The sequence below is a fragment of the Flavobacterium sp. 38 genome (genome assembly GCF_057799715.1).
The window spans coordinates 517158-616371 of the sequence record NZ_JBYNWZ010000003.1 but is presented as its reverse complement, the minus strand read 5'-3'; the positions used below and the strand labels follow the sequence as shown (position 1 = coordinate 616371).

Annotated in this window: 49 protein-coding genes (1 of these 49 running past the window's edge); 29 read left to right on the top strand and 20 right to left on the bottom strand. The window is 35.0% G+C overall.

The genetic code is table 11. The annotated features are described in order from the left end of the window. Positions 1 to 285: 285 nt before the first annotated feature. The gene (locus AC3E9W_RS11225) at positions 286 to 1302 is read right to left on the bottom strand and encodes a proline-specific peptidase family protein (protein ID WP_488768411.1); all 1017 of its coding nucleotides are present in this window, start codon (positions 1300 to 1302) and stop codon (positions 286 to 288) included. Between the two features lie 187 nt (positions 1303 to 1489). Between AC3E9W_RS11225 and AC3E9W_RS11220 the strand changes: the two genes are divergently transcribed. Further along, positions 1490 to 9322: an HYR domain-containing protein gene (locus AC3E9W_RS11220; RefSeq protein ID WP_488768410.1), complete on the top strand. Its 7833-nt coding sequence runs from the start codon at positions 1490 to 1492 to the stop codon at positions 9320 to 9322. A 3-nt stretch (positions 9323 to 9325) separates the two neighbouring features. Further along, positions 9326 to 10243 (top strand): PorP/SprF family type IX secretion system membrane protein, encoded by a 918-nt coding sequence (locus tag AC3E9W_RS11215; RefSeq protein ID WP_488768409.1) that lies wholly within the window; start codon positions 9326 to 9328, stop codon positions 10241 to 10243. On the opposite strand, the gene AC3E9W_RS11210 is transcribed toward AC3E9W_RS11215, so the two are convergent. Both AC3E9W_RS11210 and AC3E9W_RS11205 read right to left on the bottom strand, forming a co-directional pair. After that, positions 10244 to 10885: a response regulator gene (locus tag AC3E9W_RS11210; protein ID WP_488768408.1), complete on the bottom strand. Its 642-nt coding sequence runs from the start codon at positions 10883 to 10885 to the stop codon at positions 10244 to 10246. A 12-nt stretch (positions 10886 to 10897) separates the two neighbouring features. Next, positions 10898 to 13087: a tetratricopeptide repeat-containing sensor histidine kinase gene (locus AC3E9W_RS11205; RefSeq protein WP_488768407.1), complete on the bottom strand. Its 2190-nt coding sequence runs from the start codon at positions 13085 to 13087 to the stop codon at positions 10898 to 10900. 301 nt (positions 13088 to 13388) lie between these two features. On the opposite strand from AC3E9W_RS11205, the gene AC3E9W_RS11200 reads away from it, so the two are divergent. The 19 genes from AC3E9W_RS11200 (at position 13389) to AC3E9W_RS11110 (ending at position 45519) form a co-directional block, all read left to right on the top strand. Continuing rightward, positions 13389 to 13838 (top strand): PepSY-like domain-containing protein, encoded by a 450-nt coding sequence (locus AC3E9W_RS11200; RefSeq protein ID WP_488768406.1) that lies wholly within the window; start codon positions 13389 to 13391, stop codon positions 13836 to 13838. A gap of 320 nt (positions 13839 to 14158) precedes the next feature. Further along, positions 14159 to 15187 carry a LacI family DNA-binding transcriptional regulator gene (locus tag AC3E9W_RS11195; protein ID WP_306161072.1) on the top strand — a complete coding sequence of 343 codons (1029 nt, stop codon included), beginning with the start codon at positions 14159 to 14161 and terminating at the stop codon, positions 15185 to 15187. Between the two features lie 482 nt (positions 15188 to 15669). Continuing rightward, positions 15670 to 17823, top strand: a complete 2154-nt coding sequence (locus AC3E9W_RS11190; protein ID WP_488768419.1) for an alpha-glucuronidase family glycosyl hydrolase — start codon at positions 15670 to 15672, stop codon at positions 17821 to 17823. A gap of 160 nt (positions 17824 to 17983) precedes the next feature. Beyond that, positions 17984 to 18721 carry an SDR family NAD(P)-dependent oxidoreductase gene (locus tag AC3E9W_RS11185; RefSeq protein WP_488768405.1) on the top strand — a complete coding sequence of 246 codons (738 nt, stop codon included), beginning with the start codon at positions 17984 to 17986 and terminating at the stop codon, positions 18719 to 18721. Positions 18722 to 18902: 181 nt separating this feature from the next. After that, positions 18903 to 20066 (top strand): mannonate dehydratase, encoded by a 1164-nt coding sequence (gene uxuA / locus AC3E9W_RS11180; protein WP_488768418.1) that lies wholly within the window; start codon positions 18903 to 18905, stop codon positions 20064 to 20066. Between the two features lie 273 nt (positions 20067 to 20339). Next, positions 20340 to 22928 carry a glycosyl hydrolase 115 family protein gene (locus tag AC3E9W_RS11175; RefSeq protein ID WP_488768404.1) on the top strand — a complete coding sequence of 863 codons (2589 nt, stop codon included), beginning with the start codon at positions 20340 to 20342 and terminating at the stop codon, positions 22926 to 22928. A 168-nt stretch (positions 22929 to 23096) separates the two neighbouring features. Continuing rightward, entirely contained in the window at positions 23097 to 24206 is a 1110-nt protein-coding gene (locus AC3E9W_RS11170; RefSeq protein ID WP_488768403.1) for an endo-1,4-beta-xylanase, read from the top strand. Between the two features lie 267 nt (positions 24207 to 24473). Next, positions 24474 to 25907: an MFS transporter gene (locus AC3E9W_RS11165; protein ID WP_488768417.1), complete on the top strand. Its 1434-nt coding sequence runs from the start codon at positions 24474 to 24476 to the stop codon at positions 25905 to 25907. 21 nt (positions 25908 to 25928) lie between these two features. Then, on the top strand, positions 25929 to 26963 hold the full coding sequence (locus AC3E9W_RS11160; protein ID WP_306161060.1) for a glycoside hydrolase family 43 protein: 1035 nt from the start codon (positions 25929 to 25931) through the stop codon (positions 26961 to 26963). Positions 26964 to 27442: 479 nt separating this feature from the next. Next, positions 27443 to 28450 carry a GntR family transcriptional regulator gene (locus AC3E9W_RS11155; RefSeq protein ID WP_488768402.1) on the top strand — a complete coding sequence of 336 codons (1008 nt, stop codon included), beginning with the start codon at positions 27443 to 27445 and terminating at the stop codon, positions 28448 to 28450. 4 nt (positions 28451 to 28454) lie between these two features. Then, complete coding sequence (locus tag AC3E9W_RS11150) at positions 28455 to 29936, top strand: xylulokinase (protein WP_488768401.1); 1482 nt, start codon at positions 28455 to 28457, stop codon at positions 29934 to 29936. A 5-nt stretch (positions 29937 to 29941) separates the two neighbouring features. Beyond that, on the top strand, positions 29942 to 31267 hold the full coding sequence (gene xylA, locus AC3E9W_RS11145) for a xylose isomerase (RefSeq protein ID WP_488768400.1): 1326 nt from the start codon (positions 29942 to 29944) through the stop codon (positions 31265 to 31267). A gap of 679 nt (positions 31268 to 31946) precedes the next feature. Continuing rightward, positions 31947 to 32603, top strand: a complete 657-nt coding sequence (gene fsa / locus AC3E9W_RS11140) for a fructose-6-phosphate aldolase (RefSeq protein ID WP_488768399.1) — start codon at positions 31947 to 31949, stop codon at positions 32601 to 32603. 578 nt (positions 32604 to 33181) lie between these two features. Beyond that, positions 33182 to 36349, top strand: a complete 3168-nt coding sequence (locus tag AC3E9W_RS11135; RefSeq protein ID WP_456893759.1) for a SusC/RagA family TonB-linked outer membrane protein — start codon at positions 33182 to 33184, stop codon at positions 36347 to 36349. A 10-nt stretch (positions 36350 to 36359) separates the two neighbouring features. Beyond that, positions 36360 to 37991 (top strand): RagB/SusD family nutrient uptake outer membrane protein, encoded by a 1632-nt coding sequence (locus tag AC3E9W_RS11130; protein ID WP_488768398.1) that lies wholly within the window; start codon positions 36360 to 36362, stop codon positions 37989 to 37991. Between the two features lie 30 nt (positions 37992 to 38021). Then, the gene (locus AC3E9W_RS11125) at positions 38022 to 39386 is read left to right on the top strand and encodes a glycan-binding surface protein (protein WP_488768397.1); all 1365 of its coding nucleotides are present in this window, start codon (positions 38022 to 38024) and stop codon (positions 39384 to 39386) included. 15 nt (positions 39387 to 39401) lie between these two features. Further along, on the top strand, positions 39402 to 41612 hold the full coding sequence (locus tag AC3E9W_RS11120; RefSeq protein ID WP_488768396.1) for an endo-1,4-beta-xylanase: 2211 nt from the start codon (positions 39402 to 39404) through the stop codon (positions 41610 to 41612). A gap of 212 nt (positions 41613 to 41824) precedes the next feature. Further along, the gene (locus AC3E9W_RS11115) at positions 41825 to 43447 is read left to right on the top strand and encodes a GH35 family beta-galactosidase (RefSeq protein ID WP_488768395.1); all 1623 of its coding nucleotides are present in this window, start codon (positions 41825 to 41827) and stop codon (positions 43445 to 43447) included. A 158-nt stretch (positions 43448 to 43605) separates the two neighbouring features. Then, positions 43606 to 45519 (top strand): sialate O-acetylesterase, encoded by a 1914-nt coding sequence (locus tag AC3E9W_RS11110; RefSeq protein WP_488768394.1) that lies wholly within the window; start codon positions 43606 to 43608, stop codon positions 45517 to 45519. 152 nt (positions 45520 to 45671) lie between these two features. On the opposite strand, the gene AC3E9W_RS11105 is transcribed toward AC3E9W_RS11110, so the two are convergent. Then, positions 45672 to 46547 (bottom strand): LysR substrate-binding domain-containing protein, encoded by an 876-nt coding sequence (locus AC3E9W_RS11105; protein ID WP_488768393.1) that lies wholly within the window; start codon positions 46545 to 46547, stop codon positions 45672 to 45674. A 103-nt stretch (positions 46548 to 46650) separates the two neighbouring features. Here AC3E9W_RS11105 and AC3E9W_RS11100 point away from each other — a divergent pair, with 103 nt between their 5' ends. Next, positions 46651 to 47406, top strand: coding sequence for an MBL fold metallo-hydrolase (locus tag AC3E9W_RS11100; protein WP_488768392.1), 756 nt, complete (start codon positions 46651 to 46653; stop codon positions 47404 to 47406). Between the two features lie 95 nt (positions 47407 to 47501). Here the strand turns inward: AC3E9W_RS11100 and AC3E9W_RS11095 are convergent, their stop codons facing one another. After that, complete coding sequence (locus tag AC3E9W_RS11095; protein WP_456893751.1) at positions 47502 to 48113, bottom strand: RNA polymerase sigma factor; 612 nt, start codon at positions 48111 to 48113, stop codon at positions 47502 to 47504. A gap of 279 nt (positions 48114 to 48392) precedes the next feature. Between AC3E9W_RS11095 and AC3E9W_RS11090 the strand changes: the two genes are divergently transcribed. From AC3E9W_RS11090 to AC3E9W_RS11060, 7 genes are all read left to right on the top strand, one after another. Then, positions 48393 to 49544 carry a FecR family protein gene (locus AC3E9W_RS11090; protein ID WP_488768391.1) on the top strand — a complete coding sequence of 384 codons (1152 nt, stop codon included), beginning with the start codon at positions 48393 to 48395 and terminating at the stop codon, positions 49542 to 49544. A gap of 205 nt (positions 49545 to 49749) precedes the next feature. Then, on the top strand, positions 49750 to 53346 hold the full coding sequence (locus AC3E9W_RS11085) for a SusC/RagA family TonB-linked outer membrane protein (protein ID WP_488768390.1): 3597 nt from the start codon (positions 49750 to 49752) through the stop codon (positions 53344 to 53346). Between the two features lie 17 nt (positions 53347 to 53363). Further along, positions 53364 to 54767, top strand: a complete 1404-nt coding sequence (locus AC3E9W_RS11080; RefSeq protein WP_488768389.1) for a RagB/SusD family nutrient uptake outer membrane protein — start codon at positions 53364 to 53366, stop codon at positions 54765 to 54767. A gap of 66 nt (positions 54768 to 54833) precedes the next feature. Beyond that, positions 54834 to 56036: a redoxin domain-containing protein gene (locus AC3E9W_RS11075; RefSeq protein WP_488768388.1), complete on the top strand. Its 1203-nt coding sequence runs from the start codon at positions 54834 to 54836 to the stop codon at positions 56034 to 56036. A gap of 224 nt (positions 56037 to 56260) precedes the next feature. Next, positions 56261 to 57394 carry a redoxin domain-containing protein gene (locus AC3E9W_RS11070; RefSeq protein ID WP_488768387.1) on the top strand — a complete coding sequence of 378 codons (1134 nt, stop codon included), beginning with the start codon at positions 56261 to 56263 and terminating at the stop codon, positions 57392 to 57394. A 119-nt stretch (positions 57395 to 57513) separates the two neighbouring features. Further along, a complete protein-coding gene (locus tag AC3E9W_RS11065; RefSeq protein ID WP_488768386.1) occupies positions 57514 to 60285 on the top strand; it encodes a M16 family metallopeptidase in 2772 nt (923 codons plus the stop codon). A gap of 241 nt (positions 60286 to 60526) precedes the next feature. Next, complete coding sequence (locus AC3E9W_RS11060; protein ID WP_488768385.1) at positions 60527 to 62533, top strand: protein-disulfide reductase DsbD family protein; 2007 nt, start codon at positions 60527 to 60529, stop codon at positions 62531 to 62533. A gap of 80 nt (positions 62534 to 62613) precedes the next feature. Here the strand turns inward: AC3E9W_RS11060 and AC3E9W_RS11055 are convergent, their stop codons facing one another. The 15 genes from AC3E9W_RS11055 to AC3E9W_RS10985 all read right to left on the bottom strand — a co-directional run. After that, positions 62614 to 63450: a DUF6734 family protein gene (locus tag AC3E9W_RS11055; RefSeq protein ID WP_488768384.1), complete on the bottom strand. Its 837-nt coding sequence runs from the start codon at positions 63448 to 63450 to the stop codon at positions 62614 to 62616. Between the two features lie 4 nt (positions 63451 to 63454). Continuing rightward, positions 63455 to 64033, bottom strand: a complete 579-nt coding sequence (locus AC3E9W_RS11050) for a hypothetical protein (protein ID WP_488768383.1) — start codon at positions 64031 to 64033, stop codon at positions 63455 to 63457. Positions 64034 to 64035: 2 nt separating this feature from the next. Continuing rightward, complete coding sequence (locus AC3E9W_RS11045) at positions 64036 to 67308, bottom strand: tail fiber domain-containing protein (protein WP_488768382.1); 3273 nt, start codon at positions 67306 to 67308, stop codon at positions 64036 to 64038. A 145-nt stretch (positions 67309 to 67453) separates the two neighbouring features. Next, complete coding sequence (locus AC3E9W_RS11040; RefSeq protein WP_488768381.1) at positions 67454 to 70765, bottom strand: tail fiber domain-containing protein; 3312 nt, start codon at positions 70763 to 70765, stop codon at positions 67454 to 67456. A 202-nt stretch (positions 70766 to 70967) separates the two neighbouring features. Further along, positions 70968 to 71843 (bottom strand): DUF5977 domain-containing protein, encoded by an 876-nt coding sequence (locus AC3E9W_RS11035; protein ID WP_488768380.1) that lies wholly within the window; start codon positions 71841 to 71843, stop codon positions 70968 to 70970. A 12-nt stretch (positions 71844 to 71855) separates the two neighbouring features. Further along, a complete protein-coding gene (locus tag AC3E9W_RS11030; RefSeq protein ID WP_488768379.1) occupies positions 71856 to 72653 on the bottom strand; it encodes a DUF5977 domain-containing protein in 798 nt (265 codons plus the stop codon). Positions 72654 to 72998: 345 nt separating this feature from the next. Beyond that, the gene (locus AC3E9W_RS11025) at positions 72999 to 73271 is read right to left on the bottom strand and encodes a hypothetical protein (protein WP_253788399.1); all 273 of its coding nucleotides are present in this window, start codon (positions 73269 to 73271) and stop codon (positions 72999 to 73001) included. Positions 73272 to 73317: 46 nt separating this feature from the next. Then, positions 73318 to 75591: a BspA family leucine-rich repeat surface protein gene (locus AC3E9W_RS11020; RefSeq protein WP_488768378.1), complete on the bottom strand. Its 2274-nt coding sequence runs from the start codon at positions 75589 to 75591 to the stop codon at positions 73318 to 73320. A 2-nt stretch (positions 75592 to 75593) separates the two neighbouring features. Then, a complete protein-coding gene (locus tag AC3E9W_RS11015) occupies positions 75594 to 78263 on the bottom strand; it encodes an NHL repeat-containing protein (protein WP_488768377.1) in 2670 nt (889 codons plus the stop codon). 95 nt (positions 78264 to 78358) lie between these two features. After that, positions 78359 to 84133, bottom strand: a complete 5775-nt coding sequence (locus AC3E9W_RS11010) for a VWA domain-containing protein (protein ID WP_488768376.1) — start codon at positions 84131 to 84133, stop codon at positions 78359 to 78361. 12 nt (positions 84134 to 84145) lie between these two features. Beyond that, complete coding sequence (locus tag AC3E9W_RS11005) at positions 84146 to 91144, bottom strand: hypothetical protein (RefSeq protein ID WP_488768375.1); 6999 nt, start codon at positions 91142 to 91144, stop codon at positions 84146 to 84148. 600 nt (positions 91145 to 91744) lie between these two features. Continuing rightward, positions 91745 to 92878, bottom strand: coding sequence for a hypothetical protein (locus AC3E9W_RS11000; RefSeq protein ID WP_488768374.1), 1134 nt, complete (start codon positions 92876 to 92878; stop codon positions 91745 to 91747). A gap of 75 nt (positions 92879 to 92953) precedes the next feature. Beyond that, entirely contained in the window at positions 92954 to 96598 is a 3645-nt protein-coding gene (locus AC3E9W_RS10995; RefSeq protein WP_488768373.1) for a peptidoglycan-binding domain-containing protein, read from the bottom strand. 17 nt (positions 96599 to 96615) lie between these two features. Then, positions 96616 to 98682, bottom strand: a complete 2067-nt coding sequence (locus AC3E9W_RS10990) for a hypothetical protein (RefSeq protein WP_488768372.1) — start codon at positions 98680 to 98682, stop codon at positions 96616 to 96618. Between the two features lie 73 nt (positions 98683 to 98755). Further along, positions 98756 to 99214, bottom strand: the 3' portion of a protein-coding gene (locus tag AC3E9W_RS10985) for a hypothetical protein (protein ID WP_488768371.1). The gene runs 3 nt beyond the window's last position; the window shows 459 of its 462 coding nt (coding positions 4–462); its start codon lies beyond the right edge, outside the window — the gene reads right to left on this strand; the stop codon is at positions 98756 to 98758.

Below are 99214 nucleotides of genomic sequence, written 5' to 3'. Positions count from 1 at the left end.
TTCTTTTGAAAAACCCTATCCGAACTGGATGGGGTTTTCTGTTTTATATATTTTTCTGAAAACCTGCGGATCTTATGAAATCTGGAAATTAAAAAGCCTATTTAATGCCGCGCTGCGTTAGGGATGGAAGCGGCATCTCCCGATTAGCAAAAACTACGGCTAAAAAGCCTTGTTTTTCTAAATCAGGAATACAGCGGACAGCCCGACCCATAGGGGAATGCCATAATTATAAAAATAGAAATGTTTTTGTATTGTTGATCATGAGTGCTTTATGTTTTTTTTTGTTTAGAATTTTTTACTGTCAACGTCGTTAATAAACTGAATTACACCATTCATAAATACTTTTTGATCGTCCCACATGGCTAAATGACTACCGTTTGGACAGTATAAATAATGCCCGTTTTTTACTAATTTACTTTGTTCTTCCATTGCTTTTGGATCCATAGTGTCATATTTTGCACCTATCATTAGGGTTGGAATTGTAATTTCGTGTAATCTGTTTTTAATATCCCATTTTGCTAAGCGACCGCTGATACCAAATTCACTTGGTCCTTGCATAAGGGTGTAGATTTCTCCGTTTACATGTTTACTTGCTCGGTTCAATCCATCTGGCCATTCTTTTAATCTGCATAAATGCTCTTTATAAAAGTTTGGCAGTAGTAACTCCATATAGCGTGGATTAGCAAAATCTTTTTTGGCTTCTAAATCTCTTATTTCATTTAATACTTCAGGTTTCATTTGTTTAGCCAAAACCTCATCAGCATATTTTCCATATTCTGGCGCGCTTGCCATCATATTCGCGACAAGCAAACCTTTCATATTTTGCTGGTATTTTAGAGCATATTCCATAGCTAGAATTCCGCCCCAAGAGTTTCCTAAAACATAAAAATTATCTTTATCAGCATTAATTGCTTTTCTAACTTGCTCAACCTCATCGACAAATCGATCGATTGTCCATAGTGAACTGTCTTTTGGCTGATCGCTGTAATAGGAACCAAGCTGATCATATTCATAAAATTCAAATCCTTCTCGTTGAAAAAAGGTTTCGAAACATTCCATGTATTCGTGTGTCATTGCTGGGCCTCCATGCAGGAGCAGGACTTTTATTTTTGGATTATTTCCAAAACGTTTGATCCAAACTTTAAATTCTCCAACTGGCGTTTTTATGGGAATCATTTTTACTCCTGCGGATTCGACACTCTCATTATTATAAGTAAAGTAGTTTGAAAGTGTTGATTTTTGATTTTCGTTTTTGCACGAAACCATTAGTAAGAGTATTGCACAAACAGTAATAAATTTCATCTAGTTTATAATTAAGGGTTTAAACTAAATTACAAATTATTTTTAAATGGATTGTATGTCTGTTTTTTTAGAAAAAAAATAACTAGAAGTTTAATTTTTCAAATGCAAAAATCACTATTTATAGTGATGTGTAAATTTTTCTTGCAATATATTTTTGCCACTTGTTAAAAGCTTAAAATATAATTGGATGAATAGTTTTAAAAGCATACTAGAAGGCATAACAAAGATTTTTATTTTTTTCTTTCTGTTTACGGGAATATTTGTTTGTTATGGTCAGGATAAAGGAATTATTGCTGATGCTAGTTTAAAATATTCAATTGAGAAAGGAGTAGTTTATTCTAATACAAAGAAATCTGTTGTTTTAAAACATTTAAATTCGAGTAAAAAAAGCTCGAAGACATTAAAAATGGCGGCTGATATAACGCCTCCTTCGATAACTTGTCCGCCAAATAAGCAGCTCGCATGCGGAAGTTTAGTACCCAATTATTTAGACGAATTAATTGTTACTGATGATTCGGGTGGAGATATTTATTTGACACAATCGACTGGAGGCACGAAGTTTTATGATGGTATGACTATTGTCTTTACTGCTAAAGATGAAGCTGGGAATGAAAGCAGCTGTTCTATAATTATTACAGCCTTGACTCCAGATGTTACGCCGCCAACATTTAACTGCCCAACGAATCTGACCTTAAATTGTGGAGATGTATTACCAAACTATGCAACTAATCCAATGATGAATCTTCAGGATGATTGCAGTATTTCGGTTTCTTGGGAAATGACACCTGCTCCCGGAACTCCTTTTTATAATGGAATTCCTGTTCAGATTAAATATACAGACCCATCCGGAAATTCTTCGTTTTGTAATTTTAATGTAACACAGGTAACACCTGATAATATTCCGCCCACATTAACCTGTCCTAGCAATCAAATTCAAAACTGTGGATCTGTTTTAGCAGATTATAGAACTTTAGTAACTGGATACGATAATTGTTTGGGCAATTTAACTGTTTCCCAAAGTCCACTTCCAGGAACTATTTTTACCCCTGGTATGACAGTAACCTTGACTGTAAGAGACGTTTCTAATAATGCTTCAACTTGCAGTTTTATTGTAAATGCTTCGGCAGATACTTCAAATCCTATAATAACTAATTGCCCGGGTAGTCAGACATTAGCAATTGGGGATGCTATTCCTGATTATTCGGGCTTAATTAATGTCACAGATAATTGTGACTTAAATCCTAGTATAGTACAAACACCTGTAGCTGGAACAATTTTTTCAGCAGGATTAACGGTTGTTTTGACTGCTAGTGATATTTCTGGAAATACAGCATCTTGTACTTTTCCTCTAATTGCTTCTGGAGGAGACCTTCCGCCTGTATTATCTTGTCCGTCAAATATGCAATTGTACGCAAATTCAACATTACCCAATTATGTTTCTTATTTAACGGCTTTGAATGATAATACTACTGATAATTTTGATTTAGTTTTTACCCAAACTCCCCCCCAAGGAACACTTTTTACAGGAGATACTAATGTTACTATTACTGCCAAAGATGCTTCAGGAAATACAAATTCCTGCACGTTTTTAGTAAAACTAAAAACCATAAAACAAGATATTGATTGCAAATCAACCTCTATTAATGTTAATAATTTATATGGAGGCAATGGATTTTCTATTTATGGTGAAATTTTAACCAGAGAAGCAGGTTCTAGTGTCAAAAATGCTGGAGATGTAAATGGAGACGGAATTCCAGATTTAATAATTGGTGCTCCAGGAAATTATACTACTAATTATGGCCCTTCGATGATTTATAAAACCATACCCGGTGCTGCTTATGTGGTGTTTGGAAAGGCCTCTGGGGTTAGTCCTAACATAGATTTGGGTTTATTGGATGGTACAAATGGTTTTGTAATAAGAAACGATACTCCTTGGACAAATTTTCCTGTTACGGGATATGATGTAAGCAGTGCTGGAGATATAAATGGAGATGGAATAGGAGATTTTATGATTAGTGATCCTCATCGTTCGTCTTCTTATGGACCCGAAGTGGGGCATATTTATGTCATTTTTGGAACTAGTGCTGGTTTTCCGGCTGAATTTAAAATTTCGTCATTAAACGGATCCAATGGCTTTTCTTTCATAGGAAATGAAAATTATGCGGGTATGGGAGTCAGTATCGATATCGTGGGTGATGTTAATTCTGATGGTTTTCAGGATATAGGAGTTGTAACTAGTGGCTCTGGTGCAGTAAATGGCAAATGCTATGTAATTTATGGTAAGGCAGGTGGATTTCCCGCAATATTAAGAAATTACGAACTTAATGGTGCGAATGGTTTTAAAATTGAAGGTGATGCAACTGTTGGTAAAGTAGGCAGATCGGTTTCAGGTTTGGGAGACGTTAATGGAGATGGAATTCCTGACTTTGCTTTAGGCTCTTATAATGGATCAGATCAAAAGCGCAAGTTTGTTATTTTTGGACGTTCAACTAATTTTCCAGCTAGTTTTAATGTTACTGCTCTAAATGGATCAAACGGATTTATTATAGAAAATTCTTTGGAACCTTTAGATGGTTCCACTACAGTAAAAAAAGCAGGTGATTTGAATGATGATGGCATGAATGATCTCTCTATAACAGGAAGATATGTTTTATTTGGAAGAACTTCTTTCCCTGCTATAGTTGACTTAAAAGACCTTAACGGAAGCAATGGTTTTAAAAATGATACGGGAAGTGAAAATCTTCATGGATATGCCGGTGATTTTAATGGTGATGGTATTGATGATTATTTTGTGCATATTTTTTCGCAGACATGTATTTTTTTTGGGAAAAAGATTTGGCCAGCCAATGTGAGTCAAACTACAGATAAGAATTTGAAAATTGTATCTGATTTTCTTTCTGAATACAGTGCCAGTTATGCGGGAGACCTTAATAATGATGGGGTTAGTGATTTTGTCATCGGAAATGCTTACGATTCTTACGGCTCTAATTTAAAAGTAAATTACAATCCTGGAAAAGCTTATGTTATTTTTGGTAAAAATACCATAGATACTGAAGATCCCGTAATTACCAATTGTCCTGCCGATCAAAAATTAAGTATTGGGGATTTAATTCCTGATTATGCAAAATCTATAACCGTTACAGATAATTGTGATACTAAACCGGTAATTACGCAATCGCCGGCTGCTGGTTCTGTATTTGATGGCACAACCCAAGAAATAGTTTTAAAAGCAACTGATGCAAGCGGGAATGCTTCAGAATGTAAATTTAAAATAGAATTGTTGACTACTGGAAGTCCTGTAATTGTTTGTCCGACAAATCAGGAATTATATGCCAATTCATTTTTGCCCAATTATGTGCCCTTTTTAGAAGATGTTAGTGATGATGTCACGCCAAGTCATGAATTAACTTTTACGCAGACACCTCCTGTAGGAACCTTATTTAACGCAGATACAGATGTTACAATAACCGTTAAAGATAAATCTGGAAACGAAAGTTCCTGCACTTTTTTAGTAAAATTAAAAACTAAAACCTTTGATTTAGATTGTAATACAACCGAAATTGATGTAACAGAATTAAATGGAAGCAACGGCGTAATTATCTACGGAGATAAAGGTGGTAAAAAAGCGGGTTTTACGACTAGTAATGCTGGAGATATTAATGGAGATGGAATTCAGGATTTTCTTATTGGTGCAATAAATGAGGGATGTTACGTCATATTCGGAACTTCGTCGGGATTTCCTCCTAATATAAATTTAGGAAAACTGAATGGGATTGACGGATTCAAAATTTTTGATGATGCCGTTACTCCGCCTTCAGAATTTGCTTATGATGTCAGCTCTACAGGAGATATAAATGGAGACGGCATTGATGATTTGATGCTTAGTGACCGTCAGAAAAGAAACGCAGCGAAGAATTTTGCTGGGTCAATCTATGTTATTTACGGAAAAAAGACAGCATTTTCAGCACAATTCCCCATTTCAGCTTTGGACGGGAATAACGGATTTAAAATTCTCGGGGACACTAAAGATGAATTTCTGGGATCAGCTTTAGTTAATATTGGTGATTTTAATAATGATTCATATAGCGATATAGCCATTTTATCTGCCAATGAAGGATCGGGGGGAATTAAAAAATGCTATGTGATTTTTGGGCGCAGTTCTAATTTTCCTGCTTCCGCTACAATTGATCAGCTTATAACTTCTCCTTCCTTTGTAATTGAAGGTGATGTTGGACAAACTGTCGAAGCTTCAGGCGACATCAATGGTGACGGTATAGCCGATTTAATTTTTTCAGGAGATTATACAAAGTATCGTTATGTGGTTTTTGGGTCTTCTAGCTTACCTTCAAAAATAAATACTTCAAGTTTAAACGGATCAAATGGTTTTAGAATAGAAAATTCGGCAACTACACTCAACACAAGTCAGTATTATCAGGTTAAGGCATTAGGAGATTTAAATGGAGATTCTTTCAAAGATTTAGCCATCGATAATTATATTTTATTTGGAAAACCTTCTTTTTCATCGACTGTTGATTTAAAAGATCTAGATGGAACAAATGGTTTTAAAATTGATGCCTTCATGTTAGATTATCTTGATTTCTACACAGGATATGGCGATTTTAATGCAGATGGTTTGGATGATATGGCAGTCGTTTATATTAACAATATTTATATTGTGTATGGTAAAAAAATCTGGAGCCCTAGCATTAAAATTCAAGACTTAAACGCAGCAGAAGCATTAAAAATAAAAATTCGTTATGCAGCAAATTACAGTATAAGCTATTTAAAAGATATAAATAAAGATGGAATTGATGATCTTTTAATTGGAAGTACCAATCAAACCTATACATCTGATCCAAATGAAGAACCTGGCATTTCGTATTTGATTTTTGGAAGTAAATATACAGATCTAACACCTCCGGTAATTAGTAATTGTCCGACCAACCAAGTTTTAAATTCAGGAGATTTAATTCCAGATTATACCGCTTTGATTACGGTAACGGATAATTGCGATGCATCACCAACTTTAACTCAAAATCCAATTGCTGGAAGTACTTTCACAGACGGAATGACCATTACAATCACAGCAAAAGATATTTCAAATAACGAATCGTCTTGCAGTTTTAAAGTTAACGCTTCCGCGGATGTTACAGCGCCTGTCATAACCTGCATCGGAGATCAGAGCTTATCATGCGGAGCTGTAATTCCAGATTACACCGCTTTAATTACTGTAACAGATAATTGCGATTCATCGCCAACTTTAACTCAAAATCCAATTGCGGGAAGTACTTTCACAGACGGAATGACCATTACAATTACAGCAAAAGACATTTCGAATAACGAATCGTCTTGCAGTTTTAAAGTAAACGCTTCCGCAGATGTAAGCGCGCCAGTAATAACCTGTATCGGAGATCAGAGCTTATCATGCGGAGCTGTAATTCCAGATTATACCGCTTTAATTACGGTAACGGATAATTGCGATTCATCACCAATTCTGACACAAAATCCAATTGCTGGAAGTACTTTCACAGATGGAATGACCATTACAATCACAGCAAAAGACATTTCGAATAACGAATCGTCTTGCAGTTTTAAAGTTAACGCTTCCGCGGATGTTATAGCACCTTTAATAACCTGTATCGGAGATCAGAATTTATCATGCGGAGCTGTAATTCCAGATTATACCGCTTTGATTACGGTAACGGATAATTGCGATGCATCTCCAACTTTAACTCAAAATCCAATTGTGGGAAGTGCTTTTACAGAGGGAATGACCATTACAATTACAGCCAAAGACATTTCGAATAATGAATCGTCTTGCAGTTTTAAAGTTAACGCTTTCGCGGATGATATAGCGCCAATAATAACCTGCATTGGAGATCAGAATTTATCATGCGGAGCAGTAATTCCAGATTATACCGCTTTAATTACGGTGACAGATAATTGCGATGCATCTCCAACTTTAACTCAAAATCCAATTGCGGGAAGTACTTTCACAGACGGAATGACCATTACAATTACAGCAAAAGACATTTCGAATAATGAATCATCTTGCAGTTTTAAAGTCAACGCTTCCGCGGATGTGACTGCGCCAGTAATCGTCTGCATCGGAGATCAGAGCTTATCATGCGGAGCTGTAATTCCAGATTATACCACTTTGATTACGGTAACGGATAATTGCGATTCATCTCCAATTCTAACACAAAATCCAATTGCTGGAAGTGCTTTTACAGACGGAATGACCATTACAATCACAGCAAAAGACATTTCGAATAATGAATCATCTTGCAGTTTTAAAGTTAACGCTTCCGCGGATGTTACAGCGCCTGTCATAACCTGCATCGGAGATCAGAGCTTATCATGCGGAGCTGTAATTCCAGATTATACCGCTTTAATTACGTTAACGGATAATTGCGATTCTTCGCCAATTCTAACACAAAATCCAATTGCGGGAAGTCCTTTCACAGAAGGAATGACCATTACAATTACAGCAAAAGACATTTCGAATAATGAATCATCTTGCAGCTTTAAAGTCAACGCTTCCGCGGATGTTACGGCGCCTGTCATAACCTGTATCGGAGATCAGAATTTATCATGCGGAGCAGTAATTCCAGATTATACCGCTTTAATTATGGTGACAGATAATTGCGATTCTTCGCCAGTTCTAACACAAAATCCAATTGCTGGAAGTGCTTTTACAGACGGCATGACCGTAACTATAACAGCAAAAGATGTTTCCAATAATAGTTCAATTTGTAGTTTTAAAGTAAACACTTCCGCAGATGTAAGCGCGCCAGTAATTACTTGTATCGGAGATCAGACATTATCATGTGGCACTATAATTCCAGATTATACGCCTTTAGTTACAGCAAATGATAATTGCGATGCTTCGCCAATAATTATCCAGACACCAGCTGCGGGAAGTGCTTTTACAAACGGAATGACTATAACGATGACCGCCAAAGACGCATCAAACAACGAGTCGTATTGCACATTTAAAATCAATGTTTCTGCGGATCTTATAACGCCTCAAATAGTTTGTATTGAAGATCAAAATGTAAGTCTAGGAGCGGTTTTATCTGATTATCGTTCGCAGATTACTGCAACAGACAATTGTGATTCAAATGTAACGATCACACAAATACCAGTCTCAGGAACAAATGTTACAAACGGAATGAGTGTTACGATGAATGTTTCTGATAACAGTGGAAATTCTGCCTCTTGTTCTTTTAAAATCAACCTAATGCAAGACACAGAGGCACCAGTTTTTGCCTGCATTGAAGACCAAGTTTTTGATTGCAACGCCAGTATAGTTCCAGATTACACCAAAATGATTTTTGCAACAGACAATACCGATCCAAATCCAGTAATTACGCAGACACCAACTCCAGGAAGTGCATTTTCTGATGGAATGTCGATTACTATAAAAGTTTCAGATAAAAGCAATAACAGTTCTAGCTGTTCTTTTCTACTGTATACCAACCCAGTTTTAGTCGATCTTGGAGACGATTTACAAATTAAAGAAGGCGAATCGACTCTGCTTTATGCTTTGGCTTTACAAAACGGAACTTTCTCTTGGTCGCCTTCAACGGGATTGAACAATAGTAAAATTGGAAATCCAATTGCAAAACCTACAGAAACTACAACGTATAAAGTGATTTTTACCAATGAAGATGGCTGTCAGGCAGAAGATTTTATTACCATAATAGTTATTCCAACAGCAAAAGACGAAACAAAATATGGTTTTTCTCCAAACGGAGACGGTATCAATGATTTTTGGGAAATTGACGGCATAACCAATTATCCAGAAAACGAAGTGCTGATTTACAGCCGTTGGGGAGATTTGGTTTTCCAAACTAAAGGTTACGATAATGCAACAAATGTTTTTAGCGGAATCGCCAATAAGAGTAGAAATTTAGGCGCCAGTCAGCTACCAGAGGGAACTTATTTCTTCGAAATCCTCACAGAACAGCCCAATCATTTTAAGAAAACCAAGGGATATCTTGTTTTAAAACGTTAATTCATGAAAAGTAAAATCAATATAATCTTAGCTTTATTTATACTAATCATTTTTTTAGAAAGGGCTTACGGACAGCAAACTCCAGTTTTTTCCAGTTATAATTACAACGCCGTTCTCATCAATCCTGCACACGCTGGCTATTATAATGATATTGATATGGTTATGACTACAAATGGCTATTTTAATTCAGTTGACGGAAGTCCAAAAAACTTTGATCTTTCGGTAAATAAATTAACTTGGGGCGAGAAAATCGGTTTGGCAGCAGGAATTTCATACGACGAGATAGGGGTAACGAATACCACAACTTTCTTCACATCTTATTCCTATAAAATCTATTACGATTCTGAATATAAAAACGGAAAATGGTGGGCGTATGATCCATCTATAATTTCATTTGGAGTTACAGCAGGAGGAATGCTTTACAACGAAAACCTAACGCAATTAGGAATCGAAAACGATCCAGAATTTCAGGAAAATGTAAACAGTTTTACGCCCACTTTTGGAGTCGGATTTTTATACAACCGCGATCAAATCTATTTCGGATTATCATCGCCAAATCTATTGAGTTCTGCATTTAATTCAAATAACAATACCAATTTAAAAAACGTGTATTACAGTTATTTCGGTTATAAATTCTTCACCAACCGTTTTGAAGAAATCTTGGTCAACCCAAGCGTTTTGTTCAAATATGTAGAAGGAGCACCCTTTCAGGCCGATTTGAATCTTTTAATCAATTACAAAAATAAAGTAGAATTTGGCGGCGGTTACAGAACATCGCAAACGTTGAACTTTCTGGCCGGTTTTCATCTTTCAGATAATTTTAGGGTCATCTGCACGTACAATAAATCAATTGACAATGTAGTGATTCCAGACACTTTTGGATTAGTTTTAAATTACAGATTTGGAAAAGGTTTTGAGTAATTAATCGACCAAACCATTTTCAACTGCGTATTTTACAAGACCCGCCGTATTTTTAGCATTCAATTTGGATAATAAATTACGGCGGTGCGTATTTACGGTATTCAAACTAATAAAGGTTTTTTCGGCAATCTCAGCAGTATTATATTCTTGGGCAATTAAAACCAAAATCTCTTTTTCACGCGAACTCAATTCAGTCAAATTTGAAACCTGTTTTTCAATTTTTGAACTATTCAAAAGATATTTTTCTTCGAGTTCTTCAGCAAAATAATTCTCGCCCGATGCAATTGTATTGATCGCTTTTAGAAGTTCCTCTTTTTCAGCATTTTTTAACAAATAACCATTCACGCCAATTCGAATTAATCTCGAAACAATCATCACATTACTATGAGTGCTTACAATCAGGATTTTTACCTCAGGATGCTGTTTTTTTAGAATCTTACTCAGTTCAATACCATCCATTTCTGGCATACTGATATCCAAAATAATAAAATCGACAACGCCTTTTTTCACAATTTCAAGCGCCTCGATTCCGTTTACCGCTTTGTCAACAATTGTAATATTCGGTTCTTGTTCCAGCAGTGAAATAATTCCCTGCAAAAACATGGTGTGATCGTCGGCAATAAGTAGGTTAATGCTATTCATTCAACAAATATATTAGTTGCTTTTCAATTCGTCAAGCTGATTTTTTAAATCAATTCCTTTTACTTTGGCTTTAATTTTCGGTTCCAAAACCGGGATTTCGATATTCACAATCGTACCGCGTTTCAATTTAGAATCAATTACAAATGAGCCTTTTAATTTATGAATTCGGCTTTCGAGATTGATAAAACCAATTCCTTTCGAATGATTTTCGGTTTCAAAACCAATTCCGTTATCTTCAAACAAAAGATTTAAAATATTCTCAATATAATTCAGCTGAATTTCAACTTCAGAAGCTTTGGCGTGTTTAATCGTATTCGTCAAAAGTTCCTGAATCATTTTAAAAACTTCAATCTGAATATCCTCATTCAATTCATTAATTTCCTTTTTCGGATATGGAATAAATGCAATTTTGAGCTGACTCGCTTCGCTGATATTTTTCAAATACGAATCAACCACTTCCAAAAACTTATTTTGGCTGAATTTCTTCGGAAGAAGCGAATGCGAAATACTGCGAACCTGCTGATACGTCTCGTCAAGCTGTAAGCTAATTTTTTGAACATTAGAAAAATCAGAAGCACTTAAATGATTTACTTGCAGTTTTATAGCCGCCAAATTCCCGCCAATACTGTCATGAAGTTCCTGCGAAATGCGCTGTCTTTCATTATCCTGCCCGCTGATCGAAGCTTTTATCAATTCCAATTCCTGTTCTTTTAAAATGCCGTCGATTTTTTGCGAACTAATTTCAGCTTGTTTGATGTTCAGCAAACGCTGTGCTTTAAGACGTTTATAATATTGAAATAAAAGTCCCGTAATCGGAATCAGGAAAACTAGAAATCCAGCAATAGTAAAAAATCTGATTTTCTTCTGCTGGTCAATTTCCAAAGTTTTCAATTGCTGATCTTTTTTTAAAAGCGAAATCTCATTTCGTTTTTTATTCGATGAATTCTGAAAAGCCAAAATCGTATTTTCATTGTTTTTCTTCGAAATTTCTTCTTGAAGCAGCATATTTTCCAAAGCTTCTTCCTGATTCGCCAAAGCTAATTTTTTGGCTTCATTTTCAAATTTCAAAACCTCAATTTCTTTCTGTTTCTGTGCTGTTTTGTATTTGACTTCAAGTTCGTTGATTTCTTTTATTTTTTGAAGATTATAAATCGAATCTTTTACACGGGTTGATTTTTCGAAAAACGAATACGCACTTTTATAATCATCCTGTAGAATGGCAATTTTTCGCAATTCATCATAAATAGAACTCTGATTTTGGAGCAGTCCAAAATGAACCGACTTTTGAAGCGCTTCCGAAAATATCAATTTGGCATCTTGGTATTTTTTCTGCGAAATATAAACGTCTGCAATACTGCTTCGCGAAACAATCGATAACTGATTCAGTTCACTTTTATCAGCAATGGAAAGCGCATCTTGAAACATTTTTAACGCTTCCTGAGGTTTATTTTGCAACTGATAATTCTCACCAAGTCCCAATAAAACAATAACTCGGCCTTGATTATTATTTGTTTTTTCGCAAAGTATTTTTCCTTTTTTATAAAAAATATTCGCATTTTCATAATCCTTTAGCTTCGAATAAAGATCACCAATATTAATATAACTGCCCAAAATAATTTCACTATCCGCTTTGTATTCGAGACATTGTTTAAACAATTTCAACGCATTATTATAATCGCCCAATTCGCTGTACGTTTGTGCTAATCCGTGCGTATGCGTGTAAAAAAGATTTTGTTCGTTATACTTTTGCGAAACTTCAATGCCTTTAATATGCCATTTTTTACTTTCGTTAAGCAATCCTCTTTTTTTATAATTGATTGCCAGTAAATTATAGCCGAGCGAAAAAAGTCTATTCTTTAAAGAATCATTAACAGCCGTATTGTATTTTAAAGCCTGATTGGTATAAAAAATAGAAGAATCGATGACCGCTCTTTTATTAAAATAATAAGCCAAGAGCAAATTGGTTCGGGCAAGAGCTCGGTTGTCAACTTTCGATTTGAGAATTAAATGTGCTTTTTTATACGCTTTTTTCTCTTCGCCTTTATTGTACAAATCGTAAAGCGCAAGCGTGTTTTTATCTTCTCTAATGGGAACTGGCTTTTTGGAAACGAAAGCTTTCTTCTTACCTTCAATCTGAGCTTGCAGAGCGAATGATAAAAAGAGGAAGAGCAATAAAAAAAGTCTTCTGAACCAGATTTCCATAGCATTTGTTTTCTACTCAAACAGAAGAGATGAGTAATTTAAAGTCTTGTAAATTTGGGATTTATAAGATTAAATCAGTTTTTGAATAAGCGATAAAAGTACTACAAAAGAATTGAAAATACTTTTCTAAAAATAAAATTTTTGAATGAAGTTGTGATATTATGAATCGTTTTGAAATGATTTCAATTTATTGTAAATTAAGTAATTATCAATGTTTCGAAATTCTAAAAGTTTCTTAAATAGATTTGAATGTATTTTTTCTTGTCGTAAATTAGTGAGAGTATACTTAAAAATTTAAACGATGAAAAATAGAATATTTTTAGCCATTGCATTGTTATCGTTAACAATCTCGGCCAGCGCACAAAAGAAAATCGAAGTCACGGAACTGCCAAAACCGGCACAGGAATTTCTGCAAAAACACTTTAGCGATGTTGCTGTAGAAAGTGCTCAAAAAGACGCAGAACATGGTGAAAAAGGATACGAAGTAAAACTAAAAGACGGCACAGAAGTAGAATTCTGGAAAGACGGTTCGTACCGTGAAGTTGATGGAGACGACAAACCAATTCCGACTGCATTTATTCCAAAAGAAGTAAAAGATTATGTGGCGAAAAATTATCCAAACGAAAAAATCACCCATATTGATTACGGCCACAAAGATCTCGATGTAGATTTAACCAACGGCATCGATTTGGAATTTACCAAAGACGGTAAAATCCTAAAAGACAAGAAAAATAACATTGGTAAAAAATAGTATAAGATTAACTGTTACTATAAAATTTTTAACACATAGATACATAGTTTTTTTGAGCTTAAGAAAGGCGTTTCACTTTTATTAATTCACATAGCTATGTGTGAGAAACTAGTTTCTTTCAATCATCTTTTTAAATTGGTAAAAAAGATCTATGTTTCTATGTGTTGAAATTATACATTTTCAATAGTTACGCAACGCATTGAAAAAAAATAGAAATGTCCTCAATACTTCTTTGAGGGCATTTTGTTTTTATGTCAATTTTCGAAAAGATCATCTTGAGAGAAAATAGTTTATATTTACATCTTCTATTTATTTGATTTATGGAAGAAAATAAACATGTCACGATTTACGATATAGCCGAAAGACTTAATTTGGCTACGTCTACGATTTCAAGAGCTTTAAAAGACCATCACACCATAAGTGATAAAACCATAAAAAAAGTCAAGAAAACTGCTGAAGAAATGGGCTTTGTTCCGAACACTTTAGCGGCAGGATTGCGTGGCAACAAAACCAAAACAATTGGAGTTTTAATTCCGACTGTTACACAGCCTTTCTTGTCATCGCTGATCAGCGGAATCGAAATTACAGCCCAAAAATCAGATTATACGGTAATCATTATGCAGTCGCACGACTCGTATGAAGAAGAAGTGAATATGGCGAAATCCTTGTACAGCAATCGTGTAAGTGGTGTAATTTGTTCACTTGCAATGGAAACGCGTGATACATCGCATTTTCATCAATTCTCAAATAACAATATTCCATTAGTTTTTGTCGATCGTGTGCCTAAAGATTATAATACTTTTAGAGTCGTAATCGACAATTATACAGCAGGTTACAAAGCTACAAAACATCTTATTGAGCAAGGCTGTATTCGAATTGCACACATTACAGCAGGATCAGAATTAGGAAATTTATATAACGAAAGAAAAAGAGGTTACATTGAAGCCTTAAAAGACCATAACGTTGATATTGACGAAAAACTGATTATCAATTTAAATTCAGTTACCTACGAAGATGGTGTAAAAGCAAGCAATGCTTTGTTTGACTTAGATCCAATTCCCGACGGACTTTTTGCTCCTGGAGATATTCTGGCCGTAAGTGCCGTGCAGACCGCTAAAAAACGCGGAATAAAAGTGCCAGAAGAATTTAAAGTAATTGGTTTTAACAACGACCCAATTTCGCAGATCATCGATCCAAATTTATCGACAATCACACATCCCGCAGAAAAAATGGGAAAAGCCGCAGCTGAAATTATTATCAAAAACCTAAAATCGGCTAAAAATGATGACGCCAAAGAAATTACTTTTTTAAACACAGAAGTACTGGCGAGAGAATCTACGCAGAAATAAATTTAATAAAATATTTTTGTTTTTATTTTGAATTGAACTGGTGCAAATAATGCACAAGTTCATAACTAGCGTCAAGCGGATTTGCTACCATAGATAAAATGGATTTATATGTGAAATTTAAAAAAATCCGTGTTAATCTGCGTCTTAGTGATAACGAATCCGTCTTATCTGCGTCCGATCTTCAATTTAATAAGTTGTGTAGAAAAAAATCTAAAATCTAAACTCAAAAATCTAAAATTGAACCTTACTATAGGCAGGATAGTTTTTATAATTATCCTGCCTTTATTTGTTAAATGGAATTATTTTTTGAAAAAAACAGAGCTAAAATTTTTTTCTTCAATAACAATCCTATATTTTTACGCAACCGATTGCAATTGTTGTTTTATTTGTAATAATGTATTTTTTAAATTAAAAATTTGTCAAATATTTTTAAATGGAAATAAAACGCTGTAGATGTAAAAATGAGAATTAATAAAACCAACATGGCTTCATTACGATTTGTATTTCTATTTTTTCTGATTTCCTTTTCAGCTTCGGCACAAAAGGATTATAAATTGTGGTTGCAATACAATTCGGTTGCAAATGCTTCAATGGCTAAAGAATACAAAGACAATCTAAAAGGATTGGTAGTTTTAGGAAATTCGGAAACCATAAAAATCGCCGAGAAAGAACTTAAAACCGCAGTTGTTGAAATGCTCGGAAATACACCTGAAATTAAACGTGATTTAAAAGGAGAAAATAATCTAATTGTAGTTTCTCAATCTAGTTTAAATACAGAAATCAAAAGTCAGCTGAAATCTGATTTTGATACAATAAACGATGAAGGCTTTATCATCAAATCCATTTCTCTTCAAAATAAAAAGCAAATCATTATTACTGGAAAAAATGACATTGCGGTTTTATACGGCGTTTTCAATTTTCTGAGAATACTTCAAACCAATAAATCAATTAAAAATTTAAACGTAACCGATTCTCCAAAAACAAACATTAGAATCCTGAATCATTGGGATAATCTGGACAGAACAGTAGAAAGAGGTTACGCCGGATTTTCGCTTTGGAACTGGCAGAAACTTCCCGATTTTATTGATCAGCGCTATATTGATTACGCTAGAGCGAATGCCTCAATCGGAATCAACGGAACGGTTTTGACGAATGTAAATGCCAATGCCTTGATTTTGACTCCGCAATATTTAGAAAAAGTCGAAGCTTTAGCAAATGTTTTCAGACCTTACGGAATCAAAGTGTATTTAACCGCAAGATTTTCTGCGCCAATCGAAATTGGAAACTTAAAAACTGCAGATCCGAAAAATCCAGAAGTCATTAATTGGTGGAAAAATAAAGCAGCAGAAATCTACAAACGTATTCCAGATTTTGGTGGATTTTTGGTGAAAGCCAATTCTGAAGGTCAGCCAGGACCGCAAAATTATGGTCGTGATCATGTCGACGGAGCAAATATGCTAGCCGATGCTGTTGCGCCTTTTAATGGAATTGTAATGTGGAGGGCTTTTGTATATTCGGAGCACGATGCCAACGACCGCGCCAAACAAGCTTATGCCGAATTTCAGCCGTATGACGGAAAATTTAAAGACAATGTAATCGTACAGGTAAAAAATGGAGCAATCGATTTTCAGCCCCGCGAACCTTTTCATCCGCTATTTGGAGCGATGCCGAAAACACCTTTAATGATGGAATTTCAAATTACTCAGGAATATTTAGGATTCAGTACGCATTTAGTTTTTCTGCCTAAATTATTTCAGGAAGTTTTAGAAGCCGATACCTATCAAAAAGGAAAAGGCTCAACCGTTGCCAAAGTCGTTGACGGAACTTTATTTCAAAATAAAATTACCGGAATTGCGGGCGTTGCCAATATCGGAAACGACCTCAACTGGACAGGACATCCTTTTGCGCAGGCCAATTGGTATGGCTTCGGAAGACTGGCTTGGAATCCGTATTTGGATTCTGAAGTTATTGCTGATGAATGGTTGAGAAGCACTTTTTCTAACGATGAAAATTTCATTAAACCCGTAAAAAATATGATGATGGAATCTCGTGAAGCTGTTGTCAATTATATGACACCGCTTGGTTTGCATCATATTATGGATACAGGACATCATTACGGACCTGGGCCGTGGGTTTCAGATTTGTCAAGACCAGAATGGAATCCGACGTATTATCATAAAGCAGACAAAAACGGAATCGGTTTCGATCGTTCTAAATCTGGAACGAATGCTGTCTCGCAATATGCTCCTGAAGTTGCAAAACTTTTTGATAATTTGGAAACCTGTCCAGAAAAAGATCTTTTATGGTTTCATCACGTTCCGTGGAATTACAAACTAAAAAACGGTCAGACGCTTTGGAATGGTTTGGCATTAAAATATCAAGAAGGCGTTAATCAAGTTGAAAACATACAGAATGTCTGGAAGAAATCTGAAAAATATGTTGACGCTGAACGTTTTCATGAAGTCGAAATGTTATTACAAATTCAGTACAAAGAAGCAAAGTGGTGGCGCGATGCCTGCCTGCTGTATTTTCAGCAGTTTTCGGGAAAAGAACTTCCTGCGGGAGTAGAAAAACCAACGCAGACTTTAGAGTATTTTAAATCATTAAAATTCCCGTATGCACCGGGAAATGGATAAACTAGTGAGATTAATTAAGAACGCAGATGACGCTGATTCGCTATCGCGAAAACGCTGATTTATACGGATTTTTTATTTTTATTGTTTAGAAAAAAAATCCGTTTTTTTCCGTGTCTTCGCGATAGCGAATCCGCGTCATCCGCGTGCTAAAAAACAAATTATGAGCAAAAAAACGGCAATTGTAACCGGAGGAAATTCGGGTTTAGGCTTTGCAACCGCAAAAAAATTATGTGACAACGGTATAACAACCTACATCATCGGAAGATCAAAAGAAAAAACAGAAGATGCTTGCAAAGAAATTGGAGAAAATGCCATTCCGGTAATTTTTGATTTAAATAATCTGGGTGGAATCCCTGCCATGATTGAAAGCATTACGCAAAACGGTTCAATCGATATTTTGGTGAACAATGCGGGTATCAACATGAAAAAAGAAATTCCAGACGTGACCGATGAAGATTTTCTTTCGATCATTCATACCAATTTATTGAGCGTTTTTGCCGTAAGCCGTGAAGTAATCAAAAACATGAAAGCCAACGGAAGCGGAAGCATAATTAACATCAGCTCAATGGCATCGCAATACGGAATTCCTAAAGTAATTGCCTATTCGGCCAGTAAAGGCGCAATCGAATCAATGACGCGCGCCATGGCAACAGAACTGGCTCCAGCGGGAATTCGAGTAAACTGTATCGCTCCAGGATTTATAAAAACAAAAATGTCAGCAGCAGCTTTAGACAACGATCCAGAAAGAAAAAATAAAGTATTGGGAAGAACACCAATGGGCTTTTTAGGCGAACCATCAGACATTGCAGACGCAGTTTATTATTTCGCTTTAAGCGAATCAAAATATACTACTGGTACAGTTTTGCCAGTTGATGGCGGAAATAGTATTGGGTTCTAGGTTATAGCCACGAAGGCGCAAAGGCACAAAGTTTTGTTTCCCCTTTCGATTGCTATTTGCATTGCGGATTAAGTTGACTTAATCTTTATAATCTGTGGCTTTAAAATAGAAACTTAGTGTCTTAGTGCCTTCGTGGCAGAAAAAAAGCCTTCGTGGCAGAAAAAAAAGAATTATGGTAAAAATGCAGCAAACCATGCGTTGGTTCGGTCCAAATGACAACGTAAAGCTTATCGACATAAAACAAGCCGGAGCAACTGGAATTGTAACCGCTTTGCATCAGATTCCAGTGGGTGAAATCTGGTCAGTTGCAGCTATTCAGGAAAGACAGCAGATGATTCGAAATGCAGGTTTGGAGTGGACTGTGGTTGAAAGTCTTCCTGTTCATGAAGAAATCAAACGGGCTTCTGGAAACTATTTGCAATACATCGAAAATTATAAAATGAGTTTGCAAAATCTGGCCGATTGTGGGATCAAAGTCATAACCTACAATTTTATGCCGATTCTGGATTGGGTTCGCACCAATCATAATTTTATAAATGAAGACGGAAGCAAAGCTTTACTATACAATCAGGATGCGTTTACGTATTTTGATGTTTTTCTTTTAAAAAGACCGAATTCAGAAAACGATTATTCAGATACTGAAAAAGAAAAAGCATTACAGTTTGGAAATCAATTGCCTGAAGACGAGAGAGCATTGTTGTTTAAAAATGTTTTGCTCGGATTACCAGGAAGTAAAATCAATTTTACAGCAGAACAAATTTTATCGCTTTTAGAAAATTATGCTACAATCGACAATCAAAAACTAAGAGAAAATTTGATTTATTTCTTATCTGAAATAATACCAATTGCAGAAAAAAATGGACAAAAACTAGCGATTCATCCGGACGATCCGCCGTTTTCGGTTTTAGGATTGCCGAGAATTGTTTCAACAGAAGAAGATTTAAAATCGATTTTCAGCGCCGTTCCTTCAAATGCTAACGGATTGTGTTATTGCACGGGTTCTTTAAGCGCCGATCCTAAAAATAATCTGGAAAAAATAATCGACGATTACGAAGAGAGAATTCATTTTTTACATCTAAGAAATACCATCCGCGAAAGCGAAACTATTTTTAGAGAATCAGAGCATTTAAACGGTGATGTGAAAATGGAAAAGATTGTAGAAAAGATTTTGCTTTTAATGAATAAAACAAAAGTCAGTTTACCGATGCGCCCCGATCACGGTTTTCTGCATGAAGTTGATGAAAATACAGAAACCTATCCTGGTTATTCTTTGACCGGGAGATTGAAAGGTTTGGCTGAATTGCGAGGTCTGGAGATGGGTATTGGGTATAAATTGGGTTTTTAATATTTCTTTGGAATTAGACCTGACAGGTTTTAAAAACCTGTCAGGTCTCAGATGAGAAGAGTAAAACGTTCTGTTTGTCATTCCGAGGAACGAGGAATCTTCACAAGAAACTCCTCATAGAATGTCGCCAATCTTTGTAGAGCTACTCGCGAAGATTCCTCGTTCCTCGGAATGACAAAATTTGTGAAAAAACTATGTGCATTTGAATAAGTGAAACGCCTTTATAAGCAAAGAAAAATCTATGATTCTATGTGTTTAAAAAATAAGATATGCATGATTTTGTCGCTTTTCCTCATCGGATTAAGCACAAAATCGTATGCGATAAATCCAGAAAAATATGTAGTCAATCAGGCTTCTGCTGAAAATTTTCCTTTGGTTTCAAAAGGAAAAACAGCTTCAATTTTAGTTAGCGATAAAGATTTTTCGGGAGTTTTAAAAGTGACGGGACATTTAGAAAATGACATTTTTAAAGTTTCCGATTTGCATCCGAAAAGAATAAAAAAAATATCTGAAGCAGAAGATTTTGTGGTCATTATCGGAACATTAGGAAAAAGCGAAATCATCGATCAATTAGCCAAAAAAGGAAAAATTGACGGAAGTCAGCTTCAGGGGAAATGGGAAAAATTTACGACTCAAATTGTCGAAAACCCGTTTAAAGGAATCAAAAAAGCATTAGTAATTGCAGGTTCTGACAAAAGAGGAACGATTTACGGAATCTATGATTTATCCAATCAAATAGGAATTTCGCCTTGGTATTTCTGGGCAGATGTTCCAGTGAATAAACAATCAGAATTGCATGTTTTGCCTGGAGTTCATTCGCAGGGAGAACCAAAAGTAAAATATCGCGGGATTTTTATAAATGATGAGGCTCCAGCATTATCAGGCTGGGCATTTGAGAAATACGGCGGATTCAATTCGAAATTCTATGATACGGTTTTTGAATTGATTCTCAGAATGAAAGGCAATTATTTATGGCCAGCCATGTGGGGCAGAATGTTCTATGTCGAAGATCCGCAGAATGCTGTTTTGGCTGACGAATACGGAATTGTAATGGGAACTTCACATCATGAACCCTTAACACGAGCGCACGCCGAATGGGGGAAATCAAATGGGAAATGGGATTTTAATACTAATTCAGAAGCTTTGATTCAATTCTGGAAAGATGGAATTAAAAGAATGGGGAATAAAGAAACCATCGTAACGATTGGAATGCGAGGCGATGGCGACGAACCTATGACAGAAGGAACTGCGATTGATCTTTTAGAAAATATCGTTAAAACCCAACGAAATATCATTCAGGAAGTCACTAAAAAACCAATTGAAGAAACGCCTCAAATGTGGGCGCTTTACAAAGAAGTTCAGGATTATTACGATAAGGGAATGACTGTGCCAGATGATGTTACGCTTTTATTGTGTGATGACAATTGGGGCAATATCCGCAAACTTCCAGAACTGAATGACAAGCGAAGAAAAGGAGGTTACGGCATTTATTATCATTACGATTATGTCGGAGGTCCGCGAAATTACAAATGGATCAACACGAACCAAATCGAAAGAGTTTGGGAACAAATGGATTTGGCGTATCAATACGGAGTCGATAAAATCTGGATTGTTAATGTAGGCGACATCAAACCAATGGAATTTCCAATTGAGTTTTTCTTGGATATGGCGTGGAATCCCGAAAAGTTTAATGCAGAAAATTTACGGGATTATTATGTGAATTGGGCAGTAACTAATTTTGGCAATCAGTTTTCGGAAGAAATTGCTGAAATTTTGAAATTGTACACGAAATACAACGCGCGCCGAAAACCAGAATTGTTAGATGCTAAAACGTATAGTGTTACGAATTATAATGAAGCAGATAATGTTGTTGCTGATTATCAAAAACTAGTTGAAAAAGCCAATTCGATAAACGAGAAATTACAGCCAGAATATAAAGCTGCTTTTTATCAGCTGGTTTTGTTTCCTGTTTTAGCGAGTTCAAATTTAAATGAAATGTATGTTGCAACTGCGAAGAATTATATATATGCAGAGCAGGGAAGTGCTGTTGCAAATGATTATGCTAAAAAAGTAAAAAAGTTATTTGAAAAAGACAGTTTGCTCACCAATTACTACCATACCAAATTAGCAAACGGAAAGTGGAATCATATGATGTCGCAGACGCATATTGGTTATGACAATTGGCAACAGCCCGATAAAAATGTAATTCCGAAAACTAAAAGAATCGAGCCTTCAATTCAAGTTGTGAAGGAAACTGATATCGCGAATCCTCCAAAGAATGAAAGAGTAATTAGTAAAAATCAAGATTTAGCTTTAGCTCATGGTTTTATTGAAAATGATGGATATATTTCAATAGAAAGTAAAAACTTCTCAAAAGCAATTAATTCAGATTCCGTAAAATGGACTGTAATTCCGAATCTTGGAAAGACAGATTCTGGAATAACAATTAAACCTTCAAATATTGAATCAATTGAAATTTCAGAGCAATCGCCACGATTAGAATATAACGTTCATTTTTTTAGCAAAGGAAAAGTAAAAGTTCATGCCTATTTTTCGCCGACAATTAATTTTAAATTGGGCAACGGTTTAAAATACGGAATTGGTTTTGATTCAGAGAAGCCGCAAATGATGAATTTAAATGCAGATTCATCAGAAAAGAATTGGGCAGAATCGGTTGCGAACAATATTAAAATTATAACCTCAACGCATCAAATCGAAAAGTCAGGAAATCATGTTTTGAAGATTTATGCGGTTGATCCAGCTTTGGTGTTGCAGAAAATTGTAATTGAAACCGAGGAAGGGAAGTTATTGGAGTCGTATTTGGGACCACCGGAGAGTTTTAAAAAAGATAATAAGCAGTAACATCACATGTCCTGTTTGTCATTCCGAGGAACGAGGAATCTCCACAAGAAACTCCTCACAGAATGTCGCCAATCTTTGTAGAGCTACTCGCGGAGATTCCTCGTTCCTCGGAATGACAAAATGACGATTAGTCTATAAAAAATACACTAACTAAAAAACCACAATAATATGAAATTAGTAAAACCTTATTTATTAGCCGTCACAGCGATGCTAACGTTAAGCTGTTCATCACAGAAAGAATCTCTTTCGCTAAAAGACGCTTATAAAAACGATTTTTTAATCGGAACCGCATTAGATGTCAATCAAATTCAAGAAAAAAACAGCAAAGAAGATTCTTTGATAAAAAAAGAATTCAATGCTATTACGGCCGAAAATATCATGAAATCTATGTACACACATCCGCAGAAGGGCAAATATGATTTTGCTTTATCGGATAAATTTGTGGCATACGGAAAAAAGAATAAAATGTTTATTCACGGGCATACGTTGATCTGGCACAGTCAATTGGCACCGTGGATGGAAAAGATTGCAGACAGTACAGAAATGAAAACTTTTATGCAGGATCATATCAATACCATTGTTTCTAGATATAAAGGCAAAATCGATTCTTGGGATGTAGTGAATGAAGCTCTAAATGAAGACGGCACACTTAGAAAATCGGTTTTTCTAAATACATTGGGCGAAAAATATCTCGTTGACGCATTTAAATTAGCTGCAAAAGCAGATCCAAATGTGGAATTGTATTACAACGATTATAATATTGAAGAACCTGCAAAAAGAGCGGGAGCTATTGCTTTGATCAAGAAAATAAAAGCCGAAGGTGGAAAGGTAGATGGAGTGGGAATTCAGGGGCATTGGCGATTAGAAAGTCCGTCTTTAGAAGAAATCGAAAAGAGTATTTTGGAATATTCCGCTTTAGGAATTAAAGTGGCATTTACAGAATTAGACATTACCGTTTTGCCCAATCCGTGGGATTTAAAAGGTGCAGATGTAAATCAGAAATTTGAGGGAAATCCAAAAATGAATCCGTATTCAGAGAAATTGCCAGATTCAGTGCAAAACAAACTCGCAGAACGTTACGCTTCAATTTTTAAACTATTTTTAAAACACAAAGATAAAATTAGCCGTGTGACTTTTTGGGGAGTTCATGACAAACAATCTTGGTTAAACGACTGGCCGATTAAAGGAAGAACAAATTACCCTCTGCCATTTGATGCCGATTTGAAACATAAAAAAGCGTACGACAGTATTTTAAAACTTAAGGAATCTAAAGAATAACAAAGAAAAAGGCTTTGTTTTGATGAATTAATCAACAATCGGTTGTGAATTAAAAAATAACTTAAATAAAGCAAACTAAATTTGCATAATATGTTTTTTTGTCTAATTTTACACAACCGATTGTTTAAAATATTATTTGCATTCCTGCAAGGTTTCCAAAACCTTGTAGGTATGTTTAAGAAAGCATGTAAAAATAGAAAACCTGCAAGGTTTTGAAAATCTTGCAGGAGAAAACTAATTAACCGACAAATGACCACAAACCCACCAATGACTAATATTTCACAAAAACTATCCATCAAAGAAAAAATTGGATACAGCTTGGGCGACTTAGCTGCCAATCTCGTTTTTCAAACTTTGATGACGTATCTGGCTTATTTTTATACCGATATCTACGGATTATCGCCAACAGATTCTTCTATTATCATGCTGGTTGTGGGTTTAATTGCCGCCTTTGTTTTCAATCCGATTATTGGGGTTTTGGCAGACAGAACGAGTACCAAATGGGGAAAATTCAGACCGTGGATTTTATTGACTGCAATTCCGTTGGGAGTTGTCGCTTTAATGGCATTTTCAACACCAAATTTTTCGTATCAGGGAAAAGTTATTTATGCGGTTGTAACTTACACTTTATTGCTTCTTTTTTATGCAGCAAATAATCTTCCGTATTCTGCTTTGAGTGGTGTGATTACAGGAGATATGGGCGAAAGAAACAGTATGTCGTCGTATCGTTTTGTTGCCGTTATGTTCGCTCAGTTTTTTGTACAGGTTTTTATGCTAGGCATTATCAAAAGTGCTGGAAATGGCGATAAAGCTGTCGGAATCGAGAAAGTAATGACTGCTCTGGCTATCATCGGAACGATTATGCTTCTGATTACTTTTTTAACTACAAAAGAAAGAATCATTCCTAAACCAGAACAAAAGTCAAGTGTGAAAGAAGATTTAAGCGATTTGATTAAAAACAGGCCGTGGGTAATTATGCTTTCGCTGACGACTTTAGTTTTTGTAACGCTCGCAATGAAAGGCGGTTCATATGTGTATTATTTTGAGAATTATGTAAACAAAGAACAGTTAGCTGTTTTTATTCAGCCTATTTTAGATTTTCTAACCAATATCGGACTGAATCATTTTGGGAGCGATCCTATTTCTGCGGGATTCGGACTTTTTAATGCAGGCGGAATCATCTTTATGATTGTCGGAATTACATTGTCTAAAAACCTAGCAGACAAATACGGAAAGAGAAATGTATTCGGACTATTTCTATTCATTTCGACGCTATTTATTATTGCTTTTTACTTTTTCCCGTCAACCTCTATCGGATTGATATTTTTCTCTCAAATTTTACACGGTTTTTTCTACGGAATCACAATCCCAATTCTGTGGGCGATGATTGCCGATGTAGCCGATTATTCAGAATGGCTGAACAACCGTCGTGCCACTGCGATTATTTTTTCTGCCATGATGGTGGGATTAAAAGCAGGCTTGAGTATTGGAGGAGCGGTAACCACTTTGGTTTTAGGAGCATTCCATTATGTGGCCAATGCTGAGGTTCAGACAGAATCTGCTGTAAACGGAATCAAATTATTAGTGAGTATTTTCCCTGCAATTCCTTTTTTAATTGGAGCCGGATTGCTGTTTTTCTATAAAATCAATAAAGAAATGGAAGTGCAGATCGAAACAGACCTTAAACAAAGAAGAACTTAATTACTTAAACAAAATATTACTATGCCTGAAGACAGCATTGAACACATTAATTTTGAGGAAATTAATGACTTGGCGATTTCAAAGCCTTTAGTATCCCATATTTATACAGCCGATCCTTCGGCGCATGTATTTAATGGTAAAATCTATATTTATCCTTCGCACGACATCGATGCGGGAATTCCGTTTAACGACAATGGAGATCATTTCGGGATGGAGGATTACCATGTTTTTTCGATGGAAGATATTTCGTCAGAAGCCGTTGACAATGGCGTTGCCTTGCATGTAAATGATGTTGCCTGGGCAGAGAAGCAGATGTGGGCACCCGATGCAGCTTGTAAAGCGGGAAAATATTATTTGTATTTCCCAGCCAAACGCGCTAGCGGTATTTTTCAGCTTGGAGTTGCCATAAGCGATTCGCCAGTCGGACCTTTTGTTCCTGAAAAAGAAGCCATAAAGGGAAGTTACAGTATTGATCCTGCAGTTTTTGAAGATGAAGACGGCAGACATTATATTTATTTTGGCGGAATCTGGGGCGGTCAGCTTCAGAAATATCGAAATAATATTTATGATGAAAATAACGAAGAGCCAACAGCCAATGAAAAAGCCTTGGGGCCAATTGTAGCAAGACTTCGTGAAGATATGCTGGAGTTTGATGAAGACCCGAAAGAAATTAAAATTCTGGATGAAAACGGAGATGAAATTCTTGCAGGAGATAACGACCGTCGTTTTTTTGAAGCTTCATGGGTTCATAAATACAACGAAAAATATTATTTCTCTTATTCTACAGGCGATACGCATTTTATCTGTTATGCGATTGGCGATAATCCGTACGGGCCGTTTACGTATCAGGGAAGGATTCTGAATCCGGTTGTGGGATGGACATCGCATCATTCGATTTGTGAAGTAGAAGGCGAATGGTATTTATTTTATCATGATTCGAGTTTGTCAAAAGGTGTTACGCATTTGCGAAGCATGAAAGTAACTAAAATCGATTATTTAGAAGATGGTTCGATTATCACAATTGATCCGTACGGGATTAGGAGGCTGATTGATTAGGAGCTAATCCCGCTATCCGTTGCAATCTTTTTTATTTTTAAAGAAAAAATAAAAAAGGATTTCCACTTCTATCGGGGCTAGGGTATAGGTTTTCATAAGAATTTTTCGTTCAGTCTGTCATCCTTGAAGGAAGGATCTCCGCAAGTAGTTCGACAAGCTAAATCGCCAATCTTTGCCCCATTCTGAGTGTGATTGCTTCGTTCCTCGCAATGACGATTGTTGTGATGAAACCGTTCGCGTGAGGGATAGCAGTGGAAAGCCCACAGCCTGACGAAGGAAGAGCGAGGACTTGAAACGAATAGCCCGACCCGCTTTTTTCAAGCGGGGCACGCCCAAATTATTTTTAAATTAAAAATAACACTAAGGACTAAAAACTAAGGACTAGAGGACTTAAAGAAAAATAACAATTTTAATTTCAAAAAGACTTTTTTGTAAAAGATTTTTAGCTACTTTAGCATAACAGAACGGAACAGAACGGTATGCCAAAAGAAGACGAAAAATTTGAGTTTATAATTAATCACGAAAGTGATATTCCGAAGTACCAGCAATTGGTTGACGGAATTACAAATGCGATTGCGGAGAATATTTTGCAAAAGGGTGATTTATTGCCTTCAGTAAATGTGATTTGCAAAACGTATCAGCTTTCGAGAGATACGGTTTTTAAGGCGTATTCGATTTTGAAGGAGCAGAATGTGATAGATTCTGTGCCGAATAAAGGCTATTATGTGGCGGGAGAAACCAGAAAAGTGCTTTTGGTTTTGGATACTTTTAAAGCGTACAAAGAGGTTTTGTACCATTCGGTTGTGAATAATCTGGCTGATAATGTGATTATTGATGTGCAATTTCATCATTATAATATTGATGTTTTTAAAACGATCATTAATAACGGAATCGGGAAATATTATAAATACGTGGTGATGAATTTTGACCACAAAGAAATTCCTCCAGCATTGTCGGCAATTTCGAATGATAAACTGCTTTTGATTGACTGGAATATTCGGGCGGATAAAGCGAATAATTATGTTTTTCAGGATTTTGGAAAAGCGTTTTATGAGGCGCTGACAGAAGCTTCTGATTTGTTTAAAAAGTATAAAAAAACAGTTTTTATCTATCCCGATTTTACGAATCACCCTTGGGAAACGGTAGAATATTTTAAGAAGTTTTGTACTGATTTTGGTTTTGAAAATGAAATTATTACCGATTCGAAAAAGTTTCAGATTGAGAAAGGAATCGCTTATATCAGTGTAAGTGACCGAATTTTAGGCGAGTTTTTAGAACAGTGCAAAGAGAAGGATTTTGAACCTGGAAAAGATGTTGGTTTTCTTTCTTATAACGAAACGCCGATGAAGAAATTTATATACAAAGGAATTTCGGTTGTATCGACTGATTTTAAAGAAATGGGAACCAAAGCAGCAGCATTTATCACACACGACGAAGAAACGAAGTGTTATGTGCCGACGAAATTAATTTTAAGAGAATCATTATAAAGATATGTATTATATAGGATATGACATTGGAAGTTCTTCTGTAAAAGCGGCAATCGTTGAGGCAGAAACGGGCAAAAAAGTAATTGTTTTGAATGAGCCTCAAAACGAAATGGAAATTGTTTCCCTGCACGCAGACTGGGCGGAGCAAGATCCAGAAATGTGGTGGGAGTACATTTGTACCGCTACGAAAAGAGCGATTAAAGAATCGAATATTGATGCGTCTAAAATTCAGGGCGTTGGTATTTCGTATCAAATGCACGGATTGGTGATTGTGGATCAAGATAAAAATGCACTTCGAAACTCAATTATCTGGTGTGACAGTCGTGCGGTTGAAATTGGGAATAAAGCGTACACTGAAATCGGTCAGGAGAAATGCATGGAACATTTGCTGAATTCGCCTGGGAATTTCACTGCATCTAAACTAAAATGGGTAAAAGAAAACGAACCAGAAGTTTACAATAAAATCTATAAATACATGCTTCCGGGAGATTATATCGCTTTGAAATTAACGGGTGAAGTAACGACTACCAAAAATGGTTTGTCTGAAGGAATGCTTTGGGATTATAAAGAAAATAAAGTAGCCGACTGGCTTTTAGAATATTACGGAATTGATACTTCGCTGACTCCAAATATTGTAGAAAATTTCACCAATCAAGGCGTTATTAATGAAAAAGGAGCTCAGGAATCTGGACTTCCAGCAGGAATTCCGATTGTGTACAGAGCGGGAGATCAGCCAAATAATGCTTTGGCTTTGAATGTTTTGCATCCGGGTGAAGTGGCGGCAACGGGAGGAACTTCTGGAGTTTTTTATGCGGTAAGCGATGCAACTTCCGGAAAAAGCACAAGAGTCAATAATTTCGTTCACGTAAACTACGAATTAGAAACGCCGAGAGTTGGTAAACTGTTGAATATAAATGGAGCAGGAATTCAGTACAGATGGTTGCGTAATAATATGGGTAACGAAAGTTACGAAGTAATGAATGAGAAAGCTTCTGAAATCGAAATTGGTTCAGGAGGTGTTGTTGTGATTCCGTTTGGGAATGGTGCTGAGCGTATGTTCAATAACAAAAATATCGGAACTCATTTCTTGAATTTAAACCTCAACATTCATAATAGCGCGCATTTGTTTAGAGCTTCTTTAGAAGGAATTGCGTTTTCGTTTGTGTACGGAATGGAATGTTTAAAAGACGATAATGCGGTGATCAATGTCATTAGAGCTGGAAATGATAACCTTTTCCGTTCTGAGATTTTCTCAAATACCGTTGCGACTTTAATTGGTCACGAAATCGAGATTTACAACACAACCGGAGCGGTTGGCGCAGCCAGAGCAGTTGGCTTAAAAGACGGCGATTATGATAAGTTTAGTTCAGGAATTACGACTAACGATCACGTAATGACATTTTTACCACTGAAAAATAAAGAAGAATACGTGAAAGCATACCAGAAATGGAAACAAGGATTAGAATTAGTATTAACAAATAAATAAAAAAAATGATAGTTTTAGGAGATAAAGAATACTACAAAGGTATTGGTCAAATTAAATTTGAGGGAAAAGAATCTGACAATCCGTTAGCGTTTAAATATTACAATCCAGACCAAGTTGTAGCTGGAAAAACAATGCGTGAGCACTTTAAATTTGCAATCGCTTATTGGCATACTTTCTGCGGACAAGGAAGCGATCCATTCGGACCTGGAACTCAAAATTTTGCTTGGGATGCATCATCAGACCCGTATCAGGCTGCAAAAGATAAGGCAGATGCTGCTTTTGAATTCATCAGCAAAATGGGATTCGATTATTTCTGTTTCCACGATTACGATTTGATTGACGAAGGCCCAACTTTCGCAGAATCAGAGAAAAGATTAGCATTTATCACAGATTACTTAAAACAGAAAAAAGCAGATTCTGGAATTAAATTACTTTGGGGAACTTCAAACTGTTTCTCAAACCCAAGATTTATGAACGGAGCGGCTACAAATCCAGATTTTAATGTGGTAGCTCGTGCGGGCGGACAAGTAAAATTGGCTCTAGATGCTACTATCGCTTTAGGCGGAGAAAACTACGTATTCTGGGGAGGTAGAGAAGGTTATATGTCTCTTTTGAACACAGATATGGGAAGAGAATTAGACCACATGGCGCAATTCTTAGCAATGTCTAGAGACTACGCTAGAGCACAAGGTTTTAAAGGAACTTTCTTCATCGAACCAAAACCAATGGAGCCTTCTAAACACCAATACGATTTTGACTCTGCAACTGCAATTGGATTCTTGAAACAATACGGTTTAGACAAAGATTTCAAAATCAATATCGAGGTAAACCACGCTACTTTGGCACAACACACTTTCCAGCACGAACTTGAAGTGGCTGCAAAAGCTGGAATGTTAGGTAGTATCGATGCAAACAGAGGAGATTACCAAAACGGCTGGGATACAGACCAGTTTCCAAATAACATTCAAGAAACTACAGAAGCAATGTTAGTTTTCTTAAAAGCTGGCGGTTTACAAGGTGGTGGAGTTAATTTTGATGCTAAAATCAGAAGAAATTCTACAGATTTAGAAGATGTTTTCTTAGCGCACATTGGCGGAGCTGATACGTTTGCAAGAGCATTATTGACTGCAGATAAAATCATCACTTCTTCTCCTTACGAAAAATTAAGAACAGAAAGATATAGCTCATTCGATTCTGGAAAAGGAAAAGATTTTGCTGATGGAAAATTAGGTTTGAAAGATCTTTACACTATCGCACACGAAAACGGAGAATTAAACCTTCAGAGCGGTAAACAAGAATTGTTTGAAAACATCATCAACCAATATATTTAATAGGTTTTAGATTTTTAGATACCAATTAAACCTGACAGGTTTTAAAAACCTGTCAGGTTTCTAAACTCATTACAGAGACAATTTAAAAATACATTCGAATTTTAATATGATAGTCGTAAATCGTTAAAATTCATTTTTAGAAAAAAAATGAAAAATGTGTATGGAGATTATGGCTTGTTTGAATTTTAGATTTGATGAAAATAGATTGAAGGTTTAGTTACTATTTTAGATAATCTCAAAGAAAAAAATAAGTCAGTTTGATAAAAATTAATAGTGAGTTTATTTTTATTGAAGGTTTTTTGAAGAGCAGAATCAAATCGAAATACACATTTTTTCCTCCTAAAATTTAAAACGCATTACAGTGCGTTCCTCCTTAATTTACACAAATACAAAATCTTATCATTTGCAAATCGAACTCAAAAATCGATAAAGCATTTCCTCATTTTTTGTCATCCTGAGCGGAGTCGAAGGAACGCAAAGCATATCTACAATCTTTGCCGACATACTAGAGTGATTTACTTCGCCTGTTCGCTATCGCTCGGGTCTCCTTCGTCGAAATTGACAAAACTATACGGACAAACTTTGCGTAGACGCACTGCGGTGCGCCTCTACAATACTAAATTTGGGCAAATGCATTAAATTCTATTCAATTACTAACCAAAATAAAAACCACACACTCATGAAATTTTTTATTGACACTGCCAATCTTCAAGACATTACAGAAGCTCAGTCTATGGGCGTATTAGACGGCGTAACCACCAATCCGTCCTTAATGGCAAAAGAAGGAATTACCGGAAAAGAAAACATCTTAAAACATTATCTTGATATCTGCAATATCGTTGATGGTGATGTTTCTGCTGAGGTTATTTCTACAGAATTTGAAGGAATGATTAGAGAAGGCGAGGAGCTGGCGGCTTTACATCCTCAGATTGTGGTAAAATTGCCTATGATTGGTGATGGCGTAAAAGCGTGTAAATATTTTTTTTCTAAAGGAATTCGTACCAATGTAACTTTAGTATTTTCTGTGGGTCAGGCATTGCTTGCTGCGAAAGCCGGAGCTACTTATGTTTCGCCATTTTTAGGACGTTTAGATGATGTTTCGACAGACGGAATGCATTTAATTGAAGAAATTAGACAGGTCTACGATAATTACAATTATCAGACTCAAATTCTTTCGGCTTCAGTTCGTCATACGATGCATATTGTAAACTGTGCCAAAGTGGGATCTGATGTAATGACAGGGCCGCTTTCTGCCATAAAAGGATTGCTGAAACATCCGCTAACCGATATTGGTTTGAAGCAATTTGTTGAAGATGCCAAAAAGATGAATCTATAGTATATTTTTATTTCCATTTTTATAGTTTTAAAACTCTCTTTCAGTTATTTGAAAGGGAGTTTTTTTATGAAATAAAAGCAACCGATTGTCTCTTTTTGGTATTTGTAAGAAATATATGCTTTCAGTTTTAGTGTGCTGGTTTTCAGTTCCTAATAGGTTGCATGTCCCATTTTATAAGGGATTAGAAAAGATTTGATTTCGAACGCTTTTTAGAAGTTCAACTACAACGTTTTAGTGTTTTTTAATAAAAACCGATATTTTAACATTTTATGGTTTTTTTAAGATTTTCAATTAAACGATTTATTATCTCTAACGTTTTCGTTGTAATGAATGGTCTTTTTGAGGATTGTCTAATGTTTTGTAAATATAAATATAGATTATTCTTTTTTTTAATGGTATTTTTTTGAAATTGAGAAAAAAAATTAACGCAACCGATTGTGTGTTGTTGTTTTTTGCATATATTTGTTTTGACTATAAGCTGTTATTTGTTGCAAAACGTTAAAATACAAACGCTGATAAAGTCATTAAAAATTAAAAACTAACTAAACCATACTATTAACTCATTAAACCAATTATTTATGACTAACTTTTTAATTACTAAAAGCAGATCTAAATACTTCAAGAATTGGGGACTCTTGATCCTGATGCTGGTATTTTCTGCTGCAGTAAATGCACAAATTACCGTTACAGGTACTGTATCTGATGGTGTTGGACCAATACCAGGTGTCAATATCATTGTAAAAGGAACCAAAACCAGTACTGTATCTAATTTTGACGGAACTTATACGCTTCAGGCTATTCCAACCAATAGTATTTTGGTCTTCAGTTTTATCGGATATAAACCGTATGAAGTTGCCGTAAACAATAAAACTAAAATTGATGCTTTACTAGAAGAAAACCTAAACGACTTAAAAGAAGTTGTTGTTATTGGGTATGGAACATCAAAAAGAGCAGATTTAACAGGAGCGATTTCTTCTATTTCTAGTTCGGCAGTAACCCAATCTGTTTCTACAACTATAGATCAGGTATTGCAAGGGCGAGCTGCGGGAGTGCAAATACAGCAAAACAGTGGTACGCCGGGAGGAAGTTCTTCGGTACGTATTCGTGGTATCAGTTCGATTACCGGTTCAAACGAGCCAATTTATGTAATTGATGGTGTTATTATAGATGGTAATTCTGGTTCTTTAAATTCAAATCCGCTTTCTGGAATTAACCCTAACGATATTGCTTCGATCGATATTTTGAAAGATGCTTCTGCAACTGCCATTTATGGTTCTAGAGCAGCAAACGGTGTCATTATGGTTACTACTAAAACGGGTAGAAAAGGAGATTTGGTTTTAAATTTTGACAGTTATGTTGGATGGCAGCAAATGCCAAAAGAATTGCAGGTGCTTAATTTAAGAGAATATGGAGAATTGAAAAATACTCGTGCAGATTTAGGGATTGTACAGAGAGACCCTTATTTTATTCGTCCCGATTTATTAGGCGAAGGAACAAATTGGCAAGACGAGTTATTTCAGACAGGTTTAATTCAAAGTTATAATTTATCTGCTTCTGGCGGATCTGACACTACTACGTATGCATTAGGAATGTCTTATTTTGATCAGGAGGGAACAATAATTGGATCTTCTTTCGACCGTATGACTATTCGTGGTGTAATCGATTCTCAAGTAAAGAAATGGATGAAGGTTGGCGTGAACTTAAATGCATACAAAACCAATCAGGTTACGACGGTTAATGATGATTCTGTGATTTTAACGGCTTTAAAACAAACTCCAAACGTAGCAGCTCGTAATGCAGACGGAACTTTTGACGGACCAGATACAACTGAATTTGTTCAGACTAACCCGCTTGGAATTGCTATGCTGAAAGATAATCATGGAAAAGACTACGGAATTAGAGGTAATGTGTATGCAGAAATTGGTTTTACAAAAGACTTAAAACTGAAAACACAATATTCTATCGATTATGGTTTTGGTAACCGATATACTTTTAATCCATCTTACACTTTTGGAGCATTATCTAATGAAGTGAGAGAAGGATCAAGAACTAAATCTACCAGCGAAAACTGGATTTGGACTAACACTTTGACGTATAATAAAGTTTTCGGAAAACATAATATTAATGCATTGGTAGCTCAAGAGTTTCAAGAGCAGAATTGGGAAAATCTTTATGGATACCGTTCTGGTTATTTAACAAATGGAGCAACCGATTTAAATGCAGGAGATCCAACAACTGCTAGAAATTCAAATGCAAGTTCTACAAAATCACTTAGTTCTTATTTTGCAAGAGCAGCTTATTCGTTTGATGACAGATACTTTTTAACTGGAACCATCAGAAGAGACGGATCTTCGCAGTTTGCTGAAGGCAACAAATGGGATTGGTTTCCATCTGCTTCTTTAGCTTGGAAAATTTCAAATGAATCATTTTTAAAAGACAATCAGGTAGTCAATAATTTAAAATTGCGTGCAGGATGGGGAGTAACAGGAAATTCAAGTGTTCCAAATAATGCTTATACGTCTGTTTATGGTACTTCTGCAACCAATTGGGGAAGCGGACAAATTGCAACCAATACCGCAAATCCAGATTTGAAATGGGAAAAATCAAATCAAGTGAATGTTGGTTTAGACCTTGGATTTTTGGACAACAGAATTGAAATTACAGCAGATTTTTATCACAAGAAAACAGACGATTTATTATTAAGATTATCACTTCCAGCTTATGTGGGAACAACAGGTCAGGGAGCTACATCACCGCCTTTTGCAAATGTGGGATCTCTTGAAAACAAAGGTTTTGAGTTTACCATAAACACAATCAACATGCAGAGAAAAGATTTTCTTTGGAAATCGAATTTCAATTTCTCTATGAATAGATCTAAAGTGTTGAAATTAAATTCAGAATCAGGTGTTTACGATCAGACATTACAGCAAGGTTCAGATGTTACAGTAGTTACTCGTACTGCTGTAGGTCAGCCATTGGGTCAGTTCTACGGTTATAAAGTAATCGGACGTTTTGAAAAAGCAACAGATTTCTATTATAAAGATGCTAACGGAACGGTAACGCCAACAGCATTGCCAGAAGGAATGGTGATTGGTGAAAATGGAGTTTGGATTGGAGATTATATGTTTGAAGATGCTAATAAAGACGGCGTAATCAACGAAAAAGATGCAGGTTACATTGGAAATCCAAATCCAGATTTTACATTTGGTTTCAACAATAGTTTCTCTTTCTTAGGATTTGATGTGAGCATTTTATTTACAGGTTCTTACGGAAATGAAGTTTTAAACTACCAAAGAAGATGGTTAGAAAATCCTCGTGAGAATACAAACTTACTGAAAACGGCTTTAGGATATGCACAATTAGAATTAATCGACCCTAACGGACCAAACGATTATCGTAACGTGCAGATTGTAGGCGGAGATCCTTACATGCCTAGAATTGGTGCTTCTTCAGCTTCTTCAGCATCAAACTATCGTTTGAGCAACAGATTTGTAGAAGATGGTTCTTATGTAAGACTTAAGAACATTTCAATCTCTTACAATCTTCCGAAAGATTTATACGCTAAGTACGGAATCACAAATGTAAAAGTGACTTCAAACATGCAGAACATTTTAACTTTTACAAAGTATAAAGGTTACGATCCTGAAGTTGGGGCAATAAACCAAAACCAGCTTTTAAATGGTATCGATAACGGACGTTATCCTTCGCCAACAATTACCACACTAGGATTAACTGTTAATTTCTAAAAAACGCACAATGAAAACAAAGAAAATATTTTACACGGCTTTAATTATTGCATTGCCATTTGTTTGGACGAGTTGCAGCGACCTTTTAGACGTTGAACCAAACGATGTAATTACAAAAGAGAATTTTTATAAAACAGAGTCTGATTTTCAGGCTGCAACGGGACCATTGTACAATAAAGTATGGTTCGATTTTAATGATAAATTTTACTACGGTTTAGGAGACGGACGCGCGGCAAACATGTATGCACCGTTCTCAGATTACGTATACCCATTCACCGATTTAACGGAAACAGGATTAACAGGGCCATTAGTTTCGGCTTGGGCATCTTTGTATAATGTTGTACAGCAATCTAATAACGTGATTATCGGTATTTCTGGAAGCCCATTAAATGAAACTATTAAAAACAGATACATTGCTGAAGCTCGTTTTATGAGAGGAACGGCGTATTGGTATCTAGCTTCTTTATGGGGAGATGTAATTATCTCTACAGATCCGAGTGAATTGGTTAAAAATCCGCTTGTAAATAAAAATCCAATGAAGGACGTTTACGAATTCTCTATTCGTGATTTAGAATTTGCTGCCAAATACCTTCCAGAAACTGCGGGTCAGGCTGGGCGTTTAACAAAATATAGTGCATTCGGAATGCTTTCTCGCGTTTACCTTTCATTTTCAGGAGTTAGCGATAACCCGAACAGCGGAACTCGTAACCAAGAATATTTGGATTTAGCTAAAAAAGCGGCAGAAAAAGTAATGAGTTCTGGGCCTTACAGCTTAATGGCAAATTATGAAGATTTATTCATGATTGATAATAACAACAATACCGAGTCGATGTTTGCGCTGCAATGGGTTCCAAATGGAGATTTTGGAGTGAACAATACACAGCAAGCCTATTTTGCATTAGGTTCTGACATTACAGGAGACGATGCTGCGTGGGGATATTGGACAAGAGCTTCTTATAATGTTTTACAAGAATATGAATCAAAAGATCTTCGCCGTAGAGCAACTTGGATGGGAGATGACGATCATTATGCTGAAATTAATAAGGCAAATGGCGGTTATACGGTTGATCACAGTAAAGATTTCTTGACCGTTAAAAAAGGAGTGGTAGGTTCTACAAAAGACAATTCTAAAATCACACGTATGAATTCGGCGCTGAACACTTATATGTTACGTTTGGCAGAAGTTTATTTAAATTACGCAGAAGCGGCTTTAGGAAATAATGCTTCAACAGCAGACGCTACGGCTATTTCAGTGGTAAACAGACTTCGTACACGTGCAGGATTAGATCCTAAAACAATGTTGACTTATGCAGATCTTGCTCACGAAAGAAGAGTAGAATTATGTATGGAAGGGCAATACTGGTATGATTTAGTTCGTAGAGCCTATTACAAACAGCAAGAAGTAATCAACTATGTAACAGCTCAAAACAGAGGAACAATTACTCCAATTTTGTACGATACAGCAACAAATACAGTTACAGTCGATGCTTCAAAAAGTACAAGCCCTAGAGCCATTGGCGTAATCGATGCGACCATTTTTACGCTTCCTTATCCAGAATCTGAATTAGTTCAGAATCCGTTATTGAGAGAAAATCCTGTTCCGTATCAGTTTACAGAAGAGAAAATAAAAGACTTATTCTAGTTTCAGAACTAAAAACTAAAAGATATAAATATGAAATATATTTTAAATAAAAAGTATTGGGCGCCCATCGCATTGCTTAGCATGATGGTTTTCAGTATGCTGTTTACTTCTTGCGACAACAACGATTCAGAAGGAGGCGCAATTACAATTACAAAAGTATTTTTAGAAGATGTAAATTCATCTGTACCAGATAGAGAAGTTACTTTTGCCCGTTTAGGACAGCTTTTGCGTATTGAAGGTTCAGGATTTGAAGGACTTAAAAAAGTATACATCAACGGATATTCAACTTATTTTAATGTTGTTTTTGTATCTAATAATTCAATGTTAGTAAGCGTTTCTGCTGATACCCCAATTTTAGATGCAGATCCATCAGTAAGAAACACAATTCGTTTTGTAAATGATTCTAACGAAGTGACATTTCCTTTTCAAATCCGTTCAGGGAAACCAGTAATTTCAAGTATTTCGAACACTATGCCAAATCCAGGAGAAACGATTATAATTGCTGGAGCTGGTTTAACAGAAGTAAGCAAAGTAGTTTTCCCAGGAAATGTTGAGGTTACAACTGGAATTGTTTCAGATGAAGAAGGAGAATCATTTACAGTAACAGTTCCAAATGGAATTTCAGACTTAGGAGGTTCAATTTATGCTGAAACATCAAACGGAGGTGTTTATTCTCCAAGATACTTCAATTTCAAAAAAGGTCTATTATTAAATTTTGACGGACAAGGTCAGCACGGATATTGGGGATCTTCAACAAGTATGATTCAGCCAGCAGATTTAGAGTCAGCCACAATTGGAACAGGAAACGTTTCACAAGGAAAATACGTACCTCATCGTCCAGTTCGTATTGCTTCTTTTGATGCTGCAAAAAACCGTTGTACAGAAGTTTGGACAGCAGGAAATGGAGTAGACAATTGGAGAGCGCAACTAACGCCTTACATTCCGGCAAGTACAGCATTAGATAAAGTAGCCTTTCAGTTTGATATTTATGTTCCAGAAGTTTGGCAGCAGTCAGGATTCTTAAAAATATGCATGATTAACAATTTTAATGGAGGAGAATGGGCAGGAGCTTGTTACAATTACGTTCCGTGGATTGTAGATGGAAAATCTGTCGGAGTAAAAACAGACAAATGGATTACCGTTACAATTCCATTAAACAAATTCTATGCATGGTCTAAGGAAGCTTTTACTTTCGAAACAGTTTTAGCGTATCGTGAAGCGGCAACGTATCAAAACTTTGGAATTTACTTCGAAAATTCGGATGTAAAACTATCTAATGTAACAGGAAACGCAAGCGAAGTAGAATTCCCTTCAAAAGCAACTTCTGTAAAAGTGTACACAGATAATTGGAGAATTGTACCGTTGGATGCTCCAGTATACAATGATTTTAACTAACTCAACAGCCACAAAATGAAATCTAAATATATCATACCAATAATTGCTTCATCACTAATGATTTTGTCATCTTGCGATGATAACTTGATGGAGTGGGGAAAAGACCCAGAACACGGAGAAGTAACAGGAGCTGAACTTCCGCTGGCTTTAGTTGAAAAAATAGGCCGTTACGAACCGTTAAAAAACTATTCTGATTTTCCTCTAGGAAACGGAATCGGAATTAGTTTATATATGAGCGATGCTAATTATAGAAAAATCGTAAACGAGAATTTTGATGAGGTAACGCCAGGCTACGAAATGAAGCACGCCGCTATGGTAAACTCAAAAGGAGAAATTAATTTTACCAATGTAGATGCTTTTATCGCAGCCACAAAAAGCGCTGGATTAAAAGTTTTCGGACACACGTTGATCTGGCATTCCAATCAAAATGCAACTTATTTAAATGGTATTATTGCCCCAACTATAATTCCAGGTTCTAGCGGAACAAATGTTTTGGATCTAACACCAATTAAAAGTGGCACTTTTACAGGATGGGCTAGAAACAATCCCGGAAAAGGAATTACTACTGTTGCTAATTCTGGATTAACAAGCACTTCTGCAGCAATTCAATTAGCATCAAGTGCGAGTTCTTCTCAAGCTCACAATTTGCAATTAACATCACCAAACGTACCAATTGTTGCGGGACATAATTATGAAATTTCTTTTTACATAAAATCTGATGTCGCAGGTAAGGGACGTATTTCTTTTAATGCTTCATTAAAAAATAAATATCCTTACAAAGACTGGTTTAACACAGGAGGATCATGGGTAGAAGCTTTTACAACAACATCTACTTGGCAGCAGGTAAAAATTAAATTGGCTCCAGCAGATTTTGAAACAGGAAGCACAGCTTTTCAGTTTAATTTAGATTTAGGATACTTGCCCAATGTAACCTATCTGATTGATGCAAACACTTTGTCAGTTGTTGATTTGGATGCTGCTACTGGACCAGTGAATTTGATTGCAAATGGTGATTTTGAAAGCGGTGCTCTTACAGGATGGAATGGCTGGGGAAATAGTTCGACAAGATCTATTTCTGCAAGTGGAGAGGGTTACAATGGAGGATATGCTATGAAACTTACTAATCCAACCGCTGCAAATAACTATAGTGCACAGCAGGTTTATACTTTGAGTGCACCCTTAACAGTAGGGCAAAATTATACTTTTACCTGTATGATTAAGGCCGAAGCACCAGGAACTACAGTACAGATTCAGACTCAAAATACCGCAGGGAACGCAGCAGATTATTATGGAGGAAATAGTGTAACTACATCTTGGACTCCAATTTCGCTAACGATCAAACCAACAAAACAAGATCTTACTAAAGTTATTTTTGATTTTGGACAATATGCTACAACTTATTTGATTGACAAAGTAGTGTTGTCTGCAGAAGGTTCTGGAGGTGGACCAACAGCACCAATTACAATTGAAAAAACAGAAGCAGAGAAAACCAAAATTATTACTGATGCTATGACAGATTGGATTTCTAAAATGATGACCCATTACAAAACAAGCGTTTTCTCTTGGGATGTTGTAAACGAACCAATGAAAGAAGACGGAACGTTGAGAAACGGAACAGAAGGCGACACTGCTTCAGACTATTTCTCATGGGTAAAATATCTTGGAAAAGATTATGCGGTAACCGCTTTCAAATTAGCACGCCAATACGGAAATGCCACAGATAAACTGTTCATCAACGATTATAACTTAGAATCTAGATTAGACAAATGCGACGGATTAATCGAATACGTAAAATATATCGAAGGAAAAGGCGCTACCGTAGACGGAATAGGAACGCAGATGCACATTGGTTTAACAACAGACAAAGACAAAATTGTTCAGATGTTCCAAAAATTGGCAGCTACAGGAAAATTGATTAAAATTTCTGAATTAGATATCAGATTAGGAACTGCTACACCAACAGTTGCCCAGCAAGCATCTCAGGCAGAAATGTACCAGTATGTTATTGATATGTACAAAAAATACATTCCTGCGGCTCAGCAATACGGAATCACGATTTGGGGAGTTTCAGATAATTCTAAAGAACATGAATACTGGCTCCCAAATGAATCTCCAAATCTTTGGGATGCAAATTATGTTCGTAAGCATGCATATAAAGGCGCGGCTGATGGTCTAGCAGGAAAAGATGTAAGTTTAGAATTTTCTGGAGAATTGCAAAAACCGTAAATATTCTTGAGTTGTTACGATTTTGTCAGGCTGAGCGGAGTCGAAGCCCACGCAAGTAACTCTACAATATTGCAGAACATAGCCCAAGGTTTCAACCGTGGGTACGCAATGCATTATCACAATCCATCTGCACAATAAAAGCAAAAGCTTTGTCAAAATTTAAAACTTTGACAAAGCTGCTTTTTTTATTTTTAATGTTAAAAACAAAAAACATGTTTCCATTTTCAAAAAACAGTTTTCTCCTCGCGGCTTTATTTACAATCCATTTCGGATTTTCTCAAAACATACCTCATCTCCAGAAAACGGGAAATAAAACACAGTTAATTGTAAACCAGAAACCATTCTTAATACGAGGCGGTGAATTAGGAAATTCTTCTGCGACAAGTATGGAAAGTATGGAGCCAATTTGGTCAAAACTGACTGATATGAACCTCAACACAGTTTTAACGCCTATTTATTGGGAATTGATAGAACCGCAAGAAGGTAAATTTGATTTTCAATTGGTTGATGATTTAATTCTTCGCGCGCGAAAAGAAAACCTAAGACTCGTTTTTCTTTGGTTTGGATCCTGGAAAAACAGCATGTCAAGTCACGCACCAGAATGGGTAAAACTCAATCAGAAAAAATATCCAAGAGTTAAAGATGATAAAAATAAAAGCCAAGAAATTTTAACGCCTTTCAGCGAAAACAATCTACAAGCCGATTTGAATGCGTTCAAAAAACTGATGGCACATATTAAAGATTTCGACCAGAAAGACCAAACCGTAATTATGGTTCAGGTTGAAAATGAAATTGGAATGTTGCCAACCGCAAGAGATTATCATCCTTTAGCGAATGCTAAATTTCAAAAACCAGTTCCAGATGAGCTGATGAAATATTTAGAAAAAAACAAACAAAAACTAGTTCCCGAATTTTTAGAAATCTGGAAGAAAAACGGATTCAAAACCAAAGGAAACTGGGAAGAAATATTTGGAAAAGGATTGCATACAGACGAAATTTTCATGGCTTGGTATTTTTCAAAATTCACCAACATCATTGCAAAAGCAGGAAAAGATGCTTATTCCATTCCGATGTTTGTCAACGCAGCTTTAAATGCACCAGAAAAAAAGCCCGGACAATATCCAAGTGCAGGACCATTGCCGCATATTATGGATGTGTGGAAAGCAGCGGGAAATTCGATCGATTTTTTAGCGCCAGATTTCTACAACCCGTCCTTCAAACATTGGAATGATTTGTTCACACGACAAGGCGATCCGTTGTTTATTCCAGAACATAAATTTGACGAAACAGCGCCGTTCAAAGGATTATACGCGATTGGACATTACGAAGCCATTGGTTTTTCTCCGTTTTCGATAGAATCTGTTGCTGACGCTAAAAAAGAACCTTTGGGAAAAATCTACGATTTAGTAAAACAGTTAACTCCCACAATTGAAAAATATAAAGGACAGGGAAAAATCGATGGTGTTTTGTTAGACAAAGAAAATAATACCCAAATTATTAAAATGGGCGATTACGAATTCACTTTTAAACACGATTATACCTTAAATTGGTCGGATGGAGCAAAAGCAGAAACTTGGCCAATGTCAAGTGCTATTATTATAGAAATCGCCAAAGATGAATTTTATATTTCAGGATCAGGAATTGTCGTTACTTTTAAACCTTTAAAAGAAAATGTAAACGCAGGAATTTTAAAAACAGATCAAGGAATATTTGAAAATGAAGTTTGGAAAACGATAAGACATTTCAACGGAGATCAAACCCATCAAGGCAGACATTTAAGAATCTCAGTCGGCGATTACGAAATCCAAAAAATAAGATTATATACGTATGAATAATACAGATTCAACGTTCAGTTTGTCATCCTGACGAAGGAAGGATCTTCGCAAGTAACTCCACTATCTAAGTCGACAATCTTTGGCGAGCTACTTGTGAAGATTCCTCGTTCCTCGGAATGACAAAAAAATCGGATAAGATTTTTCAAAAACAAAAAATAATGAAGAAAATACTATTACTAATTCTGTTAGCATTAAGCTTTGTAATAAATGCCCAAATAAAACTTCCGCGACTTATAAGCGACGGAATGATTTTACAGCGCGATACCAAAGTCAATATTTGGGGTTGGGCAACACCAAATGAAAAAATCGAACTTAATTTCAATCATAAAATATACAAAACAACAACAGCTCAAGATGGCAAATGGTCTATTCAGATTCCATCTCAAAAAGCAGGCGGACCGTACGAAATGACCTTGAAAGCATCTAACACCATCGTCTTAAAAAATATTCTTTTTGGTGACGTATGGATATGTTCAGGACAATCGAACATGGAACTTCCAATGGATCGCTTGAAAGACAAATACAAAGAAGAAATCGCTAAAGCTACAAATCCGAATATTAGACAATTTTTGGTACCAGACGAATATTATTTTGCGAAAGAAAGAAACGATTTTTCATCTGGTTCTTGGGTAGAGGCAAATCCTATAAATGTTTTGCAATTTACAGGTGTTGGATATTTCTTCGCTAAAGAAATATACGAAAAGTATAAAATTCCAATTGGTTTAATCAATGTAGCTTTGGGCGGTTCTCCAGCAGAATCGTGGATCAGCGAAGAAAGCATTAAAAAATTCCCAGAATATGAACAGGAATATTTGAAATTTAAAGACGGAAAACTCGAAAAACAGATCGACGAAAACGATCGTAAAGTAAGCTCAGAATGGTATAAATTAGTAAATATTACTGATATTGGATTAAAAGATAAATGGAAAAATGAGATCAATAATTCCGATTGGAAATCGATGAATATTCCCGGTTATTGGGCCGATGGCGAATTAGGAAAAACAAACGGAGCGGTTTGGTTTAAAAAAGATTTTGTTCTGGAAAAAGTAAAAGAAAATCAGGCAAAATTGATTTTGGGAAGAATTGTCGATGCCGATTCGGTTTTTGTAAACGGACATTTCGTTGGAACAACTTCGTACCAATATCCGCCAAGAATTTACTCTTTCAATGCCAATGTTTTGAAGGAAGGAAAAAACGAAATTACCATTCGAATCATCAACAATTCTGGAAAAGGAGGTTTCGTAACCGATAAACCTTACGAGCTGCTTATTGGAGATAAAACGATAGACTTAAAAGGAACTTGGAAATACAAATTAGGTTCAAAAATGGAACCGTTACCAGGACAGACTTTCGTGCGCTGGAAACCTGTCGGACTTTACAATGCCATGATTGCGCCGCTAAAAGATTATCCAATAAAAGGTGTTTTATGGTATCAAGGCGAAGCCAATACTAGAAAACCGTTGGAATATGGTGCTTTAATGGAAGCCTTAATTTCGAATTGGCGTTTGCAATGGAAACAGGAAAAACTACCATTTTTATTGGTACAGCTTCCAAACTTTATGGATCCTAAGACAGAACCTGCTGAAAGCAATTGGGCTGCTTTGAGACAACAGCAATTAAACACGCTGAAAGTTCAAAATACAGGATTGGCGATAACAATAGATTTAGGAGAATGGAACGATATTCATCCTTTAAACAAATATGACGTTGGAAAAAGATTAGCGCTTCAAGCCAGAAAATTGGTTTACGGCGAGAAAAATTTAACAGCTTCTGGTCCGCTTTTTCAATCGATGAAAGAAAACAGAAATAAACTAATTTTAAGTTTTTCTGATATTGGAACGGGACTACAAATCAAAAACGGAAACGAATTGAAAGAATTCGCCATTGCAGGAGCTGACGGTAAGTTTGTATGGGCAAAAGCAATTATCGAAGGCGACAAAATTGTAGTTTGGAATGATGCCGTTGCAAATCCTGTAAAAGTGCGTTACGCTTGGGCAGATAATCCTGTTGAAGCTAATTTATATAATAAAGACAACTTGCCAGCTTCACCTTTTGAGGCTAGTTTGAAATAAGTTTTTTTTTAGCCACGAATTTCACGAATTACACCAATTCTTTGCAATTCAAAAATCAATTTCTCTAATTTTCAATTCGTAAAATTCGAATAAATTAAAACACAAAGTGAATAAATTAGTGCAATTCGTGAAATTCGTGGCTAAAAAAAAAATCATTTCAAATTCTCTGTCAAAACCTTTAAAAACGCAGTAACCGCTTTTTTCTCATAAACTTCCTTCAAAGAAATCAGCATTGCAGTTCGGGTCATGTTTTTGCCACTTATTGGAATTGCGTACAAATCATTTTCGTTTTCGATAGTCGTTTTCGTTAAGATTGTATGCCATTTTCCTGTTTTAATTAACTCGAGTAAAGTTGGAATATCGTTTATTTCGATTGTCACTTTTGGATGTAAATTACTTTTTTCAAAAGCCTTGCTGATAAATTGAGTCGTGCTGAAACCGCCCGCAGGCATGGCAAGAGGTAATGTGCTGATTTCTTCTAGAGAAATTGTTTTTTTATTTTTTAAAGAAGTTTCAGAAGAAGTAACCAAAGCCATTGGCGAAGTAAACAATTCCAGATATTTAAAATGTGCTTCAGAAGCAATTTCTTCAAAAGTCAGAATAACATCAAGCTGAAAATGATTGAGTTTTTGAATAAGTTCCTGCGAAGTTCCGAAGATAATTTCGAACTGAATTTTTGGATATTCAGAACTAAATAAAATCAAAGCTTTTGTAACTACATGACGTAATGCATAGGTTACGCCAATTGCCACTTTTCCTGTTTCCAGATTATTTAAATCTTTTAATACTTCCAATCCGTCAGAAGCTTTGTTGACCGATTGCTGTGCATAAACGGCAAATAAATCTCCAGCTTCAGTAAGCGTAATTCTTTTTCCGATTCTATTAAAAAGCGGAACCTGAAGTTCGTCTTCCAACTGTTTTATTTGCTGTGACAATGTACTTTGACTGATGAAAAGTGCAGAAGCAGCTTCTGTAAAATTCAGTAATTCTTTTGCTTTTAGAAAATATTTAAGCTGACGAAGTTCCATTTCTAAATCGGTTTTATCGATTGATTTTATCGAAAAATAAGGTTTTACAAATATAGAAAATCTTAAGAACTTTGTTTCGTTGTAAAATTACAAGCAGAACAAAATGGAAATTATAGCTTTACAAGAAGGAAATTATATCGTGAATTCTCAAAAAGAATTTCAGCTTTTAGAAGAGAATACGACGGAAACGGGTTTAAAAATGGCAATTCAGCCCTTTCTTGTTATTACAGATCATGATGTTATTTTAATAGATTTCGGTTTAGGATTTGTAAATAACGGCGTTCCGTTTATTTATGAAATGCTAAGAAAAAATAATATCGAACCTCAACAGATTACTAAAATTCTGGTTTCGCATCTGCATAAGGATCATATTGAAGGAATCGGTTATTTCGAAAATAATCAATTCATCCAAAATTTTCCAAATGCTAGAATTTATATTCAAGAACGAGAAATAGATTTCGCTTTAGAACAATTGCAAAATCCGTCTTACGTTCCAGAAATATTAAATGAGCTGAAAAATTTGCCAAACGTTGAATTGTTAAATGAGGACAGTGGCAATATAACGGACGAAATTTATTTTGAAGTTACGGCAGGACATACCAAGTTTCAACAAGTATTCTGGATTAAAGCTGATGGCGAAATTGTTTTTTACGGAGCAGATGATTTGCCACAAAAAAGATATTTAAAAATTCCTGTGGCCTACAAAACTGATTTTGACGGAAAACGCGCCATGGAATCTCGAAAAAAATGGGAACAGCAAGCCAAAGAAGAAAACTGGAAAGTGCTTTTGTACCACGATATGAAGACGCCTGTTTTGGATTTTACAGAAGAAGGAAGCGAGATGAGAGACGCTGTATAGAAACAAGAAGCAAGAGACAAGATTTTATTTTGAGCCAAAATAGAGAAGGAAGAAATAAGATATTCATTTATGCTTTGAAACAATAAAAGGAAAATTCAGATTAAATTATTTAGTCTGAATTTTTTTTTAGCAGAAAACAAAAGAAACAAAACACTTCTAACTTTCTCTTCCAAAGAAGAGCGAAGGATAGAAAAAGCTTTTGTAATCTGAGCTTCAACCGTTTTTATAGAAACATCCAAATGTTCTGCAATTTCGATATTAGTCAAACCTTCTTTTTTACTTAAAATAAAAACCTCTTTGCATTTTGGCGGTAAGTTTTGAATCTCTTTGTTTACCGCATTCAAAACCCTTTGAAAAGATTCAGAATCTTCTTCCTGCACAATTCCGTTTAGGGCATCGTAATATGATTTTTCTAGAGAAAAGAGAGATTGGTTTTTTCGATATAAATCGATAAACTCATTATAAGCCAGTTTGTAAAGAAAACTTTTTAGCGAATGATCTGTTTTTAATCTCGTGCGCTGTTCCCAGACTTTAATAAAAACATTCTGTACGATATCTTCGGCGCTGTAAACATTCTTAACCAGACTGTTGGCATATACGCAAAGTTTATGATGATACGTGTCGATTAGGTACGTGTAAGCGCTTTCATCTCCATTTCTGAGAGACTCAATTAGAATAGTATTATCGCTGTAATCATCAATCTTCATAAAAACAAATATATAAATTAATAGTTTTTTAGGTCAAAAAGTGAACTGAATTTGCTTAAAACGACCTCATTTTTATCTTTCTATTTGAAAATTAGTACAAATAGAAAAGGAAAAAAATGCAAATATAAATCATTTACTTTATAATTTCTACCAAATTAGTCGAGTTTTGTTGAAAGAAAACACTTGTGAAAAATAAAAAATTCATCAAAATGAAAAAAACTTTATCAAATTGTTAGGGTTTTGTTTTTTGGCTTCGTAATAATATTAAAAACGACTAAAATGACAGTAAAAAAGTCAGAGCGACTAATTGTTAAATTTATAACAAATCAGGCTTCTCAAGAAGAAATTGAGCAGCTTACGGAGTGGTTAAAAGAAGAAGAGAATCAGCTTGTATTTAAGGATTTTGTAAAAACCAATTATGCAATTGATACTGCTTTGAACACTTTTGATTCTACTGAAGTTAGAAAACAGCTTTTAGCAAGAATTTCGAAAGAAAATAATGTTTTTTATAAAAGAAGATTTTCATCATACTATAAATATGCTGCGATTTTGGTTGTGGCTTTGGGCGGATTTTATTTCTATAAAAATTCTGGTTCCGAGCAAGTTAAACAAAACGTTATTATTCCGAGAGTTGATGAGATTGTTTTACAATTAGGAAACGGATCGTCGGAAACTATTGATATTTCTGGTGCAAAAAATGTAACGGATAAAGATGGAAATGTTATTGGAAAACAGGACAAAAACAAATTGGTTTACAACAAAGCTTTTACAGAAGGAGAATTGGTTTACAGCACATTGAAAATTCCGTATGGAAAAAAATTTGATGTGCAATTATCAGACGGAACTTTGGTGCATTTAAATTCTGGAACTTCATTTAAATATCCTGTGCAGTTTGTTAAAAATAAAAACAGACAAGTGTATTTGACAGGTGAAGCTTACTTTGAAGTAAGTAAAGACAAAAATCATCCTTTTACGGTAAATGCGCAGGAAGTCAATGTTGAGGTTTTAGGAACCAAATTTAATGTAGACTCGTATAGTAACAATAGCAGTACTGATGTTGTGCTGGTTGAAGGAAAAGTTTCGCTTTATAAAGATCAGAAAACAAACCAAAATCAGGTTTATTTAACGCCAGGTTTTAAAGGTTCGAGCGAGAAAGGACAATCTGATATAAAAATTGAACAGGTTAATACAGATTATTATACCGATTGGGTAAAGGGAAGTCTGGTTTTTAAAAATGCTTCTTTTGATGCTATTATTAAAAAATTGGAACGCCATTACAATGTGACTTTCATTAACCGAAATAAAGCACTCGGAAAAGAAATTTTTAACGCCCGTTTTGACAATGAACCAATTGAAGTGGTTTTGAAATATTTCAGTGACAGTTACGCCATTGATTATACTATTGACCGAGATAAAATAACGATTAAATAGAATTAAGAATTAAGAATTTCAATAATCCACAAAGAATTAAATCTAAAATCTACAATCAGAAATCTAAAATAAAAAAAGCCTATGTAACAAAAATCCAAAATGAAAGGATCGTTATAAAAAAACCGGAAAATGCGCCAACATTTCCCGGTAGAGTATATGCGGTCAGTTAATTAACCAACCAACATTAAAAAAAACATTTAAAAGTATGAAAAAACTCTTGAACAGAATCAGGTTTGATAAGCCTTTTTTGAAATTTGATTTGAAAATGAAATTGACCACATTATTTCTGCTAACTGCCTTAACAGTAATGCACGCCGGAACCACTTATTCTCAAAAAAACAAGATTTCTTTTAATGCCAGCAACATGACCGTTGCCAAAGTAATTGAAAGATTGGAATATACTACAGATTATAGATTTGTCTATAATGTAAGATCTGTAGATTTAAACAGAGTAATCGACGTAAATGCATACGAAACCTCAATCGAAGTTATTTTAAATAGAATTTTTAATAATACCAGCACCGATTTTAAAGTATCTGGAAACCATATTATTTTGACTCCCAAAAAACTCTCTGCCGATAAACCAGTGGAAGAGAAAAAACCTGTTGCCGATTTTATCGTAAAAGGTAGAGTTACCGACGAAAAAGGGATGCCTTTGGTTGGTGCAGCAATTTCTGATAATGGTTCAGGAAGAGGTGTTCAGACCGATTTTAATGGAGATTATCAGATTATTACGGTAGGCAGTGAAACGACTTTGGCTTTTGCTTATTTAGGATTTGTAAGACAAGAAATTAAAGTTGAGGGCAGAAGTGTTATCAATGTTGTTTTGAAAGAAGATGTTTTGGAGCTTGAAGGGCTAGTTTTAAAAACGGGTTATCAGGATATCTCTGCAGAAAAAGCAACAGGGTCTTTTTCTAGTTTAAAAGCTAAAGATTTTCAAGAGCAGCGTTTAAATAGTTTAGACAAAATTTTAGAAGGACGTATTGTTGGATATCAAGACGGAAAAATTCGTGGAACGACCTCTATGAATGCTAATGCTACAGCTCCGTTATATGTTATTGACGGTTTTCCTGTTGAAAATACTAGATTAACACCTTATTCAAATATCGAAGAAAATCTTCCGAACCTAAACTTAGAAGACATCGAAACGATCACGGTTTTAAAAGATGCAGCAGCTTCTTCTATTTATGGTGCTCGTGCGGCAAATGGAGTTATAGTAATTACAACGAAAAAAGCAAAAGAAGGAAAAACAAACATTTCGTTTTCAAGCAATTTGACTGTTACGCCTTACCGAAATTATACTGGCAATCTTACTAGTTCTGCTGATATTATTGGTTTAGAAAGAGGATGGGCAGAAGGAAATCCTAATTTAAAAACAGCTAATGCCAATACATACGCACAATCTTTATTGAGTAATGCAGCATTTACCAGTTTGGGAATGCAGACTATTTTAAACGGTTACGCAGGAAATATTTCTCAAACGGAAATGAATAATCGTTTAAACCAATTGGGTTCTCAAGGATATAAATATTACGATGATGTGGCAAAATACGCAAAACGCGATCAGTATTTTATGCAGCACAACCTTAGTTTAGGTAAAGCAAGTCAAAACAATACTTTTAATGCTTCGATCACTTACAAAGACAATCAGTTGGAAGATATGTATTCTGAAAATCAATCGGTTGGTATTAATTTGAAAAATTCGACTCAGATTAATGACTGGCTGTCTTTAGATTTGGGAACTTATTTAAACTACGGAATCGGAGATACACAGTATTATAAACCAATTAATCCAGCAGCTGTTTCAGATAATCCTGGATTTAAATGGCAACCATACAATCAATTGGTAAATAACGACGGAACTAATTTTGTTTCTACTGCTGCTTCTCGCTACAATAATTTTACGCTTAATTCTATGCAGACTTATGGTCTTTACAACATGGATATTACGCCGATGGACGAGTTAGGAAGAAACTTAACTGAAAGCAAAAATTTCTTAAACAGAACATTTGCCAAGTTTAATGTAAAATTCAGCCACGCTTTTACTTACAACGCTATGTTCCAATACGAGTTTGCTTCAGATCGTGCAAGTCAATTGTTTGCAAAAGAATCCTATTATGTTAGAAGTAAAGTCAATGGTTTGGTAACACTTGCTAATAACAAAGCAGTTTACAATTTGCCTTATGGAGATATCATTAAAGAAACCAACCAATTCTCTAATGCTTATAATTTCCGTCAGCAGTTAAATTTCAATCAGACTTTTGCAGAAAAGCATGATTTTTCTGCTATTGCAGGTATGGAAATCCGTCATTCTAAACAAGAATATAACGATAACACACGCTATGGTTACGATTCGCAAGCCTTATCTTTTACAGCAATAAATCAAGCCGATTTATTAAAAGTATACGGAGCTGTTTTTGGTGGATATATGTCACAAAATGATTTTGGATTACAAAAAGAATTACAGAACCGTTATGTTTCTGTTTATTCTACAGGAGGTTATACGTATGACAAAAGATATTCTCTTACAGGAAGTATCCGTTGGGATCGTTCAAACCTTTGGGGAACAGATAGCAAATACCAAAACAAACCAATCTGGTCTGTAGGTGCGGGTTGGAATATTAACAATGAATCATTTTTTGATGTTGATTGGGTTGATGCTCTTAAAATACGTGGTTCTTACGGTATTGCAGGAAACATTGCTAAAGATTCTGCTCCTTATTTAACTGCTTTTTATTATGCCAATGCCAATGTTGGAGGAACTTATGGAAGTGTTGGTAAAAGACCAAATCCGGAGTTGTCTTGGGAAAAAACAACAACAACAAATATTGGTTTAGACTTTTCATTCTTTAAAAGCAGACTAAGCGGAACTCTAGATTTGTACAACAAAAAAGGTCAAGATTTGTTAGCAACCAGTCAAGGAATTCCAACAGAAGGATTTGGATATTCTTCTTACACGCTTAATAATGGAGAAATGACCAACAAAGGTATCGAAGCTACTTTAAGAGGAACAATTGTAAAAACGCCTTCTTTCTCTTGGGATGCCGCTGTTTTGTATGCCTATAATAAAAATACAGTAGATTTTGTAAATGTAAAAGCTCCTGTGTACTATTTACAATTAGATTACCCAACGGCTTATCCTAGAATCGGAACCAGTTTTAACGCCATTTATGGTTACCAATGGGCAGGCTTGAGCGATACAGGAGTACCTCAGGTTTATGATGCTTCAGGAACTGCAGTAAAATATAATCCAGGCCAGTTAGACGCAATTAAAGATTACGGTTCAACAGTTCCTACGCACAGTGGTTCTTTTCATACTTCTGTCGATTATAAAAACTTCTCTCTTTCGGCACTTTTCATTTATGAGTTAGGACATAAAGTGAGAAACACATTTCTACCCATGTTGAGTAACACTTACAATGGTGCACTTGGAGGTTATGTAACGGATATAACGGTGGTAAACAATAATATCGCAAATCGTTGGATGCAGCCAGGAGACGAAGCTTTTACTAATGTTCCAAGAGCGGTTTACGAATATGAAGCCGATTTTAATTCAGAATCTCGTACTATTTATTCTTATGCAGATATCAATATTTTGGATGCTTCAAATGTAAGATTGAGTAACATTTCGTTAGCGTATCAAATGCCAAAAGACATTATTAAAAGAGTAAAACTAGACGGAGTACGATTCAATTTGAATGCAGAAAACGTATACACTTTTGCCAAAAGCAGAGATGCCAAATACATGTTAGGCGGTTTTATATCTCCAAGTTTTGTTCTGGGAGTAAATGTTAATTTCTAATTTATAAAGACTAGACGATGAAAAATATATATAAAAAAGTAGCGTGCGTATTGGCTTTAGGATTGACTTTAGCATCTTGCGAAGACTATTTGAACGATGTGCCAAAAGGAGCAAAATCGCCAGAAACATTAGCAGATTATGAAGCTTTTTTGCGTGACGAATACAACACAAGATTAGATATTCTAGGAGCTAATCACGTATTAAATGATCAATTTGTAACTGCCGCTTCACTAACAAGCAATAGATTGTATAATGCCAATTATATGTGGGACGAAAATGCAGATCGTATTGCAATAAAGGTATCAGACGAATCGTACTATTATACAGCTTATAGCGGAATTTCAGCTTTTAATTTAATTATTGAAAATGCGCTTTCGACAACCCAAGCGACTGAGCAAGAACAGAGAGTGGTTTGGGCACAAGCAAAAATAATGCGTGCCATGAACTTCTTTTATGTAACTAATTTTTATGCAGATACTTATGTAGCTTCTACGGCTTCTACAAAATTGTCAGTTCCGTTAATTACAAGTGCCAATATTAATGCACCGAGCAAACAGGTAACTATTCAGGAAATGTATGATTTCATTCTAAATGATATTAAAGAAGCGTTGCCTTATTTGCCTAAAGTTTCTCAAACCGCTTTGCACCCAAATTTAGGAGCCGGTTATGCTTTTTATTCAAGAGTTTATCTGCAAATGAGTAACTACACAGAAGCTTTAAGATATGCAGATTTGGCATTAGCAGAAAATAATAAATTGTTTGACTGGGTCGCTTTTTACGAAGCAAATAAAACAACTATAGATGTGCCAAATTCATACACAACTGCTGTATCGCCAATGGGTTATAATAATGTCGAAAATTATATGTTTAGACACGGATCAAATCGCTCATTAGGAAGAGAACCAAGTATTCCAGTAGAAAGAGCGGCGCGTTTTGAAACGGGTGATTTACGTTTAAAATCTCGTTGGAAAATAAGAACCGTGGGCGCTGACACTTATTACTATTCAATATTGTCAGGAATGTACAATTTCGGCGGACTTACAACTGTTGAGGTTTATTTAATTAAAGCCGAATGTTTGGCACGTGATAATAAAATCAGCGAAGCATTAGCAATTTTAAATGCAATTCGTAAAACACGTATTCTTCCAGCATCGTATCAGGATATTGCAACTACAGATAAAACAACTGCTTTGAATGCTATTTTCAAAACAAAAAATAATGAATCTGTACAGACTCTTATTCCTTATGCAGACGCAAGACGTTTAAATGCAGAAGGTGTTTATAAAGTTAGTTTTAGCAAAGTGGTAAACGGAACTACTTATACATTAAAATCGGATTCTCATTTATGGACATCGCCTTTCCCGCAAGGAGCAACGCAAAATCCAGGAAACGGAACAATTACACAAAACGTAGACAAATAATAATCTAAAAGCTTCCCGATTAGATTTCCCCGAAAGGGAAGCTTTTTCTAAAAATATCAATCAAAAATGAAAGCAATTCAAAACAAAATACTAGGATTATGCATCTGCTTGTTTATGGTTTCAATAAACATTCAGGCACAAAAGAAAAAAACGGCACCAGCTCAAGCTTCTTCTTATACAATTGAAGGAAACATCACAGGTTTAACCGACGGAACAGCCGTAAAATTGATTCCGGGCGCAACACATTCATCTGAACTGCCAGTTGCTGAAACAGCATTAAAAGACGGGAAATTTACTTTTGGAGGAAAATTAAAAGAACCTCGTTTTTTCTATGTTGTCTTTGGTAAAAACAAAGGAAATATTTCTGTAATGGTCGAAAATTCAAAAATAAAAATTACAGCGGCTGGAACAGTTTCAGATAACGAAGGAGAATGGATTTCGTTTAAAAATGTAGTAGTTACAGGATCAAAATCTAATGATTATTATTTGAAAGAAACAGCTTTTAAAGAAGAATTGAATAATGATTATGCTGAATACCATAAAGGCACAGAAGAATTAGGCAAATTGTATTCAAAAGCTAGAGTTGCGGGAAATAAAAAAACAATGGATTCCATTGCAAATACTCCAGAATGGAAAGCTTTTGAAGCAAAAGAAAAAGCCTTTTTTGCGAAAGTAGAAAAAACAACATTAGACCTTATAGCAAGACATAAAACTAACTGGTGGGGGCCATTTTTTATGATGACGCAATACAGCTATTTTACTCCAGAACAAAAACCGATTTACGAACAATTTTCTCCAGCAGCAAAGCAAAGTTATTATGGTCAGGTTGTAGATAAAGATTTGAATCCGAAATCATTAATCGGAACAAGCATTGCCAATTTTGGATTAAAAGATAAAGACGGAAAAACATTAAACGCAAAAGACATTGTTGCAGGAAAAAAATACATTTTGGTAGATTTTTGGGCTTCTTGGTGCGCTCCATGCCGAAAAGAAATTCCGAATTTGAAAACAGCTTATACAGAATATTCCAATAAAGGATTTGAGATTTTAAGTATTTCGATTGATAAAGACGAAAAAGCTTGGCAGAAAGCGCTAGGTCAAGAAAACATGCAATGGCCGAATTTATATGACGATGATAAAGTAAGCAAAGCATTCAATGTAAAAACCATTCCAGCAACTTATTTAGTGGATAGTAAAGGTGTAATTATCGGAGACAATTTAAGAGGTGCAGAATTGGAAGCGAAATTGAAAGAACTTATGAAATCTTAAGAATTTTAGTGGTCAATTTATAGTGGTCAGTGATCAGTTTTTTAGTGTTCAGTTTACCAAATGAACTGATCTATAATATTGAAACATATAAAGAAAATTATTTCTTGCACATAGAAAGCTATGTTTATTCTAATAAGTAAAACGCCTTTAATTGGCTTACAAAATCTATGTCTCTATGTGTTTAAATAAAAAACATCGCAATCGAACAAACAAAAAAATATAACATGAAAAGTACCATTTTAAAATCAAGCCTATTCGCATTAGCAATAGCGACGGCGCTTACTTCTTGCGCTAAGAAAGAAGGATATACAATCAGCGGGAAAATTGCTGGATTGGACAAAGGAATCGTCTACTTGGAATATGCAGACGAAAAAGGAGACAAAAAAATTATCGATTCTGCTGAGGTAAAAGAAGGTGCATTTACTTTTACTGGAAAAACGGTAGAACCTTTATTTCATACAATAAAAATTAAAGGGCAAGAATACGGAGCGTATTTTCTTCTAGATAATGAAGACATTACGGTTGAAGCAAAAAAAGATTCTGTTTTTAAAGCTAAAGTAACGGGAGCGACTCAAAATGGATTCTATAAATCGTACTACGATAACGAATTCAAAAAAATACAAGCCATTGCAGGTCCGATTTACAAATTATCAGACTCGCTTACACAAGGCGGAAAAGTAAAACTGACTGCAGAACAGCAAACCATGATGGATAAAAAATGGAAAGATTTGGGCGCTTTCGCGGATGATCTGACAGATAAATTCATCAGAAAAAATAAAGATAATTTAGGGGGAGCATTAGTAATCGAAGACCGAATTGTGTCTTACGGAACTCCTGAAAAAGTTAAGGAATATTACACGATTTTATCTCCAGAAATTCAGAAATCATTCTACGGAAAAAAATTAAAAGCTTCAATCGATCTTAACGAAAAAACGGCGATTGGTGTTGCTGCACCTGAATTTTCTCAAACGGATATTAACGGAAAAGTCGTGAAATTATCTGATTACAAAGGAAAATATGTGTTGGTAGATTTCTGGGCTTCTTGGTGTGGTCCATGCAGAAAAGAAAATCCAAACGTAGTTTTGGCTTATAAAACGTACCATGATAAAGGTTTTGATGTTTTGGGAGTTTCATTAGACGATAAAAAGAAACTTTGGGAAAAAGCAATCGAAAAAGACGGCTTAACTTGGACACACGTTTCTGATTTGAAAGGATGGCAGAATGAAGCTGCTGTTTTATACGGCGTAAAAATGGTTCCGACTAACTACTTAATTGGACCTGATGGAAAAATCGTAGCTAAAAACCTTAGAGAAGCTGAATTGCAATCTAAATTGAAAGAAATCTTCAGCAAATCGTAAATATTTAAGTATTCAGTGATCAGTTTTTTAGTATTCAGTCCGATACCGAATTGTAACTGAACACTAAAAAACTGAACACTGAACACTAGATACAGAACACTCCAATAAACTCTAAAAAAATGAAAAAATACATCTTTCTGGGCTATTGCTCATTAGCTTTCTGCGCCCTTATGTCAGCGCAAAGCAAATCGGTTAACTTTAAGAAAATTAAAGAATTAGGCGGAATAGAAGAATACTTATACCAGCCAAACGGAATGAATGTTTTGCTTTTGCAAGACAATGCATCGCCAGTTGCAACTGTACAAATTGTATATCGCGTAGGTTCTAAACATGAAGTTTTAGGAAACACTGGATCAACGCACCTTTTAGAACATTTAATGTTTAAAGGAACGCCAACTTTCAACAAGAAAAACGGAAATACCATTACTGATGTTCTGCAAAATACGGGAGCGCAGTTAAATGCGACAACTTGGTACGATCGTACGAATTATTTTGAAACATTGCCAAGCGATAAAATCGAATTGGCGCTTCAAATTGAAGCTGACAGAATGCGTAATTCTTTATTATTAAAAGAAGATAAAGAAGCAGAAATGACGGTAGTTCGCAACGAATTTGAGCGCGGAGAAAACAATCCGAATAGTTTATTAGATAAAGAAATTTGGGCAGCTGCGTATATTGCACATCCTTATCACCATTCGACAATTGGATGGAAATCGGATATAGAAAAAGCGCCGATTGAAGTATTGAAAAATTTCTATAATACGTATTACTGGCCAGATAATGCCACATTAACCATTATTGGAGATTTCAAAAAAGAAAATGTTTTTGAATTGATCGAAAAGTATTTCGGGAAAATTACAAAAGCACCAAATGTAATGCCTCAGCCTTATACAGAAGAGCCTGAACAATATGGCGCGCGTAAAATTGTAGTGAAAAAGCCTGGAGAATTGGGCGTTGTAAGCAAAGCCTATAAAATTCCGGGAGCATTACATGAAGATCTTCCTGCGTTGAATATTCTAGCTCAGATTATTGGCGTTGGACCGTCAGCAATTTTAAGCAAAACTTTCGTAGACACGCGTTTAGGAATATATTCTTATGCTGAAGCAACAAACTTTAAAGAAGTTGGACTTTTTACGATTGGAGTTGGTTTTCCAACCACTTCAAAACACGAAGATATTGATGCTAAAATAAGCGAAGTTGTGGCTAAAATTCAAAAAGAAGGTGTAACTCAAGATGAAGTAAATCGAGTTGTAGCAAAAATAAGCGCGCAGACTATTTTAGCGCGTGACGGTTCTGGAGTTATTGCATCGGCACTAAACGAAGCCATCGCTTCTGGCGACTGGACAGATTACATTACTGGAGTTGACCGATTGAAAAAAGTAACTCCGGCTGATGTTTTGCGTGTTGCTAATAAATATTTGGTTGAAGACCAGAGCACAACTGGATATTTTATTCCGAAACAAGCTGGTGCTCAAAATAATGATTCGGCAAAAGCGAGTAATTATATGCCAGAAAATGGCCCGTTTTATTACAGACATTCAGAAGAAGGACATATTCACGAAGAAAAAACTTCAGCGCCAACTACAATTAAAAATACATCAGAAGAAATAATCGGCGATGAAACTTTAATAGAAAAATCAGCTTCTGCTTTCAAAAGAGAAAAAGTATCTGGAATTGATGTCGTTTCAGTTAAAACTTCAGCAAAAGATTTTGTTACCGTTGCCGCGAGCATTTCGTTAGGAAATTATGCGAGCGAAACCAAAAATGATGTTATTCCAGCCTTAACCGCTTCGATGTTATCAAAAGGAACAACCTTAAATGACAAGTTTAAATTCTCAGAAAAATTGCAAAAATTAGGCGTTTCCTTAAATGTGAATGCTTCAACTTTCAAGATAAATATCGGATTCAAATGTTTGAAAAAAGATCTGGATCAGGTAATTGTTTTATTGGCTGAAGAATTGAGAAATCCGTTGTTTGATGCTAAAGAATTCGAAAACTTAAAACAGCAATTTATCGGAAATACACAGCAGGATTTGAATGATCCAGGCGAAAGAGGAAGCATTGCTTTATCGCAGGCCATTTATCCGAAAGGAAATCCAAATTACAGTTTAAGTGTTGAAGACAATATTTCAAACATCAAAAACGCAACTTTGGATGAAGTAAAAGCTTTCCACAAAAAATATTTCGGAACAGCTTCTATGCGTCTGGTAATTGTAGGGGATACAGAAGGCGCAAACTTAAACGCTTCTTTAAAAAAATCATTCAAAAACTGGAATGGAGGAGTTACGGAAAAACTGAAATTTGAAGAAGCGACAAAAGCTGCTGCAAAAACAGAAGTTGTAACCATTCCAGAAAAACCAAGTGCAGAATTATTCATCGGTCAGTTTACAGGTTTAAAAAGAGCCGATGCTGATTATATTCCGTTTTACATAGGAAATTATACTTTAGGTGCAGGTTTCGCTGGACGTTTAATGCAGACAGTTCGTGATAATGATGGTTTAACGTACAACATTACTTCAGGTTTGGGCGGAAACATCGAAACAGGAGGCTACTGGTTTGTAAATGCTTCTTTCAATCCAAATTTATTTCAAAAAGGTCTTGATGCTACAATGGTTCAGGTAGATAAATGGGTAAAAGAAGGCATCACAGCATCTGAATTGGAAAACAAGAAAACCAACTTAATTGGAAGTTTTAAAGTTGGAATGTCAACCACAAACGGAATGGCAAGAACGATTTTAAGTTTTATCGAAAGAGGTTTAGAACCAAGTTATATTGATCAGTATCCGAAAGATATCGAAAAAGCAACTTTACAGCAGGTAAACGACGCGATTAAGAAGTACATTCAATTGGATAAAATGATTATCGTTAAATCGGGATCGCTTGATAAATAGTTTTCAGTGGTCAGTTTTTTTTAGTGTTCAGATTAGACTTGGCAGTTCAACTTTGTCAAAGTTTCAAACTTTGACAAAGTTTTACTAAATCTAAAATCTAAAATCAACAATCTAAAATTTTTAATAGTCGTCTTTCATTATTTCATTTTAGAAACTGAATTAGTAAGCCATTTTCTATGAAAGACCAAAAGAGCTGTTTTGCCGACAGCTCTTTTTTTCAACAAATCAAACCAAAAAACAAATGAGAAATACCATAATTGCATTCCTGTTATTGTTCTCGGTTTCCATGTTCGGACAAATGTATAATCCGGTAAAATGGTCGACCGCTGTAGAAAAAATTTCAGATAAAGAATATGTTTTAAAAGCCCAGGCCGTCATACAATCTGGCTGGCATTTGTACGGACAATACATTGAAGAAGGCGGACCGTCGCCAACAGCTTTTACTTTTAAAAATCAGTCCAAAAAATTCGAATTAATCGGAAAAACGACTGAAGACAAAGGGCACGAAACGGTCGATAAAATCTTCGATATGAAAATTAAATATTTTGAAGATAAAGCTGTTTTTACCCAAAAAATCAAATTCGCTTCTGCCGATATTTCGAATATTACTGCCGACGTCGATTTTATGGTTTGCGATGACAGTAATTGTTTGCCGCCATCAACAGAAGAATTAACTTTTAAAATTCCGAGCGAAAAGAAATTGGCTTCCGCCGAAGAAACTCCGATCGTAAAAGAAGATTCTGTGATTACAGAAGAAAAAACTGTTGCTGAAAAACAAGAAAAAATTTCAAAAGAAATTACAGATTCGCCAAAGAAAACAGAATCGAGAGGATTGCTGACTATTTTTATTTTAGCGTTTTTATCTGGTTTTGCGGCTTTGCTGACACCTTGCGTTTTCCCTATGATTCCGATGACGGTGAGTTTTTTCACCAAACAAAGTAAAAGCAAAGCGGCTGGAATTAGAAACGCAATGATTTACGGATTTTCAATCGTGATTATTTACGTTTTATTGGGTTCAATCGTAACCGCAATTTTTGGTGCCGATTCGCTAAACGCACTTTCAACCAACGTTTGGTTCAATCTTATTTTCTTTATTTTATTGGTCGTTTTTGCCTGTTCGTTTTTGGGCGCTTTCGAAATTGTTTTGCCAAGTTCATTAGCCAACAAAGTCGATTCGCAAGCTGATAGAGGAGGACTAATTGGGATTTTCTTTATGGCATTGGCTTTAGCAATTGTATCATTTTCTTGCACAGGACCAATTGTAGGAACACTTTTGGTTGAAGCAGCTTCAAAAGGCGGAATTGCGCCAATTGTTGGAATGTTAGGATTCTCGATTGCGATTGCGTTGCCATTTTCATTATTTGCAGCTTTTCCAGGCTGGTTAAATGCGTTGCCAAAATCAGGCGGATGGCTGAATACGGTAAAAGTGGTTTTAGGATTTCTGGAATTGGCTCTAGCTTTCAAATTTTTATCCAATGCCGATTTAGTTCTGCAATTGCATTGGTTAGAAAGAGAAGTTTTCCTTGCCATTTGGATTGCCGTTTTCGGAATGTTGGCTTTTTATTTATTTGGAAAAATTACGCTGTCGCATGATTCTCCTTTAAATCATATTTCAGTTGGAAGATTAGGTTTCGGATTAATCGTTTTGAGTTTTACGATTTATCTGATTCCTGGACTTTGGGGCGCGCCGTTAAAATTAATCAGCGGATTTCCTCCTCCAATGCAATACAGTGAATCTCCAAACGGACTTGGAGTTTCAGGCAATTCCGAATTGAAAATAACAGGTTCATTGCCAGAAGGAGCAGAGCACGGTCCGCAAAATATTATTACTTTCCATGATTACAACAAAGGAATGGAATACGCTAAAAAAGTTGGTAAACCAGTTTTATTAGATTTCACCGGATATGCCTGCGTAAACTGCCGAAAAATGGAGGAACTGGTTTGGTCAGATCCAAAAGTTTTAGGCGTTTTGAATAATGACCTGGTTTTGATTTCGCTCTATGTAGACGATAAAAAAGAGCTTCCAGAAAGCGAACAATATGTTTCTGAAACCACCGGAAAAAAAATCAAAACCATCGGAAATAAATGGAGCGATTTACAGATTAAAACTTATAAAGCCAATGCTCAACCATTTTATGTAATTGTAGATCATAATAGTGCAAGCTTAACTGAGCCGTCTGCTTATAATCCGAATATTGAGGAGTATTATAAGTGGTTGCAGAGTGGGGTTGAGAAGTTTGGGAAATGATTGTTTATTATGATATAAAAAGAAACCTCCAGAGTCTAAATTTGACTTTGGAGGTTGTTTTTATCTACTACATTAAAATTTTACGATTCTTTTTTATCAAATTTTAATAGTTCTTCTATTGATTGATAATAATTAGGATAAATGTTTTTTACATGTTCATTAAAACTAGTTGCAATTTCTTCTTTGTATTTATCAATTAACAAATGAAAATACCCTGTTTCAGATGCTAGTTTGTATTGTGGATCTATAATTGTACCGATAGACATTTTTAATTTATCAGCAATGAGAGCCCAAAAATACTGTTCCCAGACAACACATAATTTGTGAAGCGGAACAAGAGATTTGAACTTTTGCTCATTATTATCAATGAAGTTAAATACGGAATTGCAGAATAATTTATTGAATTCAAGATTGTTACATCCGTAAATTCCAAGATTTACGGCGTGTTTTTTATCAGAGAATCCAATCGGCAAATTTGTTCCATGATTTTCTAATAGGTCAATATATGGAACATATGTTTTATTATAATTATCCATACTGAAAGGTTCAAAGTTTTGAACATATAAATCATGGTTGAGTAATTTTTGTGAAAAAGGTTCAAACAAAATTACATCCAAATCAACATGCAAAAATGGCTCTTTCTGAATACTGTACGCTTTAATTTTTCCCAAAGCCCATAAACCTTTGTCATATTTTTCTAATTCATCAAGATCAGTTTTGATGGATTCGAAGGGCAATCCTAATTTTTCAATCCATATTTTACTTGCACTATCAGTAACCATTTCTACTCTTCCGTAATGTTTGTAGCTATTAAGAACTGATATTACCATTGATGACAACATTAGCCTTGAGCTAAACCAATTGCTAGGCTTTTTCAAGCCATCACCAGTATCCCAGTAACTGTATACAACTTTCATTGAATTATTTTATATGAATTATGATAGTGTATTGGGGGCCAGATGATGTGACTGTCGCTCTTAAACTACTGCCAGTATTGGAAAAATATCCATTTGTACTGTTATATCCTGCGTTCATATAAAAATAATTTGATGACGTTAAACCTACAGTAGGGGTATATAAATCTAGAACAAATGTTCCATTAGAGAATATAAGGTTAGTATATGAAGTGCTAAAATTGAAGCTTGCTCCACTAGCAAGAGTAGGAAGAGTAATATTGGCAACTGTAGTTCCGTTTGCTTTAACTGTCATATAAGTCGCGCTAATGGTGCGTCCTGTCTCATTCCAGATTACACCAGTATTTACTGTTCCACCTCCACTAGAACCACCTCCAGAAGAAATTGCTTTATGATTATATCCTCTCCATTCGCTCATAGAGGAAGGCGAGAGGCCATTTGGTCTAATAGTGCTATTCTGGTTAATAGCGATGCCATAGCCATTTTTCTCGGCATCATTTAATGATATTTGCAATGATGGTGAGTTTCGTTGTAATTCTGTATTGATCTGACTCATCGATATTGGTCCTGTTGATAAAATTGCCATTTTTAATTAATGTTTAAATGTTTAAGAATTAGTTTCAATTTTTCACTCTGCTCTTGAATTTGCGTCTGTTGTTTTTTAACTGCTTCAAATAATACAGCAACCGCATTTTGATATTTAACAGCTTTTGTTCCGTCTTCTCTGGTAAGAACCAATTCAGGAAAGTTTTCTTCAAGTTCTTGAGCAATAAATCCGATATTGTCTTTTTGGTCGTTATCAGTTCGATCATAAACAACTCCTCGTGAAGCTTGAATTCTTTCAATTACATTTTCGATAGGCCTGATGTTCTCTTTAACTCTGGCATCAGAAAATGCAGTGACATCACCGGAAACTGTTAAAGAAGCTCCAGTAATTGCTCCTGAGAATGCTGAATAAGAAGCGTAATTGCCAGAATGTAAGATGTCGTACCAGCCTCCCCAAGTAGTATCAATTCCTTTGCGAAGTCTCAATCCAGGTAATCCAGAGCCATTTATACCGCTTTCATTTCTAAATGCTAATTGATAAGAAGAATCACCTGTAGATGCTGAAAGACCATCCCATGGAGCAAAGGTCATCACACCTCCGTAATTTCCTGATCCTCCAATTGCAGCAGCATTCGCAAAATCAAAATTAACGGTTCGTGCAAATGTATTTGGTAATCGGTCAGCTAAAGTTCTTGGTCCATCGGTAAAAGTTATTCTTCTTGCTGAAGTAGATGTTTCAGCATTCCCTCCGATGCTTAGTGAACCAGCTGTCCCAGTTAGACCAGTTCCGTTTCCACTAAAGTTATTTGCGATTACAGTTCCAGTACTTGATTGAATTTTTACAGCATCACATGAAAATGCATAAGTCGAGGCATTACCAGTCATTGGATTTGTTCCTTGATTAACTCCCCAAAGGATTGGATATGCGGCAACATCAGTTCTATTTGCTAACAAATCGACATATCTTGAAGAACCGCCAGCACTTCCTGTAATATTAATACCCCAGTTTCCATTGGCACCAGTTCCTGTTAAAGTTGGTGAATATGAATTATAATTGCCCTCATGCAATACTCGTCTCCATGGCGTAAAAGTTGTTCCATTCGAGCTCCATCCTCTAAACCATAATGAATCATTATTATGGCCTCCTGCTATTTGCAATCCTGTATCAATACCTTTAGCAACAATTAGGTTATTGTAAGATGAACCAGGACCATTTGTTCCTGTTGAATTAACATTATAAAAACCTGATGCCGTAACAGCGCTATTGTAATTAAGATCTGATCTTGTTCCATCTTGATGAGGAACTTTATCGGTATTGTTTGTTGGAATTGTAATATTTGCAGAGCCATCAAAAGAAATACCATTAATTGTTCTCGTTGTTTGTAATCTAGTTGCTGTTGAAGCGTTCCCTGTTAAAGCTCCTGAAAAAGCTGGTGCCGTAACTGTACCTGTAAAGATAGGAGAGGCTAGAGGAGCTTTTAAAGCATCATTTCCATTTAATTTATTAATAGCTGTTAAAATAGAATCGGTTGCGGCAATAGTCCCCGCTGTTGAAGTATAGCCAGTCAGTACCGAAGCAATTGATCTTGCATTTGAAAAATATAAGTTGCCAGATTCAGGAACATTGGCCGTAGTTAAAACCTGCCAAGTTTTATCTCCTCTCCAATATTGAGAAGTTGTACCCGCAGCAATACTATTTTCTTTTGTTGAATCAGCAATCGTAATGTTTGCAGAACCATCAAAAGAAACTCCATTGATTGTTCTAGGACTTGTTAATTTCGTAGCAGACAAAACATTTTTAGCAGTATCGGCAGTATTATCCACACTTCCAAGACCGACATCAGATTTAGCCAATGTTACAACGCCAGTTTTCCCCGCAACGCTATCTACCGCACCACTTGTAATGTAAACATATACTGATCCTCCCCAACGATAGGTTTTGTTGGTGTCTTTTGCAATATAAATTTTACCAGTTTCGCCAGTTGTTGGAAAACTAGCCAAATTTGTAAATTCCAAAACATCATCTACATAACTTGGCAGTTGTGATGTTAGAATAATACCGCTGGCATCAAGTGTAGCCACTCCATTAGCGGCACCTTTTTCGCTAGAAGCAATTCTTGGAGTTGAATCTGTAGCACTGATTGTGATATTTGCAGAGCCGTCAAAAGCAACTCCATTGATAGTTCTGGAGGTTGTCAGTTTGGTTGCAGATAAAACATTTTTAGTGGCATCAGAAGTATTATCTGCGTTAGGCAAACCAACAGCAGTTTTGTCTAGCGTCTGCCAGCTTTTATCACCTCTAAAATATTGACTTGTAGTGCCTGAGGCAATGTTTGCTTGTTTTGAGTTTAGCTGTGTCTGAATACTAGATGTGGCATCATTAAAAGTATTTTGATTGGCCGTTTGAAATTTTCTCGATGCAGTTTCACTAATTTGATCGGCTGTATAATCTCCTGTTTGAGAGGCAACAGCTCCGTTACGGCCAAAAACAGTCGTAACAGCATTTGGCGGAGTCAGCAATTCTTGCCAATCGCTTATTAATGTTGGATTTGTTCCTTTTAAGACATAAGATTTATTTACATCACTTCTAATTGCCATATCTCCTGTTTCTGCAATTAATGCTAACATGGCAGTTTGGGAAGCGGCTACGAAAGTATTTTTAATTGCAATTGAAGGCAATTGAGCAGCGATAAGTTTTCCGTCTGCTCCTAGTCCTGCATAACCATTAACTGCATTTTTGTTTGCATTATTTTCAGGAGTAAATCCGAGAGCAGATTGTTTTGCATTCCAAGTGGCTTTTTCAGCATCAGAAACAAAACGATTATTAGCATCTTGTGCGATTATGCTCGGAGCATGAGTTGTTGGATGTGTGTAGTTTACAAGTGTCCCCAGACGCGTAATTTCTGAATCAGAAAGAAGGCTTTTTCCTGCTGCCTTATCAACTTTATTGTTTTGCAGCACTTTCCCCATTTCTGCAGATAATGCTTTTGTAGCTCCACCAGTTGTAAGGTCATTTACCAAAATATTATTTAGCGACGCTTGGATTGCTTCGATAGCATCTACTAATTCCTGAACGGTATTTAAGTTTGCATTATCAGAAGCAAGTAAAGCATTAATATTGTCAATAAGACCTTTTAAGATTTTACCTTGTCTGGCATCCAGAGATTTGCCTTCTAGGGTATAATCCAATGCATTGTAACTGATATTTTTAATATTGCTAAACTCTAATTCGCCATTGGAGTTTGTAATTAAAATTTGATCAGAACTGTTCGTTTCTAGGTCGGATACTTTTATCCTATTATGATTTGTATTCATATGAATTGATTAAATTATTTAGTTTTTACTGGTTTTAGAAAAAATAGAAATAAGTAGAAGCTTTTGTATTGAAAGCAAAATAGACAGTTCTAGATAGGTTTCTCTATGAATTATAGACAGTAAAGCATAAGGAGAATTTAAAGTTCTATTCGCCAATTTTAGCTAATAAATAATCTATCTGAGCTTGCTGTTCTTTTATAGCTTCCACTAAAAGAGGAACTAGTTTAGCATAGTTAACAGTTAAATAGTTTTCACCAGATTTAGAAATTTCCTGTCCTTCTTCTGTAACTTTTCTATCAAATGGAGCAGTAGTAACAACTTCAGGCAAAATGGCTTGTACTTCTTGTGCAGAAAGTCCGATTTGCAAATCAGTAGATTTATAACCAAAGCTTTTCGCCAAACGATTGTTCTTATAATAAAAACCATTTAAAGTTTTAACTTTATCAATAGCATTGGTAATATTGCCTTTTCTCGTTTTTAATCGTTCATCAGAATAGTAAGCAGTTATATCTCCAGTTGCAACAATACTATTATTAACCAAAAGTTGTTTATTGCCATAAATTTCTACGTTAGTTGAGTTTTGCATCCAAATTCCTCCGCCATAAGTAGAACTGTACCAGCCTGATGGACCTCCAGATCTGAACCACCCATCGCATGAAAATGAGTTTGCAACTCCTGCATCATACCCAGCAGCAAATCTTGATCCGGTAACAGCTCCAGAAGTCCAAATACCAGTACCAATAGCTGTTTTAGTAGTTCCAGCTTCCATAACTAATAGTTGATGGCTAAGTCCAGCGATTGACTGCCCTCCAACATTAGAATGCGTCCAAGCTAATCCGTAGCAGTTGTTAGTGGCAGTTCCATCTGCAGATAATTTATAGGCATCACCCATCGCATAAACTCCCTGATAACGTGTTGAAGAATAAACACCAACAACACCATTACCATAGTTGTCATCAATATAAAGGTTACCATTTGCTCGATCTGTTCTATCAGAAATTCTTGCAGAGTCGACTCTAAGACCGTAAGTATTAGCGCCATTCCATCCCATTAGAGATGGGTAAGTAGAAGACCAAGGAATTTGAGCATTGGCATTATTTACAGAAGTGCCTGAAGGAGATACAGATGCCGAAGCGTCAAAAATAGTATGGCCAGCGCCATAATTATTCCAGTTCATCTGGTTGGCTATTGTTGCAGTGCTGGCATTTCCAGATAATGGCCCAACAAAATTTGATCCTGTAAATACTCCGCTTGCACTAATACTAGCAATATTTGAACTTTCAGAACGGAATATCCATCCTCGATTATTAGCGCCAGCCATTGTAAAATAAGTAGCCCAATCTCCGCCAACTGATCCATGCCCGCCATAGTTTGATGTAGTAGCAAACATTAATCCGTAAGATGGCATACCATTCGCAGCACCAGCATACAAAGAAATTCCTTGCCCGCTTCCGTTTGTTTGTGCTACACCTAATGCAGTGCTTGTAGTTGTTCCCGATGTAATCAGGTTTCCATTACTGGCAAAAATAAAACTTGATCCTCCATTTGACGCAGACCCAAAATGCATTCCAATTGAATCTGTACCATATTGACCAGCAGCTCCTTGAAAATAGCTTAAACCACATCCATCAGCATCTGCAAAAGACCAAATTCTGTTTCTTGTATTAACAGCATAATTGGCAGTTTGGAAACCTAAACCAGAAGAAACCAGACCAGAAAATGCCGAATATGTGGCATAATTAGCATCGGATAGGAATCTTCCCCAAGCCCCCCAAACATTGGCATCTCCATTATGTGTTCTAAATCTAACATCTGCTACTCCTGATCCATAATTAGAGTTCAATTGTAAACTATATCCCCCAGAACCAAAATGTATTAGTTGACCGTTTAAAGGACAATTGTTCGCATATGAAAAGCCTGATTTATTTTCCCCGATAGTGTTAGCATCATAGCCGGGAGCGTTAACCCAACCATCATACCATCTATTTGTTGCAGTAGTAGCTAATCCTAAAGTATTTATAAAATTTTCAGGAGTATAATATCTCAAATATTGATCATTAGATGCAAAAATTCTGTTTATTGGAGTAGCTCCGCTATCACCAGAAATGGTATTGATCCATCCCGCTTGGATATAGCCATTTTCATCTGTTCTGACAATCTTATTTGCCTCATTATTTCTTGACGAATGAACTGCTAATCCACCCGCGGTATTTGCATTTCCAGTTACATTGATACTCCATGTGCCCGAAGCTCCTGAACCTGTAGTAGATGCTTTCGAATTTAATTGTGTCTGAATCGAACTTGTAGCATCATTAAAAGCTTGTTGAGTTGCAGTTTGAAATTTTCGAGAAGCTGTTTCAGTAATTTGATCAGCATTGTAGTCGCCAGCTTGAGCAGTAACGGCACCATTTCTTCCAAAAACTTTTGTTACCTCGCTCGTTGGCGTTAGTAATTCCTGCCAATCAGTTAAAAGAGCTGAATTGGAGCCTTTTAAAATAAAAGATTTACTCAAATCGGTTCTTACTGCGATATCTCCCGTTTCTGCAGTTAATGCTAACATAGCTGCCTCTGAGGCAATAACGAAAGTGTCATTTACGGTAATTGCAGGGAGTTGAGAAGAAATTAGTTTTCCATCTGCTCCTAAACCAGCATAACCATTGGCAATATTTTTATTCGAAGTATTTTCAGGAGTAAATCCCAAAGCACCTTGTTTCGCGTTCCAATTTGCTTTTTCAGTATCCGAAACAAATCGGTTTTCTGAATCTTGTGCAATAATATTTGGAGCGTGAGTAGAAGGATGCACATAATTTGATAGTGTTGCCAAACGAGTAATCTCAATATCAGAAATTAAGCTTTTTCCAGTAACTTTATCGACTTTATTGGTTTGCAAAGTTTTTCCCATTTCAGCCGATAAAGCTTTTGTAGTGCCTCCAGTACTTAAATCATTTACGACTATTGTGCTTAGAGAACTGCGGACCACTTCAATCGCATCTCCTAATTTTTGGAGTGTATTTAAATCGACATTGTCTGAAGCAAGCAGTTCGTTTGCATCATCAATTAAATCTTTTAAGATTTTTCCCTGTCTAGCGTCTAAAATTTTGCCAGGAGCAATATAATCAAGAGAATTATAAATGCTTGTTTGAATGCTATGTATATCTGTATATACAGTACTTAAAGAACTGCGGACCACTTCAATCGCATCTCCTAATTTTTGAAGTGTATTTAAATCAATATTGTCTGATGCAAGCAATTCGTTTGCATCATCAATTAAATCTTTTAAGATTTTTCCTTGTCTTGCATCCAAAGCTTTGCCTGGAACAATATAATCAAGAGAGTTGTAACTGATATTGTTTATGTCACTAAATTCTAATTCACCATTGGTATTGGTCATTAAAATTTTGTTTGGGTCATTTTTTTCTAAGTCGGCGACTTTTATTCTGTTGTGATTAGTGTCCATTTTTGTTTATTTATAATTGCTACGTATTTGAAGCATTTCTTTGGAAATGACATACACGTAAATCCAAATTCTACATTCTTTTTTTGACTAAAGATTATTTGATGGCCAATTTTAAAAAGAATTTTTCTGTAGAATTTGGATTAAATACTTGTAGCGTTTTTAAAAGAAGAAGCTATTTTATTACTTTAATTGGCGCTCGATTTTAATTATCATTATGATTTGCCTCTTTATAGTTATGAGTTAAAATTCCATTTGCAAAATATGTGTGAAATGGATTTAAGGTCATTGGATAGATGTTTCGTTTTTCTAAATTGACTACTACTGAGGTCACCGGAATAATTTCTTCATCTATTGTATATAAATTATCGCCAACCAAAATTTCTCCTAGAGGAATAAACCTCCAATATCCGTTTCGCTGAATTAATTGTAGGTGGGTAGGAGTAGCCTCTAACAACCCTTCATTAACAATAATTGTTTTATCGGCAACTTGTTTTGCAATTTTTGTAATAGGTGATATAATTCTGTTTTCAGATAAATATTCGCATGACCATTTGTATAATTCGTCAGGAATATTGGTATCCTTAAGCGTTTCAATTTCGGCAGAAAGCAATAATTGGTCAAGCGTAAGTTCTTCAATCGCTTTTTTTGTTCCGTCAGGTAATGTGATGAGAGTACCTTCAATAAAACATCCACTTCCACCTCCGCCTCCGCCAGAGGTTGGAGTGACTTCACAGGTTCCTGCAATATTTGCGTGAGACTGTACGGTGGCCGCTAACCACGCATCTGCTTGTGCATTAGCATCTGCAAGACTTACGGTAGAAACAAATTGGTTTGGAAGAGCAGTTAGTGTAACGGTGCTTCCGCTGTATCCCGATCCACAATCGTTCTTTTTCGCGCTTAATCTTTTTTCTATACTATAATATCTTATACTAGGAGCACATGTTATAGTGTCTAAAACGGGTGCGATATAATCAGGATCTGTAACTACATTTGGTTTAGTTGGCTGTCCTGTTGGGCTTCCGTCATCAACATAATATAATTCGAGTGCTCCAAAAGATTTGTATCCTGTATTTCCCATACTTTTTGTTTTTTAATATTTAATTACGATTTTTCCTGTAGACGAGTCTTTGATGTAGGTAACGTATCCAAGATTAGTAACGGCTTCAATGTTTTTAGCCAAATTGGTTCCTTGGATTGGTACTTTTTTAGAAAAGTTCTTTCGATCAACTAGAGTTCCGCCAACATTAATGATGTCATAACCTGATTTTTGCATTGTGCCGCCGAGATACGTAACTATTTCTACATCTATATTTCCTGTTTCGACAGTTCTATACCATGAGCCAGCCATTCTTATCTGAACAGTACTTAAAGTAGGGTAATCTGTTATTATTTTACTGAAATTAACTAGACAGGCTTCAACACCATTTGCTTGCGTATTATCACCCGCCCACATGATGTAAGAATCTGCAGCTAGGGCATTTTGTGGAATTTCGTTGTTAAATCCGTGACCCCATCCCATCCATTTGTTATCTAGGGGAGTTCCTGAATTAATAATTCCGGTATAAGTGTCGAAATCTTGTCCTGCTCCTAATGCCCATTTATATCTAATAACCATGTAGTTAAAAGGAGATAAGTTTACATCAGGTTCAACAACACAAGACGGATTCACTCCTCTCCAGGCTGTAATTCTGCACGAACCTACGTTATTGGCATAGGCCTGAACATTTGCAGCTAACCATGCATCAGCTTTTGCATTGGCATCTTCAACACTTATTGTTGATACAAATTGGTTTGCATTTGCAGTAAGTGTAACGGAAGTTCCCATGACTCCAGCAGCGCAATCATTTTTTGCCGCAGTCAATGACTTGGCTATATTGTAATATTCCATACTTTGTTTATAATTAATTATGATTTGTCTCAACTTAGCTAAAGACTGCTTTAAGCAAAAACTAAGTTTGATGAGGTGAAAAGCTATTTTATGCGCTTTTTGATTTCACCTTTTTGAAGTGCTATTTATTTTATCGCTGAAAAATTGAATTTTATAAAAAAGCAATAATTTAAATGAAGCAGATTGTCTGGAAGTAAATAGGCGAAGACTGCCAATAGGAAGTATGAACTTGATTTGTACAAATTCAAAAGCTGTAAAGCCCAAATAAAAGTTAATAGGAACCACATCAGGTAGGCTGATAAATTTGTGGTTCCTAAATAACTATCTAAAAATGATGATCAAGAATTATTCTTGTTCTTGCTTTACAATTTCGCCAGTTTCAATGTTCACGCGAATGTCTCCGTACTCTTCTTTAATGGCTTTTTCCAATTCATTGAAGTTTTGCTGTTGAACAGCGATCTGACTTAAAATATCTGCTTTTTGAAACTCGTATTGAATAGACAATTCTCCCAATGATAATCTCGCTTTATCCATAAAGACATTAAAATCTTGCAATTTCTTTAATTGCTCTGCGTTGATTGTTTTTGCTTCTTCTTTATTGATTTTTGTATTTTCCATTTTATTGTTTTGATGTGTTTTTGAAATTTGATTTTTTGAAAAATGATTATGTTGTTATTCCACCGTCTCCAATTGACCAATTGTTTGGAGCTCCTGTAAGGATTGCTCTGGCAGCTGAACTTGCAGAGGTATATTTTGCATAGCCAAAAGAAATACTTAATGATGGTTTTACTGATCTTGTACTCCAACCGTTATAAATGGCATCGAGATTAGATGTTGAAAAAGTTGAAGATGCTTTTGGATACATAAAATTTGAAAAACTATTTACATTACTAATATTCCAATTACCAATATTTTGATCGAAAGCTACTGCACTATTAAACATATTGCTCATATTTGTTACATTTGAGGTAACCCAAGAGCCAATATTTTGATTAAAAGCTGTGGCGTGATTAAAAGTATAACTCATATTTGTAACGTTTGAAGTGTTCCAATTTCCTATGTTTTGATTGAATAACACGGCATTACTAAACATACCACTCATATTTGTTACAGCCGCCGTATTCCAAGAACCAATGTTTTGGTTAAATGCTGATGCTCTATAAAACATATAAGACATGCTTGTAACTGCTGATGTGTTCCAAGAGCCAATGTTTTGGTTGAATGCAATGGCTAAGTAAAAAGTATTACTCATATTTGTTACAGAAGAAGTAATCCAGTTGTTTATTTCAGGACTTCCACCATTATTGAATGATGATGCTTCTTGAAACATACCTCCAATGATTGCTACAGCAGATACATCCCATGCCCCAATGTTTTGATTGAATACTGATGCGCGAAGAAACATATTACCCATATTAGTTACAGTGGAAGTTACCCAATTGCTTATTTCAGGACTTCCATCATTGTTGAACGCTACTGCATCTTGAAACATATTGCCCATATCTGTTACGGCCGAAGTATCCCAATTACCAATGTTTTGGTTAAATGTCTTGGTAAAACTAAACATGCCATTCATGTTTCTAACAGAAGATACGTCCCAAGAACCAATAGGTTGATTAAATGATGATGCACCGGAAAATGCTTGTCTCATGTTTGTCACAGCTGAAGTATCCCAAGAGCTAATATCTTGATTGAATATTGAAGCACCACTAAAAATGCTGGTCATATCTGTGACAGTTGATGTATCCCAAGAGAGAATAGGTTGGTTGAATGCAATAGCTAATTGAAATGTACTGATCATAGTTGTTGCAGATGAAGTAATCCAATTGTTTATTTCAGGACTTCCGCCATTGTTGAATGATGATGCTAGTACAAACATATTATTCATGTTTCTAACAGCAGATACATTCCAAGATCCTATATTTTGATTGAATGATGATGCACCACGAAACATACTATCCATGTTCGTTACAGCAGAAGTTATCCAATTGCCTATATCAGGACTTCCGCCATTATTGAATGCTAATGCTTCTTGATACATATTACTCATATCTATCACAGCAGAAGTATTCCAATCACCAATGTTTTGGTTAAATGTCTTGGTAAAACTAAACATGCCATTCATGTTTCTAACAGAAGATACGTCCCAAGAACCAATAGGTTGATCGAATGATGATGCACGGGAAAATGCATATCTCATGTTTGTCACAGCCAAAGTATCCCAAGAGCTAATGTTTTGATTGAATGCTGAAGCACCAGAAAACATAAAACTCATATCTGTGACAGATGAAGTATCCCAAGAACCTATGTCTTGATTGAATGTTGAAGCACCAGAAAACATGCTGCTCATACTTATTACAGATGAAGTATTCCAAGAGCTAATGTCTTGGTTGAATGAAATAGCTGAAGAAAATAGACCATTCATCCAGTTGACAGCTGACGTATTCCATTCATTCATTTTATTTACAGTTGTCAATGATGTACATCCGAAAAAAAGGCTATTGAGATTTGTGGTTATACTTAAATCTAATATATCTGTTACACCAGATAAATCTAAATTAGAGCACCCCATAAAGTACCATCCTTCAGTAGTTCCAAGTTTTAAATTTCCCCATGAATTGATAGATAATATTTTTAATCGATCTCCACTATTTGCAAATCTCCACCCTTTGCAGATTCCTGTAATTTTAATAGTATACGTCCCAGAAGAAACATAAGTATGTGTAATTTCCGCTTGATTCCAGATTGTTATGGTATTTGCCATTCCATCACCCCAGTCTACATTAAAAGCATAAGTACCAGAGCTAATCAAAGGCAATTTCACTTGTGATGCCGTACTAGAACCTGTAGAGACATTATCAGTTTTCCAAGTAGAAACAAATGGAAGAGCAGGAGCAGCTTTGCTTAGTCCATATTCATAAAATAATAATGGATTCATAATTATACGTTTGAAATTCTTAAATAATCTGTAGTCCCAATGCTTGAAATTGTGGCAGTACTTCCAGCTGCTCCGTTTAGTGTAGCAGTTGCATTAACCTGTACTAATGTTCTACCAGAAGCCTGGACAAAAGTAATTGCGCCTGTACCATGTTTTAAGTAGGATGCATTAAAGTCTGTGCCACCATTTACAGTAATGTTTATGGCACTTGTTCCATTATTAATGATTACGTTTTTACCAAGTTGTTTTTTACTATTTGCATCTATCGTGTCAGTTGTAATGCTGTTATTTGTAGTAATGGTAATTTGCGACGGTTCTGATGTTACGACAATGTCTCCAGATCCAATAACGGATGTGCCATTTATAGTTTTAACGCCATTTTTAGTTACTAGATTTGATAAATCTAAATCGGTAGCTTTTAAATATTGAACATCTTCTAGGTAAGTTGAACTTACAACTAATCCTGTAGGATCTGTTTTTAATGCTTTTTGAGGTTGGATTAATTTTGATATTGTAGTTCCATCAGAAATATATAATTCTCCATTTTGGCTACATATTCCATTGGTTGCTCTATTAGGAGATGCCAAACCAGATACCCAATTTTCTGTTAAGTTGGTTCCATCTAATAATACTCTAGAAACAGAGTCTCGAGTGTTCATGTAAATATAGCCGTCAGAATGTAGAAATAGAGACTCAATTCTTTTCGTTATTGTAACTAAGTTGGTTACCGCGCCGTTAGTGATATCTACTTTTTTTATTGAATTATTATGTGCTGCATAAATAAATCCATTATTTCCACTAATCAAATCGCTATTTAGGTCTACCCCTACATTTGCAAAGTTTTCTGTTTTTACTCCTCCTAATGTACTTCTATGAATGTTTCCTGTCGAATATTCAAGCACATATAGATTATTGTCACTCGCTATAGTTATTCCATAAAAGTTTTGATTGCCTACTGAGAATTGAGCAACAATTTGATTATTACTACCATCTAGATCCATAGAGCGAATTCTGCTTGAATTTCCTCCTACATATATTTTATTATTGGCACTGTTAAAATATATAGAATATCCCATTCCCATGCTAATACCAATTGTACTAGCTACTTGATTTTCAACTTTTAATAAATAGGTGCCGGCTTTATAAAAAGTATTTCCAATACTAATGAGACCATAAGTATAAGTAGGAGTGGTGGCATAACTATTTCGAGTTTGAGTTAGTCTATTTAATTTTAAACCACTAACATTTGTAGTCCCACTATCAATAACTAACTCTCCAGTTTTGGTTTCGGTAGCATATCCTGTTTTATGTAAAACATTATCTAAGTCACCACCACTTGCACCAATCTTCTTCTCAACCCCATCACTACCCATTACATACATATCAGTATTAGTACCGTCTTTTTTGGCATATAATTTAGCATGATCTGCCATTGCAGTTGGAGTAGTAGAACCCGCTAAAGTCAAGAATCCATCCGTAATATCAGCTTTTTCGTTTAAGGTTGTAAATGAAGTTCCAGATACGTTTCCGTCGTGTGTGATAAATGCTTTTTCGACTTGTATTTTTTGAACGCTGATGGCTTTTCTGTTGACATTTTCAGTACTAGTGTCAAAAGTAGAAGTAGTTGCGCTTGAACTAGAGTTTTGAATTAATTTTAAGCAGTTCGCACTATTATTTTTCTCAATTGTTAGAACATCATCTGCCGAAGTATTGTGTGTTAACTTTAAGGCACCATCTTTAGTTTCATTGCCAGTGGTATGAATTACATTTGCGTCTTCAGCGTAAACTTTATCATCAAAAGAACCGTCTCCTTTTACAAATTTTTCAGCTGTTCCGCCTTCGGTAACAAATTTTTTAGCTGTTACAATTCCCTCAGCATCAATTTTGGCTTTTACAACATTATCTTTCGATACTTGCAAAGGATCTCCTGTTGCGGTTGAAGAAGAATTTACTTGTAAACCTGCTCCAGCTCCAGTGTTTGATACTTTAACACCAGTTCCTGTTGCTGTATTTTGAACCGCAATACCGCTTCCGGCACCGCTAACTGTTACATCCAATACTTTTGCGGCAGCATCGGCACCGCTGTTTGTTAATACAATTCCGCTTGTTGAGGTAGGAGTTGTGTTGTTAAAAGTCAGTATTCCGTTTTTAGTCTCATTTCCTGAAGTATGTAAAAAACTTGTAAAGTCAATTTGTTCGCCAGTACCGCCTCCTGGATTTGGAGTTAAATTTTTATACCAATAATCGACTTCAATATTTCTATTATCAATGTTTCCCGAAAAAGTAATTTTGGCCATTTCGTAATTGATGATGTAATCTCCGTCATTTCCTTCGCCTTCTTTCTCAAGCAATAATTGTCCATTTTTAAATACCTTAACACTATAATTGACTGGTGCATATTGTAAAGTAATGGTATTGCCAACAAAATTGTCAAAATGCTCTTTAAGAGGCATGTAGCTATTTCCTGTAATGATACCGATATTTTGTAAACCTGCGCGTAAAAGAGCAGGAGTTACATAATGCTGGTCATCGGTTCCTGTTTCGACCATTTGAAAATCGGCTTTATCTTCGTCAATATGAACGAAACTTTTAAATACCTCTTGGAAATCTTCGTGTGACGGAATATCTCCTTTTTCGAATTTGTAGCCAATGTTAGTTCTGTCTGTTGCCATGTTGTTTGAAATTTATTTTCTTTCTGTAAATATTATTTTTGATTAGCTTGATTTTGAATCCCAACAAATAATTTCGTTGGGATTCATTTTAGAATTTATAGGGTTAGAATTTTTTCTTCACTACTAAACATGCCTGAAGAGTTTTCAGCAAGCACTTTGAAATGATGGTAGATTCTTTCATCATCAGCATTTTTAATAGTTAATTCATCGGTTTCCAATTTGGTCTCCAGTAAAGCCAATGTCACTGTGTTTTCATTAGAAATTTTCTCTTGAATCTTATCCCAGTTTCCTTGATTATTCATTTTATACAAATGATATTTACCATTATGGACCGTTTTCTCCCAATTGAATACAATTGGTTTCAATACAGATTCATTTTCTCCAGTTGGAACGCCAGTAGCTGTTAATTCTGGAGATTCTGGAGCTCTATTATCAGCAATTATTGTAGCAGTAATTTTTGATGGTTGAGACGGCGTATAATCTATATTGATAATTGGGTTAAGATCGGTTGAGCTAGGATCAGCGTATTCAATTTCTCTTGAAACCGTAATTCTATAGAAAAGACCATCACCAAAAGGAACGCTTTCTAAATCTTCAAATTCATCATAAACCGTCCAAACACTATTAAAATCAGTAGATAAGGTGTCTTCATTAATCAGAATTTCTTTGACAGGAGTCATTGTTCTAATCGATTGTGCATCAAGCATATTTTTTGCACGATAGATATTTATTTTTCTGATGTTGTATTCTGGTTTGTAAGCATTTAATTCAATTTGAATAGAAGGCTTGATTCCTAAAACCTTATTTTCTAAAATAGGCATAATTCGCTTAATCTCTGGTGTTTGAGGCGGACTTGAAGGTACTAGTTTCACAGGCCCCAAGAAAGTGCTGAACTCGCTGAAATTCATTTTAATATCCATTTCACGAACACCATAGAAATAAATGTTTTGTGAATTTCCATCTAGATTAAAATCTGTAAACTGCGTTCTAAACTCAGCTGCATCTGTGATTTTCATCATTGGTGCAATGTCTAAATCAGGATGCGGATATTTTAAAACATTTCCATTCTTGTCTTTAATGGTTTGCTTTTTATTAACTGGCACATAATCGTTATCATTAATATATTCGTAAATAACAGGAACTTCAGTAAGCGGCACAAAAGTGGCATGAATGACTTGTTCTATAAAGTGTATTGCTAATAAATCTTCTTCAATTCCCGCTGTCTTCGGAATAATAACTTGATTAAGAGCTGTTAAAGTGGTTACGTCTGGAACACTTTGATTTTGTGATGTATTATGCCATTTAATAAATTCATTAATTTCATCTCTCAGTAATTTGCTGTCAGGAACTGGAAAATGATAATTTTCTCCAGAAACAGATTCAGGAGGATAAGCTTCATAATTAGCTTTATTCTGTAATCCGTTAAAGTCTAAGAAATTTTGCCATCTATTAGTAAAATACGCTTCATTATTTCCACCAAGTTTACTAAGCTCTTCACGAATTGCGGCAATTGTTGCGGTCTCGTATAAAGCACTTAATAAAGCTTGATCATTTGCCCTGTAATGCAGCATTCCGTAAGGTTTGTGCGTGTATCTAGTTGTGAACGTGTATGTTGATCTGTTGAAAAAGTCAGGTCTAGTGGCATACAAAGCTCCTTTTACATCCTCAGGTTTTACAGGGTTTTCAATTCTAACCGCATACATTGGAGTTGGCGCACTAATTTTAGAATCATAATCGTAACCATTCGAATGGCTGCTAATTCCGAAAATTGAATAATGGGTATTTTCTCCTTCTCTTGGCTGAATGTTTGCAGCTGTAATTCCGTTTGAAGGATCAGAAAAAAGATATACTTTATAACTTGGATAATAGTTTACTTTTTGCTCTTTTGGGTTGTGGTTTGCATCCTCTTCAAGAATAATATGATCATAAGTCGGATCCATTTCTTGGGTTCCGTCTTTTTTAATTTTAAAATTAGGATCATTGACAATTAACACTAAATCCTGGTCAGTTCCGATATTGTCTGCACGAACAACTTTAAATTCTTTTCTAGATTTTACCGGAATAGGATTAGAGCCTTCAAAACAGCTTGTAGTAAACAAACGAACAGTTCCGTTCGTCCATTCAACTGAATGTTGGTTGCCATTATTGAATTGTGGATGCTGAGCTAATTTTAACCCTTTGAAAGTAAGCTGATACAAACCAAAATGTTTTTTCTCTGTCGTTGGAAGCGGAATTGGGTTTCCGTCTTTATCTAATACATATTCTCCATTGGCATCTACTTGATAAGCTTGCTCTAGAACTTTTTCAACAACTACTTTATCACTCCAAATTCCTCTGGTTTTTTCTACTTGTAAAGTGTCATTTCCTTGACTGTCTTTTTGTGAAACAATTTCTCTATTTACAGTTTTTAAGGCTTGCGGTATTTGAACCTGAAAACCAATCGGACTTGGCTGGCGCCAGTTTGCAGGCGTTAGCATATTTTCAACTAAAGAACATAATTCGTTAACTGGTTTTTTGATTTGCTTAATCTGTTCAGAATCAATTGTAGCATTCCCATCAGAAAGGCTTTGACCTACTTCTTTTTTAAGTACTTCAACATCTGCATATCCAAACTTTCCTGCTGTAGTAACAACATTAATATTCTGAATGATATAGTTTTCCTCACCAACTGTTAAAATACCTCCGATAAATCTATCTTTATTAGCATTGGTTAAATTGATTTTAATGTCTTCGCCGCTACTTAGAATTTTGTATTCGTTAATTCTAATAATTGATGTAAGTTCATTTGAAGGACTATCAGTAATGTTTGCAATTTTTGCATGTTCAATCTGAGGAAGACTATCTCTAAAATAAACTTTAAAATAATCAGCAAACAGCTCTTCGTTATCTGGATAAATCTTATCAGAAAGTAAGGCGTCCTCTTTAGTCATTCCATCCGGAATATTGTAACTTAATAACTCCTGAGCAGAATAATATTCAAAAAGAAGTCGAATGTAAGTTTTATCAGTTATTGCATTATTGTCTAAAAGCGTTTTCAGTTTAACCTGCTCACTCATCGAAGTAAACATCAACGGATTTTCTTCTGTAATTAATAAAGAATTAATTCCAGTTGGAGGCATTAGCGTATTATTCGGTTTAATATGAGAAGTAATCTCTAACTGTCTCCCAGAAGTCGCTCTGGAGAAAATATTAATACCATAACCTTGATATATATAGGTTTGTAAACCTGTTTTCTCTTGACGAACATTCAAAAATGATTTTCCGGACTCAGGAATAATAATTGGTGAAGGTTCAAAAGAAGCATCGGCTAAATCTTTAGTAACGTTGGAATAAGCTGTGTCACAGGCTAATTCTGGTTTTTGCCAATTCAACTCACCTTTAAATTTATAATCAACTCCAGCATAGATAGGGAATGTAAAAGAACTTCCGTCAAATTCGTCTGTAGAATCAAAGAAAGAAGTATTTACATTGTAATCTGCGACGTCATCCATAAACAAACTCACGTATCTTTTCTTTCCATCAAAACTATAGCCGTTAGGATCTGTAATTTTTGCTGATTGATCGCCTTCATCTGAACCTGCGTTAAGGCCAGGTAAATATTTACTCAATTGTACAGGAAGAGGCAAACGTTCTGTGTTTACAGAAGTTGGAATACTCATCGAAACGTGCTGTACTTCTTTTGGAGTTGTGCCTCCTTCTAAATTTTTAAAAGTAACGTACTCTGTCAGATAGATATATTCACCAGAAAGAACGGTTTGATCAATATCAATGCATCCTAAACCTAACATTCTGGCAATATGATAATCATTTGCAGCAATGTTCAATAAATCAAGATTCGATATTTCAGTTGTATTTTCTTCAAATTTTGCTTCATCTCCAGGTGCAGGTTCGTTGGCAGGAATATTGTCTTGAAATTTGATAGTTTCTACTGCAGTCGGATTTGTACCGTCAAGACTCAATTGGATGTAACTTTCAACAACTTGTTTGATATTTTTATCATCCTCACCTTTAGGGAGGCTCCATTTATTTTTATAGTTGTTTACGTTGACGTATTCTCCATCATTAAATTTTAACCATTTTCCGTGAACAGCATTTAGTTTTGGTTCTAATTGTTCAAATGCTTTACTGTCAGTAGTCGTTAGAGCATATTTTCCTTTTAAATCCCAATTGCCACTTGTATTTGCATTTTGGATAAAATCACCATAAAATTCAAAATTGATTTCGCTTAACAGACATTTATTTGCTTTAAAACGAATGCTTCTTCCGTTTTCAGCTACAACACGAATTGGATTGACTTGTGCCGAAGAATAGGATTTACGGTTTGTAAGTCTTTTTGATGCAGCAATGCTGTTTTCAGCTACAGATAATGTTTCTAATTTAACAGTGCCTGAGATATCTGCGGGATTAAATTTAAGTTCGGCAGCAAAAAACAATTCGGTTTTGTTTTCAACCTCAATGATTTCGTTTCCATAAGCTTGAATAAAACCAGATGGATCTGTCATCGGATTAATGCTAGCTCTTGTTAAAAGATATTTTGCTTTGTTTTTGAAATAAACATAGATTGATCTTTGCAGAGCAGGAGTTTTATAAACCCATAATGCTTTATTGTTATCTACAGACTGAGGTTTTTTCGTTAAATCTAATTTATAGGCGACTTTAGCATAAGGCGCTCTGTACAGTTTTACGAAATCGTCTGGTTTGTTAAAATTAAGATTACCGCCTTTATATAAATCTCCTTTTGGAAGGTGGTTTGCTCCCAATTCTCCAGCCAAAAGCCAACGAAGATGAATACCTTTTGTACTATCAATACCTTTAGAACCTGCCGCTGCGATCTGCAAACTTGTAGATTGCAAAGCAGTTTTGCTAGAATTAATATCAACAATATAAACCTCTTTGGTTACAGTAAAACTGATTTTAAAATTGTTAGGATTTAAAACACCTGGTAAAACAATTAAAGCATTGTGGCTTTCCATTGCAGAAGGCGTTCCGTCAATTCGGATTTTTGCTTCTACGCTCGCCAAACCAGAAATAACAACGGTTTCTTCAAGTCTGAAAATCAATCCGCCAAGATTACTTGCATTGTGAATTCGTATTCCCGTTGGCAAAGTAATAGGAACGCGGCTTTTGTTTCTTAGAACCAAAGTTCCTGCACTTTCGTGTACGGCAAGACCTTTCTTTAAAACAGGATAAACCAATTTATTTTGAATAATACTCACATTAGGCAAACATCCAATTTGCGCCCCTGATAAATCGCTGCTTAACTTATTTAATTCTGCTCCTAAAGTGCTAAAATCAGGAACTCTGATATAGTCTGTATTTAGCATAGAAAGACCGCTGTTTTTTAGCACAGGCGTTTTTCCTAAAAAGTTAGTAATTGGTGTTACCAACTCGGTAGCATTGTTTACGGTGCTTGTGACACCGTAAACAAAAATATGTGATTTATCATCCAGATTTTGATATAAATTTTTCAGCAAATCGGTATCATTGACCTGCAAACCATCTGTAACAACTACGACAACGTCTGGAATTACGGTCAAATTATTCACCACTTCTAAACCAGAAGCCCAGTGATCAGATTGAGGATCGGCAGATCTTGAACCAAAACCGTTAATCCAACTTAAAAAACTCGAAGTATTTCCCGAAATTCTTTTTTGAATAACATGCTCTGATCTTGAATTGCTGTCGCTGCTAGACATTCCGATTAACGAAAGTGTAATTTTGCTTTGAGCTTGAGAATTGATAAATGAAGTCAGCCCATCTCGTATTTGCTGCGCTTCATTGCCATTTATCGAACCCGACTCATCGACAACGATAGCGATGTACGTTTCGCAACCTGAGGATTGGCTTTCTTGAAGATTTATAGAACTCATTTTTATTGTTTTTTAAAGATTTATATTTTCAATAGTTAAGGTTACCGGCTCAGCAGCACGAACTGTTAATGGCGTTGAATTGGCCTCAACAGTTCCGTTGTTATTCCACATTCTGTATTCGAACTTGATATTTAAACTTGAATCAGTAATTTTTTTACTGTCATTCATAATTAATACCTGAGCATAGTCTTTAGAATGAAGCGCTTTATAGTTTGCTTTTGCTACGCCAGCATCGTCAACTACTGAAATGGTATTTCGAATTTCTTCTAATGGAATTTTAGGAATATTGAAAGGCTCCGGATTACGAACTAAAAGCGCTACGACTTCACCAGTATTGGTATTGATAATTCGGTTAATTTCTGTAGACTGAGCTGGATCCAAAGGAGACATTTTTAGAATTCCTTCAAAAGCGCGATCAAATAAATGCTGATATTTTAATGCCAATGAATTGCTTAAAGTGTCATCAAGTCCTAAGACAACATTGTTTAAAGATGAAATCTGATCTTCGCTTAAACTCAACGGAATATCAAATAAAGCTTTTCTTGCTTCAGCTTGGTCAAGAACATAGCTGTTGACTTGCTCTGCAAAATCTCTATATCGAGAGGTTTGGAAACCAAATTGGTGCACCAATACATTTTCTGAGTCTTCTATTTGATTATTTTGATTTTTATCGAAATAGTTTTTCGCTAAAACAGTATATAATTTCGAAGGTTTTAAATCAGTTAATTTAACTTCATACCCATACGATTTTGGTTTTAAAGCATCTCCAATTGTAATGTCACATTTTATTTTGCCAGTACTTCCTTTAATCATGTTTTGCAACATTTGAATATTCAAAGGAATTCTAGGATCGTTATCATCAACCCATTTTGTGTTTTCTTTTTCTGCACGCGGATACATAGTAGGATTTTCTACTGTTTGTACTGGTAACGGATATGGAATTAAGACATCGTTTAAAGGATCTTTAATAATAAGATTTAAAGCACCACCAATTTTTGCTCTGCTGTCGTAAACATCCCATTCTTTAAGCATGTGATACACATAAGGGTTTTTAAAGAACAGCGATACTTTACATTGCTCATTTCCATAGAATGAAGGTTTAGATAATAATAAACTTCCATCGGCATTTGGGTAAGAACGGTTGTAATCTAAATACTGTCTCAATGAAGTCAATGGCGATTTTGATAAATCGGTTAATTCATTTTTAACAACTGTTTGTCCTGGAGGAACCACAGGATCTGGAACAGGGTAGTGCCCTACAGGTCCTAATGTTTTGAAACCATAATAATAATCGAATCTAGTTGTGTCTTTATCATCGACTCTATCTGCCAAAGTGAATTTTAAGCAATAAGTTGAATTTGGTCTCCAAATCGGTTGAACTGTATTTTGAATTGCAGCTTCCATTGCTTGATTATCTTCAGCAACAGCATCAGAACCAGGAATAGTTAAATTGTGCATTGCGCTTTCCTTAGTCAACCATCCAATTTCTTGAATAGAAGTAGAGTAGTTTACTTCGTTATCATCATCAGAATCTCCTCCAGCAGAACAAATAAGAGCGTTAATCGTCAATAAATTTGAAGATTTTGTTCCTCTTGTATAAATCACTTTATCGGTGCTTCCTAAGTCTGTTTGAGTTACAGTCGAATCTGTTAGAGCAGATGCAGACGAAACAACTGAAACAGTTTCTTTTGGATTTAAAGAACAGTTATCAAATTGATCATTAAATAAAGAGAAATAAATTCCTCTCTCATTTTGTTTCGAAGAAAGCATCAGAATTTCATTCTCCGAAGGTTCATTTTGAATGTTAATAATAGAGGCCTGATCATTTGCACTTCCTATTTCAATTAATCTTGAAAGGTTCAATGAGGTATTAAATACAAATAAATATTTTTCATTATAAGCAATAACAGAATTGTCAGCCAAAGTCTTATTCGATAAATAAATTGCAGAATCAAAAATTGTATCGTTTTTGACAACCGTAATAGCAGTTCCGTTAATTTGAGCCAATCCGAATTTTCCGTTTGTCAATTTAACCGTAAGCAATACTTTGTCATTAGCGATTACTGCATCTATAATTTCAGAAATGGACGCTTCTGAAACTAGTTTTGTATCTGTTACTGTAATTGCTTTAGTGCTAAGATTGATGCTGAAACGAATAACTTTTTTGTTTTTAGTAATCAAACTGAAATCAGTGATATTATGCTGAAGAACTTTGATAGCGACTTCGTCAACCTTTACGCGACGTAAAAGAGAACGATCTGTACCGTTAATCCAGTTAATTTGAGTTCCATCTGACAAAGTATTAATCCAAAGCAATTCATTATTTGACAATGAAATAAGCTTATTGAAACCTTCAGAATACGTATTCATATATTGCATTCCAGAGTTTCTATTTAATTCAGAATCTAGTTCAATAATGGCAGTTGCAGCAGCAGGAGCTACGCAGCCTACAATAAAAGTGTCATCAACAACAGCTTCTCCAATTCCTTTGCATTGCGTTGCATCCAAAGCTTGAGTAATCAATAAATTGTTATTTACAATTTGCATTGATGTTACCAAACCATTCAATAAACGTTCTCTTAACAGATTTCCTTTTGCGTCAATTTGTGCGACAACAGTAGTTTTCGGAGTTGGATGAAATGTGATTAAATACGTGTCATTGTATTTGAAAACTTTATCAAAAGCAAAAAGAGACCTTCCGTTGTATCCGTAAAAACGAGTAAATGTTAATGGCTCAGAAGTTCCAATTGGATTATCGTTACCAGCTTCAGCTTTTAATTGCTCCAATAGCGCCATTAAACGATCGTATTCTGCGATATCGCTTGGTTCTGATACAATAAATTCTCCATCAGTTGAAGCGTAAGTAGCATTGAATAACGCAGCAATTTTATTTCGAACATCTAAAATTGCGTCAGCATTTGCAGCCACAGGACTAATGACAATTCTGTCTATTTTCTTTTTCGATAAAATATCTCCGTTTTCATCAAATAAAGTTATTGGCGATCTCAATTCTGCTTTAGTGTAAGCGATCTCATCTAAAGCTGGCGAATTTATAGCCTTACGTATTTTAACTTCTTCATATTTAGGCAGTTTATCCCCTTCTTCAAAAACCGAAGTATAGGCAGTAATGTTTACTGTTTTGGCTTGAGTTGTAATTTTTAAAGTCGGTTCAATAGCAGATTCAGGGAAAATAATCTCTAATTTGTCATAATTTTTGAATGAAAGCGATCTTCTAAAACCAAAAGGATTGCTTTCTCCAGAAATGCTCATAAAATCTCCGCCAGAAAGCTTGCCATCCACGATTTCAGGAGTTTCACCAACGAGTTTAAAGAACAGACCATTGATTCTATCTGCTTCATATTGAGTAGGTACATAATAACGTTTTCCTATTTTTTTATTTTTAAAGTTGACATATTCTGCTTCAATGCTATCAGAGACACAGAATAGCTTAGAAGGTGTGATTCCGAATTGTTCTGGAACATGCCACCCAGGTTCTCCTGCGCTTAGGTATGAAAATGGATTAGTTGCCAATACACGAATGCTATCGTACTGATCGATTACTTTTTGCCATTGCGCCCAAGGCAAATCTTTTACAAGTTCTCTAGAGTCTTTATCAACAACAGCTTTAAAAGGATGATATGTCTCCCAAGAATTTCCATTTGCAGAAAGTAATTCAATCGATTCAATTGAATATTGATGTTTTACTTGACGAAGTTTTCTACCTGCTTTTGATGTTCCTTCAGGCGGCATTAAATCAGTATAATTTTTTGCATCAGCTGTGTAGCCACCAATTATTTTAGAAAGATTATTGTTTGGTAAAACTCCTTTAGTCATTTTAATATCGATAAAAGTGTCTAGCGGAATCACTTTAGAAATGGAACTAGGACTAGGCATTTGATTAAAATAATCAAGCAAGAAAGCTTCGTTGGTAAGCATGTGGACTCCTTTTACAGAATCGGCAGTTCTGTTGTCATTAGCATCTCCATGTGTGCCTTTAGGAAGCGGACTGTAAGGCGTACGATCGACAATTCTGTTGATATCCCATTGAAGCTCAATCAAGAAGTTTTTACGTACTCTAATGAAACCAAGTTTAACACGTACACTTAATTCTAATTTTGCATAAATCAAGAACGGTTTAAATGATTCTACAGAGAAGATGGTGTCTAAGACAATTTCAACATTAATGATCCAAATTTTAATCTGAATTCCTCCACCAGCGGCAATGTAACCGCCCATTTGAGGACGTTTGAATGAAATTTTTCCGCCCATTTCCAAATATGCCCATAATTTGACTTTTGCAGGTCCGAAGCTTTTCTCCAGTTTAAAGTCTAATCTTGCTCCGGCTTCAATTCCTTGTGCTGAAAGCATAAGAAAGGCTTTAGCTGTAAATAAGGTTAAGATTCTAGCCGTAATCGGATCTTTTTTAGAACCAAGATTAATGTACCAAGGTTTCTGGTTTTTGAAGAAAAATCCAGCTTCTAATAAAGCATGCAATTGAATTATCTGTCCGCCATCTTTTGGCATTTGAAAATCTGCTCCAGCGGCAAGTTCCAGTGAATTATCTCCGAAAGCAACCATTGCAAAGAATGGTGGAGTGCTTTGATCTTTCTCAATAGGGCCTAATCGATCGCCAAGAACATTTAATCCTGCCTCGATATAAAATAATGTAGGCAGAGAAAGCAATAACATCGCTCGCATGTTTAAAATAGTTCCGCCTGTTGATTCAAATGTTGCACCCGCTCCAATAGAGAAAGGTGATTTATATTGCATAGAATCTGGCGGTCCACTGAATTTTCTAATATTGATTCCGGCTTTTGGATGTTTGTAGAATTCGTACCAAGAATTTTCGGTTGTTAATCCAGCCGCTTTTTTGGTAGCCACATATCTAAATCCTAATAAACCTCTGAAACCTGTGATTGAAAGAAATCCAAGCGGAATACCTGTAGGCAATTCAATACCTGCATCAACTAAGAACGCAGGATATTTAGGTGCAAAACGCATTCCTACGCTTCCTGTAATTTTAGCTTTAGGCAATTTTAAGGAAACCTCTCCCATGAATTCTTGTGATTCTCCCGGCTGAGGTAACGAAATCATACCATGAATAATAGCCATAGCAGATTCTTCTGAAGCTGTTCCTGGAATCATCAAATCAACTTCAATAGTTTGAATTCTGATGAAAGAATCTTTGAATCCTTCTTCTGTGCTGTAATAGTATTTAATACCCTCACCACGAGCATCTAATCCAAGCGGATTGACACTGATAGCACCATCAAATCCCCAGAAATTATATTTATGTCCATTAATTTGTGTTGAACCAAAGTTGATGTTGCTTACCGCCATCTGAACTGGTCCAAGATTCACAGATAAATTAATCGGAATCGGAATAGAACCTCCCTCAACTTCAATATTTCCATCGCTATAAATACGAAGTTTTTCAACATCAAAACCTTGACCTTTAGCCAATCTGTTCATTAATGTTCCTTCAGGGAAAGAAACGTAGCAAGAAGTTCCTACATAATAATCGTCATCTTGTTTTCCTAGCTCAAAACTGTGAAAATCGAAATCTACTAGACCAAATAAATTGGCTTGAGGCTCATTTTCTTTATCAAAAGAAGCAGTTAGATTAAAATCTCCATCGTCGTATAAGTGGCCTTCAATGTCAACAATAAATGGAGTATTACCTTTCTTAAATTTTGGAATTTCTAATACACCTTTTATGTTAGAAGATATAACTCTATTTTGTTTGAAGGAAATATCAAACTTGTTAAAACCAACTCTGAAGCTTTTAGCTAAATTAAACCACATGTAATCTGTCTCATCGACGGGATTTCCAACAATCAGAGATTCTAATCCAATTGTTCCTGAGATTCCTCCTTCTGTACCAATTAATAATTGTTTTCCCGTGATTTGTAATGTAGCATCGTTTTCTTTTTTAAACCATTTTTCGGGTAATTTAATAGCTGCTTTTTCAGCGTAAACTCCTCTAAATGCTGCGCCTCTTCCGTCTGCATCTGCTTCAGGAATATTTTTGTCTCTGCTTAAATCTACTTTTAGTCCTGAAAACTCTGCGATTAATCCAGTGTTTCCAATCATAGATCTGTTTAGACTAAAACTAGAGATATTATTAAAGATAAATCCGCGATTAGAAGAATATTCCAAGCTTCCAACATCAAATTTTAAGTAGCTAAAATAATTTTCAGGCAATGGATCATCCAAAGCTATTCCGGTAACATTTTCATAACCAGTGTAAACTGGTTGTAGCCATTTTTGAGGAAATTGAAGCCCGACGCTAATTTCATTAATAGCCATTCTAAACTGAAGCGTTAAAGCTTCTTTGATATTTTTTTCGATATTATCGAAATAGCGGGCAAATAATTTTTTCAAACGATCTAGTCCTTCATCACCTACATTTAAAAGTGCATCGTAAGCAAATTTTAACAAGTCGATGTCTAAACTTCCTATCTGTTGAGACAAATGTTCTACCTGATTATCAAAGGTTGCATTTGTATCGTTTAAAGTTGCTAATGCATCTGTATGTACGTTATTAAACTGAGTAACAAAATCTAATAGCGCATTTGCTCCAGGATAGAAAGTATTAATAAGTTCATTTAAAAATGTTTTTTCATTTATTTCTGCCAATTCAAAAAGGATGCGCAATACAGATTCCACAGCATTATCAAATGATTCAAAGTTGAAATCACTGATATACTTTAAAATAATCCAGGAGTAATCAAAACTGATTGGAATTTCGGTATTACCATCCACAGTTGGATTTAAAACCAGCTTTAAATCTTGAGCAAGCGGAATATCTAGCCCAAGTGAATTGTATGTGGTCAATGTCATGCTGTAAAAACCAGAAGAGTTATCGTAACTCTGGCTGGCAATAAGATTTTTGACATAAACAGAATCAAAAAGACTGGCAAGTGCATCTCTAATCGCCTCTAACTCATTTGGAATCTTGTCCAATGGTAATAACTGGCTTAATGACGGGTGCATTATTTGATTTGACATATTTTTAAATTTATTTCTTTGTTAGTGGTTTGTAGATCACTATTCAAAATTTGTCTTCTGTCTCAACAGGATAATTTCTTTTTCAAAAGACATAAGTATTCTGTATTCCTTACTTGAAAAAGAGGACAATAATAATTTCGAAAAGTATTTTTTGAATTTTTTTACTACTCCGTTTAGAAGTAGTTTTTTTTAATGCATGATGCTCTTTATTAGAGTCTTATTACTTTTTGACATTGCAAAGATTTACAAAAAAAAAGGCTTTAAAAAACAACTGCAAGGCTGTCGAACAATTGTATTTTGGTACTTAACAGAGTTGTACAGAAAGTGAACATTTTGCTTTTTGCAAAGTAAAAAGAGAGCCTTTGAAGAAGATCAAAAGCGATTTGTTACTCAATAATAAAAATATCGAGAGCAGGAAATGGTTTTAATTTTTTTTTGGAGAACTTCCAATATCAATTTAATCTCAATCGATGAGATTTTAGGGAATCTACTTGTGTAGAATGAATTGTCAGAGAATGTGTCTGTTTAATGAAGTATAAAACTATCTTTTACTGCGCCTAAAACTTAAGCGCAGTATTGAGATAGTATTTTTTGTACAAACTAATTATAGTATTCGATTTTTCTTTCGGCAACCAAAGTTGGTTTTCCATCTGGTGTTCCTTCAAGAAACATGTTGCATTTTATCCAGTTGTTATGGCTGTCGTATTCGTAGGTATAGTAATTTAGCTTTTCAATTATGGGTTGATTTGTAAAATTAGGGATATATTCTTTTTTGATAATATCACCCTGTTCGTTAAATGTTTTGACAAAATTTCTAGTTGGATTGGATATTTCTCCAGGTCCTGTTACATAGTATTTTACCGTTTCTACATAATCTTTAATTGAATTATAAATGTACTCTTCTTGTGCAACTACTTTTCCGCAACCAAACAGACTTATTTTTGTAATGCGTGATTTTTCATCATATTCGTATTGTAATTGTAAATCTTCACAATAAGGACATTCAGTTCCTAAAAAGTTATAAGACATTTTATTTTTAGCGAATGGACCAACAGTTATTTTTTGATTTATAACCTGTCCCTTTTCATTATATATATTTAACTTTTGATTTTCTAAATCATCATCATTACATTCTTTATTTAATGTGTTTTTACCAAATCTAGATATAACATAAGTTTTCTCACTAATTATTCTACCTAGTTCATCATTTTGATATTCAAATTTATATTCTCTATAATCAGACCAAATTTTGCCATTTTCTTCATAAATATTGTTTTTGTTTGGAGTAAGAGTTTTATTTAGTTTAACTAACAAATTATAATCATTTACCGGATAATATTTTTTTTGAGATGATTTAAATTTACTCTTGTATAACCAGTCTTTTTCATCATATTCGTAATTTTTTTCTTTTTCTAGATCATTTTCTAAATAATTTGGTTTAGGAAAAACAATTTTTGATTCTTTTTTGATTCTTTGAAGTTCATCAAAATGTAGGTAAGCTGAACCTCTAATATCATTAGTAAAAATTGCATTTGTTCTTCTTGCTTCTGAAAGATTATCTCTTGGTTCGCTTATTTTAAGATAAACAGATTTTAAAGAATCTTTTAAATTTTGCTGATTAATTATGTTCTTTTTATAGCAGAATAGATTATTGAATTTTCGATTATTTTGTGCATAGTGAAAATTAGGTGTAAGAAGAACAATAAATATTGAAAAATTAATGAATTCTTTCATAATAATAAGTTTGTTTTTAATGAGAGGAAAATTACATTATTTTAAAATAAGATTGATTGTTTTTTATATTTAAAATTACTTACCTAGAACTTGAAACAAAGTTTTAGCGGTACAACGTTTATCATCAGTTGTGCCTTCCAGCAAATTTTTAATTTCATTGAAAGCAGCTTTAAGCGGGTCATTAGATTCTAGAAAGGTTATTTTACCGTTTTCATACAAAGTAGGTTGATAATTTATTTCGACAAATCCTTCTACTGAAGCACCAACAACCCCACCAAATATTCCTCCTTTAAGTTCTGCTTCTAATCCAAATTTTAATTTACTGTCTAATTTTGCCTCAAATCCTAATAATGAAGTCACGAAACTAAATATATTTATGATTTCGCTAATTGCATAGTCAGAATCCTTAGTTTGATCGGGTTTGAAATTGTTCATGTAAGCATTAGCAGAAAAAATTCCTTTTACAAATTTAAGGATCGGAGTAAAATAACTTCCATTTGGATTTCCATTATCACTAATTTCTTTATCTATATATGCATTTAAACCTTTTAATGAGCTTTGTGGGATTAAACTTTTACTGTATAATAATTCATATTGCTTTTTCCCTCCTTCAATATTTTGTTTTTTTAATTCATTAAAAATCTTTTCTTTTTCAATACTAATATTTTTATCTACATCATCGCTCAAACTTTGGTAATTTTGATAAACAACATATTTTAGATATAATTTTTTTAATTGAAATTCAAGGAAGTTTTTTAATAAAGTATCTTTACTAAAATCAATATTAATTTTTAGATCTAAATTTAATTCAGTTTCTGTATTTTCAAGTATTTTTTCTATAAAAGCAACAACACTTTTTGCTTCCGTTTTTATAATATTTGCTTTTTTTATAGCATTGATTATTTTGTAACATATTGAATTGTCATTAATTTTTACATTTTCGTCTTTACCAACAAATTCAAATATTCCGACTTGTTTGTGAAATTCAAATCCTTTAAAGAGTTTAATAGCAACGGCATAACTAAGAAAAAAATTAAGTCCACCTATCCACATATCATAAAATGTAGGCATATGCATACGGTATTTGACATCAGTTTTAGGTGAGCCAGCATCACCAGAGTAAGCACTGATATATAGTGAGACTTCTTTTGAGAGATTGGCACTGGGGTACTTTAAAGAGAAATCTTTTTCTTCATGAACAATGTTGTTAAAATTAAAATCATTACTTGTCAGCGAATCAGGAGGACCAGTTCTGTTAAATTCATACTGTGTACCAAGCATAATTCCTTTTTGGTCAAATTTTAAATTGTCAAAAAATGTTCCTATGTAATTGGGCTGAGACGCACCTGGTATTAGATTTGTAAACAGGTTATTTATAAGATCTAAATCAATTTTGGCATCGATGTAATATTGGTTTTCAATTTTTATTTTTGAGAATACTCTTCCTCTGTTTCCTTTAGTAAAAGGTGCATCATCGTATTCTGCCTGATAACTGAAAGCAGCACCTCCGTTGACACTTACATCGCCAACTACACCAATTGAAGGTATTTTTTGAAAAATATTATAAATTGAACCATAACTTTTATTTTGATCTTGGATTCCTAGCGGTTCAGAATTTTCATTAGGTAATTCTATTCCTTTCTTTAGCTGCGTTCCAATTTGTATTCCAACTTCAGCTCCAATATTTAAATTATATTTTGTTTCTAGCTTGGTTATATAATGTTTAGGGTCAACATTTAATGATTCTAAGGATGTGAAAATTTTAGAAGCATATTGAAGTATTTGACCAGCAAAAGCATTAATTGCCATGGTTAATAGCGCTGTTTCATTTTGTCTTATTGGAAATTCATATTCAGATACTTGTGTTAATGTTAAGCCAGCAGAGGCTTCAAAACCGGCTAAAGCTCCAAAGAGTTTTTTTGATTGGCCATGTCCAGAATATTGACCAATACCATAACTGAAACCTTCTACATGTTCTACGCCTAATTCGATTGATTGCTCAGTAGTGTAAATTAAAGTAAGCTCGGTTGCTTTTGTCATTTTACGAGAAATGCTTTTCTCTATGGTTCCCTTAGTTTTTACTGGTATACCCCAAGTCACACTTGCTCCAATATTAAATTTTCCTCCAAATCCTCTTGGCCAATAATCAACCAAACTCTGTATAACAAAATTATATGCAGAAATAAAAAAGTCAACAGTTTCATGGTATAATTCAACAGCATCTGTTTTTACCTCGTCAGCGACTTCATCCAAAGTGTCAATAGCACTTGATAAAGTATCAACAAGATCGTCTAAAGCTTCGTTTTTTATATAATCTACTATAGAGATAGGTTTTTCATCAGGATCATCAGGGACTGCTTCCTGTGTTACCAACATTTCGTCATGTCTAAAATTTAAAAAGTAGTACATGGTGTCTGCAAATTGTCTGGAAGGAATTCTTATGTTTTCTCCTGTAACGGTTGTAAAAGAAGTTACAATTCCTAAAGGATCAAAAATCATTTTACTATTAGCATTTAATTCTTCCATTTTTTTTAAAAAACGATAATAGTTTGGTAATGCAGTATTTGGATTACTTTCTTCAAATTCATTATCAAAAATGCTAACCATGTCTAAATGATCAATAGTATATCTTTCGTAATTATTTGTTCTAAACCCCCATTCATTTATTGGGCTATTTCCTTTTTCTTGGGAGTTATAATAATACAATAGATTATGGTAGAATTGAAAACGTGCATCATCTTTTCTTTTATCTTCAGGAAATGGTGTTCTTTCTGGTAAAGTAAAGATAGGAACATTGTTATATGGATCCATAATGACATATCCCCCTCCTCCATAGTAATTGTCTAGTACTATTTGAGATATAGTATCACCTTCTTTTATTTTGTATAATTTGGCACCATTATCATCAAATAATAGTGGGGCAGTTTTGTTTAATTCTTCTTGAATATTTGTCATCGGAACACTCGCATTAGCAAATTCTAAATTGTAATCTGATTTTGCGAAACCTACACTTTTTATGGGAGGAATACCTTCAATCGCTCGTTTTGAATTTTTTGCAATTACTAAAGGATGTTTGTCGATTTCTATTTGAAATTTTTCATTTGGAATACCATATACATATTTCCCATCGTTTCCAGAATTAATAAATGTAAAACCTAATTCTGGTTTTGCTTCTATTGTAATTTCATCACCACCTTCTATAATAATTTTATAATTAGGTTTTGGGTTAGATATATCACTTCCAATGTAAAAAGATGATTGAGGGCTTACTTGTCCAACATATTTTTTATTTTCGTAATCAAAAATATTATGTTGACTCAATGCATTATCAATTGCTAATAAGGTTTTTGAATCTACAATTCCATTAATAGTGATTGATCTATTTTTAGTAAAAGATTCAGTTCCTTGGAAAATTTTAATTGCATTTTCAAGATTGAGGTCAAAAATTCCAGTCGCTGTTAACTTAGTAGGAATTGTATATTCATCATAAATTGCATCAATGGCGATTAAAGCCATTTTTAAAATTGTTATATGTGGTCCAGAAGAATTGTTTTTTAGTCCAAGTTTTTTATTATTTACATCGTCCACCGCTAAGTTTTTTAAATAATCACTAGTAGACAATGGTTCATTTAGGATAATTCCTTTACTAATATTGTTAGTCAGATTTTCATCAGCTAATGGAATATTATTAATTGCATTTTTGGATATGTATAAAGACATGATTTAGTTATTGAAGATTAGTTAATGCTTGTTAAGGTAATAGGCAAATCGTTATAAGTGATTTCATCCAATGAGTTAGCAATTGTTAAGAAATTTAAAGTTGGATCATTGTAATCGATAAGAGTTGGGATTCCTAATGTTAAAATGTAGTTTTCAAGTTTGAATGTTTGATATGGTGTAGAAGAATATTCTTTACATTTTATAAATAATGAATGATTAGGAAAATTAGTATTTGAATTTTGTTGATGCGTTTTTAAAATATTATATTCAGCGTGAGTTAAAGTAATGGATTCAAAAGTTTTAAAAACTGCATCATTAGAAGCAGAATCTCCAGTTTTTGCGTAAGTAAGAAATTTGGTTTTTTCTTCTGCATTTTCATTAGAAGGAAGCGAAAACTTACTCAATTCAAAATTTCCAATTTTTGATGTTTTAGTAATTTGATTTAAAAATCCAATATGCGGATTTTCAGTGTTTTCATAATCATAGTCACTGGTTTTGAATTCTAAATTAAACTTGCCTTTGCCAATTAATGCTACAGAATGATCATCTTTATTATTTGTACTTCTGTAGGCAGCAACATCTTTATAAGCAAAAAATGTTACATGATTTTTGTCAATAGCAATTCCCGAAGTAGGTAAATAAGCCTCACCTTTTTTGGAATCTATGACTAATGGAGAATTAATAGAAGAATAAGTATAAACTCTAAAGTCACCATCAATTAAATTATCTAACCCAAAAATATTATTCATCTTTAAAGAGAAAAAATTGTTCCATATAGATGAAATGTTTTGTTGCTCGTTACCATTGCCTTTTGTTGACTTTTTCAGCAGAAAATAATTAGATCCTAATTTATTATCATCATATTTCCAATTTTTTAGTTTAACTGCTTCAGATTCTTTAAGTTGAATTTTACTGCTCCCGTTTCCATCAGCAATTATAAAATGTTTTTTTTGCGTCGTATCAACTTCTGTTGAAATTTTACCGACATAAGATGATAAGAAATTTGCGTTTTCAGGACTACCAATTCCGATAGGGATTTTGATATAAAACCACTTCTTACTATTGTTATAAACCTGATCGGTAATTTTAAGAATCGGCCAATTTGTATAATAATTCATGCCAGAATATACAGGGTCTTTAATAGCGCTATCTGCAGAATAAAAACCAACATTTAACTCATCCTTAAATTTAAAGAAGTGATTGTATGAAAAACCCCAATCGTCTCTGATGTCAATATAGACAGTATTTTTGTTGTAAAACTTTTGCAAGAAGTCGTTGCCATTATCGGCTCCTTTAATTCTTAATCCTTGATTTTTTGCAGCACCATAAAACGCTGTAATATCCAGATAACTTAAGATTTCTTCTTTTTGGAATCTGTTGTTAAATTTTAGTTTTAGTTTATCAGGTTCAGTTGCATTACTGTCAATTGTTGGTTTATCGATTTCTAACGTATGATTTGAAGCTTTTAGCAATTTAAATGTTGGCTCATAGCCAATCATGTCAAGGATAACTTCAACTCCTGCAAGAGTAGATCCACCGGCAAATTTTCCGATTTGGCATCCTCCTTCAACAATTAAAGGATGGAAAGTATCGGTGTCATCGAAGAATATTTTTTCGATAAAAGTAGTGTCAGGAAGTTCTGAAAAGTTTAAACCTAAACAATCTGATTTCGCAATTAAATTGGTGCCATTTTTTGAATTCAGTTTATCCTGTACCTCTTTTATGACTTTAAGAATGTTGCTAGAAGACCACGAACCATCTGATTCAAGGATATTTCCAACATTATCAACCAATGAGGATTTTTTAATTCCTCTGTAAATAAACATTTTTACAGGGAAGCCACTCACATAGGTGTTCATAGGAAGCAATGCAATGTTCAATAATGAAGAATTCGCATTACTTGGAATTGCCAGTACTAATGATTTTGTAATGGCATAAGCTGGAGCATCCTCAGAAACAGAAAAATTATTATCCAGATTGTATTTTTCAACATTGCCTACATCTGGCTGCTGTCCAAAAGCTAATTCTGCTAATTGATCAGTTTCTATTGAGCTTTCTTTTGTAAAAAAATATACTTTCGACATGCGTTAAGTTTTTTAAATCTAAAATTCAATTGAAATTTTAGAATGAATTATTTTTTAAATTATTTACTTGACCCTAGAATATTCTGTAGAATCGTGCGATTGGCTTTACAGCATAATAAACCAACACCAAAAGAAAAATCCTCCCCAGCCAGATTTGTACCTTTTGCCAGAAAGTCAAATAATTGACAAATTTTGTGGTGTTGATGGTTTTTACTTCGGTTTCTTTTACTTGTTGCGATTTCCAGCGAGCGTAAAGTTCCTGCTCTTTAAGTTCGCAGTCAACGTTAAGTTTATTGCTATCAAGACGAACCTTTGGGCTTTTTAATGTACGCCCTGGTTCGGCTTGAGTAACATTCTTAACAACTACTTTTCCGTTTTGGCATTCTAATAATGCTTTGAAAGAACTGCTGTCTTTCTGAATTTTAAAAACAGTATCATGTACCATTTCTTTGATTGTGATCGTTTTGGTTTTTTCTTCGCTTAGAACTGGCTTCGGACTTTTGCACGAAACCAGAACTAAGGCTGAAAAAAA

Excerpts from the sequence above, each read along its gene's own strand:
- AC3E9W_RS11095 (WP_456893751.1), bottom strand. The coding sequence starts at position 48,113 with ATGAAGATTGATGATTACAGCGATAATACTATTCTAATTGAGTCTCTC.
- AC3E9W_RS11125 (WP_488768397.1), top strand. The coding sequence starts at position 38,022 with ATGAAATATATTTTAAATAAAAAGTATTGGGCGCCCATCGCATTGCTT.
- AC3E9W_RS11135 (WP_456893759.1), top strand. The coding sequence starts at position 33,182 with ATGACTAACTTTTTAATTACTAAAAGCAGATCTAAATACTTCAAGAAT.
- AC3E9W_RS11045 (WP_488768382.1), bottom strand. The coding sequence starts at position 67,308 with ATGAATACAAATCATAATAGGATAAAAGTATCCGACCTAGAAACGAAC.
- AC3E9W_RS11175 (WP_488768404.1), top strand. The coding sequence starts at position 20,340 with ATGATTTTGTCGCTTTTCCTCATCGGATTAAGCACAAAATCGTATGCG.
- AC3E9W_RS11070 (WP_488768387.1), top strand. The coding sequence starts at position 56,261 with ATGAAAAGTACCATTTTAAAATCAAGCCTATTCGCATTAGCAATAGCG.
- uxuA (WP_488768418.1), top strand. The coding sequence starts at position 18,903 with ATGCAGCAAACCATGCGTTGGTTCGGTCCAAATGACAACGTAAAGCTT.
- AC3E9W_RS11110 (WP_488768394.1), top strand. The coding sequence starts at position 43,606 with ATGAAGAAAATACTATTACTAATTCTGTTAGCATTAAGCTTTGTAATA.
- AC3E9W_RS11170 (WP_488768403.1), top strand. The coding sequence starts at position 23,097 with ATGAAATTAGTAAAACCTTATTTATTAGCCGTCACAGCGATGCTAACG.
- AC3E9W_RS11205 (WP_488768407.1), bottom strand. The coding sequence starts at position 13,087 with ATGGAAATCTGGTTCAGAAGACTTTTTTTATTGCTCTTCCTCTTTTTA.
- AC3E9W_RS11085 (WP_488768390.1), top strand. The coding sequence starts at position 49,750 with ATGAAAAAACTCTTGAACAGAATCAGGTTTGATAAGCCTTTTTTGAAA.
- AC3E9W_RS11155 (WP_488768402.1), top strand. The coding sequence starts at position 27,443 with ATGCCAAAAGAAGACGAAAAATTTGAGTTTATAATTAATCACGAAAGT.
- AC3E9W_RS11005 (WP_488768375.1), bottom strand. The coding sequence starts at position 91,144 with ATGTCAAATCAAATAATGCACCCGTCATTAAGCCAGTTATTACCATTG.
- AC3E9W_RS11020 (WP_488768378.1), bottom strand. The coding sequence starts at position 75,591 with ATGAATCCATTATTATTTTATGAATATGGACTAAGCAAAGCTGCTCCT.
- AC3E9W_RS11040 (WP_488768381.1), bottom strand. The coding sequence starts at position 70,765 with ATGGACACTAATCACAACAGAATAAAAGTCGCCGACTTAGAAAAAAAT.
- AC3E9W_RS11200 (WP_488768406.1), top strand. The coding sequence starts at position 13,389 with ATGAAAAATAGAATATTTTTAGCCATTGCATTGTTATCGTTAACAATC.
- AC3E9W_RS11185 (WP_488768405.1), top strand. The coding sequence starts at position 17,984 with ATGAGCAAAAAAACGGCAATTGTAACCGGAGGAAATTCGGGTTTAGGC.
- AC3E9W_RS11165 (WP_488768417.1), top strand. The coding sequence starts at position 24,474 with ATGACTAATATTTCACAAAAACTATCCATCAAAGAAAAAATTGGATAC.
- AC3E9W_RS10995 (WP_488768373.1), bottom strand. The coding sequence starts at position 96,598 with ATGTCTTTATACATATCCAAAAATGCAATTAATAATATTCCATTAGCT.
- AC3E9W_RS11120 (WP_488768396.1), top strand. The coding sequence starts at position 39,402 with ATGAAATCTAAATATATCATACCAATAATTGCTTCATCACTAATGATT.
- AC3E9W_RS11115 (WP_488768395.1), top strand. The coding sequence starts at position 41,825 with ATGTTTCCATTTTCAAAAAACAGTTTTCTCCTCGCGGCTTTATTTACA.
- AC3E9W_RS11065 (WP_488768386.1), top strand. The coding sequence starts at position 57,514 with ATGAAAAAATACATCTTTCTGGGCTATTGCTCATTAGCTTTCTGCGCC.
- AC3E9W_RS11080 (WP_488768389.1), top strand. The coding sequence starts at position 53,364 with ATGAAAAATATATATAAAAAAGTAGCGTGCGTATTGGCTTTAGGATTG.
- AC3E9W_RS11225 (WP_488768411.1), bottom strand. The coding sequence starts at position 1,302 with ATGAAATTTATTACTGTTTGTGCAATACTCTTACTAATGGTTTCGTGC.
- AC3E9W_RS11015 (WP_488768377.1), bottom strand. The coding sequence starts at position 78,263 with ATGGCAACAGACAGAACTAACATTGGCTACAAATTCGAAAAAGGAGAT.
- AC3E9W_RS11025 (WP_253788399.1), bottom strand. The coding sequence starts at position 73,271 with ATGGAAAATACAAAAATCAATAAAGAAGAAGCAAAAACAATCAACGCA.
- AC3E9W_RS11220 (WP_488768410.1), top strand. The coding sequence starts at position 1,490 with ATGAATAGTTTTAAAAGCATACTAGAAGGCATAACAAAGATTTTTATT.
- AC3E9W_RS11075 (WP_488768388.1), top strand. The coding sequence starts at position 54,834 with ATGAAAGCAATTCAAAACAAAATACTAGGATTATGCATCTGCTTGTTT.
- AC3E9W_RS11190 (WP_488768419.1), top strand. The coding sequence starts at position 15,670 with ATGGCTTCATTACGATTTGTATTTCTATTTTTTCTGATTTCCTTTTCA.
- AC3E9W_RS11035 (WP_488768380.1), bottom strand. The coding sequence starts at position 71,843 with ATGGGAAATACAGGATACAAATCTTTTGGAGCACTCGAATTATATTAT.
- AC3E9W_RS11030 (WP_488768379.1), bottom strand. The coding sequence starts at position 72,653 with ATGGAATATTACAATATAGCCAAGTCATTGACTGCGGCAAAAAATGAT.
- AC3E9W_RS11050 (WP_488768383.1), bottom strand. The coding sequence starts at position 64,033 with ATGGCAATTTTATCAACAGGACCAATATCGATGAGTCAGATCAATACA.
- AC3E9W_RS11060 (WP_488768385.1), top strand. The coding sequence starts at position 60,527 with ATGAGAAATACCATAATTGCATTCCTGTTATTGTTCTCGGTTTCCATG.
- AC3E9W_RS11100 (WP_488768392.1), top strand. The coding sequence starts at position 46,651 with ATGGAAATTATAGCTTTACAAGAAGGAAATTATATCGTGAATTCTCAA.
- AC3E9W_RS11090 (WP_488768391.1), top strand. The coding sequence starts at position 48,393 with ATGACAGTAAAAAAGTCAGAGCGACTAATTGTTAAATTTATAACAAAT.
- AC3E9W_RS11210 (WP_488768408.1), bottom strand. The coding sequence starts at position 10,885 with ATGAATAGCATTAACCTACTTATTGCCGACGATCACACCATGTTTTTG.
- AC3E9W_RS11010 (WP_488768376.1), bottom strand. The coding sequence starts at position 84,133 with ATGAGTTCTATAAATCTTCAAGAAAGCCAATCCTCAGGTTGCGAAACG.
- AC3E9W_RS11150 (WP_488768401.1), top strand. The coding sequence starts at position 28,455 with ATGTATTATATAGGATATGACATTGGAAGTTCTTCTGTAAAAGCGGCA.
- AC3E9W_RS11105 (WP_488768393.1), bottom strand. The coding sequence starts at position 46,547 with ATGGAACTTCGTCAGCTTAAATATTTTCTAAAAGCAAAAGAATTACTG.
- xylA (WP_488768400.1), top strand. The coding sequence starts at position 29,942 with ATGATAGTTTTAGGAGATAAAGAATACTACAAAGGTATTGGTCAAATT.
- AC3E9W_RS11160 (WP_306161060.1), top strand. The coding sequence starts at position 25,929 with ATGCCTGAAGACAGCATTGAACACATTAATTTTGAGGAAATTAATGAC.
- AC3E9W_RS11000 (WP_488768374.1), bottom strand. The coding sequence starts at position 92,878 with ATGAAAGAATTCATTAATTTTTCAATATTTATTGTTCTTCTTACACCT.
- AC3E9W_RS11130 (WP_488768398.1), top strand. The coding sequence starts at position 36,360 with ATGAAAACAAAGAAAATATTTTACACGGCTTTAATTATTGCATTGCCA.
- AC3E9W_RS11215 (WP_488768409.1), top strand. The coding sequence starts at position 9,326 with ATGAAAAGTAAAATCAATATAATCTTAGCTTTATTTATACTAATCATT.
- fsa (WP_488768399.1), top strand. The coding sequence starts at position 31,947 with ATGAAATTTTTTATTGACACTGCCAATCTTCAAGACATTACAGAAGCT.
- AC3E9W_RS10990 (WP_488768372.1), bottom strand. The coding sequence starts at position 98,682 with ATGTCGAAAGTATATTTTTTTACAAAAGAAAGCTCAATAGAAACTGAT.
- AC3E9W_RS11055 (WP_488768384.1), bottom strand. The coding sequence starts at position 63,450 with ATGAAAGTTGTATACAGTTACTGGGATACTGGTGATGGCTTGAAAAAG.
- AC3E9W_RS11195 (WP_306161072.1), top strand. The coding sequence starts at position 14,159 with ATGGAAGAAAATAAACATGTCACGATTTACGATATAGCCGAAAGACTT.